Below are 112,458 nucleotides of genomic sequence, written 5' to 3'. Positions count from 1 at the left end.
TGGACTACTCGATCGTGCTCGCGGGCGTGCTGCTGTCGACCATTCCCCTCCTCCTGCTGTTCGTCGTCGCCGGCAAGCAGCTCGTCTCAGGAATCATGCAAGGAGCCGTCAAGGGATGACCATCGTCCAGCCCGCCACCACCACTGCCACCGCGACCGGCCGTCGCTTCCCCGAGGGCTTCCTCCTCGGCGCGGCCGCCGCCGCCTACCAGATCGAGGGCGCCGCCCACGAGGACGGCCGCACCGACTCGATCTGGGACGCCTTCAGCCGGGTGCCCGGTGCGGTCATCAACGCCGACAACGGCGATGTCGCCTGCGACCACTACCACCGCTACCGCGACGACGTCGCGCTCATGCGCGAGCTCGGCCTCGACACGTACCGCTTCTCGACGTCGTGGTCGCGCGTGCGGCCCGACGGCGGACCGGTGAACCCGAAGGGCATCGACTTCTACTCGCGCCTGGTCGACGAGCTGCTCGAGGCCGGCATCCTGCCGTGGCTCACGCTCTACCACTGGGACCTGCCGCAGGCGCTCGAGGAGCAGGGCGGGTGGACGAACCGCGACACCGCGTTCCGGTTCCGCGACTACGCCCTCTCGGTGCACGATGCGCTCGGCGACCGCGTGAAGGTCTGGACGACGCTCAACGAACCGTGGTGCTCGTCGTTCCTCAGCTACACGGCCGGCGCCCACGCGCCGGGGCGGCAGGACGTCGCCGCCGGGCTGGCTGCGGCGCACCACCTCATGCTCGGCCACGGGCTCGCCGTGCAGGCGCTCCGGGAGCGCGACGCGTCGCTCGAGCTCGGCATCACGCTGAACCTCACGAACGCGAAGCCCGTCGATCCGACCCGACCGGGCGACGTCGACGCGGCCCGCCGCATCGACGGGCAGTTCAACCGGGTCTTCCTCGACCCGATCTTCCGTGGCCACTACGCGGGCGACCTGCTGGCGGATGTCGCGCACCTCGGCCTGCGCGACGTGATCCTGCCCGGCGACCTCGAGATCATCTCGACCCGCATCGACGCGCTCGGAGTGAACTACTACCACGGCGAGTCCGTCAGCGACCGGCCGCCCGCCGCGCCCCACGGCGGGGAAGCGCCCACCGACCGCCCGGTCCGCTCGCCGTTCCCTGCCGCCGACGGCGTGCACTTCCACTCGCAGGGCCTGCCGCAGACCGCCATGGGCTGGGAGGTCGAGCCCGACGGGCTGCGCGAGCTGCTCGGCCGCGTGCACCGCGAGTACGCCGGCCCGGCGGGCGTCCGGCTGTTCGTCACCGAGAACGGCGCCGCCTACGACGACGAGGTGACGGCCGACGGCGCCGTCCACGATGCCGAGCGCGCGGAGTTCCTGCTCTCGCACCTCGGCGCGATCCTCGACGCCATCGACGAGGGAACGCCCGTGCACGGCTACTTCTACTGGTCGATCCTCGACAACTTCGAGTGGGCCTGGGGCTACGACAAGCGGTTCGGGCTCGTGCGCGTCGACTACGACACGCAGGAGCGCACCGTGAAGGACAGCGGGCTGGCGTACCAGCGCGTCACGCGCGACCGCGCCCTGCCCGCGGCATCCGCTCGCTGACCCCGCCCACCGACCCGCCACGCGCCCCGGACCGCCGCCCCGTGCCTCTCGGAAATAGACTGACGAGCATGCAGGGGGTGAGCGGGACCGGGGCGCGGCCGTCGGCGCCGACCCTCGAGATGGTCGCACGCGAGGCCAACGTGTCGCGTGCGACCGTGAGCCGCGTCGTGAACGGCTCGCCGAAGGTCTCCCCCGAGGTCGTCCGGTCGGTCAACGCGGCGATCGCGAAGCTCAACTACGTGCCCAACCGCGCGGCGCGCTCGCTCGCGAGCCGCACCTCGGGCGCCATCGCGCTCGTCGTGCCGGAAGACACCACCATGTTCTTCGGCGACCCGTACTTCGCGGCGATCGTGCAGGGCATCACGCGCCGGCTCGACACGAGCGAGTACCTGCTGAACCTGCTGCTCTCGACGAGCGACCCCAACCGCAAGACCGTGCGGTACCTGCGCTCGGGCGTCGTCGACGGCGCGCTCGTCGTGTCGCACCACGAGGGCGACCACTCGCTCGCCGACGCGGCCCGCGAGATGCCCATGGTCTTCGGCGGGCGGCCGCCGAACATCGCCGACGACGACGTCTACGTCGACGTCGACAACGTCGAGGGCGGCATGACCGCGACCGAGCGCCTGCTCGCGATCGGGCGGCGGCGCGTCGGCACGATCACGGGCCCGCTCGACATGCCCGCCGCGGTCGACCGGCTCGACGGCTACCGGCGCGCGATGGCGACGGCGGGGCTGCCCGACGACGCCGTCGAGACCGCCGACTTCTCGGTGGCCGGCGCGGTCGCGGCGACCCGGCGACTGCTCGACCGGGTGCCCGACCTCGACGGCCTGTTCGTGGCGAGCGACCTCATGGCCACCGGCGCGCTCTCGGTGCTGCGCGAACGCGGGCGAACCGTGCCCGGCGACATCGCCCTCGTCGGGTACGACGACAGTCCCGCCGCGACCTCGTCGGCGATCCCGCTCACGACCGTGCACCAGCCGTCCGAGGAGATGGGCTACATGATGGCCGACCTGCTCCTGCGCATCCTCGCCGGCGAGGACGTGCCGCACCGCAACATCATGCCGACGCGGCTCGTGCGCCGCGCGTCGGCGTAGCCGCCTGTGCGGGTCGAGGAGCGCCGCGCGAAGCGCGACGCGTCTCGAGACCTGCCCCGCGCCGGGGTCTCGAGACGCCGCTTCGCGGCTCCTCGACCCGCACACGCGTCATACGTCAGGGCTCGAAGCGCACGCCCGCGGCATCCGCGAACCGGCGACGCATGACGTCGATCGCGTCGGCGTGCTCGTCGACGAGCACGAAGCGCCGGCCGAGCGATCGCGCGACGGCCCCGGTCGTGCCCGAGCCCGCGAACGCGTCGAGCACCCAGTCGCCCGGGCGGCTCGACGCCTGCACGATGCGGCGCAGCACGCCCTCGGGCTTCTGCGTCGGGTAGCCCGTCTTCTCGCGGCCCGTCGGCGAGACGATCGTGTGCCACCACACGTCGGTCGGCAGCTTGCCGCGCTCGGCCTTCTCAGGCGTCACGAGTCCGGGCGCCATGTACGGCTCGCGGTCGACCGCCGCCGAGTCGAAGTAGTACGCCTGCGGATCCTTCACGTACACGAGGATCGTGTCGTGCTTGGTCGGCCAGCGCCGCTTCGACTTTCCGCCGTAGTCGTACGCCCAGATCAGCTCGTTGAGGAAGCACTCGCGTCCGAACAGCGCGTCGAGCAGCACCTTCGCGTAGTGCGCCTCGCGGTAATCGAGGTGCAGGTAGAGCGTGCCGTCGTCGGCGAGCAGCCGCCACGCCTCGGCGAGGCGCGGCTCGAGGAAGCCCCAGTAGTCGTCGAAGCGGTCGTCGTAGCGCATCAGGTCGCCGCGGATGCGCTCGTACCGCTTGCCGGCGAATCCGGTGATGGTTCCGGATGGCGCGGGCGCCGCGTCATCCGCCCCGCCCTGCCGCACGTGCGTGGTCGACTGCCGCGCCTGGCTGCGCCCCGTGTTGAACGGCGGATCGAGGTAGACGAGCGTGAAGCGGCCGTCGGGGAGCGTCGGCAGCACGTCGAGGTTGTCGGCGTGGATGACGCGGTCGGGTTCGTCGGCGGCCACCGCTCAAGTCTGCCAGCGGATGTCGCGGCGCCCGCGCACCACGACCGGGCTTGCAGCTCAACCGGTCGAAGGTCCCTCGCGGCGCGCCATCCGTCGCCGTAGCCTGTCGCGCGGGGCAGCACGACGAGGAACGAGGACGGGGCCATGCGCGCACTGGTGGTGTACGAGACGATCTGGGGCAACACCGGCGAACTCGCGAATGCGATCGCCGAGGGGCTGCGCGCGGGCGCGGGCGTCGACGCGGTCGAGGTCGTCGAGGCGGTCGACGCGCCCGCCGCGATCGACCCCGACATCGACCTGCTCGTGGTCGGCGGGCCGACGCACGCGTTCTCGATGTCGACCGGTTCGACGCGCGACTCGGCGCGTCAGCAGGGTGCGACGAGGATCCCCGCGAGGGGCATCCGCGAGTGGCTCGAGCAACTCGCGCCGCCGGCCTCTGCGGTCGCGGTCGCGACGTTCGACACGCGGACCGTGCACCCGCGCCTGCCCGGATCGGCCGCGAAGAAAGCGCTCAAGCAGCTCGTCGCGAAGGGGTTCCGACCCGTCGACAAGCCCAACACGTTCGGGGTGCACGGGTACTCGGGACCGACCGCCGACGGGGAGGTCGAGCGCGCGCGGGAGTGGGGGACGACGCTCATCGACGCATAGCGGTCGGCGCCGGGCGGTCACGCCGGCGGCGCGGGGCGGTCGGCGCAGCGCTCATCGCTGGCCGTCGGCGGTCAGCGCCCGACGTCGAGGCGGATGCGACCGCGGAACCGGTCGGGGTCGTCGTCGTCGGCGTCGGCCGCCGCGAACGCGATGCCCTTGTCGCCGTCGCCGGGCAGCGGGGCGGGTGCGGGCAGCCGCGACTGGCGCTCGAGTTCGACCTGCGCCTCGTACTTGCGCGGGGCGAAGACCTCGTCGCCGATCATCATGACGGCGGCGCCCGACGGCTTGCCGCGCTTCGTCTTGTCGGACAGGTCGATCCAGCCGAGGCGTGTCGCGACGACGCCCAGCACGATCACCGCGCCTCCGATGAGGAGGATCATCCACCAGTCCACCCGGCGATTCTAGACGGAGTGACGTCGGCTCACGTTCAGGAGTTCCTCAGGGCGCGTGCTCACACCGCCCGCGTCGCCGCCCGTGCGTGGTTCGTGCGTGGTCCGTGCGTGGTCCGTGTGGTCCGGAATTCAGGAGCCGCGCGGGTGCGCGGGCGGATCAGCGCGCGGATTCCGCGCGTGACCGCGACACCGCACGGTCAGGTTTCCTGAATTCTGCACGCGCCGCGCGCGCTCACGGCACGCGCTGCAGCCACTCCTCGGTCGCGAACTTGGAGGCGACGAGCGCCTCGGCCTCGGCGAGCTCGTCGGGCCTCACCGACCCGGGCGTCGCGCCGTACATGCCTGCGAACGTCTCCTTCAGCCGATCGATGATCTCGGCGCGCGCCAGGCCGGTCTGCGACCGCAGCGGGTCGACGCGCTTGGCCGCCGATGCGATGCCCTTGTCGCTGATCTTCTCGCGGCCGATGCGCAGCACCTCGAGCATCTTGGCGTTGTCGAGGTCGTACGCCATCGTCACGTGATGCAGCACGCCGCCCGAGCCGAGGCGCTTCTGCGCGGCGCCGCCGATCTTGCCGGCGGGGCTCGCGATGTCGTTGAGCGGCTGGTACGTCGCCTCGATGCCGAGCGAGCGCAGTCCCTGCAGCACCCAGTCGTCGAGGAACGCGTACGAGTCGGCGAAGCTCATACCCTGCACGAGTTCGGCCGGCACGTACAGCGAGTAGGTGACGACGTTGCCCTTCTCCATCATCATCGCGCCGCCGCCCGAGATGCGGCGCACGACGTCGAAGCCGTAGCGGGACGCGCCATCCGGGTCGACCTCGTTCTTGACCGACTGGAACGAGCCGATCACGACGGCCGACTCCTCCCATTCCCAGAAGCGCAACGTGGGCTTGCGGCGGCCCTCGCCGACGCGCGTCGCGAGCACCTCGTCGAGCGCGAGGTGCAGGCGCGGCGGCACGGCCGGGTCGTGCACGATCTCCCACTCGTAGTCGGCCCAGGTCCGCGCATCCGTCAGCGCCCGGCGCACCGCGACGGCGATCGCCTCGGCCGAGAAGCCGAGCATCACGGCGTCGGGCCGGAGCCCCTTGGTGATCGCGGCCGCGATCTGCTTGGCATCGGATGCCGCGGGCAGGCCCTCGATCGCCCGGTTGAGGTCGTCGAGCGCCTCGTCGGGCTCGAGGAAGAAGTCGCCCGCGACCCGCGCGCCCCGGATCGCGCCGCCCTCGACGTCGAAGTCGACGACCACGAGCTTGCCGCCGGGGACCTTGTACTCACCGTGCATGGGCTCCAGCCTACGGATGCCGCGACCGCCGCCCGCGGTTCACAGGAGAATCGGCGATCTGCATGACGCCGACGCCGCCGGATCCGTCCTGTGCATCGCCGGTTCTCCTGTAGACCGTGGGGGGCGAGGGGTGGCGGGCAGGGATGGCACGCGGCGAGGGACGCGGAGCGAGGGGCGCGGCGGCGCGAGGTGGAGCACGGGCGTAGGCTCGGCGCAGGGGCGCCCGCGCGTGACCGGCCGGCGTCGAGACCGTGGAACGGAGGCCGCGATGACGACGCTCTTCCTCGCCCGGCACGGCGAGACCGTGTGGCACGCCGAGCACCGCTACGCCGGCTCGTCCGACGTCGAGCTCACCGACCACGGGCTCGTGCAGGCCGACGAACTCGGCGCATGGGCGACGCGCGCGCGTCTCTCGGCCATCGTCGCCTCGCCGTTGCAGCGGGCGCGGCTCACCGCGAAGCCGGCGGCCGAGGCCACGGGCCTCGAGACGCGCATCGACCCGCGTCTCGTCGAGATCGACTTCGGGTCGGGCGAGGGGCTGACCCCCGCCGAGCTCGACGAGCGCATGCCCGCCGAGTGGAAGGCCTTCGAGCGCCATCCGGCCCGTCAGCCCATGCCCGCGGGCGAGTCGGGCATGGAGGGCGTCGCCCGGGCGCTGCCGGCGCTGCTCGAGCTCGTCGACGAGTTCCCGCACGGGCGCGTGCTCGTGGTGACCCACGCGACGCTCATGCGGCTCGTGCTGTGCGAGCTGCTCGGCATCGATCCCGACCGGTACCGCGAGCTGTTCCCCGTCGTGGAGAACTGCGCGCTCACCGACCTGCGGTTCGAGGAGCTGGACGGGCAGCGCCGGGCGCGGCTGCTCGGCTTCAACCTGTCGCCGCGCGGCTGACTCAGTCGACGGCGAAGCGCTCGTCGAGCCAGCGCACGAGGTCGGCGCGCACGTCTTCGCGGTTCGGCTCGTTGAAGATCTCGTGGCGTGCGCCCTGGTACACGATGAGCGTCGCGTCGACGAGGTGCGCGCGGCGCTCGTAGTCCTTGAGCAGGGCGAGGCAGCTGCGCTCGCCGCCGACCACGTCGTCGGAGCCGACCATGAGCAGCAGCGGCAGCTCGCTCGAGATCCGCTTCGACGGCCGGGTGATGAGCGTGAACGACTGCGGCCAGCCGAACAGCTGCTGGAGGGTGCGGCCGGTCGTGTACGGGTCGGCCTCGAACGCCTCGCAGACGGCCGGATCGCTGCAGATCCACTCGACCGAGGTGCCGCCGGGCCTCCGGAATCGCTTGTTCAGGTCGCCCGTGTTCGTGTACCCGAGCTGCAGCCACGCGCTGCCGCTCAGCACGACGGCGTCGTAGCGGTCGGGATGCCGGTTCACCACGTGCTGCGTCAGGAACGACCCCCACGAGTGCCCGAGGATGACCAGCGGCACGTCGTCGCCCTCGGTCTCGCGGATGATCTCGCCGAACCGCTCGACGCCCGCGATCGCGGCGCGCATGCCGCCGGGCCCGGGGCGCCCCATGCGGTCGAGGTCGCCGCCGTGCTGCTCGAACCCGGTCTGCCCGTGGCCGCGGTGGTCGTCGGCCCACACCGAGTACCCGGCCGCGTTCAGCGCCGCGACGAGCTCACCGTACCGCCCGATGTGCTCCCCGATGCCGTGCGCGAGCTGCACGACCGCGGTCGGCTCGGGCACGCGCCAGTGCTCGTAGTGGATGTGCACGCCCCAGGCGTCGGTGAACGTCGGCATGCGCTCATCCTGTCAGGCGCGCGGGCGAGCGGATGTCGCGGCGCGGGCGGCTCCCCGGACGTCGCCGCCCCGCGACAGCGTCCGCAATTCAGGAACGGATGGCGCGCCCGCGCCGGTCAGCGCACGATTCCGCCCGTCACGCGTGCCTGGCCGTGGCCGGCTCCTGAATTGCGCACAAGGCTCAGGCCTCGCGCGTGACCTCGACGGAGACGAACAGCTCGGACGAGCCCGGCCCCGCGTACACCCCGCGGAGCGGTGGCACGTCGCCGTAGTCGCGGCCACGGCCGACGAGCACGTGCAGCTCGCCCACTTCGGCGAGGTTCGTGGGATCGTAGCCCCGCCACGTACCGGCGAACCACTCGACCCACGCGTGCGACTCCCCCGCGACGGTGACGCCGACAGGCGCCTCGCGGTCGGGGTGCAGGTAGCCCGAGACGTACCGCGCGGGGATCCCGACCGAACGCAGGGCGCCGATCGCGAGGTGGGCCATGTCCTGGCAGACGCCCTTGCGCTCGGCCCACGCCTCGCGAGCGGTCGAGTTCACTCCCGTCACGCCCGTGACGTACTCGACCGCGTCGCCGATCGCACGCGAGATCTCGAGCGCGGTCTCGCCGACGGGCATGCCCTCGGCCGCGATCTCCGCGGCGAGCGCGGCGACCTCGGCGGGCGGCTCCGTGGCATCCGTCTGGGTCGTGAGCTCCACGAACGGGATGCTCGAGGTGCGGATGGCGGCGAGCTCGTCCCACGTCGGCTCCGGGCCGCGGCCGGGCAGGGGTCGCACCTCGACGAGGCTCGTCGCGGTGACCGAGAGCTCGCGGTGCGGGGTCAGCACCTCGAAGGTCGACACGCGCGTGCCCCAGTAGTCGACGTAGGTGTGCTGCGTCGCGCCGGGCCGGATGTCGAGCGAGGCGTGCAGCACGAACTGCTCGCCCGCCGACGACGGCAGCATGCGCGCCTCGTTGTACGACGCGGTCGCCGGCTCGGCGTAGTCGAACCCGGTGCGGTGGACGATGCGCAGGCGGCTCATGAGACCTCCCCGATCCAGACGGGCACGACGCTCGCCGGGAAGTAGCGGTGGCGGATGGCGTCGCTCGCGTCGGAGACGACCTCCTGCACGTGCTCCATGTGGCCGGCGAGGTCGAGCAGGATGTCGCCGATCGGCCGGTACTCCAGCTCGGATCGGATCTGGCCGAGCAGGCGTTGCGCCTGGTCGGTCACGCCCACGCGTCCGGCGCGCGGGTCGATCTCGCGAAGCGATTCCTCGGCGCGGATGACGCTCGAGATGATCGAGCGCGGGAAGAGCCGGTCGAGCAGCAGGAACTCGGCCGCCGACTGGGTCGAGGGCACGCCGCGGTAGCTGCGCAGGTACGCCTCGTAGCCGCCGCAGCTGCGGAGGATCGTGGTCCAGCTCGGGCCGCTCGCCTCGGTCAGCGAGCGCGTGGCGAGCAGGCGCGCGGTCATGTCGGCGCGCTCGATGGAGCGGCCGAGGTTGAAGAAGTGCCACGCCTCGTCGCGGCTCGTCGCGGAGTCGACGACGCCGAGCGCGAGGGCGGCGCGGTCGCGCACCCAGCGGAAGAACTCGTGCGTCTTGTCGGATGCCACGTGCCGGGGCATGCGCGCGTTCGTGTGGTTCAGCGCCTCCCAGAGCTCGGTCGAGACGATCTCGCGAGCGCGGCGGGCGTTCTCGCGCGCGGCGGTGATGGAGTGCGCGATCGAGGCCGAGTTCTTCGGGTCGACCGCGAGCAGGGCGATCACGTCGTCGCGGCCGAGCGCGATGTCGTCATCGGCCTCGCTGCCCATGACGGAGAGGAGCGCCCGGCACGCGGTGTCCTCGTCGATCCACGGGTCCTCGAGGAGGAGCTGGAGGTGCACGTCGAGGATGCGCGCGGTGCCGTCGCTGCGCTCGATGTAGCGGCCGATCCAGAAGAGCGACTCGGCGATGCGGGAGAGCATCAGTCCACCTCCCCGTCCGTGCCGGTCGAGGAGCCGACGGAGTCGGCGTCTCGAGACCCGTCGGCCCGGGTCTCGAGACGGTCGCTGCGCGACCTCCTCAACCCGCTGGACTGCTGCTGTTGCTGCTGCTGCTGTCGCACGGGCGCGTCCTCGTCCTGCGGGGACGACTCGGGGCGGTGGCTGCGGTGCGGTGCGGCCTGCTCGACCTCGACCACCGGCGTCGACGCCGTCACGGGCGCGGTGGCCTGGTCGGCCACGACGCCACCGACACCGCTGCCGCGCGCCGGCACGAGCCCCACGATCGGGCCCGTCACGTTCGCGTCGTCCAGCACCCACGTGTCCTTCGACCCGCCGCCCTGGCTCGAGTTCACGACGAGCTGACCCTCGGGCAGGGCGACCCGGGTGAGTCCGCCGGGCAGCACCCACACGTCGGTGCCGTCGTTCACCGCGAACGGCCGGAGGTCGGCGTGGCGGGGGCGCATCCCGTCGTCGACGAGCGTCGGGATGGTCGACAGCTGCACGACCGGCTGCGCGATCCAGCCCCGCGGATCTTTGAGCAGCCGACCGCGCAGCTCGGCGAGCGTCGACTTCGAGGCATCCGGCCCCACGACCAGGCCCTTGCCGCCCGAGCCGTCGACGGGCTTGACGACGAGCTCGTCGAGGCGGTCGAGCACCTCGGCGAGCGCCTCCGGCTCCTCCAGGCGCCAGGTGTCGACGTTCGGCAGGATCGGCTCCTGCCCGAGGTAGTAGCGGATGAGGTCGGGCACGTAGGTGTAGACGAGCTTGTCGTCGGCGACGCCGTTGCCGACCGCGTTCGCGATGGTGACGTGCCCGAGCCGCGCGGCGAGCATGAGGCCGGGGGCGCCGAGCACCGAGTCGGGGCGGAACTGCTGCGGGTCGAGGAACTCGTCGTCGACGCGGCGGTAGATCACGTCGACCCGCGTGGGGCCGGCGGTCGTGCGCATCCACACCCGCCCGCCCGAGCAGAACAGGTCCCGGCCCTCGACGAGCTCGACCCCCATGAGGCGGGCGAGCAGCGTGTGCTCGTAGTACGCGGAGTTGAACACGCCGGGCGTCAGCACGACGACGGTCGGGTCGTCGACGCCCTCGGGCGCGCTCGCGCGCAGCGCCTGCAGCAGCCGGTTCGGGTAGTCGCCGACGGGCCGCACCCGCATCGAGGTGAACAGCTCGGGCAGCGTCTGCGCCATGACGCGCCGGTTCGAGATGACGTACGAGACACCGCTCGGCACGCGCACGTTGTCCTCGAGTACGCGCCAGTCGCCGAGCTCGTCGCGGATCACGTCGATGCCGGCGACGTGGATGCGCACGCCGTTGGCGCTGACGATCCCGGCGGCCTGGCGGTGGTAGTGGGTCGAGGAGCTGATGAGGGCGGCCGGGATGACGCCGTCGCGGATCGCGTGCTGCGGGCCGTAGATGTCGCCGAGGAACCGCTCGAGCGCGCGCACGCGTTGCGCGACGCCGGCCTCGACGACGCTCCACTCGGACGACGAGATCACGCGCGGCACCGCGTCGAGTGGGAAGGGCCGCTCCTCGCCGGCGAAGTCGAACGTCACGCCCTGCGCGAGGTACGAGCTCGCGAGCGCGTCGGTCCGGCCGCGGAGCTCGTCCTGCGTCATGCGCGCGAGTGCGGGATACAGCTCGCGGTACGGCTCGCGCACGGCCCGCGCCCCGGCGGGGAACATCTCGTCCCACGCCTGCGTGCGGGCACGCCGGCGCGGCCGTGTCGCCACGTATCCGTCGAAGAGGCTGCCCATGGACCCGAGCGTCCCAGTCCGGCGTTTCCGCGGTGTTTCCGACACGCGGCGGGCCGGTATCGCGGGGGAATCGTTAGCCACACTAATTTGTTATGCTAACTACATGGCCGATATCTTCGCTCCGGCGCCCGCACCCGCGCCCCTACGCGCTCGGCGCGCGACGCTCGCCGAGCAGAGCACCGAACTGCGCCTCTCGGTCATGCGCCTCGCGCGACGCATGCGGCAGGAGCGCGCCGACACCGAGCTCAGCGCGACCCAGTACGCCGCTCTCGCATGGACGGCGAGCGAGGGCCCGCTCACCCCCGGTCGCCTGGCCGAGCTCGAGCGGGTCACCCCGCCCTCGATGAACCGCACCGTGAACTGCCTCGTCGAGGCGGGCCTGCTCGTGCGCGAGGGCTCCCCCGACGACGGCCGCAAGATCCTGCTCCACGCGACCGAGGCCGGGCACGAGATCGTGCGCGAGACCCGCCGCCGGCGTGACGCCTGGCTCGCCAAGCGACTCGCCGCCCTGACCCCCGACGAGCGCAGCACCATCGCCGCCGCAACCGACATCCTCAGGAGGCTCACCGACCAGTGAAGTCCATGTTCCGCTCCCTCGCCTCCGTCGACTACCGCATCTGGTTCGTCGGCGCGCTCATCTCCAACATCGGCGCCTGGATGCAGGCGACGGCCCAGAGCTGGGTCGTGCTCACCGAGCTCACCGACAACGACGCGCTGGCCGTCGGCATCACGATGGCGCTGCAGTTCGCGCCGCAGCTGCTGCTCGTGCCCGTGACCGGCCTCATCGCCGACCGGTTCGAGCGCCGCAAGGTGCTCATGGTCACCCAGTCGGCCATGATGCTGCTCGGCTTCGCGCTCGGCGCGCTGCTCATCCTCGGCCACGCCGAGCTCTGGCACCTCTACCTCTTCGCCGGCCTGCTCGGCATCGTCAACGCCATCGACGTACCCGCGCGCCAGACCTTCGTGGCCGACCTCGTGTCGTCGTCGAACATGTCGAACGCGGTCGCGCTCAACTCGGCCTCGTTCAACGCGGCGCGCATGATCGGCCCGGCCCTCGCGGGCCTGCTCATCGTGCTCGTCGGCACGGGCTGGGTCTTCGTCATCAACGCGGTCACGTTCATCGCGGTGCTCGTCGCGCTCGCGAAGCTCAAGGGCTCGAAGCTGCGCCGGATGCCGCGGGCTCCCCGTGAGCGCGGCGCCTTCGTCGCGGGCTTCCGCTACGTGGCCGGCCGGCCCGACCTCGCCGTCGTGTTCGTCATGGTGTTCCTCATCGGCGCCTTCGGCATGAACTTCCCGATCTTCTCCTCGACCATGGCGGTCGAGTTCGGCCGCGGCGCGGGCGAGTACGGCCTACTCTCGTCGATCCTCGCGATCGGCTCGCTCACGGGCGCGCTGCTCGCCGCCAAGCGCGAGCGCGCGCGCATCCGGGTCATCATCACGGCCGTCGCGTTCTTCGGCGTCGCGGCCACCGTCGCGGCCCTCATGCCGACGTACTGGCTGTTCGCCGCGTCGACCGTGTTCATCGGCTTCACGATCGTCACGATGCTCACCACCGCGAACGGCTACGTGCAGACCACGACCGATCCGCTCCTGCGCGGCCGGGTCATGGCGCTGTACATGGCGATCCTGTCGGGCGGCACGCCGATCGGCGCGCCGATCGTCGGCGCGGTCGCGAATGCGTGGGGCCCGCGCTGGGCGCTCGGGGTCGCCGCCGCGGCGGCCGCCCTCGCCGCGCTCATCGGCCTCACCTGGCTCATCGTCGCCCGCGGGCTGCGCGTGGTGCGCCATCCGGTCGACGGAAGGATGCCGCGCTTCGGCCTCGCCTACGCCGAGGCGCCGACCGCGGCGATCGCCGTACCCGTCACGCGCCCGGTCGACGTCGTGGAGGTTCGCGCCGGCGCGCGCCACACGCAGGTCATGCGCCCCGTCGAACCCCCGTTCCGTCGCATCGACATGCCGGTTCCGCTCGGATTCGCGCGCTCGCGACCCGGCGAAGGGGGCAACTCGAAGGAGCACCCGGGCACCAGAGACGCGAAGGCGCCCACCCTCCACCGGTGAGCGCCTTCGGCCTCGTTCGGCGGGCGAGTGTGCACTCGCCCGCCGGGGTCAGCGCTCGATCTTGTCGAGGTGCAGCATGCGGGCGAGGTTCTTGTCGAGCTCGTCGTCCTGGAAGACCTTCTTCCAGTCGTCCTTGATGATCGACTCCTTGCCGTAGTCCATGGCGATGAGGCAGGCGTCGCTGAACGGGTTGTCGCCGCGGAGGCCGTTCGCGAGCGCGACCTGGGTGTGGCCGAGCAGGATGGAACGGGCCGCCGCCTCGGGCACGCCCATGGTGTTCACGGCCTCGTCGAGCGCCTCCTTGAGCAGGGCGCCGACCATGCAGGCGATGGTCTCGACGAGAGTCGGCTCGAGCTGAGCGAGCTGCTTGACGGTGACCCAGTGCACGTCGATCACGGGCGCGTAGATGGCGCGGACGGTGGCCTCGACGATCGCGGCCTTGGCGGGGTCGTCGGACTCGATCGCGGCGATCGCGTCCTGCGGGGCGGCGATGCCGCCGAACGTGTCCGCGTACTCCTCGGGGGTGGTGCGCTGCAGGAACACCGACGGGTGGCACGGGTGCGCGACGGCCTGGATGACGTCCTCGCGCGTGGTGAGCAGGCCGGCGTAGGCCGCGGCGGGGTCGAGCGTGAGGACGATGGCGCCCGGCTTGAGCTGCGGCACGATGTCGGAGGTGACCGGGCCGAGCGCGAGGTCGGGCACGGCGAGCACGACGATGTCGGCGGCACGCACGGCGTCGGGCGTCGCGGTCAGCTCGCGGCCGGCCTCGCGCACGCGCTCCTGCCCGGCGGGCGAGTTCTCGCTGTAGAAGACGGTGTGCGCGGTCTTGACCAGGTTGTTCGAGACGCGCATGCCCATCTTGCCGCCGGCGCCGATGACGGCGATGGTGAACGTCTCGGTGGGCGTGATGGTGTCGGTGGTGCTCATCGGATACTCCTCAGGTACTCCAGTGCGGTCGAAGTCCACTCCAGTTCGGTGCGGACGGTGGTGTCGGGGTCGCCCTGCCAGGGCAACCAGTGCTCGATGACCTGGTTGACGCCCCGCTGGTCGGGGCGCACGGTGTCGAGCAGGTGCGGGTAGTCGTGCAGGCCCTCGCCCATGGGGGCGCCGCTGTAGGTGAAGCCCACCCAGCCGTCCTGCCGGGCGAACGCGAAGTCCTTGGCGTGGATGTTGCGGGTCAGCGGGGCGCATCGTTCGACGGCGTCCTTGGGCAGTTCGAGGCCGGCGACGACGTTCGCCGGATCGAGGCAGATGCCGAGGCGGTCGCTGCCGACGCGCTCGACGAGCGCGACGAGGTCGGTGGTCGTGACCTGCTCGTAGGTCTCGAGGGCGAGCGTGACGCCGGCGGCCTCGAACTCGGGCATGACCGTTCCGAGCAGTGCGGCGGCCTCATCGTGGGTGGGCCGGAAACCGGGTGCGAAGACCATGGTGCGTACGAGCCGCGCGTCGAAGACGTCGGCGAGGCGCAGGAAGTCCATGAGGTGCTCGGGTGCGACGCCCTTGGTGCCGAGCTCGATCGTGAGGCCGAGCCGGCGCGCCGCGGTGGCCGCGTCGCGGAGGTCGTCGGCCGACATCGCCTGCAGCGGGGCGTAGTCGCAGATCTGGAACAGGTCGACGTCGAGGTCGCGGGTGCGTTTGAGCATGTCGACCAGGCCGAGCGGCCGTTCGACGCGATCGGAGTGCTGCCAGAAGAAGGCGTACGTGCCGAGGCCGATCATGCGATCGCCTCCTCGAGCCGGTCGGCGAGCGCGGCGGCCTCGTCGAGCACGTCGGCCAGGGCCGCGGGGTCGTGCGCGAAGCGGCCGAGGAACAGTCCGTCGACCGCGTCGCCGAGGCGGGTCAGCAGGCCGGGGCCGGCCGAGCCGCCGTAGATCACGAGGCTGCCCTCGCGGCCGGGCAGCCCGTCGAGCTCGGCGCGGAGCGCGCGGGTGACCTCGGCGATGTGCGCGACCGGAGCAGGGTCGGGGGCGCCGATCGCCCAGACGGGTTCGTAGGCGACGAGCACGCGGCCGGCCGGGGCGCCCTCGAGGGCCGAGCGCAGTTGGGCGATGGTCGCGACGGCGGCGGTCGCGCCATCCGCCCGCTCGGTCTCGCCGATGCAGAGCACCGGGGCGATGCCGTTGCGGAGGGCGGCTGCGGTCTTCGCGGCGACGACCTCGTCGGTCTCGCCGAACAGGCGGCGGCGTTCGGCGTGGCCGACCTCGGCGACGCGCACGCCGACCTCGGCGAGCTCGGCGGCCGAGACCTCGCCGGTGAACGCGCCGGCGTCGTCGGTCGCGACATCCTGCGCCCCGACCACGACCCGGGTGCCGGCGAACGCGGCCAGCGCCGGGAGCACCTGCAGGTAGGTGGGAATCACGAAGCACTCGACGCGGCCGTCGGCCACGGCGGGGTGCGCGGCCGCCAGGTCGGCGACCCGCTCGAACCAGCGGCGCGCGTCGGCGTGCCCGAAGTACATCTTCAGGCTCACTCCGACCGACACGCGCGGGGACATCAGCAGGACCCCGTGGTCTCGTACTGGCCGATGACGGCGACCTTCTCGGCCGACGCCGAGGTGGGGTCGAAGCGGTAGGTCAGCCACTCGCGCACGAGGCGGCGGGCGAGCTCGATGCCGACCACGCGCTGGCCCATGGTGAGGACCTGGGCGTCGTTGGAGAGCACGCTGCGCTCGACCGAGAAGCTGTCGTGCGCGGTCGCGGCGCGGATGCCGGGCACCTTGTTCGCGGCGATCGCGACGCCCAGGCCCGTGCCGCAGATGAGCAGCGCGCGGTCGGCCTCGCCGGCGGCGACGAGCTCGGCCGCGGCGACGGCGACCTTGGGGTACGCGGTGTGGCCTTCGGCGTCCACGCCCACGTCGACGACGGAGACCACGCCGGCGTGCTGCTCGAGATCGCGCTTGAGGATCTCCTTGTAGTCGAACCCGGCGTCGTCACTGCCGACGACGATGCGGAGCTGGTCAGGCATGCTGTGCTTCCTCTTCCTTCGGGGCGCCGGCACGGCCGGCGAGGGCTGCGCCCACCGCGGTGACGATGAGCGCGAACGAGTGGGCGCCCGGGTCGGGCGTGCCGAGGCTCTTCTCGGCGTGGGGGCGGGCGCGGCCCATGCGGGGCAGCAGGTCAGCGGTGGCGGCAGCAGCAGCGGATGCCGCGGCGGCGGCCTCCGCCCACGCATCGGCCAGGCGCGCCCCGCCGTCGACCTCGCGGCCGAGCGTGTCGGCGAATGGGACGAGCGCGTCGACCATGGTCTTGTCGCCGACCTCGGCCTTGCCGTACGACTGGATGCCGTCGCGCGCGCCGGCGACGCCGGTCGCGACCGCGTGGCGGGTCGGGGCCGCGTCGTCGCCGAGTGCGGCGCCCACCGAGCGCAGGGCGACGCCCCAGAGCGCGCCCGACGTGCCGCCGGCACGGTCCGACCAGGCGTCGCCCGCGCGGTCGAGCAGCGTCGCGGCACCGGCACCCGCCGCCGCAGCCTCGCGGGCCGCGTCGAGGGCGGCGTGCGAGCCGCGCTGCATGCCGATGCCGTGGTCGCCGTCGCCGGCGATCGCGTCCATGCGGCCGAGCTCGTCGACGTGCGCGTCGATCGTCGCGACCGTGGTCTCGAGGGCGGCGAGTGCGAGGGCGGCGGCCTGCTGCGAATCGGAGCTGCCGACGGGGATGGCGCGGGCCGCGACATCCGCCGCTGCCTCTGCCTCGTCGACCTCGACGCGCTCAGCCGCGACGACCGCGCCGCGACGGTACGCGGGCGTGTCGACCGGGGCGTTCCAGAGTCGCTCGAGTTCGTCGTCGAGCCAGAACAGGGTGAGCGAGCCGCCCGCCATGTCGAAGCTCGTGCAGTACTCGCCGACGTGCGGGTCGACGATCTCGATGTCGGCCGCCTCGAGCAGCTGCGCGATGCGGCGGTAGACGACGAAGAGCTCCTCGTACTTGAGGGCGCCGAGGCCGTTCAGGATGGGGACGACGCGCGCCCCCTCTGCCGTGGCGACGCCCTCGGGCAGCTCGGCGAGCAGGCTCGACACGAGCAGCTCGGCCAGGCCGTCGGCCGTGGGCACGTCGGTCTCGTCGATGCCGGGCTCGCCGTGGATGCCGAGGCCCACCGCCATCCGCCCCTCGGGGACGGTGAACAGCGGGGTCTCGGCGCCCGGGAGCGTGCAGCCCGTGAAGGCGACGCCGAACGACCGGGTGCGCTCGTTCGCCAGGCGCGCCACGCGCGCCACCTCGGAGAGCGCGGCGCCCTCCTCGGCGGCCGCGGCGGCCGACTTGAAGACCGTGAGGTCGCCCGCGATGCCGCGGCGCTTGTGCTTCTCGGCCAGCGGGGCGCTCGAGATGTCGTCGGTGACCGTGACCGTCTCGGTGGGGATGCCCGCGGCCCGCAGCTGCTCCTGCGCGGCGTCGAAGTTGAGCACGTCGCCCGCGTAGTTGCCGTAGCTGAACAGCACGCCGCCGCCCCGCTCGGCCGCCGTGGCGACCGAGCGGACCTGCTGCGTCGAGGGCGAGGCGAAGAGGTTGCCCATGGCCGCGCCGTGCGCGAGGCCCTGGCCGACCAGCCCGCCGAACGCCGGGTAGTGTCCCGAGCCGCCGCCGATCACGACCGCGACCTGACCCTGCGGCGTGGCGGTCGAGCGGGCGACCCCGCCCGAGATGCGACGGACGTACCGGCCGTTGGCCGCGACGAACCCGTCGATCATCTCGTCGGCGAAGTCCTCGGGCCGGTTGTGCAGGCGGGTCATCGCCGGGCCTCCTCCGCCGGCGTCTCGGCCTCGCTGCCGTCGGCCTGCAGCGGCGCGGCTGCGTCGGCCGTCGCGTGGCCGTGCGCGACCTTCACGCGACCGCGGCGGGCGAGCGAGATCATGAGGATCGCCGAGATGAGCATGAACCCGCCGACCACGAACATGGGCACCTCGTAGCCGCCGGTCCAGTCGTGCACCGCACCCGTGATGAACGGGGCGCTGAAGCCCGCGATGTTGCCGATCGTGTTGATGAGCGCGATGCCCGCGGCGGCGGCCGCGCCGGTGAGGAACTGCGTGGGCAGGGTCCAGAAGTTCGGCAGGGCCGCGAAGATCGCCATGGCGGTGATCGAGATGACCGCGATGGTCAGCACGGGCGAGCCGGCGAACAGGGCGAGCGGGATGCTGACGGCACCGGCGATCGCAGGGCCGGCGATGTGCCACGTGCGGAGGCCGCGGCGCGACGCGTCGCGCGACCAGAGCCAGAGGGCGATCGCGGCGGGGATGTACGGGATCGCGGTGATGAGGCCCTTCTGGAACACGTCGAACTCCGTGCCGGCCGCCGTCTGGAAGCCGTCGATGATCGTCGGGAGGAAGAACGCGAGCGCGTAGAGCCCGTAGATGAAGCCGAAGTAGATGAACGAGAGGGCCCAGACGCGGCCGCTCTTGAAGGCGTGCTTGACCGAGACGTGGTGCTGGGAGGCCTCGGTGGTGGACTTCTCCCTCGCGAGCGCGCCGGTGAGCCACTCCTGCTCGGCCGGGTTCAGCCACTTGGCGTCGGCCGGGCGGTCCTTGAGGTAGAACCAGGCGATGATGCCGACGACGATGGCCGGGATCGCGACGCCGAGGAACATGAAGCGCCAGCCCTCGAGGCCGAAGAACACGCCGTCCTGCTGGATGAGCAGGCCCGCGAGCGGAGCGCCGATCACCGTGGTGAGCGGCTGCGCCAGGTAGAACAGCGCGAGGATCTTGCCGCGGTAGGCGGCGGGGACCCAGAGGCTCAGGAACAGGATGGCGCCGGGGAAGAAGCCGGCCTCGGCGACACCCAGCAGGAAGCGGAGCACCACGAGCTGCTCGAAGTTCTGCACCCAGGTGAAGAGGGCGGCGACGATGCCCCAGCTCACCATGATGCGGGCGAGCCACTTGCGGGCGCCGAACTTGTGGAGCGCGAGGTTCGAGGGCACCTCGAGCAGGATGTAGCCGATGAAGAAGACCCCCGAGGCGAAGCCGAACTGGGCGGCCGACAGGGCGAGGTCCTCGTTCATGCCGTTGGGTGCCGCGAAGCCGATGGCGGTGCGGTCGAGGTAGTTGATGAAGAACATCAACGCGACGAACGGCACCAGCCGGACGGCGACCTTGCGGATGGCGGACTGCGCGACGGCGGATTGCGCCTCGGCTCGAGTGGTGGTGTCCACGCTGACTCCTGCTTCTCTCCTGCTCAGGTGCCGGAGGACTCCGGCACTGGATGACGGGGTCCATATTGGCAAACCGGTTGACCAATTGCAAGCCGGATGTCGTGTTCCTGGACGGGCGTCCACCCGCCGCGCCGCACCGACCCGCCGGCCCACCGGTTGGTAGGTTGGAGGCATGCCCGTGTTCCGCGACGACAGCTCGGCCGAGATCGCCGCCGCCCTCGGCGCGCTGCCGTCCGGCTCCGCCGTCTCCGTCGTGGCCACCAAGCTGCTCGACCTCTTCACGAGCGGGTCCATCGCGCCGGGCACACGCCTGCCCCCCGAGCGGCAACTCGCGGCGAACCTCCAGGTCGGCCGCTCCGCCGTGCGCGAGGCCCTCGCCGCGCTCGAGATCCTCGGCATCGTCGACGTGCGTCCCGGTTCGGGCACCTACTTGCGCGGCACGGCGAGCGAACTGCTCCCCCAGAGCCTCAGCTGGGGCGTGCTCATCGGCGAGCGCAGCACCGCCGAGCTCCTCGAGCTCCGATCGGGCCTCGAGATCTACGTCGCCCGGCTCGCCGCCGACCGCCTGACCGACGCGGAGCTCGCGAGCCTCGGCGCGCACCTCGAGCGCATGCGCGCGAACGTCGACGGCGACCTCAAGGCCTTCGTCAAGGCCGACCTCGCCTGGCACCACGACCTCGCCTCGAGCGCAGGCAACTCGGTGCTGCTCGACCTCCTGCAGATCGTGCGCTCGCTGCTGCGCGTCTGGGTCGACCGCGCCGTGCAGGACCAGGCGCAGGCGGGCACCGCGCTCGCCGAGCACGAGGCGGTGTTCCGCGCACTCGAGGCGCGCGATGCCGACGGCGCCGCGTCCGCGATGGCCGCGCACATGACCACGGCCTCGGCGCGACTCTCCGGCGCGGCGATCGGGTCGCGCGGCGACGCGGGGGCGGCCTGAGCCGATTCGCGGCGAGCACCGAGGCCGACGCGGCACGGCTCGACGCGGCGCTCCTATCGGTGAGGTGGAGAAGTGGTTCGCCCGAAGCGACGAATCGTAGACCCTCGGCACCGGGTCCGCCAGATGCTGGACCCGGTTCTCGAGTCGACCTAACGTGTGGCTCGTCTGACGACCCGTCAGGCATCACACCATGACACGGAACCGGAGAACGACGATGCAACGACGCGCGTCACTCATCACGGCCGCCGTCTGCGCCCTGGGGCTCACAACGCTCGGGCTCAGCGCACCAGCCGCGGCCCATCCAGACGATCAACACGGCACGCTCGAGGGCCACCTGGTCGGCGACGGCGAATGGGGGAAGATCGACCTGAAGTCGGTCCTCGACCTCACCGACACATCAGACCTGATCGCCGACGTCACCGTCTCGCCAGACGGGAACACCGCCTATCTCGCGAATTGGGGTGAGCCGGACTGCGCCGGCCCGGAGAGCGGCGGCCAGGGCAGCCCGGATGCGGGCGCCTACGTCGTCGACATCTCGGGGGTCGACACCGATCCCGCATTCGAGCCGGAGCTCATCGGGTTCATCCCCTCCCATCAGGACACGCGCCCCGGCGAGGGCATGCAGGTCATCGAGCTGACGACGAAGCAGTTCAGCGGCGACGTGCTCCTCATGAACAACGAGCCGTGCGGCAAGAACGCCAAGGGCGGCGTCTCGCTGTGGGACGTCACCGACCCGACCGATCCGAAGAAGCTCGCCGCGAACGTCGGCGACAAGGAACCGGGCAGCCCCGACGTCAACCAGATCCACAGCGCGTTCGCGTGGGACACCGGTGACAACGCCTACGTGGTCCTCACCGACAACGTGGAGGCTCAGGACGTCGACATCCTCGACATCACCAACCCCAAGCGGCCGAAGCTCATCGCCGAGTACGACCTGAACGACTTCGGCGTGGACCAGCCCGAGCTGGGGCTCACGGACTCGTTCCTCCACGACATGGTCGTGAAGAACATCGACGGCACGTGGTACATGCTGCTCTCGTACTGGGACGGCGGATTCGTGATCCTCGACGTGACCGACCCGGCGAACGCCGAGTTCGTCGCGGACACCGACTTCCCCGCGGTCGACCCTGAGCTGCTGGAGTCGCTGGGCGTTTCACTGACGCCCGAGGGCAACGCCCACCAGGCGGAGTTCACCATCGACGGCAACCTGTTCATCGGCACCGACGAGGACTTCGCGCCGTACCGCACCGACGCGCTCAACATCACGACCGGCGACTACGCGGGCGAGTACGAGTCCGTCATCGTCCCCGGCGGACAGCCGCCGGCCGCCCTCGACGACCTCACGCTGAGCGGACCGGTGGTCTACGGCGGATACGGCTGCCCCGACTCGGCCGCCATCCCGAGCCCCGAGGACATCCCCGGGTACCTCGACTCGCTGCAGCCCGGCGACGAGACGATCATCGTGCTCCAGCGCGGTCCGACCGGTGACCCCAGTGCGACCGAGGAGGCCTGCTTCCCCGGTGAGAAGGCCCACGAGGCCGCCCTCGCCGGATGGGACGCAGTGCTCTTCGTGCAGCGGCACGTCGAGCCCGACACGGCCTTCTGCGGTTCCGGCGCGTTCGTCGACGAGATCGTCGCCGTCTGCACCACGCACGAGGCGTTCCACAAGCTGTTCGGCCTCGACCCGGTCGAGGGTCCGTGGAGCTACCCGGAGGACATCGCGATCGGCGACATCGGCGAGCGCATCGAGGTCGGCTCGATCTTCGACGGATGGGGCTACGTGCACCTCTACGACACGGCGACCATGGCCGAACTGGACACCTTCGCCATCGACGAGGCACACGATCCGGACTACGCGTTCGGCTACGGCGACCTGTCTGTGCACGAGGTGGCGGTCGACCCGCAGGATCCGTCCCTGGCGTACCTCGCGTACTACTCCGGCGGTCTGCGCGCCATCCAGATCATGTGCGACGGCGTCCCCTACGACCCGGAGGTCGTGACCGACACCAGCGGCTGCGAACTCGTCGAGGTCGGCGGCTACCTCGATGAGGAAGGCAACGACTTCTGGGGCGTCGAGACGTTCGTCGGCGAAGACGGGATGACCTATGTCCTCGCCAGCGACCGCGACAGCGGCCTCTGGATCTTCGTGGACCCGTGATCGACTGATCATCCATGGAGGGGGCGGGCGACCGCCCCCTTCACCATGTCCACGGCGCGGTCACTCGCTCGGGACGGGCGCGGAACGGTGCTGTCTGCTGACGTGCCTGGGATGACGCGCCGCGCGATGCGCGACCCGGGTGCGGGCCACGAAGATGACGGTCACGATCACTGCGAGGCCGATCGCCCAGGCGAGGCCGACGAGCAGCCCGACCCATTCGTCGAACGTCTCGGTGAGCCCGGCGTCGATGAGGAGGCGATAGGGGCCGTAGCCGGGGAGCAGGATGGCCGGCCCTGGAGGTTCGAGTCGGAGCATCGGGCTCTGGGTGATGCCCAGGTCGAGGAATGGCACGACGAACGCGATGAGGACCCCGGAGACCCGGTCGAGCAGGAACCCGAGGCACATCCCGAACAGCGCATACACGACCCCGACCAGGAGCATCGCCCCGATGAAGGCGCCCCATTGCTCGGCGGGGAACACCAACGCGGTGATCGCCAGCGACGCCGCGGTCGTCACGACGACGGCCACGCCGACCTGGCCGAATCGGCCGGCGAGCAGCGCCGATCGGTGCAGTCCGGTCAGCACGAGGCGCCGGTCTCCCTCGCGATCGCTCAGCGCGATGAAGAGCCCGGCGACGGTGGCGAGTGAGGCGACCGCGATCGGGGCCATGGTGCCGGCGTGCGTGTCGGGCAGCCAGTAGCGGGCGTCGAGCTCGCGGCCGTCGTCGATCACCCGCATCACGGCGAACTGCTCCTCGGTGATCAGCTTGGACAACCAGATGAAGATGACCGGGACGGTGACCAGCAGGATCCAGAGCGCCGGGTTCCGCCGGTGCTCACGGATGCCCAGCCGGAATGCGGTGAGCGCCTGCCTGCCCCATCGCGGCCGCGGCGCGGGCCGGCTGCGACGACCGACGCGGGTCGCGCGCGCGAGCAGCAGACAGCTGCCGATGACGGCGACCACGACCCACAGGAGGGCGAGTCCGAGGTCGCCGAGCTGACCCGCGTGGCCGGATGGGAGGTCGACCATCCACAGGGTGGTGAAATGGGTGGGCATCCAGCGGGTGAGCTCGACGCGGTCGGGTGAGGTCAGGGCGGGACCGAAGAACACGTCGAGGATCCAGATCAGCAGGATGACGACGGTGCCGTTGACCGGGTCGCGTACGACCGCGCCGACTGCTGCGCCGATGCCGACGTAGATCGTGGCGAACATGAGCGTTCCCGCTGCCACGCGCAGCGGCTCGTCGACCTCCGCGCGCAGATACAGCGTCGCGAGCGCAGCAGCGGAGACGAACAGCGCGATCAGCAGGCCCGTCGACAGGCGAGCGGCGACCAGTACGCTGACGCGCGCGCCGGCGAGTGCGAGACGGCGGTCGGCGGATCGCGCCTGCCGTGTCTGGAAGTACATCGCCAGGGCGGCCAGGAACGCGGCCGCCCACCCCGTCGTGGCGGTCTCGACTGCCACGCCCGTGCCGCCGAGCAGTTTCGCGGCATCCGCCATCGGTTCGGCGGCGACGAGCACGAACACGACCGGCACCACCACGAGCACCAGCAGGTTCACCGGGTTCCGGACATACACGAGCAGGAACCGGCGTACGAAGGCGAAGTACGCGGTCACTTCTCGATCGCCTTCCCACCCCGCAGCTGCACGATCCGGTCGAATCGTTCCTCGTCCGCGATGAAGTGGCTGATCACCAGGACGGCACGTCCGGCGGCCCGGCGTCGACCCATCAGCTCCCAGAACCGGACGTACGTGTCCCAGTCGAACCCGGCATACGGCTCGTCGAGCATCAGGACCTCGGGGTCGGGAAGGAGGGCGAGGGCGAGGTTGAGCTTGGCGAGCGTGCCGCCGGAGAGCCGATCGACGCGCATGTCTGCGTACCGGGCGAAGTCGAGCTCGTCGTACAGCCGGGCTTGGGAACGCCGCCGTTCCTCGGCAGTCAATCGATACGCCGCACCGAAGAGCTCGAAGTGCTCGTCGCAGGTCAGCCGGTCGAACACCACGGGTCGTTGCGGGCAGTACCCGAGCGATCCGTTCAGGTCGACCTGTCCGGAGTCGGCGGGCAGCAGGCCGACCAGGATCTGCATGAGCGTGGACTTGCCGGAGCCGTTCTCTCCCACGAGCCCCAGCACCTCGCCCCGGTGCAAGATGAGCCCCGCGCCATCCAGTACCCGGTTCCGGCGGCGGAAGGGCCAGACGCCCTGGCGGTACGACTTGGACACGTCGCCCGCCACGAGCACGGGAACGCCCCGAGCAGCCGCATCCGACATCGACGCAGGCATCCTGCAGCCCTCTCCTCGGCGGCCGCGGTCCTGCGCGACCCGAGCGTCGACGCCCGGACGACTGGCCTCCCGTGGCCATGACCAAGCCAACCGCACGCAAGGAGCGGCGGTCGGGCCCTTGGACCCCCGATGCGAACGGCAGGTACTCTGGGAGGGTATTCCACAGCCTGGCGCACGCGACGAATCGGGAGGTGACATGGGGTTGGAGCTGATCCGCCGCGTCTCGCGTCCCGGAGCCCGAACCGCCCCTGCGACGTTCCTCAGCGTCGTGCTGATGATCGCCGTCGCGCTCGGGCTGGTGGCGATGCACGACTCGGGTGTCGAGCACGCCGCGCATGGCGGCGCCGCCACGGCGCAGGAGTCGCATCGGGCCGAGCACGCCGGCGAACCCGCCGCCACGGGGGCCGCGACGGCTGCCGCGACGATGGTCGCCTCGGTGACGACGTTCGTCGTCGGATGCGATGCCGGGTGCATGGAGCGCCTGCTCGACTGCGCCGCCGTGGCGATGGCGTGCGCGATGATGATCGCGTTCGCGGTCCTGCTCGCCCTCGCGGCACGGCCGGCGATGTTCCGGCAGCTCCGCGACGGCGGCGGCCCGGGGATCGCCGCGGTCCGCGACCGCGTCGCCGTCCACCTCCGACCAGACCTGCACGTCCTCTCGATCAGCCGGACCTGATTCCCGGGTGCCGCCCGCTGACCGCGCCCGCGCGGACGGCGAGCACACGAGGAGGAGTTCCAGGTATCGAGAGAATGGATGACGCACGCATGCGCAACGCACGCACCGCCCTGAACGTCGCGACCGCCCTGGTCGCCGCACTGACCCTCGCCGGCTGCACCATCAACCTGCAGAACCGGCCGGAGGATGCCCCCGCCACGACCTCGCCGGCAGCCGAGGCGGTCTTCAACGACGCGGACGTGATGTTCGCCCAGATGATGATCCCGCACCACGAGCAGGCGATCGAGATGAGCGACGACCTGCTCGAGAAGAACGGGGTCGACGAGCAGGTCCGCGACCTCGCCCAGCAGATCAAGGACGCCCAGCAGCCAGAGATCGACCAGATGAAGGACTGGCTCGACGAGTGGGGGCAGGACGAGCTCGACGGCATGGGCGGCATGGACCACGGCATGGGCGACGGGATGATGTCCGACGACGACATGAACCGGCTCGAGGAGGCCGACGGCACCGACGCATCCCGCCTGTTCCTCGAGCAGATGATCGTCCACCACGAGGGCGCCATCATGATGGCCGACATCCAGGTCGAGGACGGCGAGAATCCCGACGCCGTGGCCCTGGCCGAGGCGATCAGCGAGACGCAGAGGGAGGAGATCGCCGTCATGCAGGACCTCCTCGCCACCCTCTGAGACGCACGGCCGCCGCGAATCGTCGGCTACGGGTCTGGGAGCTGCGCCGAGACATGGAGGGGGGCTCGGTCGATGTGACGCTGAACCCGTGAGGGCGCAGGCCGGCGGTCATTCCTCCGTCACGACGGCCGTCACCACCTCGTACGGCGGAAGCTGCAGCACGCGCTCGCGTCCGCCGACGCGGACCACGACGGTCGTGGGCTCGGTCGCCAGGCTCGCCGCGAGCACGGCGACCGGGCCGTCGGGCCGTTCGGCGCCGACCACCTGCACGCCCGGTGGGACCTCGCCGACCGGCACGAGCAGCTCCCCGCCGCGCAGTCCCGCGATTGCCGCGATCGCCCGCGCGACGGGGTAGTCGCCATCAGCCGAGCGGATGCCTCGGGGCCCGTCGACCTCGAAGTACGCGATCGATGCGACCGCGGCATCCGGGGCCGTCGCGATGGCGGCGTAGCTCGCGACGGTCCAGGCCTCGAGTGCGGCCGAGCCCTGGCGGGGGTCGGTCGCGCCGGTGACGAGCTCGGCGCCGTAGCCCTCGGCGAGGGTCGCGTCGTCGTCGTCGTCGGCCGGGCTCGTGGCGACCGCGTTGAACCGCGAGCGCAGCGTGACCGGGCCGACGTGGAGCGGACGACCCGCCGCGATGTGCCCGGCATCGCGCGTCACGATCGCTTGGATCGGCACGGACTCGACGAGCTGAGCTCGCTCGGTCGCGTGCATCTGGGGCGTCATCGAGAAGGCGAGGGCCGGCAGGCCGTGCGGCAGTCGGTGGTGCTCGCGGTTGAGCTCGGTGAAATGCGAGCGGGCGCCCCCGACGAGCTCCGTGCCGGGCAGCCGCGCGGGTCCGGTCGCGGCGAGCACCTCCCAGAGCGCCGGTTCGGTGACGTGCGTGCGTCCCGAGAACACGCCGACGCGTGCGACGCGACCCGCGCCCGCGGCGGCGATCGCGTCGACCGCCTCGGCCACGCGGTCGGGTTCGTCGGCGACGATGCGGACGTCGAGCGGGAGCGCGCCGGCCTCGGCGAGGGCCCGGTCGAGCGCGGCCCGCCACTGCGCCGTCCGCGTGTCGAGCTCGACGAGGATCGCCGAGACCCCGGAGGGGGCCGCGGTCGCGGCGACCAAGTCGTCGGTGCGCGTCGCCGGCGCGACATCCGGCGTCGTGGACGCACCGAGCACGACCTCGGGAACGGGGCGACCCGCACCCTCGAGCACGAGTGTCGCGGGGCCGGGCACGCCGGCGGCGGCACGACCCGCGATCCGCGACGCCGTGACCGAGACCGACTGCGCGATCACCGCGCCGGCCTCGATCCGCACGGGGAACGGCAGCGCAAGCGGCGTGCCGTAGGTCTTGTAGGAGGCGTCGGTCCAGTTGCGCTGGTCCTCCATCTCGAAGACCTCGCCGGCGAACTCGACGCGCGCGGCGACGCCGTCGTGCGCCCAGGCGAGCGAGCGGATGTCGGTCGCGGGCTGGTGGGGCGACACGGCATCGGGGAACGACGTGCGCCGTTCCAGCCCCGACGGCGTGCCGACCAGGAGCGGCGCCCCGGCGACGACTGGCGGATGGAGCACGACGAGGCCGAGCCGGTTGCTGAGGAACTCGGTGTGCGAGGTCGCGTCGAGCGAGATGGTGATCCGGTCGGCGTCGGCGTCGCCGGCAGTACCCGCGTCGGCACCGACCTCGACGATCAGCAGCGCCGTGATCTCGGCGCCGAGTCCGCGCATCGCGAGCCGGACGCGGCATCCGCGCTCGGATCGCTCAATTGCCTCGACGGTGGTCGGCACCGTGTTCCAGTCGCGATCGCGCGCGACGGCGCGCACGCTCCGCAGCACCGCGCTGCCGTCGTACGCCAGGTCGGCGACCTCGTCGCCGCGCAGCTCGAACCGCCACGGGCCGAGCACGACCTCGACGGGCGCGGGCTCGGCGACGCCCCACACGCGGTCGAGCAGCCGGGCCTCGTCGGGCGTGGTCACAGCACCGACATCCCGCCGTCGACCGCGAACGCCGAGCCGGTCGCGAACGAGCTCTCGTCGCTCGCGAGGTAGACCATGATGCCCTCGACGTCGGCCGGCGAACCCGACCGTCCCATCGGGATGCGGCCCACGATCGCGGTGTGCGCGTCGGCGTCGCCGGTGAGCGTCGAGACGAGCGGGGTCTCGGTGTACGCGGGGATCACGGTGTTCACGCGGATGCCGTCGCGCGCGTACGCCGCCGCGACCGTGCGGCCGAGCCCGTGCATGCCCGCCTTCGACGCGCTGTACGCGGTGAAGTCGGCGCCCTCGCCGCGCACGCCCGTGGGGCTGCCGGTGAGGATGATCGAGCCGCCGTCGCCGCCGAGCATCGCCCGCACCGCGTGCTTGAGCGTGAGGAACGTGCCCGTGAGGTTGATGTCGATCGTGCGCTTCCACACCTCGAGGTCGAGGTCGGCCGCCTTCGCGTCCTGCCCGAACAGCTGCACGCCCGCGTTGGCGACGACCACGTCGGGTCGCCAGCCGTCGGCGACGAGCGCCTCGAACGCGGCGGCGACGGATGCCTCGTCGGAGATGTCGGCGACGGCCGCGCGGGCCCGCTCGCCGAGCGCGGGCACCACGGCGTCGAGCGCCGCCGCGTCGCGGTCGGCGAACACGACGCGCGCGCCCTCCTGGAGGAACCGGAGGGCGACCTGGCGCCCGATCCCCGACGCCGCGCCCGTCACGAGCGCCGTCTTGCCGGTCAGCCGTTCAGTCATGTCGGTCATGCCCTCCGCAACGTCCTTGTCGATGAAACCGGTTGACCGGTTCACCGGATAGGGTACCTGCTCGCGGCCGCCGATGACGACCCCGATCAGAACGGCCCGGGCCGAGGGGCCGGTCCGCGCGCCGGGCGGCGCCCGCTACGAACGCGCTCGCGTGGACTCGCGCACGACAAGCTCGGGCTGGAACTGCACCTGGTCGGGCACCGACTCAGTGCCGTGACGCGCCTCGCGCAACAGCAGGTCGACCGCCGTGTACCCGATCAGCCATGCCGGCTGCCGGATCGACGAGAGCGGCACGACCGCGGCCTGCGCGAAGTCGATGTCGTCGTAGCCGATGAGGGCGATGTCATCGGGCACGCGCGTGTCGCCCAGCATCACGAGCGCCTGCAGCACCCCCATGGCCAGCAGGTCGTTGGCGGCGAACACCGCGTCGGGCCGGTCCTCCGGCGCGCGCGCGCGGATGCGCTCACCCGCGGCGCGACCCTCGAGCACCGTGGTCGACTCGGTCGGGATCACCTCGAGGGTGACGCCCGGCCGCTTCGCCGCCGCGCGCCGCGCGCCCTCGAGCCGGTCGGCGACCTGCCGGATGCTCGTGGGCCCGCCCACGAACGCGATCCGCTTTCGGCCCGACTCGACGAGGTGCCGCACCGCCTGGGCCCCGCCCACGACGTCGTCGACCGCGACCGACGAGAAGCTGCGATCCTCGGCCTCGCGGTCGACGAGCACGACCGGCACGCCGCGCGTGCGCAACCGCGCGAGGCGCGGCAGGTCGTCGGCCATCGGCGAGATGAGGACGCCGTGCACGCGCTGCTCCTCGAACAGGTCGAGGTAGGCCCGCTCGCGGTCGGGGTTCTCGTCGCTGTTTCCGAGCAGGATGGTCATGCCGTCCTCCGCGGCACGATCCTCCGCGCCGCGGGCGACATCCGTGAAGAACGGGTTGCGTACGTCGAGCACGACGAGGCCGATCGATCGGCTTCGCCCGGCCCGCAGCTGGCGGGCGGCGTCGTTGCGCACGAAGCCGAGCTCGTCGATGGCGGCGAGCACGCGCGCGACCGTGTCGGGCGCGACCTTCTCGGGCCGGTTGAGCACGTTCGAGACGGTGCCCACCGAGACCGATGCGGCAGCCGCGACGTCGCGCACGCTGACTGCCATGCCGTCCTCCTGTCGTTCCCGGACTCCCCCGGTCCTTCAATGATCGCAGCCCCGGCCAAGGTCGAAGCGGAGACGCACCGCCGATTCAGCGGTGCTCGTGCGACATCCGATGGCCGTTCCCGCGGCGCGGATCGCCGCGACCCAAGCGCGGATCGCAGACCCGACGGCCCTGCGGAGGCGTAGGGTCAGGAAATCGCATTCCAGACTTGCGCGGAGACATTCGGCCATCTAATCTTGAAACGATTCACAATAGAACGGAGAGCTCGACGATGAGCACAGGCACCACGCAGCGGGTCTGCTTCCAGCTGCAGGTCGACCCGTCTCGCCTCGACGAGTACCGCGAGCGCCACGCCGCGGTCTGGCCCGACATGCTCCGGGCCATCGAGGCATCGGGCCGGCGCAACTACTCGCTCTTCCTCCGCGCCGACGGCCTGCTCATCGGGTACTACGAGGTTGACGACGACGACGCGGCCCAGGCGTCCCTCGCGAGCGACCCGCGCACCGCGCCGTGGGAGGCCGAGATGGCCGAGTTCTTCGTCGCCCTCGACGGCGCCCGGCCCGACCAGGGCACCCCCCGGATTCCCGAGGTGTTCCACCTCGAAGACCAGCTCGCCACGCTCGATGCCGACGCGGCATCCGTCACCCACACAGAAAGCAGCCACTCGTGAGCACCATTCCGCAGACCGTCCTCGACCAGCTCGAACTGCAGTCCATCGAGCTGCCCAGCTGGGCCTTCGGCAACTCGGGCACCCGCTTCAAGGTGTTCGCGACGCCCGGCACGCCGCGCGACCCGTACGAGAAGATCGCGGATGCCGCGCAGGTGCACGCGTACACCAAGCTCGCACCCACCGTGGCGCTGCACATCCCGTGGGACAAGGTCGACTCGTACGACGACCTCCGCCGCCACGCGGAAGACCTGGGCGTCTCGCTCGGCACCATCAACTCGAACACGTTCCAGGACGACGACTACAAGTTCGGCGCCCTCACCCATGAGGACGCCTCGGTGCGCCGGAAGGCCATCGACCACCACCTCGAGTGCATCGACATCATGCACGCGACCGGCAGCCGCGACCTGAAGATCTGGCTCGCCGAGGGGTCGAACTACCCGGGCCAGGCCGACTTGCGCGGCCGGCAGGACCGCCTGCACGAGTCGCTCGCCGAGATCTACGCCCGGCTCGGCGACGACCAGCGCCTCGTCCTGGAGTACAAGTTCTTCGAGCCGGCGTTCTACCACACCGACGTTCCGGACTGGGGCACCTCGTATGCCCAGGTCGCCGCGCTCGGCGACAAGGCGATGGTCTGCCTCGACACGGGCCACCACGCGCCCGGCACGAACATCGAGTTCATCGTCATGCAGCTGCTGCGCCTCGGCAAGCTCGGCTCGTTCGACTTCAACTCGCGCTTCTACGCCGACGACGACCTCATCGTGGGTGCGGCCGACCCGTTCCAGCTGTTCCGCATCGTCTTCGAGGTGGCGCGCGGCGGCGGCCTCAACCACCCCGACGTCGCGTTCATGCTCGACCAGTGCCACAACGTCGAGGACAAGGTCCCCGGCCAGATCCGCTCGGTGCTGAACGTGCAGGAGATGACCGCGCGCGCCCTGCTCGTCGACACCGACGCGCTCCGCGCCGCGCAGGTCTCGGGCGACGTGCTCGAGGCGAACCGCATCTTCATGGACGCGTTCTACACCGACGTGCGCCCCGCCCTCGCCGAGTGGCGCGAGTCGCGCGGCCTCGCGGCCGACCCGATGAAGGCCTTCGCCGAGTCGGGCTACCTCGCGAAGATCGCCGAGGAGCGCGTCGGCGGCGTGCAGGCCGGCTGGGGCGCGTAACCCCCTCTCGAGTGGGCGATCCTGGCGACCTCCGCCCCCGGGACCTCGCCAAGATCGCCCACTCGCGACTCACACGACTTCACCGACGATCGAGAGAGGCAGACGGATGACGCAGCAGACGCCGTACGGCGCGGCCGACGGGCTGGTCCGGGTGTACCCGGCGGATGCCGCGGCGACGCGTCCCACGGCGGCGCTCGTCTGGGCGCACGGCGGCGGCTTCGCCGCCGGCGACCTCGACATGCCCGAGGCCGACTGGGTCGCCCGCGCGCTCGCGGCCCGGGGGCTCACGGTCGTCTCGATCGATTACCGGCTCGCGGTCGGCGGCACCGGGCGCTACCCCGCTGGCTCCGACGACGTGCTCTCCGCCTGGCGGTGGACGCTCGCGCACGCCGACGAGCTCGGCGTCGATCCGGCCCGGCTCATGCTCGGCGGCGCGAGCGCGGGCGCCAATCTCGTGACCGGCGCCGTGCTGCGGCTGCTCGGGCATCGGGCGTATCCTGACTCCGCTGGCGGGGCGCCTGCGCCCAGCGCGACACCCGAGGTCGCGCAGGAGACGCGCGCCCCGTCGGCGGCCTCCACTCGCCTTCCTGCGGGCGTGTTCCTCGCGTACCCGACGCTGCTCGCGATCCAGCCGGCACCGGATGCCGCACTCAGGGCCTTGCTCGACGCGAGTCCTGCGGCCGACCGGTTCGGGCCCGACGTCGTGCGCACGATGTACGAGAACTACCTCGGCGGGCCGGCCGACGGCGCGCCGCTGCCCGCCGTGCCCGGCCTCGCGGCGCCGGCCGACCTCGCCGGCTTCCCGCCCGTGCTCATGGTCAACGGCGAGGCCGACGAGCTGCGCGTCTCGGGCGAGGCGTTCGCGGCGACGCTCGCCGCGGCATCCGTGCCCGTCGAGGTCGTGACCGAACCCGGCACCGAGCACGGGCACCTGAACCGCCCGCACCAGCCCGCGGCATCCGTCACGGTCGAGCGCGTCGTGCGCTGGGCCGCCGGCCTCGAGGCGGCCGCCGCGCGTACACCCCATTCACGAGTGGGCGATCTTGGCGGTCCGGCGATCGCCGGCACCGCCAAGATCGCCCACTCGAGAACCTCCGACCATCGTTCCATCACCGAAGGAATCACCCCATGACGAACCAGGCAGCTGCCGACCTCATCGCGCGGTCGAACCGCCTCGGCGCCGACCCGAGGAACACGAACTACGCCGGCGGCAACACGTCGGCCAAGGGCACCGAGACCGACCCGGTCACGGGCGAGCCCGTCGAGCTGCTCTGGGTGAAGGGCTCGGGCGGCGACCTCGGCACGCTCACGGAGCAGGGTCTCGCGGTGCTGCGCCTCGACCGCATGCGGGCGCTCGTCGGCGTCTACCCGGGCGTGGACCGCGAGGATGAGATGGTCGCCGCGTTCGACTACTGCCTGCACGGCAAGGGCGGCGCCGCCCCCTCGATCGACACCGCCATGCACGGCCTCGTCGACGCCGCGCACGTCGACCACCTGCACCCCGACTCCGGCATCGCGATCGCGACCGCGGCCGACGGCGAGGCGCTGACCGCGAAGATCTTCGGCGAGAAGGTCGTGTGGGTGCCGTGGCGGCGCCCAGGCTTCCAGCTCGGCCTCGACATCGCCGAGATCAAGGCGGCGAACCCTGCCGCGGTGGGCTGCATCCTCGGCGGTCACGGCATCACGGCGTGGGGCGACACGTCGGAGGAGTCGGAGCGGAACTCGCTCTGGATCATCGACACGGCCGCCGCGTACATCGCCGAGCACGGGAAGGCCGACCCCTTCGGCGGCGTGCGGGCCGGGTTCGAGGCGCTGCCCGAGGCCGAGCGGCACGCCCGTGCCGTGGCGCTCGCGCCCACCATCCGGGGCCTCGCGTCGACCGACAAGCCCATGGTCGGTCACTACACCGACTCCGACGTCGTGCTCGACTTCCTCGCGTCGGAGCGGGCGCCCGAGCTCGCGGCGCTCGGCACGAGCTGCCCCGACCACTTCCTGCGCACCAAGGTGAAGCCGATGATCCTCGACCTGCCGTCGACGGCGACCGTCGAGGAGCAGCTCGCGCGGCTGCAGGAGCTGCACGAGGCGTACCGGTCCGACTATCAGGCGTACTACGACGCGCACGCGACGCCCGAGTCGCCCGCGATCCGCGGCGCCGACCCGCTCATCGTGCTCGTCCCGGGCGTCGGCATGTTCAGCTACGGCGCGAACAAGCAGACCGCGCGCGTCGCGGGCGAGTTCTACGTCAACGCGATCAACGTGATGCGCGGCGCTGAGGCGCTCTCGACCTACACGCCGATCTCCGACGCCGAGAAGTTCCGCATCGAGTACTGGGCGCTCGAGGAGGCCAAGCTCCAGCGCATGCCGAAGCCGAAGACCCACCAGGGCCGCATCGCGTTCGTCACGGGCGCGGCATCCGGCATCGGCAAGGCCATCGCGACCCGCCTCGCGGCCGAGGGCGCGTGCGTCGTCGTCGCCGACCTCGACCTCGAGAAGGCGCAGGCGGCCGCGGCCGAGCTGGGCGGCACGGATGTCGCGATCGGGGTCGCCGCGAACGTCGCCGACGCCGAGGGCGTGCAGGCCGCGATCGACGCGACGGTGCTCGCGTTCGGCGGGATCGACCTCGTCGTGAACAACGCCGGCCTGTCGCTGTCGAAGCCGCTGCTCGAGACCACCGAGAAGGACTGGGACCTGCAGCACGACGTCATGGCCAAGGGCTCGTTCCTCGTCGCGAAGGCCGCCGCCAAGGCGCTCATCGAGCAGAAGCTCGGCGGCGACGTGATCTACATCTCGTCGAAGAACTCGGTCTTCGCCGGCCCGAACAACATCGCGTACTCGGCGACGAAGGCCGACCAGGCCCACCAGGTGCGCCTGCTCGCGGTCGAGCTCGGCGAGCACGGCGTGCGCGTCAACGGCATCAACCCCGACGGCGTCGTGCGCGGCTCGGGCATCTTCGCCGCCGGCTGGGGCGCGAACCGCGCCGCGACCTACGGCGTCAAGGAAGAGGACCTCGGCCAGTTCTACGCCAACCGCACGATCCTCAAGCGCGAGGTCGTGCCCGAGAACGTCGCCGACGCCGTGTACGTGCTGACCGGCCCCGAGCTCAGCCGCACCACGGGCCTGCACATCCCGGTCGACTCCGGCGTCGCCGCCGCGTTCCTGCGATGAGCACTCACCTCGTGAGGGTTGAGGAGCGCCGCGCGCAGCGCGACGCGTCTCGAAACCCGGGATCGGGGCGAGTCGTGAGGGTTGAGGAGCGACGCGCGAAGCACGACGTGTCTCGAAACCCGGGGTTGGGTTTCGAGACGCCGCTGCGCGGCTCCTCAACCCACGCAGAGGAGACGCCGCTGCGCGGCTCCTCAACCCACACAGAGGAGACGCCGCTGCGCGGCTCCTCAACCCGGACAGGGCCGACGCCGCTGCGCGGCGCCGCGACCCGCGGAGGTCGCCCATGAGCGCCGGCGCGGTCGCCGCGGTCGACCTCGGCGCGACGAGCGGGCGCGTGATCGTCGGGCACGTCGACCAGACCGCCGGCACGCTCGAGCTCGACCACGTCGCACGGTTCCCGAACGGGCCCGTGCGGCTCGCGTCGGGCCTGCACTGGGACTTCACGGGCCTCTACCGCGACCTCACGCGCGGCCTCGCCGACGCCTTCCGCCGCGAGCCCGGCGTCCGCTCCGTCGGCGTCGACTCGTGGGCGGTCGACTACGGCCTGCTGCGCGGCGGGCGCCTCCTCGGCGAGCCGTTCCACTACCGCGACGCCCGCAACGACGCCGCGGTCGACGCCGTGCACGCGCGCGTGCCGTTCGAGGAGCTCTACCGCCGCAACGGCCTGCAGTTCCTGCCGTTCAACACCGTGTACCAGCTCGCGGCCGAGCAGGCCGGCGGATGGCTCGACCTCGCGGACTCGCTCCTGCTGATCCCCGACCTCATCGGGTACCTCCTCACGGGCGCGAAGGTCGCCGAGCGCACGAACGCGTCGACGACCGGCCTCGTGGCGGTCGAGTCGGGCGAGTGGGACGACGAGCTCATCGAGCGACTCGGCCTCGCGCCATCCGTCTTCGCCCCGCTCGTGAACCCCGGCGACGCGCTCGGCGGCCTGCGGGCCGACGTCGCGGCCGACCTCGGCGCTCCCGCCGGCATCGAGGTCGTCGCCGTCGGCTCGCACGACACCGCGTCAGCCGTCGTCGCCGTGCCGATGCGCGCCGAGTCGGCCGCGTACATCTCGTGCGGCACTTGGGGGCTCGTCGGCGTCGAGCTCGAGCGCCCGGTGACCACGGATGCCGCGCGCAAGGCGAACTTCACCAACGAGGGCGGCGTCGACGGACGCGTGCGGTTCCTGCACAACGTGATGGGCCTGTGGCTGCTGTCGGAGTCGGTGCGCTGGTGGGAGCGGGACGGGGAGACGATCGACCTTTCCGAGCTGCTCGCGGCCGCGGCATCCGTCACCGCGCCCGTCACGGTGTTCGACGCGAACGACGCGCGCTTCCTCGCGCCGGGCGACCTGCCCGGCCGGATCGCCGAGTGGTGCCGCGAGCACGACGAGCCCGCGCCGCAGACCCGCGCCGAGTTCGCCCGGTCGATCGTCGAGAGTCTCGCCGAGGCGTTCGCGCAGACCGTGCGCACCGCGTCGGTGCTCTCGGGCGTGGACGTCGAGACCATCCACGTCGTCGGCGGCGGCGCGCTCAACGAGCTGCTGTGCCGACGCACGGCCGACCGCTCCGGCCTGCCCGTGCTCGCCGGCCCGGTCGAGGCGACCGCGATCGGCAACGTGCTCGTGCAGGCGCGCGCCCAGGGGCTCGTCGACGGCGACCTCGAATCGCTGCGGGCGCTTGTCGCACGGGCGTTCGCGCCGACGCGATACGAGCCGTCGGGGCGCTGAGCGAGACATGCTGCGACACGCTCGGTCTCGAGACGGCCGCTGCGAGGCCGCTTCGACCCGCGAGAACGGATCAGTGGCCGTGCGCGAGCTGCTGCAGCAGGACCACCGCGAGGCCGAGCGCCACGAGGATGCCGAGCGCGACGAGCTGCTTCCACCACGCCGCGTTCGTGCGGCGCACCGCGACGTAGCCGACGAGCCCGAGCGCGACGAGGTACAGGATCGACGCGGTGCGCAGCGCGGGCTCGAGCTCGAGCACGCCCACCGCGGCCAGCGCGAGCACGATGAGCGGCGCGGCCGCCGACGCGATCGCCGACCCCGAGACGCGGAGCATGCGCCCCAGCTCCTCGCGGTCGGGGAACGCGGCGTGGTATGCCAAGTGGGCGATCACCCCGGCGACGAACCCGGCCGCCGTGATCGCGACGATGCCGACGAGGAGGGTGAGCGTCGCGCGGGTGGCGGTCACGTGCTCGACGTTGGCGTGCTGCACGAGCACGATCGCGAGTCCGGTGAACGTCGCGTAGACGCGTTCCTTGAGCGCCTCGGCGCGCTCGTCGACCGGTCGGTCCCGGCGCCGCCGGCGTCCGCCGGAGCGCGTGCCGCCGGCACCTGGTGCGGGAGCCTCCATGCGCGTCACCGTACCAGCGCGGCGCGGCGCCGCGACATCCGCTCTGCGAGGATCGACGCATGACCGACGAGACCCGGACCCTGCTCGTGACCGTGCCCGGCGCGACCCTCCGCCGCGCGCTCGAGCGCACGCCCGGCGGCGTGCCCGACGGCGTCGACCTGGTCGAGTGGGACATGGCGGGCCCGCCGCCGGCCGCGGCATCCGGGCGGCGCATCGACATCGTGGTGCCGCCCTACATGGGTGCGGCCGCGCGGCTCGGCACGCTCGAGGGGCTCGAGATCGGGCTCGTGCAGTCGCAGTCGATCGGCTACGACGACGTGCCCGACGCGCTGCCCGCCGGGCACGTGTTCGCCAACGCCGCGTCGGTGCACGAGACCTCGACCGCCGAGCTCGCGATCGGCCTCGCCATCGCGGCGCAGCGCGGGCTCCCCGACTTCGTGCGCGCGGCCGCCGAGGGCCGCTGGGCCCCGGCGCGGCACGACAGCCTCGCCGACCGGCGGGTCCTGCTCCTCGGCTACGGCGGCGTCGGACGGGCGATCGAGGCGCGGCTCGCGCCGTTCGAGGTCGAGCTGACGCGCGTCGCCAGCCGGGCGCGCGACGACGAGCGCGGCCGCATCCACGGCATCGACGAACTGCCCGCCCTCCTGCCCGAGGCCGAGGTCGTGATCGTGGGCGTGCCCCTGACCGACGCGACGACGGGCCTGGTCGACGCCGCGTTCCTCGCCGCGCTACCCGACGGCGCGCTCGTCGTGAACGTGGCGCGCGGGCCGGTGGCCGACACCGACGCGATCGTCGCCGAGGCGACATCCGGCCGCCTGCGCTTCGCGCTCGACGTGACCGATCCCGAGCCGCTGCCCGAGGGGCACCCGCTGTTCGCACTGCCGAACGTGCTGGTCTCGCCGCACGTGGGCGGGGCGACCAGCGCGATGATGCCGCGAATGGCGCGGCTGCTGCGCGACCAGATCGAGCGGATGGCGCGCGGCGCCGCGCCGCGCAACGTCGTGCTCCGCACCTGAGCGGGGAGCAGAATTCAGGATGGTGCGTCACAGGCGATGAAGGAGATCTCACGAAGTGTGCGGGTGCACGGCGGTTTCGCTCACGTCTGGCGAGCCCGCTCGACGATGCTGCGATTCTCACGCCTCGCGGCCACCTCGCTTCCTGAATTCCGAACGGTTCGACCCCCGCACCCCAGAGAGGAACCCGCATGCCGCAGTTCGACCACGCCTTCGACTGGGTCCGCCGCCACGTCGACGACGGGCCGCTGCCGACCGCCGTGCTCGGCGTCGCGACCGCCGACGGGGTCGTCGCGCTCGACGCATTCGGCGCGGCATCCGTCGACGACCACTACCCGCTGTTCTCGATCACGAAGCCGATCGTCGGGCTCGCGGCACTGCGGCTCGTCGAGCAGGGCAGGCTCACGCCCGAGACGCCCCTGACCCGCGCGATCCCGTCGTTCGGCGAGGGCCGCGACGACGTCGTGCGGCTCCGGCACCTCGCGAGCCACACGTCGGGCATCGTCGAGCCGCCGCTCGACACGCCCCGCGGCCTGCGCCCGTCGCTCCTCGCGCCGGGCCGCGACTTCGCCGCCGGCACCGTCTCGCGCTACTCGACGATCGCGTTCGAGGGCATCGCCGCGCTCATCGAGGACGCGTCGGGCGCACCGTGGGAGCGGGCGGTCGCCGAGATCGGCGAGCGAGCGGATGCCTCGGGGCTGACCTTCGACGACGTGTCGCCGCATGCGCCGGTCGACGCGGCCGAGCAGGGCCTCGACTGGCCGCGCATGGCGTCGCTGCGCCATCCGGGTGCCGGGCTCTTCGCACGTGCCGCCGACCTGCTCGGGCTCGGCGCGGCACTGCTGCGCGACGACGGCTCGGTCGTCTCACCGCTGACGTCGGCGGCGATGCGCCGGCCGCTCACCGCCGGGCTCCCCAAGCTCGAGCCCTACCCCGAGTCGCGCGGGCAGGACTGGGGCTTCACCTGGAACCTGCGGCACTCGGCACCCGGCCTGCTCGCGCGCGACACGTTCGGGCACGGCGGCTGGGCGGGCACCGAGTTCTGGATCACGCCGTCGCTGGGCGTGTGCTTCGTGCTGCTCGCGAACGTCGGCGGCGGCATCGGCCGGCTCGGCATCGACGCCGACGAGCTGCACAACGCGGTGGCCGCCGCGGCCTGAGGCCGGCCCGGTGGGTGCCGGCGGTGCCGGCGGTGTCGGCTACTCGCTGACGCTGCCGACGGGACGCACGTCGGCGTACCCCTCGATGACGTGCTGGATGCGCGCAATCGCCGCGGCGTCGAGGTCGCCGTCGCCCGTGACGGCGCGCCATCCGCCGAGCACGACGTCGCCGTAGTTGTGCCCGTAGCTCGCGGGCACGCTCTCGCCCATGAACATGTCGACGACGAGCTGGATCGCGGTCACCGCGGGGATCCATCGCATCGAGTCGCTGAGATGCTCGGACCGCTCGCCGGGCGTCAGCCAGTCGGGCTCGGCCCAGATCAGCTCGGGCCCGAGCCAGGTCACCGGGTCGGTGGCGTGCTGCAGGTACGCGACCCGCGGGTCGCGCCATCCGTCGCCGAGCGCGTCGAAGTCGCCGGGCGCCGACTCCCAGCGCACGTCGCGCCCGCCGTCGACGACGGGCTGCCACTCGGGGCTGCCCTCGTCGCGGCCCGCGGTCAGGGTGCGCCACATCGTCGACCCGTTCGGGCTGCCGACGAAGAGGCCGCCGTCGGCCCGCGACCGCAGGTCGTCGAGGCTCGCGAAGCTCTCCTGCGCGCCGTGGGCGCCAAGACTGAGGCCGTAGACGACGAGCTGGGGCCGGTCGTCGGCGGGCAGCTCCAGCCAGGTCGCGTGCACGGCCTCGAACAGGGCGACGGATGCCGCGACCGGGGCGTCGGGGTCGAACACGAACGACACCCAGCTCGGCGTGTACGCGTACTGCATCGACACGATCGCGGTGTCGCCGCCGTGCAGGTACTCGATCGCGTCGACCGTCTGGGGTTCGAGCCATCCCGACCCGGTGGTCGTCGCGACGACGAGCACGTCGCGGTCGAACGCGCCCGTGCGCTCGAGCTCGCGCACGGCCATCGTGGCGCGCTCCTCGACCGTGGGGGCGTTCGCCTGGCCGACGTAGACCCGCACCGGCTCACGTGCCGGCTGCGCCGTCAGCTCCTCGATGTCGGCAGCGGTGGGCCCGCCGCCGAGGAAGGCCGTGCCGTGGCGACCGACCGCATCCCAGTGGACCTCGGAGTCGGGCCCGGCCGAGCGGAACCCGCTCACGGGCTCGCTGACCCACGGCGCGGCGGGCCCGTTGTTCGCCAGGTAGAGCCGGTCGAGCGCGAACATCACGACGGACAGGAGCACGGCGACGCCCACGACCACGGTCGCGGCCGTCGCGACGGTGCCCCACGCACGACCCCAGGCGCGCTGCGCGCGACGCTGCAGCCGGCGGATGCCGCGGGCGCTCGCGATGGCGATGACCACGACCGGCACGAACCCGACCGCGAACAGGAGCACGTCGACGCCGTCGGCCGGGGGCATCGCCACCGACCTCCGCACCTCGTCCTGCCAGCCCACCGACGCTGCGGCGAGCGCGACGGCGACGACGACCGCCACGCCGAGGTAGACCCACCACGCGATGCGCCGCTGCGACGGCGTCGGCCGCCACGTGACGAACCGGCGCACGAGCCACCACACGCCGACGCCCACGGCGTAGCCGATCGCGAAGGCGAGTCCGGTGATGAGCCCCTGGAACAGGGCCGGCCGCGGCAGCAGCGACGGCGTCATCGAGAGGGCTGCGAGCCCGAGCCCGATGATCGCTCCACCCGGATCGAGCTGCCACCAGCGACGTGCGCGCACCGTTCCCCCTCCGCGATGCCGACGCGGATGCGCGACGTCACCCGATCTTGGCACGGCGCCGGAGGGATTCGGTGCTCGCCCTGTTGACGCCGGGCCCCGACAGGGCGATCATGCGCGCATGGGCGCGATCATGGAACTGGAGATCGGGCCCGGGGCCGATCCGGGTTCGTACGCGGTGCGCGTGCTGCAATCGGTCGGCGCGGGCGAACCGACCGCCACCTTCGCGCTCGACCTCGACGAGCTGCTCGGGCGCCGTCGGGACATCGAGGCGAACGTGCTGTCGTCGGCCGTGCCCACCCGGCGCGTGCTCTCGGATACGGAGGCGGCCGTGCAGGAGGTGGGCCGCCGGCTCTTCGAGTCCGCGTTCACCGACGACGTGCTCACCGCCTACCGGACGAGCCACGCCGTCGCGTCGGAACGCGGCAGCGGCGTGCAGATCGCCCTGCGCATCACGGCGCCGGGGCTGGCAGCCCTGCCCTGGGAGGCGCTCTTCGACCCGGTCGCCGACGCCTACCTGTGCCGCAAGGATCCGCTCGTGCGCCACGTGCCGGCCGCTTCGCCGCCGCCCGCGCTCGCCGTCACCCCGCCGCTCCGGGTGCTCGGCATGATCGCTGCGCCGCGCGGCCTGCCGCCGATCGACGCGGAACGCGAACGCGAACTGCTGGCCACGGCGCTCCGGGCGCAGATCGACGCCGGCCTCGTCGAGATCGACTGGCTCGAGGACGTGACGTGGGCCCGCGTGCACGAGAAGCTGCTCGAACGGGAATGGCACGTGCTCCACTTCATCGGGCACGGCACCTACGACACGCAGACCGACGAGGGCGTGCTCGCCTTCGTCGGTCGCGACGGCCGTGCCGACATGGTCACCGCCTCGAGCCTCGCCGACCTGCTCGACGAGGCCGACCCGACGCCTCGGCTCGTGCTGCTCAACTCGTGCCAGTCGGGCGCGGGCGGCGGGGACGACCTGTTCTCCGGCACGGCGGCCGCGCTCGCGCACAGCGGCATCCAGGCGGTCGCCGCGATGCAGTTCGCCATCAGCGACGCCGCCGCGATCGAGTTCGCCCGCGGCTTCTACACGGCGCTCGCGCACGGCCGCGGCGTCGACGAGGCGGTGCGCAGCGGCCGCATCGGCATCCTCGGCACCGGACGCGGCACGCTCGAATGGGTGACCCCCGTGCTCTACCTGCGCGGCGAGGACGCGCACCTGTTCGACATCCGGCCGGGGCCCGCGTCGACCCGCGCCGGCCGAGCGAGCCGGCGCCCGCGACCTCCAGTCCCAGGCGCGACGCCGGGGCCGCGCGCCTCGGAAGCCGGGAGCCGACGCCGACGCGCCGCCTGGATCGCGGGTGGGGCCATCGCACTCGTGGGACTCGCCGCCGGGGTCGTCGCGGTGGTCGCAGCGCTCTCGCCGCAGGGGGGTGGGACCGGCGGTGACTCCGACCCCTCCTCGACCGAGGTCGTCGTCCCGATGAACGTCGCCTGGACCGAGTCGGGCGTCTTCTGCAAGGAGGGAGACACGCTCCTCATCTCCGCGAGGGGTGAGTTCCGCTACGACTCGCCGCAGGGTCGGCTCATCGGCCCCGACGGCATCACGAGCGGCGAGGAGTCGCAGGCTCGTGCGTTCTCGTGGGAGTACACCGCCGCGCTCATGGGCCGGGTCAGCACCTTCGACGGCCCCTTCCTGGTCGGCCTCGAGCGCGGCTACGAGTGCAACGACGACAGCGAGCTCGAGCTGGGCCCGAACGACCGCAGCCCGAGCGAGAACGTCGGCGAGCTCCGCGTGGAGATCTCACGGATCCCCGGCGGATGACGGGCCGGCTGCGCTCAGGGACGTCCCGCAGCCGAAGTTCAGGGCCTGCCCGCTGGGCTCGCGCCCGCCACGGCGCAAGGATGCGCGCATGGAGACGGTCCTGGAACTGGAGATCGGCCCCGGACCGGATCCGGGCACCTATGCCGTCCACGTCCTGCGGTCGGTGGGCGGAGGCGAGCCGGTGGAGACGATCGCGCTCGACCTCGAGGAGCTGGTCGACCGCCGCGGCGACTTCGAGGCGAGCGTGCTGGCCTCCGCGGTCGCGGCCCGGCGCATCATGACCGATACCGAGGCCGCGATCCAGAAGGTCGGCCGCACGCTCTTCGAGTCCGCGTTCGTCGGCGAGGTCCGCAACGCCTACCGGACGAGCGTCGCCGTGGCCTCCGACCGCGGCAAGGACGTCCAGATCACCCTGCGTCTGACCGCGCCGGGACTCGCCGCCCTGCCGTGGGAGGCGCTGTTCGACCCGGCCGCGGGTGCCTACCTGTGCCGCAAGGACCCCCTCGTGCGGCACGTCCCGTCCACCTACTCGCCGCCCGCGCTCGCGATCGAGCCGCCGCTCCGCGTGCTCGCCATGGTCTCCTCGCCGCGGGGGCTCCCGCCGCTCGACGCCGAGCGCGAGCGGGACCTCCTGAACGATGCCCTGCGCTCGCACATCGACGCGGGCCGCGTGCAGATCGACTGGCTGACGGATGTCACGTGGGCCGCGGTCCACGACAAGCTGCTCGACCACGAATGGCACGTCCTGCACTTCATCGGGCACGGCAACTACGACACGCAGACCGACGAGGGCGTGCTCGCCTTCGTCGACGACCACGGTCGCCCCGACTACGTGCCCGCGTCGAGCCTCGCCGACCTGCTCGACGAGGCCGAGCCGACACCCCGGCTCGTGCTGCTGAACTCGTGCCGGTCGGGCGCGGGCGGCACCGAGGACCTCTTCTCGGGCACCGCGGCGGCGCTCGCGCACAGCGGCATCCACGCGGTCGCGGCGATGCAGTTCTCGATCAGCGACACCGCGGCGATCCAGTTCTCGCGGGGGTTCTACTCCGCCCTGGCCCGCGGACGCGGGATCGACGAAGCCGTGCGGAGCGGACGCATCGGGATCCTCGGCACCGGTCGTGGCACGCTCGAGTGGGTCACGCCCGTGCTCTACCTCCGTGGCGAGGACACGCGACTCTTCGACATCGCCCCGACCGCGGCGGCGGTCGATGAGCCGACGGCTCGACCGGCACCCGCCGTGACGACGGACTCCGCCACGCCGCATGCACCCGCAGCGACGAAGGCCGGAGCCCCTGCGCCGGCGACGCGTGCACCCGCACCCGCACCCGCCGTGCAGACCCAGCCGGCAGCCCCGATGTCCCGGCCGTCCATCCCCGTCGTGCGGATCGCACAGCCGGCGCCGCCCTCGGCCGCTCCGCCGACCGCCGACGCGCCCGTCGTGTCGCACGCCCCGGCTCCGCCGCAGCCACCCGTGACGCCACCGGTCGGCTCGCCGAGCCATCCGCCCGCCCGTCCTCCGACGACCCCACCGCGGGCGACGCCGCGACCGGCCGCGACGCAGCCCCCGGCGCGCGAGCGTCGGCGCACGCCCGCCTGGATCGCCTGGACCGTCGTGCTGCTCGTCGCGGCGGCCGTCACCGGAGTGGCCGCCTCGATCGTGATCCCGCGGCTGAGCGGTGAGGAGAGCTCCGGCATCACGCTGCCCCTTCCGGGTCCGTTCGGCGGTGGCGGCGGCGACTCGGAGGAGGCGTCCGGCCTGCCGGCGCGCCCTCCGGACGCGACGGTCCCGGTCCCGGGCGACGCGGAATGGACCGCGACAGGCCTGTCCTGCGTCGGCGGCGACCGGTTCGAGTTCGCCGCGGACGGTCAGGTCCGGCCCGCCGGCCCGAGCTCGGCTCCGGTGGGTCCCGCTGGGATCTCCGGCCAGGAGGGTCCGCGGCCGGGCATCGGGGACGCGGCCCTGTTCGCCGGACTCCGGTTCGAGGCCGACGAGCGCCATGCGGTCGGTACCCACACCACCTACCCCTGCCCGAATGCGGGCACGCTCTGGCTGGGCATCAACGACGCGAACGTGACCGACAACGAGGGCGGGTTCACCGTCCGGATCTGGAAGCATCCCGTGCAGTGACGGCGGGGGGCGCTGTCGCCGGACCCGGGCCCGGCCTACGATCGAGACGAACCCCGACGGAAGGTCGACATGCCCGCTACGGCAGAACCCCGGGTCGCGCTCTACTTCGACTTCGACAACATCGTCATCTCCCGGTACGACCAGCTTCACGGCGAGAGCTCGTACCGCAAGGACACCAGCCGTACCAAGACGGTCGCGCCGGGCACGCAGGCGTGGAAGCGCCTGCAGCAGGCCACGGTCGACATCGACGCCGTGCTCGACTTCGCGGCGACGTTCGGCACGATCGCGATCGCGCGCGCCTACGCCGACTGGTCGACGCCCGTGAACGCGAGCTACCGCAACCAGCTCATCGACCGCGCGGTCGACCTCGTGCAGCTGTTCCCGCTGTCGGCGACGAAGAACGGCGCCGACATCCGTCTCTCGGTCGACGCGATCGAGGATCTCTTCCTCATCGAGAACCTGTCGCACATCGTGATCGTGGCGGGCGACTCCGACTACGTCGCGCTCGCTCAGAAGGCCAAGAAGCTCGGCCGGTACGTCGTCGGCATCGGCGTCGCGGGCGGCACGAGCCGCGCGCTCACCGCCGCGTGCGACGAGTACGCCGACTACGACGCGCTGCTGGCGACGGATGCCGCGGTGCGCGACGACGAGGCGACGGATGCCGGTGCACCGCCGCCGTCCGGCCGCGCCGGGTCGAACGGCCGCGCGGGCGAGAAGCCGCCGACGGCGACCGCCGACGCCGAGTCGGGCACCGCGCCCGCGCGTCGCCGCAGGGCGTCGACCAGGAAGCCCGCGGACGCGCCGAGCGAGACGGCCGCACCCGTCGAGACGAGCCCTGATCCGTCCACCTCGCGGGCCGTGAAGTTCGTCGCCCCCGCCGAGCCGGGCGCCGCCGAGGAGGTGCCCGCCGGCAGCACGCGGAACCCGGGCCGGCTCCTGCTGAAGGCACTCGAGCTGATGCGGGCCAAGACCGACGACGAGTGGCAGTCCTCGAGCGCGGTGAAGAACCAGATGCTGCGCATGGACCCCTCCTTCCAGGAGCGCCGGCTCGGGTTCGCCTCGTTCACGGACTTCCTGAAGTCGCGTGGCGGCGTCGTCGAGCTCGACGAGACGCCCGGCGCGAACCGCGTGCGCATCCGCCCCAAGAAGGGCTGATTCCTGGGCCGGGGCTGGCGGGAGCCGGCCAGACGGGAACCCGAGCGGCATCCCGCGCGGCGATCTCGGGTATCGCCGCCGGGCTCGAGCGATCTGCCGGACCGCGCGCAAAGCTGAGAGAATGTCAGGGAATACCCCGTGGCGGCACGATCGCCGATGCGCTGGAGTTCGCACATGGACGCGGTGATGGAACTCGAGATCGGGCCCGGCCCTGATGCCGGCTCCTTCACGGTGCGCGTGCTGCGCTCCGTGGGCGGAGGCGAGCCGACCGGAGTCGTCCGGTTGGACGTCGACCAGCTCGCCGCCCGCAGGCCGCTGCTCGAGGCGAGCGTGCTCGCCTCGGCCGTCTCCGCACGCCGGGTGCTCCCGGCGACGGAATCGGTGCTCCGCGACATGGGCGAGCAGCTGTTCGACGCCACGTTCGCGGGCGATGTCGGCGCCACCTACCGCACGAGCCGCGCCATCGCCGCCGAGCGCGGCACGGGACTGCAGATCGCGCTCCGCCTGACCGCGCCGGAGCTGGCCACGCTGCCGTGGGAGTCGCTCTTCGACCCTCAGGCGGACGCCTATCTCAGCCGAAAGGAGCCGCTGGTGCGGTTCGTTCCGGCCCCGTACTCGCCGCCGGCTCTCGAGATCGAATCGCCGCTGCGGATCCTGGCGATGGTGGCCTCGCCGCGGGGTCTTCCGGATCTCGACGTCGAGGCGGAGCGGCAACGGCTCGAGGAGGCGCTCCATTCGCATCTCGAACGCGGGTCGATCGAACTCGAGTGGCTCGACGACGCCTCCTGGGCGGGCATCCACGGCAAGCTCCTCGAGCAGCAGTGGCACGTCCTGCACTTCGTCGGACACGGCACGTACGACGCGGCCACCGACGAGGGCATGCTCGCGTTCGTCGGCCCTGACGGGCGCGCCGACCTCGTTCCGGCGAATGCGCTCGCGGACCTGCTCGACGAGGCCGAACCGACGCCCCGGCTCGTGGTGCTGAATTCGTGCGAGTCCGGCGCGACCGGAGGTTCCGACCTGTTCTCGGGCACCGCCGCAGCGCTCGCCCACAGCGGCATCCACGCCGTCGCCGCGATGCAGTTCTCGATCAGCGACAGGGCGGCGATCGCCTTCGCGCGAGGCTTCTACACCGCCTTGGCGCAGGGCCGGGACGTCGACGAGGCGGTCCGGAGCGGCCGCATCGGCATCCTCGGCACCGGCCGCGGCACGCTCGAATGGGTCACGCCCGTGCTGTATCTCCGTGGAGAGGACGCGCACCTCTTCTCGATGGCACCGATTCGGGAGCCCGATGCTGCGGTCGCAGCCCCGCCGGAGGGCGGGCCGACTCCGGTCCCGCGTGCCGCGGCGGCGGCCGCCCCACCTCCGGAGACGACCGCCGGGCCGCCGGCCCCCGCTCCAGCCCCGAGCTCGCCGCAGACCACTGCCCCGCCGCCCGAGTCCGGCTCTCGCGGGTCGGCGAGGAGATGGCTGCCCTGGCTCGCCGTCGGCGGGGTCGTGGTCGCCGGTGGTGTCGCGCTGCTGGCACTTCAACCGTGGGCGCCCGAGGACGCGGGCGGCGGGTCCGCTGAGGAGGGCGGCGTCTCGCCGGACGACGCGACGGGCCCCGTCGGCGGCATCGGCGACACGACGTACACGGAGGTCGTCGTGCCGATGGACGCCCGGGTCACCGTGACGGATGTCTGGTGCGCCGCCGGCGACCGACTCGACATCACCGCGTGGGGTCAGGCCTGGCATGACGAGACCGACGCCTCGCTCGTCGGCCCGGACGGCCTCACGGGCGGCGAGTACCCGGATGCGCGGATCCTGACGACCGCGAACACGGCGTCGATCATCGGCGTCCTCGAGGACACCGACGAGGCGCCGTTCTTCGTCGGCTCGGGGACCAGGTACGCGTGCCCGGTCGACGGCACGCTGTACCTCGGGATCAACGACACGAAGCTCGCCGGCAACCGAGGCGAGTTCACCGTCGGCATCACGCATGTCCCCGGCGATTGACCGGTGGAACGGAGGCGATCAGGATGACGCACGTGGCGCTCTACACGACCGCTGACGGGAGCGAGGTCGCGGTCCAGGTCTCCGACGCCGACACCGGCGGCGTCACCTTCCGTGGGGGCGGCGGCGGCGCCCTCGTGGAGCGTACGCAGCAGAACCTGGACGAGGTGCTCGCGCACGCTCGGCCGGCGGTCGCCTCGCTCCTGCGTCAGCTGCGCGACGTGGAGGATGCGCCCGACGAGCTGGAGGTCGAGTTCGGCATCCAGGTCAGCCTCGAGGTGGGGGCGTTCATCGCCACGGCCGATTCGTCGGCGAACTTCCGCGTGACGATGCGGTGGTCGCGCGACCGCCATCCCGGTCGCGACGGCGAGCGAGACGACTGATCGCGTCAGGTGCCGCGGTCGGGCTTGCCGTTCGGCCCGTAGATGATGATGGCCGCGACCGGGATGATGAGGAACCACATCCACGACCAGACCCATCCGCCCGCGAAGCCGGTCCAGAAGAACAGGCCGAGCGCGATGAACGGCGTGAGCGCCATGATCGTGTCGCCGACGCGGCCGCCGAGCGCTCGCGACCGACGGGCCGGCTGGGCGGGCGGGTACGGGTACGGATCGGCGGACGGCGGCGGCAGCGTGCCGGGCCCGGCGAGCAGCGTCGGGCCGCATGTCGCGGCCGGCGCCGCATCGGGCAGGTCGGCGAACAGCGGCGCGAGGTCGCCGCGTGTCACCGCGATGCGCGCCGACGCGGCGCGCTGCTCGTACTCGGCGGGCGTGAGGCGCCCGGCGATCTGCGCCTCGGAGAGGCGCGTCACGGCCTCCTCGCGTTCCAAGGTGCTGAGGCGCTCGTCGGGCCGGTCGGGATTCGCGTAGCCGCTCATGCGTCCAGCGTGTCGCAGTCGCGGCGTCGCGGGAAGTGACGAACGGCCCACCGTGCTCGTGTGGTCAGACCACATCTGCTACTGTGGTCTGACCACAGCGGCGCGACGGAGGGAACGGCATGGGCGACGAGGCATCCACCCGTTCGATCGAGCCGCGCGCGTGGCAGGCCGTGCTCGAGCACATCGAGCGCCGGCTGCTCGACGGCGAACTCGCCCCCGGCGATCGGCTCCCCGGTGAGCGCCAGCTCGCGGCCGAGCTCGGCGTGGGCCGCTCGAGCGTGCGCGAGGCGCTCCGCGTGCTCGAGGTGCTCGGGCTCGTCCGCACGCACACCGGCTCGGGTCCGACCGCCGGCGCGATCATCATCGCCACGCCCGGCGGCGGCATGAGCGCGCTCATGCGCCTGCAGGTCGCCGCGACCGGGTTCCCCGTCGACGACATCGTCGCGACCCGGCTCGTGCTCGAGGCGCACGTCGCGGGCGACCTCGCCGAGGCATCCGGCGACAGCGACGGCTCGGCCCCCGACCTCGCGGCGGCCGAGCGCCTGCTCGACGCGATGGACGACCCCGGCCTCGACCCGGCCGAGTTCCTCGCGCTCGACGCCGCCTTCCACCTCGCCCTCGCCGAGGCATCCGGCAACCAGGTCGTGACCGCGACGATGGCCGGGCTCCGCAGCGGCATCGAGGGGTACGCGCTCGCCGGCCACGGCCGCATCGCCGACTGGCCCGCGACCGCCGCACGCCTGCGCGGCGAGCACCGCGGCGTCGTCGCCGCGATCAGGGCGGCGGATGGCACGGCCGCCCGCACCCGCATCCACGACCACATCTCGGGCTACTACGCCGAGATCTCCCCCGAACCCGTCCGCTCCCCCGACCGCAGCACCCCCGCCGCGCCGAGCACCTCCTAGGAAGAGAGCCCACCATGGTCCAGCGCCAGTTCCCGAACCCGCGCGAGCTCGCCGAGCTCATGCGGTTCAAGACGCCGACGCTCAACCCCACCGACCGCCGTCTCGAGAAGGCGCTCACGATCGCCGACCTGCGCGACATCGCCAAGCGCCGTACGCCCAAGGCGCCGTTCGACTACACCGAGGGCGCCGCCGAGGGCGAGCTGTCGCTCACGCGGGCGCGGCAGGCGTTCCAGGACGTCGAGTTCCACCCGTCGATCCTGCGCAACGTGCCGGTCGTCGACACGAGCCGCGAGGTGCTCGGCGGCGCGAGCGCGCTGCCCTTCGGCATCGCGCCGACCGGCTTCACGCGCCTCATGCAGACCGAGGGCGAGGAGGCCGGGGCGGGGGCGGCCGGCGCCGCGGGCATCCCGTTCACCCTCTCGACGCTCGGCACGACCTCGATCGAGGGCGTGAAGGCGGCGAACCCGAACGGCCGCAACTGGTTCCAGCTCTACGTGATGAAGGACCGCGAGATCTCGTACGAGCTCGCGCGTCGCGCCGCCGTCGCCGGCTTCGACACGCTGTTCTTCACGGTCGACACACCCGTCGCCGGGGCGCGCCTGCGCGACAAGCGCAACGGCTTCTCGATCCCGCCGCAGCTCACCCCGGGCACGATCATCAACGCGCTCCCGCGCCCGGCCTGGTGGATCAACTTCCTCACGACCCCGAAGCTCGAGTTCGCCTCGCTCTCCTCGACCGGCGGCACCGTCGGCGAGCTGCTCGACTCCGCGATGGACCCGACGATCTCGTTCGCCGACCTCGACGTGATCCGCGAGATCTGGCCCGGCAAGATCGTCGTCAAGGGCGTGCAGACCGTCGAAGATGCCAGGCTCCTCGCCGACACGGGCGTCGACGGCGTCGTGCTCTCGAACCACGGGGGCCGCCAGCTCGACCGCGCGCCCATCCCCTTCCACCTCCTCCCCCACGTCGTCCGCGAGGTCGGCAACGACCTGGAGGTGCACCTCGACACGGGCATCATGAACGGCGCCGACATCGTGGCATCCGTCGCCCTCGGCGCCCGGTTCACGCTCATCGGCCGCGCGTACCTGTACGGCCTCATGGCCGGCGGGCGTCGCGGCGTCGACCGCACGATCGCGATCCTCCGCGGTGAGATCGAGCGCACCATGAAGCTCCTCGAGGTCGCGAGCCTCGACGAGCTCTCGCCGAAGCACGTCACGCAGCTCGCGCGCCTGCAGCCGATCGCCCGACCGGTCGCGGATGCCGCGGAGGCCGCCGCGTCGCGCCTGCCGGTGCAGCTGTGACCGCGCCGGCGCCACGGTTCGCCCTCGGGTCGTACACGCCCGACGGCCGCCCGGCTCCCGGCCTGCACCTCGCGGAGCGGTCGGCGTCGGGCGACTGGCGGATCGTCGCGTCGGCCGTCACGTCGAACCCGTCGTTCGTCGCGCGCTCGGGCGACCTGCTGTTCGCGGTGCTCGAGGGCGCGTCGGGCTCGGTGGCGAGCTTCCGGGTCGAGGGCCCGGGCGGGCCGGATGGCGCGGCCGACGCGCTCGTGCCCGTCGACGTCGTCGAGCACGGCGAGGCCGACCCGTGCCACGTCGCCGTCGATGCCGCGGCCGGCGTGCTGCTGGTGGCGAACTACACGGGCGGCTCGGTCACCGCCGTGCCGTTCGCCGCAACGGGCGCGCTCGGGCGTCCGGTCACGCTCGCGCTGCCGCCGGGCACCGGCCCGGTCGCCGACCGGCAGGAGGCGCCGCACGCGCACCAGGTCGTGCCGACCCCGTGGGGCACGTATCTCGTGAGCGACCTCGGCGGCGACGCGATCCACGAACTCGTGGTCGAGCGGTCGACGGATGCCGCGGCGCCGGCGCTGCGCATCGCCCGCACGATCGACGTCGCCCCGGGCACCGGCCCCCGACACATGCTCGTCCGGAACGGACTGCTGCACGTCATCGGCGAGCTCGACGGGCGCCTGCACACGTTCGAGGTCGACGCGGCGGCATTCCGCGCTGCCGGCACCGAGCCGGCCGTCGTGCACGCCTCGAGCGGCGCCGCCGATGTCGTGCAGCCGTCGCACCTCGACGTGAGCCCGTCGGGCCGCCTGTTCACGGCGCTCATCCGCGGCCGCGACGCGGTGAGCGTGTTCGACGCGACCCTTCGAGAGCCGCAGTCCGGAACGGATGCCGCGCACCCGCACCTCGCGTCGGAGCACCCGATCGGCGCGGCGTGGCCGCGCCACCACGCGCACCTCGACGACCGCACGGTCGTGGTCGCCGCGCAGGAGGGGAACGCCCTCGTCGAGGTCGACCTCGTCACGGGCACGACCCGCCGCGTGCTCGAGCTCACCGCGCCGACCTGCGTGCTGCCGCTCGAGTGAGTCGACGCGGCAGCCCCGCGTATCGCGGCACCCGTTCGGCGTAGAGCGCGTACTCCTCCCCGAACTCCAGCCGGAGTCCGCGTTCCTCGACGACCGCCGCGCCGAGGTGTTCGAGCAGGATGGCCGCGGGCAGCGTGGCCAGCACCCAGGCCGATCCGCGCAGCAGGCCGACGCCGAAGTGGATGAGCCACCATCCGAGGTACATCGGGTGGCGGCTGAACGCGTACGGCCCGGTGGCGACGATCGATTCCGGCTGCTCGAGCTGGAACTCGCCCGTGGTCCGACGACGACGTTCGGCGAGCGCCCACACGTTCAGTGCGCAGCCTGCGGCGAGCGCGGCGGCGCCCGCGATCCGGTGGACCGCCCGGCTGCCGGGAAGGGGCGCAGGGCGAAGGCGCTCGAGCACGAGCACCAGGAGCGCGCCGACCGCCGACCCCGCCGGCAACGGGAGGTTCTCGTAGACCGCCAAGGCTCGCCGTGCGAGGTTCGGCATCATGCCGTCCGTCCGATCCCGTCGCGATGAGGGTCTCGGCGAGCCGAGACGTCCCGATACCGCACGAACCACACGAGCATCAGCGCCGACGCGACGAGGTAGAACCCGTGGAGGAACCAGATGGGTCCCGCCGGCAGGCTGAACACGTACAGCGAATGGACGAGGTTGCCCGCGTTGGTGATCGCGAGATTTCCGAGGCTGTACGACGAGAGGTCCTTCGTGCGCGCGGCCTTCACCAGCATGGGCAGGTAGCTCATGGCGAAGAGGCCGGTCGACATGACGCCGGCGAACACTGCGACGTCCATGCTCAGAACCTACGGGTCACGGTGGGTGACGGCATCGGGAGAAGTGCCCATTTCAGCGGGCACCCACCCGGGGGACGCCTCCGGGTGGACCATGAGACCCGACTCCGTCATCCGCTCCGCGAGGTACCGCGCGTCGCGCCCGACGCCGACCAGCGTCGCCGAGCCGAGGGCGTACAGGAACTCGAGCCCGATGAAGTAGAGACCGGGGACGGCTTCCACGACGCCGCGCCGGTGTCGCGGCTCGCCGTCGTCGTCGAATGCCGGGAGGTCGATCCATGAGAAGTCGTTCCGGTACCCGGTGCACCAGACGACGCTCGATGCATCGACCACGGTGCCGTCGGCGAGCACGGGCCGCCCGTTGTCGGAGATCCCCGCAACGCGCGGGACGATCCGGACGCCCGCCGCGACGAGGTCGGCGACCTTGGTGCGGATGAGCGGCGCGGTTCCGATGCGTTCCGCGGCCGCCCGCCCGAGCGGATTCCCCCGCGTGAGCACGCGCGCACCCACGAACCCCAACAGCGGGAAGAAGAATCGCGCCGTCGTGCGGGTCGGCCGGACGGGAGCCTCGGCGCTCGGCCGTCCAGCCGCCCACGTCGGGTGTGCCGCGGCGACGTCGCGGGCGACCTCTGCGCCGGAGTTGCCCAGTCCGACCACGAGCACCGGGCCCGGCGGCAGCTCGGTCGGGTTCCGGTACGCGCTCGAGTGCAGTTGCACGATGTCGGCGGCCAGCCTCCCGGCGAATCCCGGCACCCTGGGCGCCTGGCATCCGCCGGTGGCCACGACGACCTCACGCGCCTCCCAGCGGAGGTCGCCGGCGGACAGGCCGAACCGGTCGCCCTCGCGCCACACGCGATCCACTCGTACTCCGGTGCGCACGGGCAGGTCGAGCGCGCGGGCGTACCCCTCCAGGTAATCGGCGACCTCATCCTTGGAGACGAAGGCGAGCGGGTCGCCGGGGAACGGCATCCCAGGGAGCCCGTTGATCCTCGCCGGCGTGAACAGCCGGAGCGAGTCCCATCGGAGCCGCCACGCGTCGCCGACCCGGGCGCCCGCGTCGAGGATCACGAGATCGCGGCCCTGATGCGCAAGTTCGGCGCCGATCGCGAGCCCGGCCTGACCACCGCCGATCACGACGGTGTCGACGAGCTCCGGGGCGTGTTCGGACATCTCGCACCTCCTGACCGACCCCGAGCGGGGTCCATGCCCGGAGGGTCGCATCGAGAGGTCACGTCCGCATCGGAAGAAATCCCCAATCAGGACACGAGCCCGTGCTCGTAGGCGTACGCCGTCGCCCCGGCTCTCGACGAGACGCCGAGCTTCGCGAACACACTGGCGAGATGGTGCGCCACCGTCTTCTCGCTGAGGTACAGCTCGCCCGCGATGACGCGGTTCGACTTGCCGGCCGCGACGAGGCGGACGACGTCGAGCTCGCGTGGGGTCAGCGGCCCGGATGCCTCCTTCCCCACCGCCTGCGCGAGCGCGTCCACGAGCGCGACATCCGGTGCGGCGCCGAGTTCCGTGAACGCCGCTCGCGCCGCATCCAGCTCCATGGCCGCCGTCTCGTGGTCTCCGAGCGCGCGACAGGCGCGGGCCACGAGGACGCGGCATCGCGCGGCCTCGTACGGCACGTCGAGCTCCTGCCAGAGAACCCAGGCTCCGCGCAATCGCTCCCGCGCGGCCCGGGCATTCCCCTCCTCGAGCAGGACCGCGCCCTCGCAGCGCTCGACGATCGCGCGGAGCATGGGCACCGCGCCATCCGGCGTCGCCGCGACCAGCTCGCCGAGCGCTCGACGGGCCGCGACCGCGTCGTGCGCGGCCAGCTCGATCTCGATCAGCGCGGGCACCAGCGTCGGGCGGGCGAACGGGTCGGCCTCGTCCACGGCCGCGCGGATGAGCGACTGCGCGAGTCGCGGCTTGCCCTGTCCGAGCCGCAGGAGGGCCAGGCCGGGTTGGGCGGGGTACCCGGTTTCGAATGCGTGACGGTACGCCTCCTCGGCCGCGGCGACGTCGCCGCGGAGCCGATGCACCTCGCCCTGCTGGTACCAGGCTCCCCAGAACGCGTCCCGATCGCCGCGCCGCGCGCGCTCGAGCGCCACCCGTGCCGCGTCGAGCGCCTCGTGCCACGCGCCGTGCAGGCGGTAGAGCTCCGCGCGATGCGTCTGGCACTGGCCGCTGAACGCGACCAGCTCCGGCTGGGCGCCGCACCAGTGATCGAGCGCGAGGGTCCATTCGCGGGCCCGGTCGACGTCGTACACGAGGTGGCAGAGGTGGATCACCGCGCAGTACGCGATCCCGGCCGGCACGGGTGAGACCTCACCCGCCGTGACCGCGACCATCACCTCGTCGAGCAGGGCGAACCCCGCAGCGACCTCGCCGAGCCCGACCCGGATCTGGCCCAGGCCGAGCCGCGCCAGCGCCAGGGTGTCGCGGTCGCCGTGGCGCTCGCCGATCACGAGCGCCTCCTCGAACCCCTGCGCCGCAGCCGTGAACTCACCGCCGAACATGGCTCCGACAGCCCGGGTGGCCAGCACGAGACCGCCGACCGATTCGGCGCCGTCCGATGCGGCGAGCCGGCCGGCACGCGCAAGCCATCCGCCGCTCCTGGCCGTCTCGCCCTGATCGAGCAGCTCGAGCCCGATCCATGCGGCGGCTCGCGCGGCCCCCGCGGTGTCGCCCGCCGCGAGGAGCGCCTCGTGCGCTCGCGTCGCGATGTCGAGTGCGTCCTCGCGCCCGAGGAGCTCGGCCGCCGTTGCGAGGCGGGCGAGATCCTCGCCGACGAGGCCGACGGTCGCGTCGGCCTCCGACAGTGCGGCAAACGCGTCGGCCCAGCGCTGCTCGGCGAATGCGTCGAGCCCGCGTTCCAGCACCGCAGAGGAGGTCATCTCGCCTTCCGCGGCGGGCGCACCACGTGCTCCGACAGCGCGGGGAGCGCCCGTCAGACACCCTTCACGCTACGCCCGCCGTCACCGAGCGACAAGGCGCGGATGCGTCGAGCGCGCCGCCTCGGCTCACTCCGCGTCGATCAGCTCGAGCAGCTTCTTCGCGGCGTCGCGGATGTCGTCGTGGTCGTACTGGCCGGCGCGGCTCTCGAGCGAGATCACCGCGCAGCGGTGGACCTTCCGGAAGTCGCCGTACGGGAACGAGTAGGCGCCCTTCGTCTCCTCGTTCTCATCGTCGTCGATGCCGAGGTGCCAGTGCCGGAACTCGGTCCAGCCCTCCTGCTCGACGAACGCGTTCTCGTCGTCGGCACTCGGCGCATGCTCGCTCCAGTCGTCGCGTTCGTCGCGCACCACCTTGCCGTCGCGCACGAGCGAACGCGCGTGCCGGAGCGCCGTCTCGTTCAGGCGGATCGCCATCTCAGGCGCCCTTCGCCCTCATGCGGCGCGCGCGGTCCTTCGCGGTCTTGCGGGCGCGCTCCTGGTCGGTCGGCGTCGAGATCGACGCGAACACCGTGCGGATCCCGCTGAACAGGGCCATCTTCGACGGCTGCTTCACCTGGGCCCGCTGCTGCTTGATGGTCTTCGAGCGACTGCCCTTCTTCGGCGACCCGCTCGACGACGCCCTGCCGCCGGCGGTGCCGTAGCGCACGGACACGCGCTCGAGCCGGGCCGAGGAACGCCGTGCCGCGCGCTTGGCCCACGCCGGGCTGCGCGAGGCATCCTTCTTCACCCGGTCGATGCGCTGGGCCTCCGCCTTCGCGGCGGCGCCCACGCGGCTCTTCGCCGGCTCTGGCAACGACGACGCGAGCTTGCGCGTCTCCTTGCCGGCACGTTCGGCTTCCTTCACGGCGCGCTTCGCGGCGCGGCGTGCGTCTCGATCGGTCTCGGTCTTCGCCATTCGCGATCCTCCTGCTTCGTCGCGACCGGGCGGATGCCGCCACCCGGCGTCCCTCGCGAGGCTACGCCGCGCGGCATCGGGCCCCAACCCCCTTGACCGCGGCGCGGCCGACCGCAAGCACCGGCCGCGATCGAACCCCCACTCGCCTGGCGATGCGACCGGCACGTCCTCGGCAGCCCACCGCCTGGCGAGCTTGCCCAGTGCGGCCCGGTCGAGTTCGCATTCGTAGTAGACGCCGAGGTCGACATCCGAGTCCGGGCGGTGCGTGGTGCGCGCACGGCTGCCCCCCATGTGCGGTCCTTTCAATGCCTCGTCGTTGAGGGATGCGAAAACAGTACGTCGCTCGGTTTTGAATTGCAAGCGTCATTCGGTTTTTTGGAGACGGCCACCTAGGATCGGTGACATGGCACGCAGGGGTTCCTATGCGAAGGGCGTCGCGAAGCGCGAAGAGATCCTGACGGCAGCGCTCGACGTGGTCGCCCGCAACGGCTACGGACGGGCTTCCGTGCGCGAGCTGGCCGACGCCGTCGGGCTGAGCCAGGCGGGGCTGCTGCACTACTTCTCCTCGAAGGAGGAGCTCTTCGCCGAGGTGCTCCGCAAGCGCGACGAGGTCGACAGTGCCGCATTCGACGGGGTCGAGCGCGGCGACCTCACGTTGACCGAGGGCTTCGTGCGCACCATCCGGCACAACGCGGATGTCCCGGGGCTCGTGCAGCTCTACGCGCGACTCTCGACGGAGGCGACCGACCCGGCCCACCCGGCACGCCCCTTCTTCGATGAGCGGTACCGGATGTTCCGCCGCATGGCGGCCGAGGCGATCCGCGAGCGGCAGGATGCCGGCGAGCTCCGCCCCGAGATCGATGCCGACCAGGCGGCGACGCTGCTGCTCGCCGTGGCCGACGGGCTGCAAACCCAGTGGCTCATGGACCCGTCGGTCGACATGGCGGAGCACGTCGAGGCGTTCTTCGCGTTGCTCGAACGGGGGGCGCCGCAGGGCGGGCCCGAGGCCGGGGCCGAGGCCGCGGGCGCGACTGCCGACGCGATCGACGGCGCGGGAGCGACGGCGTGATGGCCGCGGGCGCGTCCCCCGCGCACCTCGCGGACCGCGCGCACGTCGAGGTCGCGACGCCGTCGGGGCGCGTGCGCGGAGCGTGGCGCGGTTCGCCCGGGGCTCCGGGAGCGTCGGCGGCGTTCCTCGGCATCCCGTTCGCCGAGGCGCCCGTCGGTGCGCGCCGGTTCGCGGCGCCCGAGCCCGTGGCGCGGTGGGCGGGCGTGCGCGACGCGCTCGCGTTCGGCGCGACCGCGCAGCGCGGCGACCCCGGCGTGACCCTCATCCCCGAGCCATCCGTGCCGGGGGAATCAACGCTCAACGTCAACGTGTTCACGCCGTCGCCAGAGCCGGCGTCGCCGGGTGCCGGCCTGCCCGTGCTCGTGTGGATCCACGGCGGGGGATTCGTGGCCGGCTCGCCGGCGAGCCCGTGGTACGACGGCCGCGCCTTCAACCGCGACGGCATCGTGACCGTGACGATCTCGTACCGGCTCGGCTTCGACGGCTTCGGCTGGATCGCCGACGCACCCGCGAACCGCGGCGTGCTCGACTGGTTGTGCGCCCTCGAATGGGTGCGTTCGCACATCGCGTCGTTCGGCGGCGATCCCGGGCGCGTGACGATCGCGGGCCAGTCTGCGGGCGGCGGCGCGGTGCTCACGCTGCTTGGGATGCCACGGGCGCAGGGGCTGTTCCACCGGGTATGGGCGGTGTCCCCGGCGACGGCGGATGTGCCGCTCACCCGGGCCGAGACAGTCGGGCGACGGCTGGCCGCGCTCGGCGGGGTGGAGCCGACCCGCGCCGGCCTGGGTTCGCTGCCCGAATCGCGCCTGCTCGCGTTGCAGGAGCAGGCTGCCTCGACCGGCGAGGGGAATCCGGGCGGTCAGCTGCTATCGATGGTCGACGACGGGCTGCCGTGGGGCCCGGTCGTCGACGGTTCGCTCGTTCCCCGGCCGACCCGCGCATCGTTCGGCGTCGGTGTCGGCGCCGACGTGCCACTCGTGCTCGGTGCGACCGACGACGAGTTCGCGATGGCGTTCCAGGACGCGGCGCCCGGGCTCCGGGACGTCCCCGCGAGCGTTGCGCTCGACCGCATGGGGTTCGCCGGACCGGCGCGGCGCGACTGGCTGCACGCCAACGACGAGGTCCGGCGGCGCGGTACCGCGGCCGTGCTCGGACGGTACGTCAGCGACCGCATCTTCCGGGCGCCGATCGTGGCGGCGATCGCGGCGCGGGCCGAGGGCTCGGCGGGCGGCACTACCTCCGGCGCAGCGGATGGCACTGGCACCGGCGCAGCGGATGGCGCTGCCTCGACGAACACGTGGGCGTACCGGTTCTCGTGGCGTTCGCCGGTGTTCGACGCCGCCGTCCACTGCCTCGATGTGCCGTTCCTCTTCGACTGCCTCGCCGATGAGCACGTCGCGCGCATCGCCGGCCCCACGCCGCCGCAGTCGCTGGCCGACGCGGTGCACGGCGTCGCGGTCGGGTTCGTGCGCGGCGTGTCGCCGGCGTGGCCGGCGGCGACGGGGGCTCGCGCCACGGCGCAGGTCTTCGACGAGCCGGTCTCGGCCCTCGACGACGCGTTCGCCTCGGCCCGGCCACTGGTCGCCGCGGCGGCCGGGTAGCGACTCGTCCTCCACAGGCTCGCCTGGCTGGAAAGATATTCACAGCCTGATCAGCGATTTCTGCCGGTACGAATGTCAGTGGGTGCCGACAGGATGAACCCATGACCGGCACCCGAGACGCGCTCGAGCAGCTCCGCTCGAGCCTGCTCGGGGTACCGTCCACCGGCACGGCGCGGGCACTCGCCGACGACGAGTTGCTCCTCACCCTCGGCGCCATCGAGGCGCTCGGCCGGGTCGTCGACGGGCACCGTGCCGTGCTCGCCGGTGAGCTCGCCGAGCGCTCCCGCTCCGAACTCGGCGACGCGCGGTTGTCGACCCGCAAGGGGTGCCGGTCCGCGACCGAACTGCTCGAACGCCTGACCCAGGTCACCGCTGCCGAGGCTCGCCGCCGCATCCTGCTCGGCGCCGCGACCCGACACCGCGACGGACTGACCGGAGAGATGCTCGAGCCGGCGTTCCCTGCCGTGGCGACCGCGCTGGCCGCGGGCGAACTCGGTGCCGATGCCGCCGGGGTGATCGTCCGCGAACTCGACCGGGCCCGCCCGGTCGCCGACCCCACAGGGCTCGCCGCCGCCGAACTCGCCCTGGTCGCCGAAGCGACCGGCAACGGCGATGGCGCTCCGGTCCGGTGCGCCGCCGATGAGCTCAGGGTGCAGGCACAGGCGTGGGCCGCCTTCCTCGACCAAGACGGGTCCGAACCCGACGAGCGCGCCATGCGCCGACGCGGCTTCCGCCTCGGCCGTTCGCGCGACGGCCTCATCCCGGTCACGGGCGAACTCATGCCCGAGATCGCCGCGAAGCTGACCCGACTCTTCGACGCGCATCTCGCGCCCCGGTCCGGCGGCGGGTTCATGAGCCGGGAAGAGCGCGCTCGCCCTGAGGCGCATGCCGAGACCCGCACGGCCGATCAGCAGCGCCACGACGTCCTCGCTGCGATCATCGACACCGCGGCGCGTTCCGGCGAGCACCCCTCGATCGGAGGCGCCGCGCCGACCGTCATCGTCAGCGTCCGAGCATCCGACCTGAGCGCCGGCACCGGCATCGCGCACGCCGACGGTATCGACGCGCCCATCTCGCTGCGCGCCGCCGCCCACATGCTCTGCACCGGCGGCAGCCAGACCGTCACCTTCGACGACGCGGGGCGGATCCTCGCCATGGGCGTGCCCGATCGATGCTTCACCGCGCACCAGCGACGTGCGATCACCCTCCGCGACGGCGGCTGCATCATCCCCGGCTGCACCATCCGCGCCGCGTGGACCGAGATCCACCACGTGGTCCCCGATCGCGACGGCGGACCCACCCACCCCGACAACGGCGTCCTGCTCTGCTGGTTCCATCACCGCACCATCGATACCTCCGGCTGGGGCATCCGGATGATCCGAGGCGTCCCGCACGTCCGTCCACCCGCTTGGCTCGACCCCGGCGGCGAATGGCGGCCCAGCACGAAGTCACCGACCCGACTCGCCGACCGACACGAACAGCGCGAACGAGATCCCCGCGTCGCCGGAACCGCCGCGTGAGAAGCCAGGAGCACGCGCGCACAGACGCATGCGGCGCGCGTCGACGCCACGAGGCAACGGAAGGACGCACCCGCACGCCGAAGCGCCGAGACGGGGCACGCGTCAGTGCAAAGGTGGGCGATCGCGTGCGGGGCCGGCACGCGCCTCGACGCCGTGTCGAAGCGCGCGGCCCGCGGGCGCCGCCGCAGCGACTTCCGAGTGACGCGGCGGGTTCGTACGATGACGCCATGGACATCCCGTCGCTGTGGAACCTGGATGGACGCGTCGCGATCGTGAGCGGCGCGGGGAGCCCCGCCGGCATCGGATTCGCCGCCGCGCGTGCGCTCGGCGAGCTCGGCGCAGGCATCGTGCTCACCGCGACGACCGAGCGCGTGCATGAGCGCGCCGAGGAGCTGCGCCGCGCGGGCATCAGCGCGACCGCGGTGATCGCACGGCTCGACCTCGAGGAGCAGGTCGACGTGCTGGCCGCTGAGCTCGCGGCGAACGGCATCCGCCCCACGATCGTCGTGAACAACGCCGGCATGATCGCGACCGGCGACCCCGAGATGCTGCACGGCGACGGCACCATGTCGCTGGCCGACTGGAATGCGGGCCTCGCGATGAACCTCACGACCGCGTTCCTCCTCACCCGCGCGATGCTGCCCGGCATGCGCGAGATCGGCTGGGGCCGGGTGATCTGCGTGTCGAGCGTCTCGGGCCCGCTCATGGCCTCCAAGGGCGACGTCGGCTACGCGACGGCGAAGGCGGGCATGCTCGGGTACGTGCGTGCGCTCGCGGTCGACGAAGCCCTGTCGGGCATCACGGCGAACGCCGTCGCACCGGGGTGGATCGCGACGGCCAGCCAGCTGTCGAGCGAAGCAGAGGAGGGCCTGCTGGTCCCGGCGGCGCGAAGCGGCCGACCCGACGAGGTCGCCTCGGCGATCGCGTGGCTCGCGAGTCCGGGTGCGTCCTACGTCACCGGTCAGCTGATCGCGGTCGACGGCGGCAACTCGGTCGCCGAGGAGCGCCGCTGACCCGGTGAACCGGATGGCTCGCTCAGTCGGCCAGCCTCGGCGAACCAGGTCAGACGATCGTCTCGTGCCCCGGCGGCCACACGTACGGCAGGTCGGATGGCACGTCGGCCGCGATGCCGGCGTAGAACTCGGGGTCCTTCCGCAGCAGGTTCGACCGGTGCGAACGGTGGAACTCCTCGTCGCCGAACCACGGCGGCAGCTCGAAGTCGCGGGCTCGGAACGCCGCCCCGTCGTGGCGGTCGGCGTCGAGTTCGACGAGGGTCTTCGCGCGGCACGTGTCGGCGTGACCTCGGCGCTCCCACTCGTCGCAGACCGCGTCCTGGTACGCCATGAGGGCCGGACGGAACCCGCGCCACATGCGCGTGACCGGGTGGTGGCGCCATCCGTAGTCGGGAACAGTGAGCGCCCGCATCACCTGGAGCGTCTCGACGCGTTGCTTGCCCAGCCGCACGGTGTCGAGCGCGCCGGCGCTTCGGTCGAAGTCGGGGAAGGGCAGGAACGTCTGCATCGGCTGTCGCTCCCCTCCCGCGCGAGCCCGCGTGAGCTCACGATAGGCGCGCGGACTGGGAGACGCCTACGGATCGGCGGTCCCCCTGGTGCACGGCGGGTGCATCCGCCACGGCCGGCGCATCCGTCGGTACCCCGGCCGCGCCCACGAAGCGCGCGGTGTCCGACACGGCGGCCGTGAGCAGCGCGACGAGTCGCTCGTCGGCGTCCGCGACGCAGGCCCGCGCGATCCCGTCGACGGCCCCGGTCACGATGTCCCGGCACTGCCGGGTGGTCATGCTCGGACGGCGCACCGAACCGACCTCCTCGATGAACCGCGCCGCCCACTCGTCGGCAGCGGGCGCGGTGCGGAGGGCGGACGCCGACGCCTCGCGCAGCTCCTCGATGAGCGCACCCTCGTGGCGCGCGAGGATCTCGCCGGCGACGTGGAGCGCGACGGCCTGCGAGCGCTGGCGCTCCTCGGCGGCGATGGGCAGGGCGGCGCTCGCGGCCCGCGCGGCGAGCAGCACGTCGAGCAGGGGGTCGTCGCTCGTCAGGCCGATCACCGACGGGATGAGCGGTGTGAGCCGGGCCCGGGCGGTGTCGCCCGTGCGGTCGTTGACCATCCGGGCGAGGTGCGCGAGGGTGGCGTGGGTGCAGGCGGGATGGTCGCTCCATCGTTCGCCCGCGAGGTACGAGGCGAACTCCATGAAACAGGCCCCGCGCCGTGGCGAGCGGTGCTTGCCCGGCGAGAGGATCGGCATGCCATCGGGGTGAACGATCGTGTCGCGCATGAGACCTCCATCGCTCCTCCCACTGTGCGCCCGTCGCGGCCGGGATTCAAGAGGCGATTGCCGGATGTCACGCAGGCGAGCGCCAGAGGCCCCCGGGTGTCGGGACCCGCGGTCGGCGCCTACCCGACCGGCGAGATCCGTCGCGCGCGGATCGCGACGTACTGCCGCGCGGGCAGCTCGACGCGCACGGCGCCGGTGTGGGGGCCGCCGGGAACGGGCGACACCGTCATCTCCCACGTGTCGATCACGTCGAGCTCCCACTCCCCCTCGGGCAGCACGACGTTGCGGAAGCTCGGCCGGTTGAACCCGAAGTAGGCGATCAGGTACGAGCCGGCGACGCCGCCCCACGGCACGTCCCAGTCCGACGGCAGCGGATCGAGCACACCACCGGGCGCCTCGCCGACGATGCGGTCGAGGAAGCCGAGCCGGGCGGGGCTGGTGCCGACGAGCTCCCCGCCCTTGGACCACCACAGTTCCTCGCGGTCGTTGAGGTACGTCTCGCCGTGGGCGACGTAACCGCCGCGCACCGCGCCCTCCCAGGCGCGCCGCACGAGCTCCTCGCCCGTCAGGTTGCCCCAGCCCTGGTCGATGTCGCCCTCGTAGCCGACCTCGTCGATGACGACCGGCTTGCCGTACTCCGCGCGCCAGACGTCGGTGTTCTCGGCCGTGCGGTACACGTCGATGCGCTGCGCGCTCACGTGCGTGATCCACGGCCGGGCCTGGTCGTAGAACGCGTGGCAGTTGTGGATCGACCGGAGGTGCCCGTGCGGGTCCTCGTGCACGATGAGGCGCGCGATGCGCTCCCAGTCCTCGCCGGTGCGGCCCCAGACGAGGTCGTACTCGTTGGCGAGCGCCCACCACACGTTCGCGTGCGCCGCGAGCCGCCGCACCGCGTACCGGACGACCCGGTCGTCGACGGCGCCGCCCAGGTCGGCGAAGCCCCACCGGTCGTACGCGTGCGACAGGATCAGGTCGGCCTCGATGCCGAGCCGTGCGAGGTCGGCGATGCGTCCCTCGAGCTCGCGCCAGAACGCGACGTCGAAGCGCTCGACGTCGAAGCCCTCGGCGAGCGAGCCCGGGAAGGGGAAGCGCTCGGGCTCGTTCGTGTTGTACAGGTACGACTTCGGGAAGAGGCACATCCGGATCTTGTTGAACGGCGAGTCAGAGAGCGCGGCGAGCGTGCGCTCCTGCAGCTCGACCGGCTGGTGCGTCCATGCGTACGCGGTCGTGCCGACGGGCCGGTACCGCGTGCCGTCCGCGAACGCGAAGTGCACGCCGTCGACCCGCACGGGTCCGTGGGCACCGGATGCCGCGGGGCCGACCTCGAACGTGCCCGTGATGCCGTCGAGCGACCGCGCGGTCGAGGTGGTCTCGAACCGCCACTCACCCTCCGCCTCGGCGAGCACGCGGATCAGGTACGCGCCGTCGCCGTCGTAGAACCCGCCGATCCGGAACGTCCGCTCGCCGTTCGACACGTCGGCGCCGAGCTCGACGTCGACGAACGGGTTGCCGTGCGACGGCCCGTCGAGCCGCAGTTCGACCACGCCCCAGCGGGGCACGGGTGCGGTCGGCACCGTGAGCCGTGCCGAGCCGCGCGGCACGTCGTCGCCCTCGTACGCCGGGTCGGGTTCGATCGCGGGTGCGTGATCGCGCCCGCCGCCCGCGCCGTCCTGGATCTCGGCGAGCCTCGCCCAGAACGCATCCTGTGCGACGGCGTCCTCGCGCAGCGTCGGCGAGATCGCGACGAGCTGGCCCAGTCGGGCGTCGCGGAACTGCGCGGCCATGGGCGAGGCGGCGATGCCGGGCAGGAACGTCTCGAGCACGGCCCGGGCCGCGGAGTCGTCGAGCGCGTGGCCGAAGGTCGAGGAGCGGTCGAACATCAGGTGGATCTCCTAGCTGAGGGCGCCGAGCGCGCGGTCGACGTCGTCGAGCACGTCCGGCGGAGTGAACATGAGAGCCTGGCGGAGCGTGCGCCCCTCGGCCCAGACGGTATCGGTGCGCACTGACTCCGCGCGCGCCGGGTCGTGCCCGGCGAGCGCGTCGAGCAGCGCGCGGTACGCCTCGGGGTCGTCGATGATCGCGGCGGTCGGCGAGTCGAGGCCGAGCGGACGTCGCGACGCGACATCCGCCCGCTGCACGAACCGCCACTCGTGGCGACCCGAGCCGACGACGTGCGGGGCGATGCCGGGCAGGTCGACGGACGCCTCGGCGTTCGGCGGCACCTCGGCGACGACCACGACGGCGGCACCCTCGCGGTGCCACGCGACCGACGCGGGCCCGTACGGCGTGCGGAGCGACGCGCGGGCGTGCTCGAGCGCGCGCAGGGGGCGCGGCGCGATGCGGATGCGGCGGTAGCCGGGCGCGGCGGGCGCGAGGCCCGCGACGGTGCGGTGCAGCCAGTCGGCGACCGCGCCGAGCGCGTAGTGGTTGAACGAGGTCATCTCGCCGGGGTTGACCGACCCGTCGGGCAGCAGGCTGTCCCAGCGCTCCCAGACGGTGGTCGCGCCCATCGTGACCGGGTAGAGCCACGAGGGGCACTCGGTCTGGAGCAGCAGGCGCTCGGCGGTGTCGAGGTGTCCGGCGTCGGCGAGCGCGTCGGCGACGAGCGGCGTGCCGACGAAGCCGGTCGCGATGCGGTAGCCGCGCTCGCGCACGAGCACCGCGAGGCGGTCGGCGAGGGCGGCGCGGGTCGTGCCATCCGTCACCAGGTCGAACCGCAGCGCGAGCGCGTACGCGGTGGGCGCGTCGCTCATCATGCGGCCGGCGGGCGTGACGTACTCGGCGACGAACGCCGCACGCGAGCGCTCGGCGAGCGCGTCGAAGTGCGCGTGGTCGTCCTCGTGCCCGAGCAGCTCGGCCGCGTCGGCGACGAGGCGCAGCGAGCGGGCGAGGTGGGCGGAGGCCACGAGGTCGCCGTCGACCTTCGCCTTGCCGGGCTGGTCGGGCGGCGCGTCGGGGTCGAGCCAGTCGCCGAGCTGCATCGCTCCCGCCCAGAGGCCGGAGCCGTCGGTTGCGCGGAGCACCGCGTCGACCCAGTCGCGCATGCTCGGGTAGGCGTCGCGCAGGGCGTCGAGGTCGCCGAAGCGCTCGTACAGCACCCAGGGCACGATCGTCGCGGCGTCGCCCCACGCGGCGACGGGGCCGCCCCCGCCGAACGAGGGCAGCGCGGCCGGCACGACGAGCGGCACCACGCCGTCGTCGCGGCGCTGCTCGTGGGCGAGGTCGCGCAGCCACGACACGAGGAACGCGTCGCAGTCGCCGAGGAACGCGGCGGTCGGCGCGAACACCTGGATGTCGCCCGTCCAGCCGAGGCGCTCGTCACGCTGCGGGCAGTCGGTCGGGATCGACAGGAAGTTGCCGCGCATGCCCCACACGACGTTCTCGTGCAGGCGATCGAGCAGCTCGTGCGACGACGCGAACGAGCCGGTGGCCGGGAGGTCGCTCGCGAGCACCACCGCCGTGACGTCGGCCGGCTCGAACTCCCCGGGCCAGCCCTCGATCGAGGCGTAGCGGAAGCCGTGGAAGGTGAACCGCGGCTCCCATTCGACCGGGCCGCCGCCCGCGAGCACGAGTTCGTCGGTCGCGACCGCGTTGCGCAGCGGGCGGAGCGACAGCTCGCCGTCCTCGAGGACCTCGGCATGGCGCAGCGTCAGCCGCGTGCCGGCAGGCCCGTCGACCCGCAGTCGGAGGCGCCCGACGAGGTTCTGCCCGAAGTCGAGGATCGTCGCGCCTGACGGGGCGGTGAGCACCTCGACCGCCGGAAGCTCGGCGACGCGGCGCACGGGCGGCGCGATGCGCGCCTCAGCGACGGGCACGGCCTCGTATCCGGGCAGGGCGGATGCCGCGACGCGGGCGGGCGCCCACGCCGACGCGTCGAACGCGGGCGTGCACCATCCGTCGACCGTCGCCGCCCGCCCGAGGTCGGCGTGCTCGCCGGCGTAGATGCCGGAGTCGACGATGGTGCCGTCGCCGGATGCGACCCAGCCGTCGCCGGTCGCGACGGTCTCGGTGCGCCCGTCGGCGTACTCGACCACGAGCTGCGCGATGAGGCTCGGCTGGTCGCCGTACACGCGGTCGGCGAACTGGAAGAAGCCGTACTTCTCGGTGTACCACGCCCCGGCGATGGTCGCCCCGAGCACGTTCGCGCCCTCGCGCACCAGCTCGGTGACGTCGACGGTCTCGTGCACGAGCCGGTCGCGGTAGCTCGTCCACCCCGGCGAGAGCACGTCGTCGTCGACCCGGGCGCCGTTGAGCTCGGGCTCGGCGACGCCGAGTGCGGTCCAGTACAGGATGGCGCTGCGCACCGGGCCGTCGACCGTGAACGCGGTGCGGACCAACGCGGGCTGCGCGGGCCGGTCGGGCTGGGCGAGACCGATGGGCTCGGCCACCCACTCGCCCTCGGCGAGGAAGCCGCCGACGACCTCGAGGGGCTCGCTCCACGCGGTCGCGGCGCCTGACTCGGCGGTCACGCGCACGCGCACCTCGCGGCGCTCGCGTGGGGCGAGCGGGGCGAACGGCCAGGCGACGAGCACGGACTCGGCGGTCTCGAGGCGAACCTCCTCGTCACCGGCGCGCAGCTCCACGGCGGCCTGGTGCCATCCGGGCTGCGCCGACTCGACGGTCCAGGTGAGGCGCGGGGTCGAGGTCGCGACGAACTCGGCGTCGTCGCGGAGCTCGGCGCGCAGGGAGGCCACGCGGGCGGAACCCGGCTCGGACGAGACGACGTCGGCCGCGGCATCCGACACCGAATCGGCGTCCACCGACCCGGCGCCGACGGCCTCGACCAGGTGCCTCACGAGTCGTCGCCCTCGTAGTCGATGCGGTCGACGGCGACCTCGCCCTCGAGCGCGAACAGCCCGATCACCCGGCCCGTGAACGACTCGGCGGTCTCCGACGAGAGGTAGCGGCCGTCGAGCTCGAGCAGCACCGTGCGCTCGCCGTCGACGATCGCGGCGAGCTCGACGAGGTCGGACGTGCGGGCCTCGAACGGGCCGCCGTCGGGGCGGCGGCTGCGCAGCTCGAGTGCGAGCGTCGCGCCGTCGAAGGGGAGCTCGGCCGTGCGCTCGAAGCCGGGGACGGCGCCGCGCGCGACGATCCGCCCGGCGCCCGCGGCGATCGAGTAGTGGAAGCGCTCGTCGTAGCGCACGGCGAGCCCGCCGACGCCGGCCGACACGTCGATCGTGGCGGTCGTGCGGGAGGTCTGGTGCTGCTGGCGCCGGCCGAGGAAGACGGGGATGGCGTCGTCGAGCGTCGAGCCGTCGGCACGGAGCACGACCGAGCCGGGCCGGGCGCCGAGGTCGGCGATCGACGCCGGCGTGCGGCGCACCGAGATCCACTCGGGGCCGAGCTCGTCGCCGTCGAAGTCGTCGGCGAACGCGACCGTGCCCGGGCGCGGGTCGAGCTGCACCGGCTCGAACGCCGGCCAGCCGTCATCGCCCCAGGTCACGCGCGACACGAAGGTCTCGCGCCCGAGCGCCGAGAACGCGCGCGTCATGCTGCGCGGCCGCACGCCGAGGAGCACGAGCAGCCATTCGCCGTCGGGGCCGAGGACCAGGTCGCCGTGCCCGGTGTTCTGGATGGGCCGGTCGGTGCCGCGCGCCGTGAGCAGCGGGTTGCCGGGCGCGGTCTCGAACGGGCCCTCGGGGCTCGTGGCGCGCGCGACGCTCACGCTGTGGCCGCGCTCGGTGCCGCCCTCGGCGATCACGAGGTACCACCACTCGCCGATGCGGTACAGGTGCGGCGCCTCGGGGAACTGTCCGCCGACGCCCGACCAGATGCTGCGCGCCTCCTCCAGCGCGCGGCCCGCCTCGAGGTCGACGCGCGCCTGGAGCAGGCCGCGGTGGTGCATGAAGGTCGGCAGCGCGGGGTTCACGCCGAGGCCCGAGAAGGTGAGGTACGCCGTGCCGTCCTCGTCCCACACGAGGTCGGGGTCGATGCCGTCGATGCCGTCGAGCACCACGCCGTCGCTCCACGGACCGGCCGGGTCGGTGGCCGTGAAGTGCAGCGTGCCGCGGCCGAACGCGTCGGTGATGACGAGGTGGAACACCCCGTCGCGATGCCGGATGGTCGGCGCCCACGCGCCGCCCGCCGTCGGCACCCGCTCGACGTCGAGCTGGCCGACACGCGTCGCGACGTTGCCGACCTGCGTCCACGTGACGAAGTCCCGCGAGTGGTAGATCGGGATGCCCGGCAGGTACTCGAACGTCGACGTCGCGAGGTAGAAGTCGTCGCCGACGCGCACGACGCTCGGGTCGGGGTTGAAGCCCGGGATCAGCGGGTTCGGGTACGAGCGGGCCATCAGGCGGGCACCTTCACGGCGAGCGCCGTGGCGGGCGACACGGTCGTCTCGAGCGGCAGGTCGTCGACGGATGCCCCGGCGCGGAGCGTGAACGCCCCCGGCTCGAGCTCCCAGCCGCCGTTCCAGTGCGCGAAGCGGCGCGCGTCGACGGCGATCTCGACGGTCGCGGTCTCGCCCGCCGCGGCGCGCACGACGCCGAAGCCGACGAGCCAGCGCACCGGACGGTCCACGGCCGAGTCGTCGCGCGAGGCGTAGACCTGCACGACCTGCTTGCCGGCACGCTCGCCCGTGTTGGTCACGGTCACCCGCACGACGGCGTCGCCCGCGTCCGCGCCGGTCGCGGCATCCACCGAGATCTCGTCGAACGACCAGGTCGTGTAGCCGAGCCCGTGGCCGAAGGCGTACGCGGGCGCGACGCCGGCGCGCAGCCAGGCGCGGTAGCCCACGTGGACGCCCTCCTCGTAGACCAGGTGCCCGTCGACCGGGGTCACGTCGAGCACGGGGACGGCCTCGAGCGTCGCCGGCCACGAGGTGGGCAGGCGCCCGCCGGGCTCGGCCGCACCGAGCAGGATGTCGGCGATCGCGTCGCCGAACTCCTGGCCGCCGAACCAGCCGAGCAGGATGGCCTGCACGTCGTCGCGCCACGGCATGAGCACGGGCGATCCGGAGTTGACGATGACCACCGTGCGCGGGTTCGCGGCGGCGACCGCGCGGACGAGCTCGTCCTGGCGGCCGGGCAGGTCGAGGTCGCTGCGGTCGTAGCCCTCCGACTCGACCTTCGAGTTGGTGCCGACGACGACCACGGCGACCTCGGCCGCACGGGCCGCCTCGACGGCGCGCGCGATGAGCGCGTCGGGGTCGGTGTCGTCGGGCGCGACGCCGAACGTCACGCTCAGGGCGTTCGCGAGCGCACCGCCCTCGTTGCCGATCTCGAACTCGGCGCGCACGTCGACCGGCACCCCGGCCTCGACGGGCACGGGCACGGTGAGCGAGGGCGGCGACAGGAACGCCGCGCCGAGGTCGGTGCCGGTGATCACGGCCCGGCCGTCGAGCACGGGCTCGCCGTCGACCCACACCCGGCCGTGCTTCGCGGTCGCGAAGCCGAGCCGGATCGTGCCGGTCTCGTCGGGCGTGAACGTGGTGTGGAGCTCGAGCAGGTCGGCCGCCGCGATGGGCGCGTCGCCGCCGAACCAGACGAGCGCGGTCGAGCGACGGTCCTCGCTGAACAGGTCGTCGCCGTCGGCGCCGCGGAACGTCGCGACCAGGCCGGGCTCGCCCGTGCGCGGGTTCGTCAGGCGCGCGAGCGGGATCTCGGCGACGCCCTCCTGCACGACCGCACCGACCTCGTAGACCACCTCGGCGGCGGGGAGCGCGCGGCGGATGCCGTCGAGCGGGGTGACGATCTCGTCGGGCAGGACGGTCGCGCTGCCGCCGCCCTGGGTGCGCGCGTCGCGCGCGTTGTGCCCGATCACGGCCACCTTCGAGAGGGTCGACGAATGCCACGGCAGCTCGCCCTCGTTCTTGACGAGCACGGCGCCCTCGATCTCGGCCTCGCGCGCGAACGCGTGCCCGTCGAGCGGCGCCGGCGTGACGGTCGTCGTGCCCTCGAGCGCGCCGACCCGCTCGCCGAGCAGCAGCAGGCGGAGCACCTTCCGGTCGAGGTCGGCCTCGTCGACGCGGCCGTCGCGGATCGCCCCGGCGAGGTCCTCCCACGCGGGCGCGGGCCCGGGCATCGCGAGGTCCTGCGCGGCCGGGACGGACTCGAGGCTGCGCACCGCGGTCCAGTCGGAGATCACGGCGCCGTCGAAGCCCCACTCGGAGTTCAGCGGCGTCTCGAGCAGGTCGTTCTCGGTCATCGTCACGCCGTCGACCGAGTTGTACGCGCTCATGATCGCCCACGCGCCGGCCTCGACCGTGCGCTCGAACGGCAGCAGGTAGAGCTCGCGCAGCGCGCGCTCGTCGACGTGCACGTCGACCGTGTACCGGTCGGTCTCCGAGTCGTTCGCGACGTAGTGCTTGGGCGTCGCGGCGACGCCGTTCGCCTGCAGGCCCTCGACGTACGCGGCGCCGAGCTCGCCCGAGAGCCACGGGTCCTCGCTGAAGCACTCGAAGTGGCGGCCCCCGAGCGGCGATCGGTGGAGGTTGATCGTCGGTCCGAGCACCACGTCGACGCCCTTGCGACGCGCCTCGAACGCCGAGGCGGCGCCATAGCGGCGGGCGAGCCCCGCATCCCACGACGCGGCGAGCGCCGTGCCCGACGGCAGGTTGAGCGACGGGTCGCGTTCGTCCCACACCGGACCGCGCACGCCGGCCGGGCCGTCCGAGAGGGTCATCGCGCGCAGGCCGATGTGCGGCAGCGGCACGGTGGTCCAGAAGTCGGCGCCGCGCACGAGCGCGACCTTGTCCTCGAGGCTCAGTCGCTCGAGCAGGGGACGCAGGTGGTCGGTGGCGTGGGTCATGCGGAGTTCCTTCGTGATGCGAGCGGGTCGGGCGGCCGTGAGGCGGCCGTCAGGCGGCGGTCTCGAGGAGGCGCCGGCGCGCGGCGCGGCGCTCCTCCTGGTGGTCGGGGTCGGGCACGGGCGCCGCCATGAAGAGGCGCTGCGTGTAAGGGTGCTCGGGGCGCGCGGTCACCTGGTCGCCGTCGCCGTACTCGACGATCTCGCCGTGGTACATGACCGCGACGCGGTGGCTGATGTGCCGCACGACGGCGAGGTCGTGCGAGACGAACAGGTAGGCGACGCCGGTGCGCTCCTGGATCTCGATGAACAGGTCGAGCACGCGCGCCTGGGTCGACAGGTCGAGCGCCGAGACGGGCTCGTCGCACACGATGAGCCTCGGGTCGAGCGCGAGGGCGCGGGCGATCGCGACGCGCTGCCGCTGACCGCCCGAGAACTCACGGGGCAGGCGCGAGCGGGCGTCGGCGGGCAGGCCGACCTGCTCGAGCAGCGCGCCCACGCGCTGCTTCGCCTCGCCGGATCGGACGCCGCGGATCGTGAGCGGCTCGATGAGGATCTGCTCGATCGTCATCGACGGGTTCAGCGACGAGTACGGGTCCTGGAACACGACCTGGACGTCGCTCGCGAGCTCGCGGCGCTCGCGCCGGTTCAGGTGCGAGATGTCACGGCCGTCGAAGCGGATCGTGCCGTCGGTGACGGGCGCGAGCCCGAGCACCGCACGGCCGAGCGTGGTCTTGCCCGACCCGGACTCGCCGACCAGGCCCACGGTCTCGCCCGGGAGGATGTCGAGCGAGACGCCCTTCAGGGCTCGGAACGGCTGGGCGCGGAACCCCTTGCCCGGGTATTCGACGACGAGGTCCTGGACCTCGAGCAGCGGCGCGGTCATCGCGCGCCTCCCTTCGTGAGCAGGCCCTCGGTCGACGTGCCGAGCGGCGGACGGGCGGGACCCTCGTCGAGGATCGCGGAGAGCAGCGACCGCGTGTACGGGTGCTCCGGGTGGCCCAGGATGGCGCGCACCGGGCCGGTCTCGACGATGAGGCCCTGCCGCATGACCGAGACGCGGTCGCACAGGTCGGCCACCACGCCGAAGTTGTGGGTCACGAGCATGAGCGCGAGGTTGCGCTCCTGCTGCAGGTCGCGGAGCAGGTCGAGCACCTCGGCCTGCACCGTCACGTCGAGGGCCGTGGTGGGCTCGTCGGCGATGATCAGGTCGGGCTCGGTCGACACGGCGCCGGCGATGAGCACGCGCTGCGCCATCCCGCCGCTGACCTCGAACGGGTAGGCGTCGAAGGTGCGCTTCGGGTTCGGGATGCCGACCCGCTCGAGCAGGGCGAGCGACTTCTCGGTCGCCTCCTTCTTCGAGAGGCCGAGCGTGACGCGGAGCGGCTCGACGAGCTGGCTGCCGATCGTGAAGGACGGGTCGAGGTTCGACATCGGCTCCTGCGGGATGTAGCCGATGCGGCGGCCGCGGATCGCGGTGTACTCCTTCTCGCCGAGCGTGTCGAGGCGGGTGCCCTCGTAGTCGACCGTGCCGCCCGTGATGTGCCCGCCGCGCGGCAGCAGGCCGAGCACCGCGAACGCGGTCTGGGTCTTGCCCGAGCCGGACTCGCCGATCAGGCCGTGCACCTCGCCGCGACGGATGTCGAGCGAGACGCCGTGCACGACCTCGAGCGGGTCGCCCTTCTCCTGGTCGTAGCCGACCCGGAGGTCGCTCACCCGCAGGACCGTGTCGCCGGCGCGCGCGGCGGCCCGCTCGTCGTCCTCGTGGCGGATCGTCGGCTCGCCGGCCAGCACGGGCACGGACTCCGTGACCGCGCCGATCGAGGTCGTGACGGCGGCGACCGAGCCGGTGGCCGTCGCGACCGCGCGGCGACGGCGACGGCGCACCACGGCGGTGCGCTCGAGCGCGTCGCGCATCGCGTTGGCGAGCAGCGTCAGCGCGATGCAGGTGAGGGCGATCGCGAGCGAGGGCCACAGCATGAGCAACGGCGCCCGGTAGATGTTCGCGAAGCCGTCGTTGAGCATGCCACCCCAGGTGGGCACCGACGTGTCGCCGAGGCCGAGGAACTCCAGCCCCGACTGGATGGCGATCGCGATGCCCGCGATGATGGCCGACTGGATGATGATCGGCGCGCGCACGACCGAGAGGATGTGGCGGGCGATGATGCGCACGTCGCCGAGGCCCGAGACGCGCGCGGCGTCGACGTACAGCTCGGACCGCACGCCGTTCACGGCGGCGTAGGTGAGCCGGTAGTACGCCGGCGAGAGGATCACGCCGAAGATGAGCATCGCGATCCACACCGACGGGCCGACCACGGCGCGCGCGGCGAGCAGCACGACCATGCCGGGCAGGGCCATGACGAGGGCGGTGAGCCATCCGGAGACCGAGTCGAACCAGCCCTTGTAGTAGCCGGCGATCAGGCCGCCGCTCACGCCGATGAGGAGCGAGGTGACGACCGCGACGAGCGCGGCGGCGACGCTGACCTGCGTGGCCGCGAGCAGCCGCGAGAGCACGTCGCGTCCGGCGCTGTCGGCGCCGAGCGGGTGCTCGGGGCTCGGCGGCGCCAGCACGAGCTGCAGCGAGGCCAGGTTCGGGTCGTACGGCGCGATGAACGGGCCGATGATCGCGATGAGCACGACGAGTGCGAGGAACGCGAGCGAGATCGCGCCCAGCGGCCGGCGGACGACGCGCCGCATGAGCGAGGCGCGGACGTGCGGCGTCGGGACGTCGGTGGGCAGTTCCACGGCGGTGGTCATGACAGTCTCACCTTCGGGTTGAGCGCCGCCTGGGCGATGTCGATGAGCAGGTTCACGACGACGACAATGATCGCGGTCGCGATCACGACGCCCATCACGATGGGGATGTCGCCGGCCACCGTGGCCGACACGGTCAGCTGGCCGATGCCCGGCAGGGCGAAGATCTGCTCGATGATGATGGCGCCGCCGAGCAGGCCGATGAACTGCACGGCGAGGACCGCGAGTGCGGGGCCGCCGGCGTTGCGGAGCACGTGCTTGTATACGACGCGGTTGGTGCTGAGCCCGCGCGAGCGGAGCGTGCGGACGTAGTCGCGACCCTGCGCGTCGAGCACCGAACCGCGGATCTGCTGCGCGACGGTCGCGATGGCCCCGATCGACAGCGCGATGATCGGCAGCGTGACCGAGGCGAGCCATCCGCTCGGGGACTCGGTGAACTGGACGTAGCCGGTCGCCTTGAACCAGCCGAGGTTGATCGCGAAGACGATGACGAGCACCAGCGCGATCAGGAAGCTCGGGATCGCGAAGCCGACGACGGAGAAGAACTGGATGGTGCTGTCGATCCAGCCGCCCTTGCGTGCGGCGAGGATGCCGAGGACCACCGAGACGATCGCGGCGATCAGCGTCGCGCCGATCACGATCGAGAGCGTGACCGCGAGGCGGTTGGTGACGCCGGTCGCCACGAGCTGGCCGTTGAACCACGAGCGGCCGAGGTCGCCTGTGAGGGCGGAGGTCAGCCAGTCCCAGAACTGCGTGAGCAGCGGCTGGTCGAGGCCGAGGTCGGCCGCCTTCTGGTCGACGGTCTCCTGCGTGGCGTTCTGGCCGAGGATGCGGCGGGCGATGTCACCGCCGCCGAGGTAGAGGAGCGTGTACGCGAGCAGCGAGATCACGAACACGAGCACGACGCCGGAAGCGAGGCGGCGCAGCACGAATGGGAGCATGACGGTCTCCGTGGGAGTCTGGCGGGATCCGGCGGCCGCGCGAGACCGCGCGGCCGGTGGGACCCGGCCCGCCCCGGTGATCCGGGACGGACCGGGTGGTCGACTCAGCCCTTGGGCTGGAAGTCGTAGATGGCCGGGTAGGCGTTCGTCGGGAGCATCTCGACGGTGGTGTTCGCGTCGGTGGCCATGACGCCCATCACGCGGTACCACGGCGCGAACCAGGCCTGCTCGACGATGTACTCGTTGAGCTCGCCGGCCTTCTCGGCCTGCGTCGCCTCGTCGCCGTTCTGGATCTCGGCGATGAGCTCGTTCACCGTCGGGTCCTCGTACTTGAACGGGTTGAAGATGGCGTTCGGCGCGATCATGAACTGGATGAGCTGCCAGTCCGGGTTCTGCTCGAGCGCCATCCACGACGCCGGGAACTTCGGCGCGAGCAGGTCGGCGATGAAGTTGTTGCCCGGGTCGGTGTACTCGACGGAGATGCCGATGTCGGCGAGCTGCTGCTCGATGAGCGTGAACGTGGCGGGGCTGATCACGGTCGTGCTCGGCATCGACAGGGTGAAGCCGTCGGCGTAGCCCGCCTCGGCGAGCAGTTCCTTGGCCTTCTCGGGGTCGTAGGGGTAGCGGTCGTCGAGCTCGGGGTCGTACGCATCGCTCGTCTCGGGGAACACCTGGCCGGTGACCGTGCCGTTGCCGTTCTGCAGCGCCGTGAGCAGCGCCTCGCGGTCGAACGCGTGGTTGATGGCCTGGCGCACGCGCACGTCGGCGAGCTCGGGCGCGATGGTGCCGGCGCGGTCGAGCAGGAGCAGGCCCTGGAAGTCGAGCTCGTTCGAGTTGAGCGTCCAGCCGGCGGCCTCGACCTCGGCGAGGTTGTCGTTGTTGGCCAGTCGCACGCCGTTCGCCTCGCCGGCCTTGATCGCGTTGAGCGCCGCGGTCGGGTCCTGCAGCACGTTGATCGTGAGCGCGTCGTAGTGCTGGAGGTCGGGGTTCCAGTAGTCCGGGTTGGCGGTGTACACGTAGCTCGTGCCCGTGACCGTCGCCGCGGTGTCGAGGATGTACGGGCCCGAGCCGATCGGGTCGGTCGCGAGCGACTCGGCGTCGGCGAAGGTCTCGGCGCTGGCGATGAGGCCGGGGTCGCGCGTGAGGTAGTTCAGCATCGCGGGGTCGGGCGCGGCGAGCGTGATGACCACGGTCGTCTCGTCGGGCGCCTCGATCGAGGTGATGCCGGCGAAGTAGCCCGCGTCGGGCGAGGTGCCGGTCTGGAACCGCTCGAGGTTCTGCTTGACGACGTCGGCCGTGAGCTTCGAGCCGTCGGTGAACTCGACGTCGTCGCGGATCGTGAGCGTGAGCACGGTGTTGGTCTCGTCGTACTCCCACGACTCGGCCAGGAACGGCTCGATCTCGCCCTCGGCGGTCGCGAGCAGGAGCGTGTCGTAGACGGCCTGGTAGAAGGGGGCGCGGTTGCCCCACTCCGAGCCGGCCGGGTCGAACGTGGTGGGCGCGGCGATCGCGCCGAGGGTCAGGGTGCCGCCACCCTCACCGGAACCCGCCTCGTCGCCGGCAGCGCAGCCGGCGAACGTGAGCGCGGCGGTGGCGGCGATGGCGACGGCTGCTGCGGCCTTCCTCCAACGGAGCATCTTCGGTCCTCTTTTCCGGGGGCGATACCACTGCGGATCGCCTCGTGATGAGAGACCGTAGCACCAATTCCGAGCGTCCACTAGGTTTTTGCAAAAGAATTTCTAGTGATCGCTAGGTTTTCATTTCGGGGCATGTCACCATGGGGTGGTCGGGCCCGGAAACGGAGCGGATCATCCGCCGAAGTAGGCTCGACGGCAACGATGCAGGAGGCACTGGAGTGAGCGAGACGACGACCGCCAGGCGCGGTCGGGGCAACGGCAAGCCGCGCGGTTCGTACGCCAAGTCGGATGCGACGAGAGCGGCGATCCTCGAGGCCGCGCTCGACGTGTTCGCGCGGGGCGGTTATCGGGCCGGCTCGCTTCGCGAGGTCGCCGAGCGCGTCGGGATGACCGAGGCCGGCGTACTCCACCACTTCCGCAACAAGAGCGCGCTGCTCGCCGCGGTGCTCGACCTGCGCGACCAGCACTCGCTCTCGATGGTGCCGCTCCAGGGCGACGACCCCTACGAGGCGTTGCGAGGGCTCGTCACACTCGCCCGATACAACGCGTCGGTTCCCGGCGTGGTCGACCTCTACTGCACGCTCTCCGCCGAGGCGACCTCGCCCGACCACCCTGCGCACGACTACTTCGTGGGCCGCTACGCGTTCACGTTCACGAACATGAGCGCCGCCTTCCAGCGCTGCGCCGACCGAGGCACGCTCCGCCCCGGCGTCACCCCCGCGAACGCCGCGCGCGCCACGATCGCCCTCATGGACGGCCTGCAGGTGCAGTGGCTGCTCGACCGCGACAGCGTCGACATGGCCGAGGAGCTCTCGATCTACCTCCACGGCATCGTCGACTTCCCCGACGAGCCGGCACCGCCCTCCGACGGCTGAGCGCCGGGTACTCGTCCCCCGAACGGGGTGCTTTCTGCGCGCCATCCGTCGCCAGCATGCTTGCGCCATGACCCTGCCCGGCGCGCACGCCGACCCTCCCGCCCCGAATCCGACCGCGGTGCCCGGCTCCGCACACCCCGCGCAGGTCGCGGCCGTCGTCGACCACCTGCTCGCGCACGGCAGCGCGAGCCGGTCCGAGCTCGCCGCCGCCGCGGGACTCGGGCGCACCGCGGCATCCGCGCTGCTGCACCGGCTCGTCGAGCGCGGCGTCGTCGTCGATGCGGATGGCGCGGGCGACGGTCGCGGCGGACGACTCGCCCTCGCCGTGGCCGACCGGCTCCTGCTCCTCGCCGGCGTGGCGGGCGACGACGCCGTCGCGACCCTCGCCGAGCTCGGCGGCAGGGAGGTCGCGCGCTACGAGGAGCCCGTCGCCCTGGTCGACGACGACCCGCGTCCCGGCCCGGCGGCCGCGCTCGACGCGCTCGCGCTCGTCGTCGACCGCGCGATCGCCCAGGCGGCGCGCGACGACCGACGCATCGCGTCGGTGACCGTCGTCGTGCAGGGCGCGGTCGCCGGCTCACCCGAGCTCGCCGTGCTCGACGACGCGCTCGCACTCGAGCCGATCGACGTGATCGGGGCGCTGCGCGCCAGATCCGAGCGGCTCGGCGGAGTCGAGTCGGGGCTCGACCTCGCGCCGGCACTGGTCCCGGGGCCGAGCGCGGACGCCGTGGCCGAGGCCTCGATCCAGCCCGCGTCGGTGCTGCTGCACATCACGGGCGACACGCAGGTCGCCGCGGGCATCGCGATCGCCGGGGCGTCGTACCAGGGCGCGCACGGACTCGCCGGCACCTTCGGGCACCTGCCCGTCGTGCCCGACGGGGTCCGCTGCGCGTGCGGCCAGCGCGGCTGCCTGACGACCGTCGCCGCGCCGGGGGTCGTGCTCGAGCGGGCGGAACTCGCGGAGTTCGAGCGGCAGTACGGCCGACGCGCCGCGCTCGAGGAGCTGTCGGCGCGCATCGCCGAGGCCGAGGACCGTGCGCGCTGGGCCTGGCTCGACGCGGCACGCTGGATCGGACGCACCCTCCAGGTGGTCGTGCCCTCGATCGACCCCGACGTGATCACCGTCGGCGGGTGGTGGGCCCCCCTCGCCGCCGACGTCGAGGCAGCCTTCCGCGACAACCGTCCCGACCTCGGCGGCGGCGCGCTCGCGTCGATCCCGCGGATCGCACCCGCCGCCGCGGGTGCCGACGCCGGCCTCGGCGCCGCGCGTCAGGCGCGCGAGCGCCTGCGCTCGGCGCTCGTGTCGATGTCCTCCTGACGCGGGCGGCGGCCGAACCGCCGGGCGAGGCCCCATCCGGTCACTCGCACGATGGCCTCGAGGACGATCGCGAAGCTCATCTTCGATCGCCCGCGCTCGCGCTCGACGAACGTGACGGGCACCTCGACGACGGTCAGACCGTACTCCACCGCATGCCACAGCATGTCGACCTGGAAGCCGTACCCGCCCGTGTGCACCTGCTCGAGGTGCAGCGCGCGGAGCGCGTCGGCGCGGAACACGCGGTACCCGGCGGTCGCATCCCGCACCGGCAGCGCGAGCATCCAGCGCGAGTACGTGCTGCCCGCCTTCGAGAGCCACATGCGCCGGCGCGGCCAGTTCACCACGGACCCGCCCGGCACCCAGCGCGACCCGATCACCACGTCAGCGGTCCGCCCCGCGGCATCCGTCGCGTCGAGGCCCTCGAGCATCGCGGGAAGCTGCTCGGGCAGGTGCGAGCCGTCGGCGTCGAGCTGCACCACGGGGTCGTAGCCGCGCTCGAGCGCCCAGTCGAAGGCCGCGAGGTACGCCGCACCCAGCCCCTCCTTGCCGCGGCGATGCAGCACCTGCACCGCCGCATCGACCCGGGCGAGCCCGTCGGCGATCTCGCCGGTGCCGTCGGGCGAGTTGTCGTCGACCACGAGCACCGAGGCCCCGGGCAGCGCATCGCGCACGCGCCCGACGATGTCGGCCAGGTTCTCCCGCTCGTTGTAGGTGGGAACGACCACCAGCGGCCCGCTCATCCGCTGCTCCTCACCTCGGGCTTGGCACTGGTGGAATCGTACCGGCGCGAGCCCGATACACCCACACCCTGCGCAACGGCCCGGAATCGAGGCATCCGACCGGGGGCCTTGTCGGGCCGCCCGACGGGATGCTGGACTGGCGGCGCACGCCACGACGAGACCACTCGAGGCGACCGCGCGAGACCAGGGGGAACCAGATGCCGACCATCACGATCGGGACCGAGAACTCGGCACCCATCGAGCTCTACTACGAGGATCACGGCGAGGGACGTCCGGTGGTCCTGAGCCACGGGTATCCGCTCGACGGACAGTCCTGGGAGAAGCAGCAGCGCGCGCTGCTCGCCGCCGGCTACCGCGTGATCGTCTACGACCGGCGCGGGTTCGGACGGTCGGGCAAGCCGACCATCGGGTACGACTGCGACACCTTCGCCGCCGACCTCCACGCGCTCCTCGAGACGCTCGACCTGCGGGAGGTCTCGCTCGTGGGCTTCTCGATGGGAACGGGCGACATCACCCGGTACCTCGGCACGCACGGCAGCAGCCGCGTGGCGAAGGCCGCGTTCCTCGGCTCGCAGCAGCCGTACCTGCGGCAGACCGAGGACAACCCCGGCGGTGCCGCGCCCGACTTCGACGGGCTCAAGGCGCAGGCCGAGGGCGATCGCTTCGCGTGGTTCGACGCCTACTTCGAGAACTTCTACAACCTCGACGAGAACCTCGGCTCGCGCATCTCCGAAGCCGCCGTGCGCGGCAACTGGGCGACCGCGGCGCAGGCGTCCTGGTTCGCCGTGTCGGCGTGCGTCGACGCCTGGCTGACCGATTTCCGCGACGACATCGAGCGGATCGACGTGCCGGCGCTGATCCTGCACGGCACGGCCGACCGCATCCTGCCGATCGACGTGACGGCCAGGCGGTTCCGGAAGCTCCTTCCCGAGGCGGACTACGTCGAGATCGAGGGCGCGCCCCACGGGCTGCTGTGGACGCACGCCGACGAGGTCAACGCGGCGCTGCTGACGTTCGTCGCGAGCTGAGCGAGCCGAGCAGGTCGGGCCCGCCCGGCCCGCTCGTCGCACGGGTGGGGGCGGGGCGCGACCTCGCGACCGCGCCCCGGCCGTTTCAGCGGCGCAGCTCCAGCGTGCAGCACTTGACACCGCCGCCGCCGAGCAGCAGCTCGGAGAGGTCGACGCCGATCGGCTGGTAGCCCGCCTCGCGCAGCTGCTGTTCGAAGCCGACGGCACGGGCCGCGATCACGACGTTGAGCCCGTCGCTGTACGAGTTGAGGCCGAGGACCGCGGCGTCCTCCTCGGAGACGAGGATCGCGTCGGGGTACCGCTCCTCGAGGATCGCGCGCGAGGGCTCGTCGAACGCGCTCGGCAGGTAGGCGATGTGCTCTTGGCCGGCACGCGAGTCGAGCACCGCGATCGCCGTGTCGAGGTGGTAGAAGCTCGGGTCGACGAGGTTCAGCGTGACCACCTCGCGGCCCGTGATGCGCGCGAGCTCGTCGTGGCTCGACGAGTCGCTGCGGAACCCGGTGCCCGCCAGGATCACGTCGCCGACGAGCAGGAAGTCGCCCTCGCCCTCGTTGACCTCGGCGGGCTCGCGCACGTCGAAGCCGGCCTCGCGGAACCAGTCCATGTAGGCGGGACCCTCGGCCGCGCGCTGCGCGTGCGTGAACCGCGCGCCGTACGCGATCCCGTCGATCACGGTGCCGCCGTTGGCCGCGTAGACCATGTCGGGCAGGCCTTCGACGGGGTCGATCAGGTGCACGTCGAAGCCGAGGCCGACGTACGTGTCGTGCAGCACCTGCCACTGCGCGACGGCGAGCTCGGTATTCGTGGGCTTGGCCGGATCCATCCACGGGTTGATCTGGTACACCACCGTGAAGTGCTCGGGACGGCACATCAGCACCGTCTTCTTCGACGGCGTGCGTCGGGCCGCGGGGGCCGTGCGAGCCTCGTCGCGGGTCTCGTTCTGGGTCTCGGTCACAGTCGACATCTCACTCCTCAGGAGGTACTCGTGAGCCGAGCGCGGCGGCGCGCCGCCGAGCCGGCTGGTGTGGTGTCGGCGGACCAGGTCGCTCTCTCGAGCCCCGGCGACGGCGACGGATCGCGCCGACGTCGAGACGCCGCTTCCAGTGTGCCCGCGAAGTCGCGCGCCTTCTCGGCATCGTGCACACGAATCCTGCGCATTCTGGCCCGATTCGCAATGAATCGAGGGTCGCGGATGGCACATCCGCACGCTTCCGGCGCTCCGACGGCGCGACGACGCCCTCGGATCGTGCGCGGCCGCAGGTTGCCTGTCGACGACGCGTCGGGCAGCCTGAGCGCGTCCCCGCTCCCTATCGGACTCGTCGTCTGGCTGGCCTCGGGGGCGGACGGCGTCATCGCGTCCACGACCGGCTGACGCCTCGCGCCGCCGGCGTTGCGCACCCGGCCCGACGCGGTGGATGCTGGAGTGATCGGCCCTGTGCCGAGCGGACGGCGGTACCCACGATGTCGCAGCTCGACGACGAACGGGTCGCGCGGTTGCAGCGTGCGGCCTACGGCGCCCACGTGTCCGATGCCGAGCGCGCCGTCGCCGAGAACGAGCTCGCGGCGATCCGGAACCGTCTCGGGACCGACCCGCCGGCCGGGATCGACGGGGCGAGCGCGACGACGCCGACGTCCGCCGGAGCGGACGCATCCGCCGCACCGTCTCGAACGTCGCTGATCGCGGCGAGCGCGTTCGCGCTGGTCGTGGGCGTCGGGATCGGCGTGTCGCTCGACTCCGTCGCGGAGCTGTCCGAGACAGCTCGCACGGTCCCCGCGGCCCGGACGGAGGCATGGAGTGTCTTCCAGCTCCCGCCGCTGAACGGCCACCCCGCCCGGTTCCCCGTGCCCGACGCCGACCTCGACCTCGACCTCGAGAGCCGGCGCGTGCTCGCCTCGCGCTGGGACGGCGTCCGGGTGATCGCGGTGCGAACGACCGACGGGGAGGACGGGTGCCTCGTCCTGATCGTGCCGCTCGGCCCGCCCGCGACCGCGTGCACCACTGACGGACGATTCCCCCTCAGCGGGCTCATGGCGTCCACGGAGGTGCGAGGCGCCGGTGTCTACAGCGCGACGTGGGAGGTCACCGGCCACGTGTCACTCGCGCCGGCGGTCCCGGCCGAGTGATGACGACACCTGACCGATCACGCCCGATATCCCCGATCACGCCCGCTGCTGTTGCCCGCCGCATCGCCGAGGAGGATCCTGAGATGGGGGCCGGTCGCATCGTGCCGGCCACCTCCGGGGGTCACCGGTGTTGGACGACGAGCACATCGCGGAACTGCAGCGCAGGGCCTACGGCGCGGACACGCCGGATTCCGTCCGGGCGCGTGCCGCCGCCGAACTCGCCGCGCTCGCCGCGCTCGCCGCCTCCGCGGCCCGGGGCGGCTCGCGTCCCCAGGTGGGCGCGGATGATGGGCCTGCGCGCGATGCGGTCGCGGGCGATGCGGTCGCGGGCGATCCAGCCGCACGCGTCGAGGTCGCGAGCGACGTCGTCGCCGGCGGCGCGGTCGTCGACGAACCGGCGCCCGTTCCCGCCGACGCCCGATCTGCCAGCCCCGACGGAACCCGCTCCCGAGTGCGGCGCTGGGCAGCGGCCTTCGGCATCGCGGGCCTGCTGGTCGGCGCCGCGGCCGGCACCGTCGTCGGCCGCACGAGCTCGGCGGGGCCTGATGTCGCTCCGGCCGACGTCGCCCCGACCGGACCCGCATTCGGCTCGGGCGAGCCCGGCACGCCGCTCGACGACAGCGGCCTCGTGCACCTTTTCGACCGGCTGCCGCCCACTGCCGCCGACGGTGAGCTGGGCTTGGCCGTCTCAGAGATGGATCCGGCGTCCCTGCGACTGGTCGCGACCCGGACCGACGGCCCTGCCGCCTACATCGCCCGCACCGTCGACGGGAACGATGTCTGCCTCATCCTGGTCGTGGCGCCCGACGGATGGGTGGAGTACCGGTGCACGAGCGGCGGGCGACTGCCGGCCGGCGGTCTCCGGATCCAGGTCGCGCATCCGGTCGCGGGATTCGCCGTGGCGATCCTCAACAGCGGGGGCACGCTCACGCTTGGGCTCAACGCCGGGCGATGAGGCGGACGGCTGCCGCGTCAGGCGGCGTCGGCGCGCCGTCCGTCGTTCTTGCGGTCGCGCCATGCGAGCCAGTGCCTGACGGCCGTGTCGTCGTAGGCGGGCCCCGAGAGGCCGAGCGTGAACAGGCGCACGCCGGCGTCGTACAGGGCGTCGGCGTGGTCGTCGTCGATGCGGCCGCGCGAGAGCTCGTTCGAGATCGTGATCTCGGAGACATCCCGCCCGACCTTCTCGCCCCAGCGGGCGAGCACGTCGAGCTTGTGCGCGATCGCGTCGGGCCGCACGAACGAGTGCCAGATGTCGGCGTGCTCGGCGACGAGTCGCAGGGTCTTCTGCTCGCCCTGGCCGCCGATCATGATCGGGATGTCGCGCGTCGGCCCCGGATTGAGCTGCGCCCAGCGCGCCTTCACGCGCGGCAGCGCCTCGGCGAGGTCGTCGAGGCGCGAGCCGACCGTGCCGAACTCGTAGCCGTACTCGTCGTAGTCGCGCTCGAACCAGCCCGAGCCAGTGCCGAAGATGAACCGGCCGCGATCGCCGCCCTTCGCACTGATGTGGTCGAGCGTGCGGGCCATGTCGGCCTGAAGGTCGGCGTTGCGGTACGAGTTGCAGTTCACGAGCGTGCCGAACTCGACGCGCGCGGTCTGCTCGGCCCACGCGCCGAGCATGGTCCACGCCTCGAAGTGCAGGCCGTCGCGGTCGCCCGAGAGCGGGAAGAAGTGGTCCCAGTTGAAGACCACGTCGACGCCGAGGTCCTCCATGCGGAGCACCGCGTCGCGGATCTGCGCGTAGCTCGCGTGCTGGGGCTGCAGCTGCACGCCGAGGCGTGCGGGCGCATTCGTGTTCGTCGCGTTCCGGGTCATGCTTCGACCCTAGGCACACTGGCGAGCGGTTTCCGAGGGGTTGCGTTGCGCCCACCGCGAACGGACGGTGCGGTCCCCCGCTCCCCTCTTCCTCTTCCGCTGCCGACTCACGCGAATCCGCCCCTGCAAGGGCGGATTCGCGTGAGTCGGGTCGCGGTGAGGTCGATGCAGTGCCGCCCGCCGCGCGAGGCACGACGGGCGGCGCGCCGAGCGCGGCTACCCCTGCGCGCGCTCGCTTGCCCGCGTCGCCCCGACGGACGGCGCCGGCTCGTCGGCGCCCGCCTCCTCGCGGAGGTCGAGCATCGGCACCGGGCGACGGAACCCGCGCGTCACGACCGCGAGCAGCACCACGCCGAGCCCGAGCCAGATCAGCCCGACGACGAACGTGCGCGGCGAGAGGCTCGTCCAGAGCCACAGCGTGAGCGCGAAGCCCACGAGCGGCAGCACCAGGTTGTTCACCACGGCCCCGCCCGACCGCTCTCGCCGGTCGACGAAGTAGTGCTTGATCACGGTGAGGTTCACGACCGAGAACGCGATGAGGGCGCCGAAGCTGATCATCTCGACGAGCAGTCCGAGGTCGATCACGACCGCGAGCAGCGAGATCGCCGACACCACGAGGATCGCGATCACGGGCGTGCGGAACCGCTCGGAGAGCCGCCCGAAGACGGCGCGCGGCAGCACGCGGTCGCGACCCATCGCGTAGAGGATGCGCGCGACCGATGCCTGCGACGTGAGCGCCGATCCGGTCGCGCCCGCGATGTACGCCGCGGTGAAGAACACGGCGAGGAACTCGCCGCCGGCCGCGCCCATGACGTCGAGCGCCGCCGAGTCGACCGATGCGAACGCGTTCGACGGGTAGACGACCTGCGACACCCACGACAGCAGGATGAAGATCACGCCCGCGGCGACGGTGGTCCACATGATGGCGCGCGGCACCGAGCGGGTCGGGTCCTTCGCCTCCTCGGAGAGCGTCGAGACCGCGTCGAATCCGAGGAACGACAGGCACAGCACGGCGGCGCCCGCGAACAGCACGCCCGGCCCCTCGACCGAGCCGTCGCCCGTGAACGGCGCGAGCAGGTCGACCTGTCCGGTGCCGCCGATCGCGGAGAGGCTGAGCGCGACGAAGGTCACGATGAACAGCGCCTGCACGGCGATGATCACGAAGTTCGCGCGTGCGACCGACACGATGCCGATGATGTTCAGCGCGGTCACGACCAGGATCGACGCGACGATGAACACCCACTGCGGCACGGCCGGGAACGCGGCGTTCAGGTAGATGCCGATGACGAGGTAGTTGATCATCGGCAGGAACAGGTAGTCGAGCATGAGCGACCAGCCGGCGAGGAATCCGACGCCGGGTCCGAAGGTGCGCTGCGCGTACACGTAGGCGGATCCCGCGTAGGGGTAGGCCACCGCCATCCGGGCGTACGACCGCGCCGTGAAGAACATCGCGACCAGCGTGATCGCGTAGGCGAGCGGAACGCGCCCGCCCGTCAGCTCGGTGACGATGCCGTAGGTCGTGAAGACCGTGAGCGGCACCATGTAGACGAGCCCGAACAGCACGAGCGAGGGCACGCCGAGCACGCGCCGCAGGTGGGCGTGCTCGGTGCCGGATGCCGCGGGGCCGGGCTCGCCGGCGACGGAGGTCTGGGACATCGGGTGGGTCCTTTCAGGGGTGGAGCGCGACGCTGCGCTCGGGGGAGGTGGAGGTGTTCGACGGTGCGGGGGCTTCGGTGGGGCGGCCGGATGTCGCGAGCCGGGGTTCGCCCGCGAGGTACGTCTCGCGCACCTCGACGCCGGGCAGTTCGTGGGGGTCGATGCCGCGCGGGTCGCGCGCGAGCAGCACGAGGTCGGCGCCGGCACCGGGGACGATCCGTCCCCAGGGCGCGTCGGCCGAGTCGGCGAACGCCTGGTGCGCGACCGCGGCGGTGTAGGCGCCGAGCGCGGCCTCCATGGGCACGATCTCGTGCGGCGTCCATCCGCCGACGGGCTCGCCGGCGACCGTGCGGCGCGACGCCGCGATCGCGAGGCCGTCGCGGGGGTCGCCCGACGAGACCGGCCAGTCCGAGCCGAAGGCGAGCACGGCGCCCGTCGACGCCAGGGAGTGCATGCGGTACTGTCGGTCGGCGCGTTGCCGCCCGAGCCGCGGCACGGTCAGCACGGTCATGAGCGCGTCGAGCTGCGCCCACAGCGGCTGCATGTTCGCGATCACGCCGAGCTCGGCGAAGCGCGCGAGGTCGGCGTCGTCGACGAGCTGCGCGTGCGCGATCACGGGGCGCCGGTCGCGCGGTCCGTTGGCGTCGATCGCGCCGGCGATCGCGTCGAGCGCCTGGCGCACGGCCGCGTCGCCGATGGCGTGCACGTGCACCTGGAACCCCGCGGCATCCGCGGCACGCACCGCCTCGGCGAGGCGCTCGGCGCCCCACACCGACATGCCGTGCGAGTGCAGGCCCGAGCAGTACGGCTCGAGCAGGGCCCCGGTCTCGTTCTCGACGACGCCGTCGGCGAAGAACTTCACGGTGTTCGCGGTGAGCCACGGCGATCCGACTGCCGCGACGCGCTGCCGCGCGGCGATCATGCCGGGCAGCTGCGCGGCGAACCGGCGCGGGTCGGCGTAGAGCGCGAGGTTGAACCGCAACGGCAGGGCACCGGATGCCGCGGCAGCCAGGTACACGTCGACGTCGGCGGGCTCGACCCACGCGTCCTGCACCCAGGTCACGCCGCGCTCGAGGTAGTAGCGGCCCGCCCGTTCGAGCGCGCGGACGCCGGCCTCGATAGGCCGCGGCGGCATGACGGCGGCCACGAGGTCGACGGCGCCCCACTCGCGGAGCGTGCCGAGCGGCGTGCCGTCGGCCCGGCGCGGGATCTCGCCGAGCTCGGGGTCGGGCGTCGCCGCGTCGATGCCGGCGAGCTCCAGCGCCGCGGTGTTGACCCACACCGTGTGGTAGTCCCAGGCGCGGAGCATCACGGGCCGGTCGGCGACGGCCTCGTCGAGCCAGCGCGCGTCGAACAGGCCGCCCTCGGCGAGGCTGCCGTCGTACGAGGCGCCCGTGATCCACTCGAGCCCGGGGTGCGCCTCGGCGTACCGGCGCACCTCGGCGACGATCTCGGCGACGGAGCCGCACGCGCGCACGTCGGGGCCGTCGTCCTCGAGGCCGCCGAAGATCGGGTGCGCGTGGCCGTCGCCGAACGAGGGCATGAGGAAGCCGCCCTCGAGGTCGATCACCTCGTCGGCGCCGGCGTCCGTGAACTCGGCCTCGGCCGCGGCGCCGAGGGCCGCGACCCGTCCGTCCCGCACCAGCAGGGCGCGCTCGTCGTCGCCCGAGCCGGTCCACACCGTGCCACCGTGGAAGAACGTCGTCGTCACCGCACCTGGTCCTCGTCGTCGTGTCCGTGGAGCGTCGCGTCGCGACATCCGTATACGAACATTGTTCGTGTTTGCGTGCGGTCACGTTACACTGCCGATCACGGCGACGGAAGACCCCGGAGGACATTCGTGACTCGGCTCAAGCGCGAACAGCTCGTCAGCGCCGCGCTCGACCTCGTCGACGAGGAGGGCGGCGAGGCCCTCACGATGCGCGCGCTCGCGTCGCGCGTCGACCGCCAGGTCTCGTCGCTCTACAACCACGTCGGCAGCCGCGCCGAGCTCATCGAGGCCGTGCGCGCCCGCATCGTCGAGGGCATCGACGTCTCGGCGTTCGGCGAGCACCGATGGGATGTCGCGCTCGACGCGTGGGCCCGCTCGTACCTGACCGCCTTCGCGGCGCACCCGAACGTGATCCCGCTGCTGGCGACCACGCCGATCCGCGACCGTTCGACGCTCGAGATGTACGAGACCGTCGTCGGATCGCTGCTCGCGGGCGGCTGGCCCACCCGCGACGCCGTCGCCGTCATGCGCACCGTCGAGGCGCACGTGCTCGGCTCGGCGCTCGACATCGTCGCGCCGGGCGACCTGCTCGCGCACGCCTCGGTCCCCGCCGAGCTCGCCGCACTTCGGGCGGCGCTCGACCCCGAGCACGCCGACGCGTCGGGGGCCGAGCGCGCCTTCCGGCTGGGCCTCGACGCGCTCATGCACGGGCTGCGGGAACGGCACGCGGCGCTCCCCGCCGGGTGAGGCGCGCGCCCTCGATCACGAACCTGCAACACCACGCAGGAAAGCGGCGTCCGGCCGTACCGGCACGCAACGAACCGCCGTACACTCGGCGCATGGACAACCTCGACCGCGCCATCCTCGACCTGCTCCGGCAGAACTCGCGCGCCGGGTACGGCGACATCGGGTCGCAGGTCGGGCTGTCCGCGTCGGCGGTCAAGCGCCGCGTCGACAAGCTCGTCGCCGAGGGCGTCATCAGGGCCTTCACCATCCAGGTCGACCCGGCCGTCGACGGCATGAGCACCGAGGCGTACGTCGAGCTCTTCTGCCGCGGCACGGTCGCACCCGACGAGCTCCAGCGCATCCTGCAGGGCGTGCCCGAGATCGTCTACGCCGGCACCGTGACCGGCAGCGCCGACGCGATCGTGCACATGCGCGCGCGTGACATCACCTCGCTCGAGGACGCGCTCGAGCGCGTGCGCATCGCCCCGAACGTCGACCACACGCGCAGCGCGATCGTGCTCTCGCGGCTCGTCAACCGCAACCGCGACTGAGGCCGGGCGACCCCGCGATGCGCTTCACCGTCGAGGCCGGCTCCGCCACACCGCCGTCGGAGCAGGTGCGCATGCAGGTCGTCGACGCCGTGCGCGACGGTCGGCTTGCGGCCGGCGCGAAGCTGCCGACCGTCCGCGCCCTCGCCGAGCAGCTCGGGCTCGCCGTGAATACGGTTGCCAAGGCCTACAAGGAACTCGAGGCCGACGGCGTCGTCGAGGGGCGAGGCCGCAACGGCACCTTCGTGCGCGCCACGGGCGACCCGGTCGAGCAGGCGCTGCAGGCCGCGGCATCCGCCTTCGCCGAGACGGTCGGCCGGCTGGGCGTGGCGACGGATGCCGCGCTGGACGCGGCGGCACGGGCGCTCCGCTCGCGCTGACGTCAGCGGGTCGACCAGCGGGCCAGCGCGCGGGAAGTCACCCCGTCGTGCGCTCCCCCGGGTCTCGAGACGGCCGCGAGCGGCCTCCTCAACCCTCAGCGGTGTCAGCTCGCCGCGTCGACCGGAGTCGGCACCGCGGCCGGGATCGGCTCCTTCGGCAGCTTGCGCACCTTCTGGCGCCGACGCCGACGCTCGGGGATCATCGAGCGCATCTCCTCGAGCTTGCCGAAGCAGAGGAGGCGGTCCTCGCTCTCGAGCACGACGCCCTTGCGGGGGTTCGGGATGACCGTGGTGCCGCGGTGCAGCGTGAGCACCGTGATGTCGCGGTCCCACAGGCCCGACTCGCCGAGCGTCTTGCCGACGAGGTCGGCGTCGCCGTGCACGAGCAGCTCGGCCACGCCGTATCCGGTCGAGACGGTCAGGCGCTGGCGCACGTCGATCTCGGGGAACGCGACCTGGTTGGCGATGTAGTCGATGATGGCGCCCGCGACATCCAGGTTCGTCGCCGTCTCGATGCCCTGCAGGCCGGGCGACGAATTCACCTCCATGACGAGCGGGCCGTCGTTGCCCTCGAGCATGTCGACGCCGGCGACCTTGAGTCCCATGATCTGGGCCGAGCGCACGGCCGCCTGCTCGTACTCGGGCGTGAGCTCGACGCGCTCGACGGTGCCGCCGCGGTGCACGTTCGAGCGGAACTCGTCGCCGCTCGCGCTGCGACGCATCGCCGCGACCACGCGGTCGCCGACGACGAGCGCACGGATGTCGCGGCCGCGGCTCTCCTTCACGAACCGCTGGATCAGCACGTTCTGCTTCGTCGAGTGCAGCGTCTCGATGATGGCCTCGGCGACCTTCACCTCGGGGGCGAGGATGACGCCGATGCCCTGCGTGCCCTCGAGCAGCTTGATCACGACGGGAGCCCCGCCGACGCGTTCGATCGCGGGCCGCAGGTCGGCGCGGTTGCGCACGAACGTGGTCGCGGGCATGCCGATGTTGTGGCGCGACAGGATCTGCGTCGCGCGCAGCTTGTCGCGCGCGTTCGTGATGCCGTTCGCGGTGTTCGGCGTGTAGACGTCCATCTGCTCGAACTGCCGCACGACGGCGGTGCCGAAGTACGTGATCGAGTTGCCGATGCGCGGCAGGATCGCGTCGTAGTCCGACAGCTGCCGGCCGCGATACTGCAGGTCGGGTTCGGGACCGGAGAGGTCGATGCCGAAGCGGAGGGTGTTGAGGACCTTGACGTCGTGACCGCGCTGCTGCGCTGCAGCACGGAGACGCTGGGTCGAGTAGGCCTGGGGGGCGCGCGACAGGATCGCGAGTTTCATGCGGAAGTCCCTGCGAAGATGGTTCGGATGACAGAGCCCACCCATTCAAGCACCATCGCCGGATGGCGCGAATGGGTGCGCCTCCCCCAGGCCGAGGTCGACTGGATCAAGGCCAAGCTCGACACCGGTGCGCGCTCGTCGGCGCTGCACGCGTTCGACCTCGAGGAGTTCTCGCGCGACGGCGAGGGCTGGGTGCGCTTCGGAATCCACCCCTGGCAGGACACCGACGTCGACGCCGCGACCGTCGAGCTGCCGGTGCACGATCGTCGCGTCATCCGGAGCTCGACGGGGCACGAGGAGGAACGCCTTGTGGTCCTCATGGATCTCGTGCTGCTCGGCCGCGAGGTGACCGCCGAGGTCACGCTCACGAACCGCGACGCGATGGGCTTCCGCATGCTCGTGGGCCGCGAGGCGCTCCGCAACGGGTTCCTCGTCGACGCCGGCCGCTCGTTCGTCGGCGGGCGCGCGCCGCGCGCCATCCGGCGCCGCAACCGCGGGCGCGCCTAGCCCACCCTGCGGGTCGAGGAGCACGCGAAGTGCGCGTCTCGAGACCCCCTGTGCGGGTCGAGGAGGGCCGCAGGCCGGTCTCGAGACCCTAGCCGACCACTTGACGGCGGGCCTGCCGGCGAGTAGTGCAGGGGTGACACGACGCGCGTCTCAGTGACACGGGCGTCGGCAGGAGGAGCGTGCGGTGGTGCGTTTCGGCTATGGACTGCCCTGTGTGCACCCGGCCGGTGAGATGGTGGACCTGATCCGCGCGGCCGATCACCTCGGATTCGACTTCTGTCATCTTGCTGACGACCCGACGATGCTCGACCCGTGGGCTGTGCTCGCCGCCGCTGCCCGCGAGACCTCCACCATCAGGCTGGGCCTCAGCGCCACGCACGTGTACCTGCGTGAGCCCACCCTGATCGCACAGGCGCTCGCGACGATCGACCAGCTCTCCGGCGGACGTGCCCAGGCGGTGGTGAGCTTCGGTACTGCGCAGATGCTCGACGCCTATCACGTCGAGTGGCGAGGGGCCCGGCCGCTGGCGCGAGTCCGCGAAGCGATCGGAGTCATGCGGGCGTACCTCGACGACGGTGCGGTCGACCGGCAGGGCGAGTTCTTCCGCTACTCGGGGATCCAGACGGCGGTGCGCCCGGTCCAGGAGCACCTGCCGCTGTACGTGGGCGCGCTGGGTGGCCCGCGATCCTTCGAGCTGGCCGGTGAGGTCGCCGACGGAATCGAATGCGGCAGCAGTTCGCGTGCGAACTCGGCATACGTCGTCGAGCATGTCCGCAGGGGAGCCGAACGTGCCGGACGAGACCCGGAGAGGATACGGATCGGCGCGACCGTCATCGTCGCGGTCGGCGACGATGCGGCAGCGGCCAAGGAGGCGGCGCTGGGTGTGGCGGTGGCCTGGCTGCCGGCGCTCCCACCCAGCATGATCGTGCGACACGGACTGGCCGACGACCAGGTGGCGCCGGTCATGGCGGCGATCGACGAGGGCGACTTCGCCGAGGCGGTGCGCCGGGCGACGCCCCAGATCGGCGAGGCGCTCACGATCGCCGGAACCCCGGAGGAGTGCGCTGATCGGATCCGCTTCGACCTGCTGGACGCCGGGGTCGATCATGTGCTGCTGGCTCTCGTCGACCCGGCCGTGGCGGAGATGGCGACCGGCACACGGCCGAATGGACTGCCCGACGCCCGTGAGCAACTGCGACTCATCCACGACCGCCTCTTCCCCGCCTTCGCGGGGCGCTAGGCCACTTCCGCCTCCAGCCGCGCCACGTCCTCGGCCCGGCACAACTCGGTGGCCGGCAGCATCGCCGTCGCGCTGCCCGCCGCGACTGCGGTGCGGAAGGCCTCCGCGATCGGCCGGCCCTCGGCCAGCCGCAGCACGAGCCCCGCGAGGAACGCATCGCCCGCACCGACCGCGCTCGCGACCTCGACGCGCGGCGTCGGCAGCCGCAGCACCCCCTCCTCCGTCACCAGCACCGCGCCCGCGCCGCCGAGCGTCAGCGCGACGACCTCCGACCGCCCGCCGGCGACGATCGCCCGCGCGGCATCCACCTGCTCGTCGAGGCCGAGGTCGGCGTCAGCGCCGACCAGCCCGGCGAGCTCGTCACGACTCGGCTTGATGAGGAACACGCCCTCGTCGAGCGCCGCCGCGAGCGCCGGCCCCGAGGCGTCCACCACCACCCGGATGTCGTGCTCGTGCGCGATGCGCGCGAGCATCGCGTAGAAGTCGACGGGCACTCCCGGCGGCAGGCTGCCGCTCGCGACGAGGAACCCGCCGACGGGCAGGTGGTCGCCGACGACCGACAGGCACGCGCGCCACTCGGGCTCGCGCAGCGTCGGCCCCTGCAGCACGAACCGGTACTGGTCGCCGGTCGAGAGCTCGTCGACCGTGAAGCTCTCGCGTGTGCTGCCGGCGATCGTGATCACGCGCCCGATGATCCCGGCCCGCTCGAGGAACCCGCGATACGCCTGGCCCGTCGGCCCGCCGAGCGGGTAGATCGCGACCGAGTTGCCGCCGAGATTCCGGATGGCGCGACTCACGTTCACGCCGCCCCCGCCCGGGTCGAATCGGCTCGGCCCGCACCGCAGCTTGTGCTCGGGCTCGACCCGGTCGACGGTGCTCGACACGTCGAGCGCGGGGTTCATGGTCAGCGTGACGATCGGCGCGTGCACGGACATGGCACGAGCCTATGGGGACGGCCGCCCTGTGCACGCGAATCCCGGGTTGGGGCGGGTGGACCCGCACCAACCCGGGACTCGCGGAGAAGCCGTGAGCGTCGGGCGAGACGCCCTAGATGACGCCCTCGGAGATCGTCGTCGGGTTGCCGAAGCGGTGGTTGGTGATCGAGATCGCCTGCTCGTGCAGGAACGGCAGCAGCTCGACGCGGCCCGACGGGGTGACCGGGTGCGACCACACCGCGAGGTCGGGCGTGCCGTCCGTCGCCTCGGCGAGCGCCGCGGCCGAGCCGCCCACGAGGCGGACGCGACCGGTGATCTCGCCCTTTCGCGCGCGGTCGAGCCATCCGCCGTCGCCCTCGCGCACGACGCGGATCTCGCGCGTCGCGAGGATCGCACGGACGCCCTTGGGCAGCTCGTGCGCGGTCGACACGGTGAGCTTCGACTTCGCGAGCAGGCCGGCGGCGAGCACGCGGAGGCCGTCGGCGAGCGAGGCGTCCTCGCTCACGCGGATCGTGACGGGCAGCGGGAGGTAGCGGAACAGGTTGCGCTCGACGCCGAGGCCCGAGACATCCTTCACCGTGCCGTACTCCTCGGCCCACGCGACCTCGTCGGAGAGCGCCGAGCGGCGCAGCACCTCGAACGCGTCGTAGTCGAGCGACGACTGCGACGCCTCGATGAGCTCGGAGACGCGCTGCTCGAGGCCGCGCAGGTGCAGGGAGCGGCTCGGCTCGTCGTGCACCGGCTCCCAGTCGCCGAGGCCGAACAGGTAGTTCGGACCGCCGGCCTTGGCGCCCGCGCCGACCGACGAGCGCTTCCAGCCGCCGAACGGCTGGCGCTGCACGATCGCGCCCGTGATGCCGCGGTTGACGTAGAGGTTGCCGGCCTCGACGTTGGCGAGCCAGGTCGCGAGCTCGTCGGAGTCGAGCGAGTGCAGGCCCGCGGTCAGGCCGAAGTCGACCGCGTTCTGGAAGCGGATGGCCTCGTCGAGGTCCTTCGCGTGCATCACGCCGAGCACGGGGCCGAAGAACTCGGTGAGGTGGAAGTACGAGCCGGGCTTCACGTTCGCGCGGATGCCGGGCGACCACAGCCGGCCGGTGCCGTCGAGCTGGCGCGGCTCCACGAGCCACTCCTCGTCGGCGCCGAGCGTCGTGAGCGCGTGCAGCAGCTTGCCGTTCGCGGGCTCGACGATCGGGCCCATCTGGCTCGCCGGGTGCTCGGGCCAGCCGACGCGGAGGCTCGTCGCGGCATCCACCAGCTGGCGGCGGAACCGCTCGGACTGCGCGACCGAGCCGACGAGGATCACAAGCGACGCGGCCGAGCACTTCTGGCCGGCGTGGCCGAAGGCGCTCTTGACGACGTCGGATGCCGCGAGGTCGAGGTCGGCCGACGGCGTCACGATGATCGCGTTCTTGCCGCTGGTCTCGGCGAGCAGGGGCAGGTCGCGGCGGAACGATCGGAACAGCTCGGCCGTCTCGTACGCGCCGGTGAGGATGACGCGGTCGACCTTCTCATCGGAGACGAGCTTGGTGCCGAGGTCGCGCGAGCCGAGGTCGACGAGTGCGAGCAGGTCCTTCGGGATGCCCGCCTCCCACAGCGCCTCGACCATGACGGCGCCCGAGCGCTGCGAGAGCTTCGCGGGCTTGATGATCACGCCCGAGCCCGCGGCGAGCGCGGCGAGCACACCACCGGCCGGGATGGCGACCGGGAAGTTCCACGGCGGGGTCACGACGGTCAGCTTCGACGGGACGAACCGGGCGCCCTGCACGCGGTCGAGCTCGCGGGCGCGCTCGGCGTAGTAGTGCGCGAAGTCGATCGCCTCGCTGATCTCGGGGTCGGCCTCGGCGATCGTCTTGCCGGTCTCGGCGGCCATGACCTCGATGAGGCGGTCGCGGTTCGCGGCGAGCGCAAGGCCCGCACGGTGCAGCACGGCGGCTCGCTCGTCGCCCGAGCGGCGGCCCCACTCGGTGCCGTTGGCGACGACCGCGGCCATGAGCCGCTCGAGCTGGTCGGCGGTCTCGATGCGGTTCGCCTTCAGCGTGTCGACGCCGAGCGTCGAGGACGGCACCCGCTCGAGGATGCGGCGACCCCAATCGCGGTTCGCGGCGAGCGCCGGGTCGGTGTCGGGCTCGTTGCGGAAGCCCGGCGTGACGCCGGGGCCCGTGAGCGCGGATGCCTCGTCTGGCGCGACATCCATCAGCTCGCCGTCGAGCGCCGAGCCGCGCGTGATGCCGAGCACGACGCTCGTGAGCGAGCCCTCGTGCTGCTCGCCCGGCGCGGGTGCGGCGGGCACGGGCGCGCCGAGCTCGACCGCAGCCTGCTCGTCCCACTCCGTGCGGCGGTTCTGCGTGCGGTTCGGGCGCGGCGCCGCGACATCCGCCGCGGCCTCGACCTGCTCGGCCTGCTCGGCCTGGAGCGCGGCGAGCGAACGGAGGTAGCGATCGCGCTCGCGCTCGAACAGGCCGCGGTTCTCGTTCAGCTCGAACACGGCCGACATGAAGTTGTCCTGGCTCGCGTTCTCCTCGAGGCGGCGGATCAGGTACGCGATCGCGACGTCGAACTCCGACGGGTTCACGACCGGCGTGTACAGCAGCAGGCGGCCGACGTCGCCGCGGACCGCGGCGGCCTGGCCGGTCGCCATGCCGAGCAGCATCTCGAACTCGACGCCCTGCTCGACGCCGCGCTCCTTCGCGGTGAGGTACGCGTGGGCGACGTCGAAGAGGTTGTGGCCCGCGACGCCGAGCTTGACCGCGTCGATGCGCTCGGGCGTCATCGACCAGTGCAGCACGCGCTTGTAGTTGGTGTCGGAGTCCTGCTTGCGGTCGTAGGTCGCGAGCGGCCAGTCGTGGATGGCGGCGTCGACCTGCTCCATCGCGAGGTTCGCGCCCTTGACGACGCGCACCTTGATCGGCGCGCCGCCCGCCGCGCGGCGACGCAGCGCCCACTCGGTGAGGTCCTGCATCGCGCCGAGCGCGTCGGGCAGGTACGTCTGCAGCACGATCCCGGCCTCGAGACCCTGCAGCTGCCGCTGGTCGAGGAGGCGCTTGAAGACCGCGATGGTGAGGTCGAGGTCGCGGTACTCCTCCATGTCGAGGTTGATGAACTTGCCACCTGTGGGGGTTGAGGCACTCGAAACCCCGCCCTTCGCCGCAAGCTCGTACAGCGGCGTCAGCTTCGCGACGACCTTCTCGACGGCCTCGTCGAACGACCACATCGAGAGCTGGCTGACGACGCTCGACACCTTGATCGAGACGTAGTCGACGTCGTCGCGCGCGAGGAAGTCGTAGGTGCCCTTCAGGCGCCGGTCGGCCTCGTGCTCGCCGAGCACGGCCTCGCCGAGCAGGTTGAGGTTCAGGCGATTGCCCGACTCGCGCAGCTTCGCGATCGCGGGCCCGAGCTTCGCGGGCGTCGCATCGAGCACGAGGTGGCCCACCATCGCGCGCAGCACGCGACGGGCGATCGGGATGACGAGCCACGGGAAGCTCGGCGCCATCGCGCCGCCCAGCCGGATCGCGGCCTTCAGGTACGCGGGCAGGAACTTGGGCGTGAGCTTCGCGACCTCGGCGAGGTTGCGGCCGGCGACGCCCAGGTCTTCGGGACGCATCACGCCGTCGACGAAGCCGACGGTGAAGGCGAGGCCGTTCGGATCCTTCAGCACGCCCGCGAGGCGCTGGGCGGCGGGGTCGACCGGGTGGTTCGCGCTCTCGGCGAGCCAGCGCTCGACGAGCGCGACGACGTGGTCGGTGTCGGGGACGGCGTCCACGAGGAGCTTCGAAGTGGTCACGACGGCGGTGTCCTTTGGTCTCGTTGGGGCGCGCGAGGTGGTGCACGCCCGGCGCTTCCAGTGTGCGCCGAGGCATCCGTTCAGTACAGCGAATGAATCCGATGCATACTGTTCATGTTTCCCGAATGATCTGAACGGATGCCGGAGACCCGCCGATGCTCGACGTGCGCCGACTGCGCCTGCTGGTCGAGCTGAGCCAGCGGGGCACGCTCGCCGCGGTCGCCGAGGCGCTCTCGTACAGCCCGTCGTCGGTGTCGCAGCAGCTCAGCCAGCTCGAGAAGGAGGCCGGCGTGCCGCTGCTCGTGCAGGTCGGCCGGCGCGTGCAGCTCACGCCCCAGGCCGAGCTGCTCGTCGGGCACGCGCAGGCCGTGCTCGAGCGGCTCGAAGAGGCCGAAGCGGATGTCGCGCGCTCCCTCACCACGGTCGGCGGCACCGTGCGCATCGCCGTGTTCCAGTCCGCGGCGCACGCCGTCGTGCCGCAGGCGCTCAGCCTGCTCGCCGCCGAGCACCCCGACCTGCGCGTCGAGGTCACGGAGCGCGAGCCCGAGCTCGCGCTGTTCGACGTGGCCGCGCGCGACTTCGACCTCGTGATCGCCGAGCAGTACCCGGGCTACACGCGGCCGCTGCACCCCGAGCTCGACCGCGTGCCGCTCGCGCGCGACGCGATCCGGCTCGCCCTGCCCCCGTCCACCGCGGGTCGAGGAGGCGCGCAGCGCCGTCTCGAGACCCCGGGTCGTGGAGGCTCAGCCGGTCGAGGAGGCGCGCAGCGCCGTCTCGAGACCCCCCGTCCCGAGGACGCGCTCGCCGCGGCATCCGCTCGCCCCTGGGTGCTCGAGCCCGAGGGCACCGCGTCGCGCGAGTGGGCCGAGCAGCTGTGCCGCCAGGCGGGCTTCGAGCCCGACGTGCGCTTCGAGACGGCCGACCTCATGGCGCACATCCGCCTCATCCGGTCGGGCAACGCCGTCGGGCTGCTGCCCGACCTGGTGTGGGCTGGCGAGGCCACGACCGTGCGACTCGTCGCGCTTCCCGGCGACCCGGAGCGCGAGGTGTTCTCGTCGACCCGGCGCGCGGCGGCACGGCGCCCGGCGGTGGTCGCCGCGCGCGACGCGCTGGCCCGGGCGGCCGCGGGGAACGGACGGCCGGAGGCGGGCGCGCGGGGCGTGTCGTCCGCCGCGCCATCCTGAGCCCCGTCCGCCGCGTCCTCCGTCGTCCCGACCTGAACGGGGGCGTGACGCTTGCGCCGGGCCCGGTCTACGCTGCGACCATGACCAGGCTGCGAACGCTCGCCGTCGTCGGAGGCATCGCCGCCGCGCTCCTGTTCACCGGGTGCGCGGGCGAGGAGGGCGACGACGCCGGAGGCGACATCGACCCGACCGGCACGTGGGGCGACTCGACCGGGACGAACACGCCGTACCTCACGCTCGAGGAGGACGGCACGCTCACCGGGAGTGACGGCTGCAACCGGCTGAACGGCACGTGGTCGGTCGACGAGGCCGATCAGGTCGAGTTCGAGAACGTCGCGTCGACCAAGATGGCGTGCGAGGGCGTCGACGTCTGGCTGTCGGAACTCAGCGTGGCCGACGTGTCGGACGACACCATGACGGTGCTCGGCGCCGACGGCGCGGAGATCGGCCAGCTCGAGCGCGAGGGCTGAGTTCGGCGACGCTCGCCCGAGTCCCGCGTTCCCGCGGGTGCGCCCGCACGAAGGCGGGACTCGCGTCAGGGCGCGGCCGCCGGCAGACATGCCCCGCACCCGCGCGCGGCCGCCGGCAGCGCCCTACGTCGGCTGGTGCATCCACGGCGTGTAGCTCACGCCGACGAGCAGCCCCTCGGGGCTCATGAGGCGTGACGTGGTCTGGCCCCACGGTTCCTCGTGCGCCTCGACGAGGATCTCTAGCCCCTTCGCGCGGAGCTCCTCGACGGCGGGCGCGACCGCCTCGGGCGAGGCGACGTCGAACTCGATCCACGCCTGCGGCACCGGACGGTCGGCGGGCCACTCGGTCGTGCCGAACGTCGCCTCGGCGGCCTGGTCGAGGGGCCAGATCGCGAAGGCCTTGGCGCCCGCGACCTCCTCGGTGTGGAAGTAGCGCGGCGCGTTCTCGTGGAACGGGATGCCGAGGGCGCCCGCCCAGAAGTCGTGCGACGCGGAGTCGACCGTGCCGATCGGCCCGAACCCGGCGATGAAGGCGATGTCCATGCCCCCATTCGACCCCGCCCCGCCGACACGCGCCATCCCGCCGTCTGCGCGGCCGCCCCGCTCGCCCCTGCCCACACCCCGCGAATCCCGGGTTCCCGCGGGTGCACCCGCGCGAACACGGGACTCGCGTCGGGTGCGGCCGACGGCGGGCCTCCGGCGCGCGCGGCCGCCCCACGCCGATCACGTACGCTCGGGGGATGCCCACCGATGCGCACCCTGCCGCCGACCCCGCCGGATCCCCCGACCACGACGTCGTCATCGTCGGCGGCGGCCACAACGGACTCACCGCGGCCGCGTACCTCGCCCGCGCGGGGAAGCGCGTCCTGCTCCTCGAGCGCGACGACCACCTCGGGGGCGCGGCGGTCTCCGCGCAGGCGTTCGAGGGCGTCGACGCGCGCCTCAGCCGCTACTCGTACCTCGTGAGCCTGCTCCCCCAGCGCATCATCGACGACCTCGGCCTCGACGTTCGGCTGGTGCGCCGCCGCTTCTCGTCGTACACCCCCGATCCGCGCGACCCGAGCCGCGGGCTCCTCGTCGACGTCGAGGCGGATGCCGCGGCCGCCCGCGACGCGTTCGGGCGGGTCGGCGCGGCCGACGACGTCGACGCGTGGCAGTCCTTCTACGCCGACACCGCGCGCCTCGCGGACGCACTCTTCCCGACGCTCACCGAGCCGCTGCCCACCCGCGACGAGGCGCGCGCCCTCGTCGGCGACGATCGCGTCTGGGACGAGCTCGTCGAGCGACCGCTCGGCGACGCGATCGAGGCCCGCTTCCACGACGACCTCGTGCGCGGCGTCGTCGCGACCGACGGCCTGATCGGCACCTTCACCGACCTCGGCGACGAGTCGCTCGACGCGAACCGCTGCTTCCTCTACCACGTGATCGGCGGCGGCACGGGCGACTGGGACGTCCCGGTCGGCGGCATGGGCGCGGTGACGGGCGAGCTCGCGCGGGCCGCCCGCGAGGCGGGTGCGAGCCTGCGCACCGAGGCCGAGGTCGTCGCCATCGACCCCGAGTCGGGCGAGGTGCGTTGGCGCGAGGCCGGCAGCGAGCGGATGGCGCGCGCGCACGTCGTGCTCGCGAACGTCGCGCCGCACGTGCTCGAGCGGCTGGTCGCGACATCCGACACCGGCATCGCGTCCCCGGCCACCGCCGACGCGACCGACGCGCCCCGCGACGCCACGATCGCCCCGCGCGACGAGCCCCCGTTCTCGGCCGACGACGAGGTGCCGCTCACCGAGTACGCGCGCCGCCGCGTCGACCGCCTCGACGTGCCCGAGGGCGCCCAGGTGAAGGTGAACCTCCTGCTCACGCGCCTGCCGCGGCTGCTCGACGAGTCGGTGGCGCCCGAGCAGGCGTTCGCCGGCACGTTCCACATCAACGAGCTCGGCACCCAGCTCGCGGCCGCGTTCCAGCAGGCCGCCAGCGGCGAGCTGCCCGACCCGCTGCCCTGCGAGATCTACTGCCACACGCTCAGCGACCGGTCGATCCTCGGGCCGGAACTCGCCGACTCCCCCGCGCAGACCCTCACCGTCTTCGGCCTGCACGTGCCCGACCGTCTCGTCGACCGCTACGGCAACGACGAGCTGCGCGACCGCCTGCGCGACGCGGTGCTCGCCTCACTCGACTCGGTGCTCGCCGAACCCATCGCCGACGTCATCGCGACGGATGCCGCGGGCCGGCCGTGCATCGAGGTGAAGACCACGCGCGACCTCGAGGAGGCGCTCGCGATGCCCGGCGGCAACATCTTCCACGGCGCGCTGTCGTGGCCGTGGGCCGAGCCCGACGCGCCGCTCGCGACGCCGGCCGAGCGCTGGGGCGTCGCGACCGGAGACGCGCGCGTGCTGCTCTGCGGCTCCGGCGCCGTGCGCGGCGGCGCCGTGAGCGGCATCGGCGGCCACAACGCGGCGATGGCGGTGCTCGAGGGCGAGCTGCCGTAGAGGCCGGCACCGGATGGCGCGCAGCCCGCGCCCCTATTTCCGCACCCGCGCGCGCGGCTTCGGCGCCTTCGGAGGCAGCGCCGCGACCTCCTCGAACGCCTGGGCGACCCACTCGGCGATGCGCTCGGGCTCGACCGCCCACCCCGCGGGCGCCGACACGTAGCCGCCCATCGGGCGCTCGGCGGGACCGAACGGCCCCGCGCCATCCGTCGCCGCCAGCTCGGCCCGGCGGGACTCGTCGAGCACCCGCACGCCGATCCGGTCGCCGAAGAGGCCGGCGAACATGGTGCCGTTCACGAACGCCCCGAGGTTGCCGAACATCGGCTTGACCACGACGCGCGGGTCGTCGGGCACGACCGAGGCGAACAGCGCCTTCGCGTCATCCGACGGCTTCGGAACCTGCACGGCACCTCCCCGCTCCGCGCCGCCGATGGCGGAGGCGCATCAGAACACGAACATCTGCCCCAGCACGAGGATCGCGATCACGAACAGCGCGACGACCCCGCCGACGATCCCGAGCGCCCGCGCCGACATCTTCGCGACGCCGTAGCCGACCAGGACCGGCAGTGCGACGAGCAGCAGCGTGACGATCCACCAGAACGCCTGGTAGCCGCCGGTCGTCGCCTCCGAGAGCCGGCCGGCGAACAGTTGCTGCGTGCGCGGATTCGTGGCGAACGAGAACGCCGCGCTGAGCGGAACCGCGATCAGGGCGAGCACGATGATGCCCGCGAACCATCCCCACATCGTCTGGTGCCCCTCGGAGAAACGCAGCGGCTCCTCCTCGTGCGGCGCGTTGCCCGCACCCGAACGCGTGACCCTCGACTTCGAACCGGAGCTCCCCATGCGCGTCACTCTAGCCCTGCGATGCCGCCGCGGTTAGCCTGAGGTCAGGACGACACGCAGGGGGCGACGATGACCATGACTCGGGCGACCGGCCACTACGTTCGCAAGGACGACGGGCTCTACCTCCAGTTCGACCGGCTGTTCCATGCTCCCATCGAGGACGTCTGGTACTCCCTGACCAATCCCACCGCCATGCAGGCGTGGATCGGCACGTACACGGGCCTGCCCTCGACGGGCGGCGTGCGGTTCCGGATGTCGGGCGAGGACGCCGAGTGGCAGAACGCATCGATCCTCGAGTGCGACGCCCCGCACCGCTTCCATGCCGACGTCGGCGAGGGCGACGCCGCGGTGCGCGTGTTCTGCCACCTCCGCGAGGCGGGCGGCATGACCACGCTCACGCTCGGCCAGCGTCTGCAGTCGGGCACCGATGCGGCATCCGTGGGCCCGGGCTGGGACTACTACCTCGACCGGTTCGCCGCCGCACGCTCCGGGCGCGCGATGCCCGAGTGGTCCGACTACGACCCGGGGCTCGTCGACACGTACCGGCGCCTCCACGTGCCCGCACCCGCCACCGAGGTGGGCCGCTGAGGCTCGCGACCCTCGGACGGGAGGTGGGCCCCGGCGGCGATGCCGCCCATAGGATGGCGCCGTGAAGCCCATCGAGCGGCGTGCCCGCGACCTCCAGCACACCCGGGAGGCGGCCGCCGCGCCCGGCGGGATGATGGCGAACCGCCCGTTCGTGTGGGCGTTCATCGCCACGGCCGGCGTGCTCGTCGCGCTCGGCATCGCCGCGGCCCTGCTCAGCCTGTCGGGCGTCGTCTTCTCGGTGTTCGCGGCGATCTTCATCACGCTCGGCCTCGACCCGCTGGTCCGCTGGTTCGAGCGGCGCGGCATGAAGCGGGGATTCGCGATCCTGACCGTGATCATCCTGTTCGTGCTGGTGATCGCCGGCATGCTCTGGCTCGTGCTGCCGCTCGTGGTCCAGCAGTCCGTCGCGTTCGTCCAGTCGCTGCCCGACCTGTACGCGAACCTGCAGGACCAGCAGTGGTTCCAGGATGCGTCGTCGGGTTCCGGCGGCGTGCTGAGCAGCGTCTACGCATGGTTCGTCGGCTTCGTCAGCGACCCCAACACGTGGGCGACGATCGGCGGCGGCGCGCTCAACATCGGCGTGGCGATCCTCGGCGGCATCTCGACGGGCTTCTTCGTCTTCGTGCTGACGATCTACTTCACGGCCACGCTCGACGCGTCGAAGGCGGCCGTGTACACGCTCATCTCGGCGTCTCATCGCGATCGCGTGGTCGACTACGCCGAGCGCATCATGCAGAACGTGGGCCGCTACCTCAGCGGGATGGTCGTGCTCGCGTTCTTCAACGCGGTGTACAGCTTCATCCTGCTCACGCTCGTCGGCCAGCCGTTCGCGCTCGTCATCTCGGTCGCCGCGTTCTTCATCACGCTCATTCCGCTCATCGGAACGGTGCTGACGACGATCGTGATGACCGCGCTCACGCTCTTCGTGTCGCCGACGGCCGCCCTGATCGTGCTCATCGCGATGCTCGTCTACATGCAGGTCGAGGCGTACATCCTCACGCCGCGAGTGATGAGCAAGGCCGTGCAGGTGCCCGGCTCGATCGTGCTCATCGCCGCGCTCGCGGGCGGCACGCTCGCGGGCCTGCCGGGCGCACTCGTCGCGATCCCGGTCGCGGCCGGCATCCTCCTCCTCATCAAGGAGGTCGTCGTGCCGCTCAAGGCGCGGAGTTAGGCCCCGCGGGGGCAGTCCGCACCCCTGCTCGGATCAGACCGCCGCCAGGGCGGGCGTCTCGGCGGGCTCGGGCTCGATGACGATCCCGCGCACGGAATTGGCCGCCTGGGCGAGGTCCCTGAGCAGCTCGGGATCGAGGGTCTCGGACTGTTCGGAATCGAAGACGAACCGCAAGGGGATCGACGGGTCGAGCCAGAGCGTCGTGCGACCGCCGCCCGACCCCGCTGGAGCCACCCATGAGAGCGTGAACCGCTCGTTCCGCCGCAGCTTCGTCGTCACCACCATCTTGACGTGGGCCAGGAGCCGATCGGCCATCTCGATCGGCTCGCTGCCGTAGTACAGGGCACCCATCGACGCTCCTTCCATCGTTCGGCCGTCGAGCGGTCCTTCCGGGACTCGAGCGGCTCGTGAAGCGGTCAGACTACCACTATATCTCGCAAACTTAGATAAGTATCCTAGAAATCAGTCTGCCGAGATTTCTGCTAGGGTGACCGTGACCGCCGGTCCTGAAGGAGGCGGAGAAGCCATGGAATCGGGACGCTCGAATCGCTCGTCCCTCGCCGAGGCGCTGCTGCGCTACGTCAATGCGCGCACGGCCGCCCTCATCGAGGCGCGACGCGTTCTCCGGATCAACGAGCTCGATGCTCGCGCACTGCTCTTCATCGCGGAGCACCCCGGAACCCGCCCCGGGACCCTGTCCGACGTGCTCGGCATCACCTCCGCCGGCGTGACGACGCTGATCGACCGCCTGGTGGATCGCGGAGCCGTGCGCCGCGAGGTCGACCCGCAGGATCGACGCGTGAACCGCATCAGCGTCACGGTCGATCTCGCCGAGGCGCCGTGGTCGGCGCTCACCAGGTTCGACGACGCCTTCAACACCGCGGTCGATGCCGGCGACCCCGACGCCAACCATCGGCTCGCGATGGCGCTCGACACCTTCACCGACGCCGCCACCGAAGCGTCCGCGTAGCGCCCGAGGGCGGGTCAGGCGGAATCGACTCCGACGAATGCGATCGACTTCGCCTGCAGGAACGCGCACAGCGCCGACACGACCGCCAGCTCCGCCGCGAGATTGAGCAGGGACGGCGCATCCAGCACCACCGTCGACTCACGCGGCTCCATCGTGACCACCCAACGGGTGGATCCGCGCGCCTCCGGCTCCATCGTGATGACCGTCGTCGCGTTCACGAGGCGAACCGAGACCAGGCCCGTGTCGGCCCCGCCCGCGCCATCCTGCTGGATCACCTTCAGCTGGCCGGCGAACCGGTACCCGAGCTGCTCGAACTCGTCGAGCCACGCCTGAATCGTCTTCAGACTGCGGAACGGCATGACGACCCCCTTGCCTGGACCTGCCTTCGCGCACTGCCCAGTATTCCCCGAAACTCCGCTCCCGTCACCGAAGCACGTGGATCACGCCCAGACGGATGGCGCCTCGGCGCGCGTCGCGGGCAGCGCGACATCCGCTCCCCAGCGCTCGATCCAGGCCGGCAGCTCGTCGTCGACGGGCGGCGTCCCGAACGCCTCGATGAGCTCCGGGACCGGAACGGTGCCGCCGCCCTTGCGCAGGAACCGGGCGCGGATGAACCCCTGCGCGTAGATCTCGGGCATGCCGTCGGCGCCGGGCCGGACGAACCGCTGCTCGAGGTAGACCGCCTTCTCGTCGTAGCCGACCAGTCGCGACTCGATCGTGAACCGCTGCCAGAGCTGGAGCGACTTGCGGAAGGTGATGGTCTCGCTCACGACGACCGGGTACCACTCCCTCGCGCGCATGATGCCGAAGACGCCGTTGCGCACGAGCATGTCGAACCGCGCGACATCCATGATCGAGAAGTAGACGCCGTTGTTCATGTGCCGGTTGACGTCGAGGTCGGTCGGCAGCGTGATGAACCGGGTGCGCGCGACCTCGTAGTGGCCGAGCGAGGGCTTGGTGCGCGAGAGGAACAGCACGTGGAGGAGCGTGCGGAACAACATGTGCATGGTCCACGACACTATGCCCGATCCGTCGTGGAAGTCTCCACATTGGTGGTCGGGCACAGTGCGGTGACGGATGCCGCGGCGCAGCGTTGTGCGTAGCAGCGAACGATGCCGCGCAGGGCGCCGACGCTCGGCCCGCGCCCCGCTCAGGCCGCGGGCTCGCCCGTCGCGTTCCCCCGCGGCGGCACGTGCCGCTCGTCGGGCCCGTTGTAGACCGAGAGCGGCCGGATGAGCGCGTTCGACGCGAGCTGCTCCATCACGTGGGCGGTCCAGCCTGTGACGCGGCTCGCGACGAACAGCGGGGTGAACGTCGCGGTGTCGAAGCCCATGAGGTGGTACGTCGGTCCGGCCGGGTAGTCGAGATTCGGCATGATGTTCTTGCGCTCGGCCATGCCCTGCTCGAGGGCGGTGTACAGCTCGAGCAGGTCGGGGCGGTCGTAGTGCTCGACCATCCGCTCGAGCGCGTCGCGCATGGTGGGCACGCGCGAGTCGCCGTGCTTGTAGACGCGGTGGCCGAAGCCCATGATCTTGCGCTTCTCGGCGAGCGCGGCGTCGAGCCACGCGGTGGCGCGCTCGGCCGAGCCCTCGCCGGCGCCGATCTCGTCGAACGCGTGCATGACGGCCTCGTTGGCGCCGCCGTGCAGCGGCCCCTTGAGCGCGCCGATCGCGCCGACCACCGCCGAGTAGAGGTCGGAGAGGGTCGACGCGATGACGCGGGCCGTGAACGTCGACGCGTTGAAGGAGTGCTCGGCGTAGAGGATCATCGACGTGTCGAACGCGTTGACGACCTCGAGCTCGGGCGCCTCGCCGAACGCCTGCCAGAGGAAGTTGGCGGAGTAGCCGAGGTCGAGACGCGGCTCGACGAACTCGAGGTCGTGCCGGCGGCGCTGGTCGTAGGTGATGATCGAGGGCAGCTTCGCGAACAGCCGGATCGACTTCTCGAGGTTCGCCTCGCGGGAGTCGTCGGGCGTCGCGGGGTCGCTCGCCCCGATGACGCTGACGGCCGTGCGCACGACGTCCATGGGGTGCGCGGTGAGCGGCAGCTCGTCGACGATGCGCTTGGTGACGTGGTCGAGGCCGCGAAGGCTGCGCTCCAGCTCCTCGAACTCGGCCAGTTGCGTGTCGTCTGGCAGCTCGCCGTTCCAGAGCAGGTAGGCGACCTCCTCGAAGGTGACGGAGGCCGCGAGCTCCTGCACCGGGTAGCCGCGGTACAGCAACGAGTTCGTCTCGGGGTTGACCTTCGAGATCGCGGTGTAGTCGACCGGCACGCCCGCCAGGCCCTTGAAGATCTGCGGCTGGAAGGCCGGCTCCGGTGTGGTGCCCTGCGACGTCTGCTCGCTCATCGTGCTCCTCGTGGGATCGGAAGGCGCCCGCCACTGCGCGGCCGCCCCACCAGCCTACGGCGCGGGCGCGCCGCACGGCATGGGGTCAGAAGAGCCCGGTCGGGATCTCCACGCCGTTCAGCGCGCCCGGCGCCGCCGTGAACGTGAGCTGGCCGAGCTCGTCGGGTCCGAGCTCGGGCAGGCGCTGCGCGACATCCAGGAACCGCTCGATCTCGGCGGGTTCGAGCACCCACTCGGCGAGCGTGCGGAACTTCTGCACGTACTGCTCGCGGCCGAACGGCCGTGCGCCGAGGGGATGCGCGTCGGCGACGGCGATCTCCTCGACGATCTCGCTCCCGTCGGCCAGGCGGATGACGACCCGGCCGCCGAACGCCTTCTCGTCGATGTCGAGCGAGTGGTAGCGGCGCGTCCACTCCGGATCCTCGACGGTCGCGACCTTGCGCCAGAGCGCGACGGTGTCGGCGCGGTGCGCGCGCTCGGGGGCGTACGAGTCGGCGTGGTGCCAGGTGCCGTCCTGCAGCGCGACCGTGAAGATGTACGGGATGGAGTGATCGAGCGTCTCGCGCGAGGCATCCGGGTCGTACTTCTGCGGGTCGTTCGCGCCCGAGCCGATCACGTTGTGGGTGTGGTGCGACGTGTGGATGGTGATCGACTCGACGCGCTCGGGGTCGTCGAGGATCAGCGGATAGGCGTCGTGGAGCTTGCGGGCGAGGTCGATGAGCGCCTGCGCCTGGTACTCGGCCGAGTGCTCCTTGGTGTACGAGTCGAGGATGGCGCGCTTCGCCTCGCCGTCCTCGGGCAGCGGCACCTCGTAGTTCGCCTCGGGGCCGCCGAGGAGCCAGGCGATCACGCCGTCCTCGCCCTCGTAGATCGGGACGGGGCTCGTCTCGCCGCGCATCGCCCGGTCGACGGACTCGACGGCCATCTTGCCGGCGAACGCGGGCGCGTACGCCTTCCACGTCGAGATCTCGCCCTTGCGCGACTGCCGCGTCGCCGTGGTCGTGTGCAGCGCCTGCCCGATGGCCTGGAAGATCGTCTCGCGGTCGAGGCCGAGCAGCGTGCCGATGCCCGCCGCGGCCGACGGGCCGAGATGCGCGACGTGGTCGATCTTGTGCGCGTGCAGGGTGATCGCCTTGACGAGGTCGATCTGGATCTCGTACCCGGTCGCGATGCCGCGGACCAGCTCGCGCCCGCCCAGGCCGCGCACGGCGGCGAGGTGCTGCGCGACCGCGACGATCGGCGGGATGTTGTCGCCCGGGTGCGAGTAGTCCGCGGCGAGGAACGTGTCGTGGAAGTCGAGCTCGCGCACGGCGACCCCGTTGGCCCACGCGGCCCATTCGGGCGAGGTCCGCCGCGCGGCATCCGCACCGAACACCGTGGCACCGTCGCCCCCGATCGACACCGGGTGCGAGAGCGCCTGGCTGCGCGCCGCGACCACGGGCTTGCGCGCGAGCGACGCGGCGGCGACCGCGGCGTTGTCGATGACCCGGTTCACGACCATGTCGACGACGTCATCGTCGACCTCGACGGGGTCGGTGGCGACGCCGGCGAGCTGCCAGGCCAGCTGGCCCTCTCGCGCGAGGTTCTCGTCGCTCCGATGGGTACGCAGGTGGTGGCTCTTCACGTGGCCACGCTATCGAATGGGGTGTCGGATGTCGCGGAGCCCGCGTCGCGCGCACTCCCAGCCTCGTCGGCCATCGCGCGTGAGACCATTGAGGGGATGACTCACACCGACGCCGACTCGGTCGGCGGCCGCGCCGTGCGCGACATCCGCCTCGACTTCCCCGTCTTCGCCACGACCGGCGACGACCGCGCGACCGCGTACCTCGACTCCGCGGCGACCTCGCAGCGCCCGGCCGCCGTGCTCGACGCCGAACGCGACTACCTCGAGCACCACCTCGCCGCGGTGCACCGCGGGGCGAGCGCCGCGACCGGCGAGTCGACCACGCTGTTCGAGGACGCCCGCGCCGACGTCGCGCGCTTCGTGGGCGCCGGCGAGCGCGAGGTCGTCTGGGCGCAGAACGCGACCGACGCACTGAACATGGTCGCACTCGGCATCGCCGACGCGAGCGCGGGCATCGGCGGCGCAGAGGCCGCGCGGTTCGCGCTGCAGCCCGGCGACGAGATCGTGCTGACCGAAGCCGAGCACCACGCGAACCTGCTCCCGTGGCAGCGCGTCGCGCAGCGCACGGGCGCCCGCATCGTTCCCGTGCGCGTCGACGAGCACGGCCGCTGGTCGATCGACGACCTCGCCGCGGTGCTCTCCGAGCGCACGCGCGTCGTCGCGTTCGCCGAGGTCTCGAACGTGACCGGCCAGATCGCGCCCGTCGCAGAGATCGCCGAGCTCGCACACCGGCACGGCGCGCTCGTCGTGCTCGACGCGTGCCAGTCGGTGCCGCACCGCCCGGTGGGCTTCGCCGCGTACGACGTCGACTTCGCCGCCTTCTCGGCCCACAAGATGCTGGGGCCGAACGGCATCGGCGTGCTCTACGGGCGCGAAGCGCTGCTCGACGCCCTGCCGCCGGCCCGCACGGGTGGTTCGACGATCACCAAGGTCACGCTCGACGAGGCGCACTTCCTGCCGGCGCCGCACCGCTTCGAGGCGGGCACGCAGGCGGTGTCGCAGGCGATCGGGCTCGCCGCCGCCGTGCGGTACCTCGAGGGCATCGGCATGGATGCGGTCGCCGCGCACGAGGAGTCGTTCGCCGAGCGCGTCGTCGAGGGCGTGGCCGCGCTTCCCGGCGTCCGGATCGTCGGCCCCCAGCCCGGCGAGCGCCGCGCGGGTCTCGTGAGCGTCTCGGTCGACGGGGTGCACGCCCACGACGTGGGCCAGTTCCTCGACGACGCCGGCATCGTCGTGCGCGTCGGCCACCACTGCGCGCAGCCGCTGCACCGCGCGCTCGGCATCACGGCGACCACGCGAGCGAGCGCGCACGTCTACACGACCGCCGAGGAGGCCGACCGGTTCGTCGCCGCGCTCGGCGAGGTGCGCCGATTCTTCGGACTCGCGAGGGAGGCGTCCTGATGGCCGGACTCGAGGGCCTCTACCAGCAGATCATCCTCGACCACTCGAAGGAGCGGCACGGCGATCACCTCCTCGAGGGCGCCGACGGCGAGCACCACGAGTACAACCCGACGTGCGGCGACGAGATCACGGTGCGCGTGAAGCTCGATCCCACCCACGAGCGCATCGACGAGGTCGCCTGGCAGGGCGACGGATGCAGCATCTCGATGGCCTCCGCGTCGGTGCTCACCGACCTCGTGCAGGGGCGCCCGATCGACGAGGCGCTCGCGACCGCCGACGCGTTTCGCACCATGCTGCGCTCGAAGGGCGAGGGCGAGCCCGACGAGGACGTGCTCGGCGACGCGATCGCGTTCCACGGCGTCGCGAAGTACGTCATGCGCATCAAGTGCGCGATGCTCTCGTGGGTCGCTCTCGAGGCGGCGGTCAAGACCGCGCGCTGATACGCGCTGCGGTTGAGGAGCCGCGCAGCGGCGTCTCGAAACCCGGCCCGTGAGGGTTGAGGAGGCGCGCCAGCGCCGTCTCGAAACCCGGCAGGTATGCGACGCGTGAGGGTTGAGGAGGCGCGCCAGCACCGTCTCGAAACCCGGCAGGCGTGCGACGCGTGAGGGTTGAGGAGGCGCGCCAGCACCGTCTCGAAACCCGGCAGGTATGCGACGCGTGAGGGTTGAGGAGGCGCGCCAGCACCGTCTCGAAACCCGACAGGCATGCGACGCGTGAGGGTTGAGGAGGCGCGCCAGCACCGTCTCGAAACCCGACAGGCATGCGACGCGTGAGGGTTGAG

At 72.4% G+C, this 112,458-nt stretch carries 101 protein-coding genes and 1 pseudogene (1 of these 102 cut by a window edge); 48 read left to right on the top strand and 54 right to left on the bottom strand.

The window, feature by feature from the left end; all coding sequences use genetic code 11:
• The 3 genes from AC3RKB_RS07075 to AC3RKB_RS07065 all read left to right on the top strand — a co-directional run.
• Positions 1-119, top strand: partial view of a carbohydrate ABC transporter permease gene (locus tag AC3RKB_RS07075; protein WP_491435383.1) — the 3' portion only. It extends 814 nt beyond the left edge of the window; the window shows 119 of its 933 coding nt (coding positions 815-933); its start codon lies beyond the left edge, outside the window; its stop codon occupies positions 117-119.
• A complete protein-coding gene (locus AC3RKB_RS07070; protein WP_491435382.1) occupies positions 116-1,573 on the top strand; it encodes a GH1 family beta-glucosidase in 1,458 nt (485 codons plus the stop codon). Before AC3RKB_RS07075 ends, AC3RKB_RS07070 begins: the two co-directional genes overlap by 4 nt.
• Before the next feature lie 68 nt (positions 1,574-1,641).
• A complete protein-coding gene (locus AC3RKB_RS07065; RefSeq protein ID WP_491435380.1) occupies positions 1,642-2,667 on the top strand; it encodes a LacI family DNA-binding transcriptional regulator in 1,026 nt (341 codons plus the stop codon).
• A 115-nt stretch (positions 2,668-2,782) separates the two neighbouring features.
• Here AC3RKB_RS07065 and AC3RKB_RS07060 read toward each other — a convergent pair whose 3' ends face one another.
• Positions 2,783-3,655: a DNA-methyltransferase gene (locus tag AC3RKB_RS07060; protein WP_491435379.1), complete on the bottom strand. Its 873-nt coding sequence runs from the start codon at positions 3,653-3,655 to the stop codon at positions 2,783-2,785.
• A gap of 144 nt (positions 3,656-3,799) precedes the next feature.
• Between AC3RKB_RS07060 and AC3RKB_RS07055 the strand changes: the two genes are divergently transcribed.
• On the top strand, positions 3,800-4,303 hold the full coding sequence (locus AC3RKB_RS07055; RefSeq protein ID WP_491435378.1) for a flavodoxin family protein: 504 nt from the start codon (positions 3,800-3,802) through the stop codon (positions 4,301-4,303).
• Positions 4,304-4,374: 71 nt separating this feature from the next.
• Here the strand turns inward: AC3RKB_RS07055 and AC3RKB_RS07050 are convergent, their stop codons facing one another.
• Positions 4,375-4,695 carry a hypothetical protein gene (locus tag AC3RKB_RS07050; RefSeq protein ID WP_491435377.1) on the bottom strand — a complete coding sequence of 107 codons (321 nt, stop codon included), beginning with the start codon at positions 4,693-4,695 and terminating at the stop codon, positions 4,375-4,377.
• A gap of 232 nt (positions 4,696-4,927) precedes the next feature.
• Positions 4,928-5,977: a lipoate-protein ligase LplAB gene (gene lplAB, locus AC3RKB_RS07045; protein WP_491435376.1), complete on the bottom strand. Its 1,050-nt coding sequence runs from the start codon at positions 5,975-5,977 to the stop codon at positions 4,928-4,930.
• A gap of 268 nt (positions 5,978-6,245) precedes the next feature.
• Here lplAB and AC3RKB_RS07040 point away from each other — a divergent pair, with 268 nt between their 5' ends.
• Positions 6,246-6,866, top strand: a complete 621-nt coding sequence (locus AC3RKB_RS07040; RefSeq protein ID WP_491435375.1) for a histidine phosphatase family protein — start codon at positions 6,246-6,248, stop codon at positions 6,864-6,866.
• 1 nt (position 6,867) lies between these two features.
• Here the strand turns inward: AC3RKB_RS07040 and AC3RKB_RS07035 are convergent, their stop codons facing one another.
• From AC3RKB_RS07035 to AC3RKB_RS07020, 4 genes are all read right to left on the bottom strand, one after another.
• Complete coding sequence (locus AC3RKB_RS07035; RefSeq protein ID WP_491435374.1) at positions 6,868-7,716, bottom strand: alpha/beta fold hydrolase; 849 nt, start codon at positions 7,714-7,716, stop codon at positions 6,868-6,870.
• 181 nt (positions 7,717-7,897) lie between these two features.
• Entirely contained in the window at positions 7,898-8,743 is an 846-nt protein-coding gene (locus tag AC3RKB_RS07030) for a transglutaminase family protein (protein WP_491435373.1), read from the bottom strand.
• Positions 8,740-9,669 (bottom strand): alpha-E domain-containing protein, encoded by a 930-nt coding sequence (locus AC3RKB_RS07025; protein WP_491435372.1) that lies wholly within the window; start codon positions 9,667-9,669, stop codon positions 8,740-8,742. Before AC3RKB_RS07025 ends, AC3RKB_RS07030 begins: the two co-directional genes overlap by 4 nt.
• Positions 9,669-11,444 (bottom strand): circularly permuted type 2 ATP-grasp protein, encoded by a 1,776-nt coding sequence (locus tag AC3RKB_RS07020; RefSeq protein ID WP_491435370.1) that lies wholly within the window; start codon positions 11,442-11,444, stop codon positions 9,669-9,671. The genes AC3RKB_RS07025 and AC3RKB_RS07020 overlap by 1 nt, the downstream gene beginning before the upstream one ends.
• A gap of 103 nt (positions 11,445-11,547) precedes the next feature.
• Between AC3RKB_RS07020 and AC3RKB_RS07015 the strand changes: the two genes are divergently transcribed.
• The gene (locus tag AC3RKB_RS07015; protein ID WP_491435369.1) at positions 11,548-12,021 is read left to right on the top strand and encodes a MarR family winged helix-turn-helix transcriptional regulator; all 474 of its coding nucleotides are present in this window, start codon (positions 11,548-11,550) and stop codon (positions 12,019-12,021) included.
• A 5-nt stretch (positions 12,022-12,026) separates the two neighbouring features.
• A complete protein-coding gene (locus AC3RKB_RS07010; RefSeq protein ID WP_491436772.1) occupies positions 12,027-13,502 on the top strand; it encodes an MFS transporter in 1,476 nt (491 codons plus the stop codon).
• A 48-nt stretch (positions 13,503-13,550) separates the two neighbouring features.
• On the opposite strand, the gene AC3RKB_RS07005 is transcribed toward AC3RKB_RS07010, so the two are convergent.
• The 6 genes from AC3RKB_RS07005 to AC3RKB_RS06980 are packed head-to-tail and all read right to left on the bottom strand — an operon-like array spanning position 13,551 to position 19,640.
• Positions 13,551-14,429, bottom strand: a complete 879-nt coding sequence (locus tag AC3RKB_RS07005; RefSeq protein WP_491435367.1) for a phosphogluconate dehydrogenase C-terminal domain-containing protein — start codon at positions 14,427-14,429, stop codon at positions 13,551-13,553.
• On the bottom strand, positions 14,426-15,220 hold the full coding sequence (locus AC3RKB_RS07000) for a sugar phosphate isomerase/epimerase family protein (RefSeq protein WP_491435365.1): 795 nt from the start codon (positions 15,218-15,220) through the stop codon (positions 14,426-14,428). Before AC3RKB_RS07000 ends, AC3RKB_RS07005 begins: the two co-directional genes overlap by 4 nt.
• The gene (locus tag AC3RKB_RS06995; protein WP_491435364.1) at positions 15,217-15,996 is read right to left on the bottom strand and encodes a triose-phosphate isomerase family protein; all 780 of its coding nucleotides are present in this window, start codon (positions 15,994-15,996) and stop codon (positions 15,217-15,219) included. The genes AC3RKB_RS07000 and AC3RKB_RS06995 overlap by 4 nt, the downstream gene beginning before the upstream one ends.
• Positions 15,996-16,466: a ribose-5-phosphate isomerase gene (locus tag AC3RKB_RS06990; RefSeq protein WP_491435363.1), complete on the bottom strand. Its 471-nt coding sequence runs from the start codon at positions 16,464-16,466 to the stop codon at positions 15,996-15,998. The genes AC3RKB_RS06995 and AC3RKB_RS06990 overlap by 1 nt, the downstream gene beginning before the upstream one ends.
• A complete protein-coding gene (locus tag AC3RKB_RS06985) occupies positions 16,459-18,228 on the bottom strand; it encodes a dihydroxyacetone kinase family protein (protein ID WP_491435361.1) in 1,770 nt (589 codons plus the stop codon). The genes AC3RKB_RS06990 and AC3RKB_RS06985 overlap by 8 nt, the downstream gene beginning before the upstream one ends.
• Positions 18,225-19,640 carry an MFS transporter gene (locus tag AC3RKB_RS06980; protein WP_491435359.1) on the bottom strand — a complete coding sequence of 472 codons (1,416 nt, stop codon included), beginning with the start codon at positions 19,638-19,640 and terminating at the stop codon, positions 18,225-18,227. Before AC3RKB_RS06980 ends, AC3RKB_RS06985 begins: the two co-directional genes overlap by 4 nt.
• 172 nt (positions 19,641-19,812) lie before the next feature.
• On the opposite strand from AC3RKB_RS06980, the gene AC3RKB_RS06975 reads away from it, so the two are divergent.
• Entirely contained in the window at positions 19,813-20,577 is a 765-nt protein-coding gene (locus tag AC3RKB_RS06975; RefSeq protein ID WP_491435357.1) for a FadR/GntR family transcriptional regulator, read from the top strand.
• Positions 20,578-20,791: 214 nt separating this feature from the next.
• Complete coding sequence (locus AC3RKB_RS06970) at positions 20,792-22,735, top strand: LVIVD repeat-containing protein (protein ID WP_491435355.1); 1,944 nt, start codon at positions 20,792-20,794, stop codon at positions 22,733-22,735.
• Positions 22,736-22,795: 60 nt separating this feature from the next.
• Here the strand turns inward: AC3RKB_RS06970 and AC3RKB_RS06965 are convergent, their stop codons facing one another.
• Both AC3RKB_RS06965 and AC3RKB_RS06960 read right to left on the bottom strand, forming a co-directional pair.
• Positions 22,796-24,352, bottom strand: coding sequence for an ABC transporter permease (locus AC3RKB_RS06965; protein WP_491435353.1), 1,557 nt, complete (start codon positions 24,350-24,352; stop codon positions 22,796-22,798).
• Positions 24,349-25,017, bottom strand: coding sequence for an ATP-binding cassette domain-containing protein (locus AC3RKB_RS06960; RefSeq protein ID WP_491435351.1), 669 nt, complete (start codon positions 25,015-25,017; stop codon positions 24,349-24,351). Before AC3RKB_RS06960 ends, AC3RKB_RS06965 begins: the two co-directional genes overlap by 4 nt.
• Positions 25,018-25,213: 196 nt before the next feature.
• On the opposite strand from AC3RKB_RS06960, the gene AC3RKB_RS06955 reads away from it, so the two are divergent.
• Together AC3RKB_RS06955 and AC3RKB_RS06950 are read left to right on the top strand one after the other, a co-directional pair.
• Positions 25,214-25,693 (top strand): hypothetical protein, encoded by a 480-nt coding sequence (locus tag AC3RKB_RS06955; RefSeq protein WP_491435349.1) that lies wholly within the window; start codon positions 25,214-25,216, stop codon positions 25,691-25,693.
• Positions 25,694-25,782: 89 nt separating this feature from the next.
• Positions 25,783-26,379 carry a DUF305 domain-containing protein gene (locus AC3RKB_RS06950; protein ID WP_491435347.1) on the top strand — a complete coding sequence of 199 codons (597 nt, stop codon included), beginning with the start codon at positions 25,783-25,785 and terminating at the stop codon, positions 26,377-26,379.
• A gap of 108 nt (positions 26,380-26,487) precedes the next feature.
• Here AC3RKB_RS06950 and AC3RKB_RS06945 read toward each other — a convergent pair whose 3' ends face one another.
• The 3 genes from AC3RKB_RS06945 to AC3RKB_RS06935 form a co-directional block, all read right to left on the bottom strand.
• Positions 26,488-28,344: a D-apionate lactonase family protein gene (locus AC3RKB_RS06945; protein ID WP_491435345.1), complete on the bottom strand. Its 1,857-nt coding sequence runs from the start codon at positions 28,342-28,344 to the stop codon at positions 26,488-26,490.
• Positions 28,341-29,108: an SDR family NAD(P)-dependent oxidoreductase gene (locus AC3RKB_RS06940; RefSeq protein ID WP_491435343.1), complete on the bottom strand. Its 768-nt coding sequence runs from the start codon at positions 29,106-29,108 to the stop codon at positions 28,341-28,343. The genes AC3RKB_RS06945 and AC3RKB_RS06940 overlap by 4 nt, the downstream gene beginning before the upstream one ends.
• Positions 29,109-29,243: 135 nt before the next feature.
• Complete coding sequence (locus tag AC3RKB_RS06935; RefSeq protein WP_491435341.1) at positions 29,244-30,257, bottom strand: LacI family DNA-binding transcriptional regulator; 1,014 nt, start codon at positions 30,255-30,257, stop codon at positions 29,244-29,246.
• A gap of 269 nt (positions 30,258-30,526) precedes the next feature.
• Here AC3RKB_RS06935 and AC3RKB_RS06930 point away from each other — a divergent pair, with 269 nt between their 5' ends.
• From AC3RKB_RS06930 to AC3RKB_RS06910, 5 genes are all read left to right on the top strand, one after another.
• Positions 30,527-30,925 carry an L-rhamnose mutarotase gene (locus AC3RKB_RS06930; RefSeq protein ID WP_491435339.1) on the top strand — a complete coding sequence of 133 codons (399 nt, stop codon included), beginning with the start codon at positions 30,527-30,529 and terminating at the stop codon, positions 30,923-30,925.
• A 5-nt stretch (positions 30,926-30,930) separates the two neighbouring features.
• Positions 30,931-32,088: an L-rhamnose isomerase gene (rhaI, locus tag AC3RKB_RS06925; RefSeq protein WP_491436771.1), complete on the top strand. Its 1,158-nt coding sequence runs from the start codon at positions 30,931-30,933 to the stop codon at positions 32,086-32,088.
• A 106-nt stretch (positions 32,089-32,194) separates the two neighbouring features.
• Complete coding sequence (locus tag AC3RKB_RS06920; protein ID WP_491435337.1) at positions 32,195-33,220, top strand: alpha/beta hydrolase; 1,026 nt, start codon at positions 32,195-32,197, stop codon at positions 33,218-33,220.
• A complete protein-coding gene (locus AC3RKB_RS06915; RefSeq protein ID WP_491435336.1) occupies positions 33,217-35,253 on the top strand; it encodes a bifunctional aldolase/short-chain dehydrogenase in 2,037 nt (678 codons plus the stop codon). Before AC3RKB_RS06920 ends, AC3RKB_RS06915 begins: the two co-directional genes overlap by 4 nt.
• A 283-nt stretch (positions 35,254-35,536) precedes the next feature.
• A complete protein-coding gene (locus AC3RKB_RS06910) occupies positions 35,537-36,967 on the top strand; it encodes a rhamnulokinase (protein WP_491435334.1) in 1,431 nt (476 codons plus the stop codon).
• 70 nt (positions 36,968-37,037) lie between these two features.
• On the opposite strand, the gene AC3RKB_RS06905 is transcribed toward AC3RKB_RS06910, so the two are convergent.
• On the bottom strand, positions 37,038-37,592 hold the full coding sequence (locus AC3RKB_RS06905; RefSeq protein ID WP_491435332.1) for a hypothetical protein: 555 nt from the start codon (positions 37,590-37,592) through the stop codon (positions 37,038-37,040).
• Positions 37,593-37,651: 59 nt separating this feature from the next.
• Between AC3RKB_RS06905 and AC3RKB_RS06900 the strand changes: the two genes are divergently transcribed.
• Together AC3RKB_RS06900 and AC3RKB_RS06895 are read left to right on the top strand one after the other, a co-directional pair.
• The gene (locus tag AC3RKB_RS06900; RefSeq protein WP_491435330.1) at positions 37,652-38,608 is read left to right on the top strand and encodes a 2-hydroxyacid dehydrogenase; all 957 of its coding nucleotides are present in this window, start codon (positions 37,652-37,654) and stop codon (positions 38,606-38,608) included.
• A gap of 188 nt (positions 38,609-38,796) precedes the next feature.
• Positions 38,797-39,765, top strand: a complete 969-nt coding sequence (locus AC3RKB_RS06895) for a serine hydrolase domain-containing protein (RefSeq protein ID WP_491435329.1) — start codon at positions 38,797-38,799, stop codon at positions 39,763-39,765.
• Positions 39,766-39,804: 39 nt separating this feature from the next.
• On the opposite strand, the gene AC3RKB_RS06890 is transcribed toward AC3RKB_RS06895, so the two are convergent.
• The gene (locus tag AC3RKB_RS06890) at positions 39,805-41,445 is read right to left on the bottom strand and encodes an alpha/beta-hydrolase family protein (RefSeq protein ID WP_491435328.1); all 1,641 of its coding nucleotides are present in this window, start codon (positions 41,443-41,445) and stop codon (positions 39,805-39,807) included.
• 118 nt (positions 41,446-41,563) lie between these two features.
• Here AC3RKB_RS06890 and AC3RKB_RS06885 point away from each other — a divergent pair, with 118 nt between their 5' ends.
• From AC3RKB_RS06885 to AC3RKB_RS06865, 5 genes are all read left to right on the top strand, one after another.
• Positions 41,564-43,255: a CHAT domain-containing protein gene (locus AC3RKB_RS06885; RefSeq protein WP_491435326.1), complete on the top strand. Its 1,692-nt coding sequence runs from the start codon at positions 41,564-41,566 to the stop codon at positions 43,253-43,255.
• 88 nt (positions 43,256-43,343) lie between these two features.
• Positions 43,344-45,383, top strand: a complete 2,040-nt coding sequence (locus AC3RKB_RS06880) for a CHAT domain-containing protein (protein WP_491435324.1) — start codon at positions 43,344-43,346, stop codon at positions 45,381-45,383.
• Positions 45,384-45,452: 69 nt separating this feature from the next.
• Positions 45,453-46,538, top strand: coding sequence for an NYN domain-containing protein (locus tag AC3RKB_RS06875; RefSeq protein WP_491435322.1), 1,086 nt, complete (start codon positions 45,453-45,455; stop codon positions 46,536-46,538).
• 174 nt (positions 46,539-46,712) lie between these two features.
• On the top strand, positions 46,713-48,536 hold the full coding sequence (locus AC3RKB_RS06870; protein ID WP_491435321.1) for a CHAT domain-containing protein: 1,824 nt from the start codon (positions 46,713-46,715) through the stop codon (positions 48,534-48,536).
• Between the two features lie 23 nt (positions 48,537-48,559).
• Entirely contained in the window at positions 48,560-48,916 is a 357-nt protein-coding gene (locus tag AC3RKB_RS06865) for a CU044_2847 family protein (protein WP_491435319.1), read from the top strand.
• A 5-nt stretch (positions 48,917-48,921) separates the two neighbouring features.
• Here AC3RKB_RS06865 and AC3RKB_RS06860 read toward each other — a convergent pair whose 3' ends face one another.
• Positions 48,922-49,410, bottom strand: coding sequence for a DUF1707 SHOCT-like domain-containing protein (locus AC3RKB_RS06860; protein WP_491435317.1), 489 nt, complete (start codon positions 49,408-49,410; stop codon positions 48,922-48,924).
• Between the two features lie 119 nt (positions 49,411-49,529).
• Here AC3RKB_RS06860 and AC3RKB_RS06855 point away from each other — a divergent pair, with 119 nt between their 5' ends.
• From AC3RKB_RS06855 to AC3RKB_RS06845, 3 genes are read left to right on the top strand one after another with little or no spacing between them, the layout of a single operon-like run.
• The gene (locus AC3RKB_RS06855; RefSeq protein WP_491435315.1) at positions 49,530-50,315 is read left to right on the top strand and encodes a FadR/GntR family transcriptional regulator; all 786 of its coding nucleotides are present in this window, start codon (positions 49,530-49,532) and stop codon (positions 50,313-50,315) included.
• Positions 50,316-50,329: 14 nt separating this feature from the next.
• A complete protein-coding gene (locus tag AC3RKB_RS06850) occupies positions 50,330-51,616 on the top strand; it encodes an alpha-hydroxy acid oxidase (RefSeq protein ID WP_491435314.1) in 1,287 nt (428 codons plus the stop codon).
• The gene (locus AC3RKB_RS06845; protein ID WP_491435312.1) at positions 51,613-52,689 is read left to right on the top strand and encodes a lactonase family protein; all 1,077 of its coding nucleotides are present in this window, start codon (positions 51,613-51,615) and stop codon (positions 52,687-52,689) included. Before AC3RKB_RS06850 ends, AC3RKB_RS06845 begins: the two co-directional genes overlap by 4 nt.
• On the opposite strand, the gene AC3RKB_RS06840 is transcribed toward AC3RKB_RS06845, so the two are convergent.
• From AC3RKB_RS06840 to AC3RKB_RS06810, 7 genes and pseudogenes are all read right to left on the bottom strand, one after another.
• The gene (locus AC3RKB_RS06840) at positions 52,655-53,185 is read right to left on the bottom strand and encodes a methyltransferase family protein (RefSeq protein WP_491435311.1); all 531 of its coding nucleotides are present in this window, start codon (positions 53,183-53,185) and stop codon (positions 52,655-52,657) included. The genes AC3RKB_RS06845 and AC3RKB_RS06840 overlap by 35 nt on opposite strands.
• On the bottom strand, positions 53,182-53,487 hold the full coding sequence (locus tag AC3RKB_RS06835; RefSeq protein WP_491435309.1) for a hypothetical protein: 306 nt from the start codon (positions 53,485-53,487) through the stop codon (positions 53,182-53,184). The genes AC3RKB_RS06840 and AC3RKB_RS06835 overlap by 4 nt, the downstream gene beginning before the upstream one ends.
• A 9-nt stretch (positions 53,488-53,496) precedes the next feature.
• Complete coding sequence (locus AC3RKB_RS06830) at positions 53,497-54,654, bottom strand: flavin-containing monooxygenase (protein ID WP_491435307.1); 1,158 nt, start codon at positions 54,652-54,654, stop codon at positions 53,497-53,499.
• Positions 54,655-54,740: 86 nt separating this feature from the next.
• Entirely contained in the window at positions 54,741-56,369 is a 1,629-nt protein-coding gene (locus tag AC3RKB_RS06825; protein WP_491435305.1) for a LuxR C-terminal-related transcriptional regulator, read from the bottom strand.
• A gap of 126 nt (positions 56,370-56,495) precedes the next feature.
• Positions 56,496-56,843: a hypothetical protein gene (locus tag AC3RKB_RS06820; protein WP_491435303.1), complete on the bottom strand. Its 348-nt coding sequence runs from the start codon at positions 56,841-56,843 to the stop codon at positions 56,496-56,498.
• A gap of 1 nt (position 56,844) precedes the next feature.
• Positions 56,845-57,324, bottom strand: a complete 480-nt coding sequence (locus AC3RKB_RS06815; protein WP_491436839.1) for a hypothetical protein — start codon at positions 57,322-57,324, stop codon at positions 56,845-56,847.
• A gap of 216 nt (positions 57,325-57,540) precedes the next feature.
• Positions 57,541-57,615: pseudogene (locus AC3RKB_RS06810) on the bottom strand (nucleotidyltransferase domain-containing protein); the annotation flags it as partial.
• Positions 57,616-57,727: 112 nt separating this feature from the next.
• Here AC3RKB_RS06810 and AC3RKB_RS06805 point away from each other — a divergent pair.
• From AC3RKB_RS06805 to AC3RKB_RS06790, 4 genes are all read left to right on the top strand, one after another.
• The gene (locus tag AC3RKB_RS06805; RefSeq protein ID WP_491435301.1) at positions 57,728-58,393 is read left to right on the top strand and encodes a TetR/AcrR family transcriptional regulator; all 666 of its coding nucleotides are present in this window, start codon (positions 57,728-57,730) and stop codon (positions 58,391-58,393) included.
• Positions 58,393-59,994, top strand: coding sequence for a carboxylesterase/lipase family protein (locus AC3RKB_RS06800; RefSeq protein WP_491435299.1), 1,602 nt, complete (start codon positions 58,393-58,395; stop codon positions 59,992-59,994). The genes AC3RKB_RS06805 and AC3RKB_RS06800 overlap by 1 nt, the downstream gene beginning before the upstream one ends.
• 101 nt (positions 59,995-60,095) lie before the next feature.
• Positions 60,096-61,514 (top strand): HNH endonuclease signature motif containing protein, encoded by a 1,419-nt coding sequence (locus AC3RKB_RS06795; protein WP_491435298.1) that lies wholly within the window; start codon positions 60,096-60,098, stop codon positions 61,512-61,514.
• Between the two features lie 227 nt (positions 61,515-61,741).
• Positions 61,742-62,527 carry an SDR family NAD(P)-dependent oxidoreductase gene (locus AC3RKB_RS06790; RefSeq protein ID WP_491435296.1) on the top strand — a complete coding sequence of 262 codons (786 nt, stop codon included), beginning with the start codon at positions 61,742-61,744 and terminating at the stop codon, positions 62,525-62,527.
• A gap of 49 nt (positions 62,528-62,576) precedes the next feature.
• On the opposite strand, the gene AC3RKB_RS06785 is transcribed toward AC3RKB_RS06790, so the two are convergent.
• From AC3RKB_RS06785 to AC3RKB_RS06740, 10 genes are all read right to left on the bottom strand, one after another.
• On the bottom strand, positions 62,577-63,035 hold the full coding sequence (locus tag AC3RKB_RS06785) for an MSMEG_6728 family protein (RefSeq protein ID WP_491435295.1): 459 nt from the start codon (positions 63,033-63,035) through the stop codon (positions 62,577-62,579).
• Positions 63,036-63,072: 37 nt separating this feature from the next.
• Complete coding sequence (locus AC3RKB_RS06780) at positions 63,073-63,807, bottom strand: hypothetical protein (RefSeq protein WP_491435294.1); 735 nt, start codon at positions 63,805-63,807, stop codon at positions 63,073-63,075.
• Between the two features lie 119 nt (positions 63,808-63,926).
• Positions 63,927-65,687, bottom strand: coding sequence for a DUF5605 domain-containing protein (locus AC3RKB_RS06775; protein WP_491435293.1), 1,761 nt, complete (start codon positions 65,685-65,687; stop codon positions 63,927-63,929).
• 12 nt (positions 65,688-65,699) lie between these two features.
• Entirely contained in the window at positions 65,700-68,603 is a 2,904-nt protein-coding gene (locus AC3RKB_RS06770) for an alpha-L-rhamnosidase (protein ID WP_491435292.1), read from the bottom strand.
• A complete protein-coding gene (locus tag AC3RKB_RS06765) occupies positions 68,600-70,105 on the bottom strand; it encodes a glycoside hydrolase family 43 protein (RefSeq protein ID WP_491435291.1) in 1,506 nt (501 codons plus the stop codon). Before AC3RKB_RS06765 ends, AC3RKB_RS06770 begins: the two co-directional genes overlap by 4 nt.
• The gene (locus AC3RKB_RS06760; protein WP_491435289.1) at positions 70,105-72,564 is read right to left on the bottom strand and encodes a glycoside hydrolase family 3 protein; all 2,460 of its coding nucleotides are present in this window, start codon (positions 72,562-72,564) and stop codon (positions 70,105-70,107) included. Before AC3RKB_RS06760 ends, AC3RKB_RS06765 begins: the two co-directional genes overlap by 1 nt.
• Before the next feature lie 49 nt (positions 72,565-72,613).
• Positions 72,614-73,447 carry an ATP-binding cassette domain-containing protein gene (locus AC3RKB_RS06755; RefSeq protein WP_491435287.1) on the bottom strand — a complete coding sequence of 278 codons (834 nt, stop codon included), beginning with the start codon at positions 73,445-73,447 and terminating at the stop codon, positions 72,614-72,616.
• A complete protein-coding gene (locus AC3RKB_RS06750) occupies positions 73,444-75,318 on the bottom strand; it encodes a dipeptide/oligopeptide/nickel ABC transporter permease/ATP-binding protein (RefSeq protein WP_491435286.1) in 1,875 nt (624 codons plus the stop codon). The genes AC3RKB_RS06755 and AC3RKB_RS06750 overlap by 4 nt, the downstream gene beginning before the upstream one ends.
• The gene (locus AC3RKB_RS06745) at positions 75,315-76,256 is read right to left on the bottom strand and encodes an ABC transporter permease (protein ID WP_491435285.1); all 942 of its coding nucleotides are present in this window, start codon (positions 76,254-76,256) and stop codon (positions 75,315-75,317) included. Before AC3RKB_RS06745 ends, AC3RKB_RS06750 begins: the two co-directional genes overlap by 4 nt.
• A gap of 104 nt (positions 76,257-76,360) precedes the next feature.
• Positions 76,361-77,893 carry an ABC transporter substrate-binding protein gene (locus tag AC3RKB_RS06740; RefSeq protein WP_491435284.1) on the bottom strand — a complete coding sequence of 511 codons (1,533 nt, stop codon included), beginning with the start codon at positions 77,891-77,893 and terminating at the stop codon, positions 76,361-76,363.
• Between the two features lie 218 nt (positions 77,894-78,111).
• Between AC3RKB_RS06740 and AC3RKB_RS06735 the strand changes: the two genes are divergently transcribed.
• Positions 78,112-78,768 (top strand): TetR/AcrR family transcriptional regulator, encoded by a 657-nt coding sequence (locus AC3RKB_RS06735; RefSeq protein ID WP_491435282.1) that lies wholly within the window; start codon positions 78,112-78,114, stop codon positions 78,766-78,768.
• Between the two features lie 67 nt (positions 78,769-78,835).
• Positions 78,836-80,086: an ROK family protein gene (locus AC3RKB_RS06730; protein WP_491435281.1), complete on the top strand. Its 1,251-nt coding sequence runs from the start codon at positions 78,836-78,838 to the stop codon at positions 80,084-80,086.
• Here AC3RKB_RS06730 and AC3RKB_RS06725 read toward each other — a convergent pair.
• Positions 80,038-80,826, bottom strand: a complete 789-nt coding sequence (locus tag AC3RKB_RS06725; RefSeq protein ID WP_491435279.1) for a polyprenol monophosphomannose synthase — start codon at positions 80,824-80,826, stop codon at positions 80,038-80,040. The two genes, AC3RKB_RS06730 and AC3RKB_RS06725, sit on opposite strands and share 49 nt — an antisense overlap.
• Before the next feature lie 197 nt (positions 80,827-81,023).
• On the opposite strand from AC3RKB_RS06725, the gene AC3RKB_RS06720 reads away from it, so the two are divergent.
• Positions 81,024-81,854 (top strand): alpha/beta fold hydrolase, encoded by an 831-nt coding sequence (locus AC3RKB_RS06720; RefSeq protein WP_491435277.1) that lies wholly within the window; start codon positions 81,024-81,026, stop codon positions 81,852-81,854.
• Positions 81,855-81,939: 85 nt separating this feature from the next.
• Here the strand turns inward: AC3RKB_RS06720 and ddaH are convergent, their stop codons facing one another.
• Entirely contained in the window at positions 81,940-82,818 is an 879-nt protein-coding gene (ddaH, locus tag AC3RKB_RS06715) for a dimethylargininase (protein WP_491435276.1), read from the bottom strand.
• A 497-nt stretch (positions 82,819-83,315) separates the two neighbouring features.
• Between ddaH and AC3RKB_RS06710 the strand changes: the two genes are divergently transcribed.
• On the top strand, positions 83,316-83,978 hold the full coding sequence (locus AC3RKB_RS06710) for a hypothetical protein (RefSeq protein ID WP_491435275.1): 663 nt from the start codon (positions 83,316-83,318) through the stop codon (positions 83,976-83,978).
• Between the two features lie 127 nt (positions 83,979-84,105).
• The gene (locus tag AC3RKB_RS06705) at positions 84,106-84,933 is read left to right on the top strand and encodes a hypothetical protein (RefSeq protein WP_491435274.1); all 828 of its coding nucleotides are present in this window, start codon (positions 84,106-84,108) and stop codon (positions 84,931-84,933) included.
• A gap of 17 nt (positions 84,934-84,950) precedes the next feature.
• Here AC3RKB_RS06705 and AC3RKB_RS06700 read toward each other — a convergent pair whose 3' ends face one another.
• The 3 genes from AC3RKB_RS06700 to AC3RKB_RS06690 all read right to left on the bottom strand — a co-directional run bounded on the left by AC3RKB_RS06700 (position 84,951) and on the right by AC3RKB_RS06690 (position 89,157).
• A complete protein-coding gene (locus AC3RKB_RS06700) occupies positions 84,951-85,790 on the bottom strand; it encodes an LLM class F420-dependent oxidoreductase (protein ID WP_491435272.1) in 840 nt (279 codons plus the stop codon).
• 216 nt (positions 85,791-86,006) lie between these two features.
• Positions 86,007-87,446, bottom strand: coding sequence for an APC family permease (locus tag AC3RKB_RS06695; RefSeq protein WP_491435271.1), 1,440 nt, complete (start codon positions 87,444-87,446; stop codon positions 86,007-86,009).
• 13 nt (positions 87,447-87,459) lie between these two features.
• Positions 87,460-89,157 (bottom strand): amidohydrolase, encoded by a 1,698-nt coding sequence (locus AC3RKB_RS06690; protein ID WP_491435269.1) that lies wholly within the window; start codon positions 89,155-89,157, stop codon positions 87,460-87,462.
• Between the two features lie 129 nt (positions 89,158-89,286).
• Between AC3RKB_RS06690 and AC3RKB_RS06685 the strand changes: the two genes are divergently transcribed.
• The 3 genes from AC3RKB_RS06685 (at position 89,287) to AC3RKB_RS06675 (ending at position 90,811) form a co-directional block, all read left to right on the top strand.
• The gene (locus AC3RKB_RS06685; protein WP_491435268.1) at positions 89,287-89,904 is read left to right on the top strand and encodes a TetR/AcrR family transcriptional regulator C-terminal domain-containing protein; all 618 of its coding nucleotides are present in this window, start codon (positions 89,287-89,289) and stop codon (positions 89,902-89,904) included.
• 92 nt (positions 89,905-89,996) lie between these two features.
• Positions 89,997-90,434, top strand: coding sequence for an Lrp/AsnC family transcriptional regulator (locus tag AC3RKB_RS06680; protein ID WP_491435267.1), 438 nt, complete (start codon positions 89,997-89,999; stop codon positions 90,432-90,434).
• A 17-nt stretch (positions 90,435-90,451) separates the two neighbouring features.
• Positions 90,452-90,811, top strand: a complete 360-nt coding sequence (locus AC3RKB_RS06675) for a GntR family transcriptional regulator (RefSeq protein WP_491435265.1) — start codon at positions 90,452-90,454, stop codon at positions 90,809-90,811.
• 104 nt (positions 90,812-90,915) lie between these two features.
• Here AC3RKB_RS06675 and AC3RKB_RS06670 read toward each other — a convergent pair whose 3' ends face one another.
• Positions 90,916-92,133: a RimK family alpha-L-glutamate ligase gene (locus tag AC3RKB_RS06670; RefSeq protein ID WP_491435263.1), complete on the bottom strand. Its 1,218-nt coding sequence runs from the start codon at positions 92,131-92,133 to the stop codon at positions 90,916-90,918.
• 27 nt (positions 92,134-92,160) lie between these two features.
• Between AC3RKB_RS06670 and AC3RKB_RS06665 the strand changes: the two genes are divergently transcribed.
• A complete protein-coding gene (locus tag AC3RKB_RS06665) occupies positions 92,161-92,640 on the top strand; it encodes an ATP-dependent zinc protease family protein (RefSeq protein ID WP_491435262.1) in 480 nt (159 codons plus the stop codon).
• A 184-nt stretch (positions 92,641-92,824) separates the two neighbouring features.
• On the top strand, positions 92,825-93,880 hold the full coding sequence (locus AC3RKB_RS06660) for an LLM class flavin-dependent oxidoreductase (RefSeq protein WP_491435260.1): 1,056 nt from the start codon (positions 92,825-92,827) through the stop codon (positions 93,878-93,880).
• On the opposite strand, the gene AC3RKB_RS06655 is transcribed toward AC3RKB_RS06660, so the two are convergent.
• Together AC3RKB_RS06655 and AC3RKB_RS06650 are read right to left on the bottom strand one after the other, a co-directional pair.
• Positions 93,877-94,815 carry a 1-phosphofructokinase family hexose kinase gene (locus AC3RKB_RS06655; RefSeq protein WP_491435258.1) on the bottom strand — a complete coding sequence of 313 codons (939 nt, stop codon included), beginning with the start codon at positions 94,813-94,815 and terminating at the stop codon, positions 93,877-93,879. The two genes, AC3RKB_RS06660 and AC3RKB_RS06655, sit on opposite strands and share 4 nt — an antisense overlap.
• A 112-nt stretch (positions 94,816-94,927) precedes the next feature.
• Positions 94,928-98,596 carry a proline dehydrogenase family protein gene (locus tag AC3RKB_RS06650; protein ID WP_491435256.1) on the bottom strand — a complete coding sequence of 1,223 codons (3,669 nt, stop codon included), beginning with the start codon at positions 98,594-98,596 and terminating at the stop codon, positions 94,928-94,930.
• A gap of 155 nt (positions 98,597-98,751) precedes the next feature.
• Between AC3RKB_RS06650 and AC3RKB_RS06645 the strand changes: the two genes are divergently transcribed.
• Both AC3RKB_RS06645 and AC3RKB_RS06640 read left to right on the top strand, forming a co-directional pair.
• Entirely contained in the window at positions 98,752-99,780 is a 1,029-nt protein-coding gene (locus AC3RKB_RS06645) for a LysR family transcriptional regulator (RefSeq protein ID WP_491435255.1), read from the top strand.
• Between the two features lie 80 nt (positions 99,781-99,860).
• Entirely contained in the window at positions 99,861-100,250 is a 390-nt protein-coding gene (locus AC3RKB_RS06640) for an META domain-containing protein (RefSeq protein WP_491435254.1), read from the top strand.
• A 123-nt stretch (positions 100,251-100,373) separates the two neighbouring features.
• Here AC3RKB_RS06640 and AC3RKB_RS06635 read toward each other — a convergent pair whose 3' ends face one another.
• Entirely contained in the window at positions 100,374-100,793 is a 420-nt protein-coding gene (locus AC3RKB_RS06635; protein ID WP_491435253.1) for a VOC family protein, read from the bottom strand.
• Positions 100,794-100,990: 197 nt separating this feature from the next.
• On the opposite strand from AC3RKB_RS06635, the gene AC3RKB_RS06630 reads away from it, so the two are divergent.
• A complete protein-coding gene (locus AC3RKB_RS06630; protein ID WP_491435251.1) occupies positions 100,991-102,733 on the top strand; it encodes a phytoene desaturase family protein in 1,743 nt (580 codons plus the stop codon).
• A gap of 33 nt (positions 102,734-102,766) precedes the next feature.
• On the opposite strand, the gene AC3RKB_RS06625 is transcribed toward AC3RKB_RS06630, so the two are convergent.
• Positions 102,767-103,138 carry a TfoX/Sxy family protein gene (locus tag AC3RKB_RS06625; RefSeq protein WP_491435250.1) on the bottom strand — a complete coding sequence of 124 codons (372 nt, stop codon included), beginning with the start codon at positions 103,136-103,138 and terminating at the stop codon, positions 102,767-102,769.
• A 39-nt stretch (positions 103,139-103,177) separates the two neighbouring features.
• Positions 103,178-103,576, bottom strand: coding sequence for a hypothetical protein (locus AC3RKB_RS06620; protein WP_491435249.1), 399 nt, complete (start codon positions 103,574-103,576; stop codon positions 103,178-103,180).
• 69 nt (positions 103,577-103,645) lie between these two features.
• On the opposite strand from AC3RKB_RS06620, the gene AC3RKB_RS06615 reads away from it, so the two are divergent.
• On the top strand, positions 103,646-104,164 hold the full coding sequence (locus tag AC3RKB_RS06615; RefSeq protein ID WP_491435248.1) for an SRPBCC domain-containing protein: 519 nt from the start codon (positions 103,646-103,648) through the stop codon (positions 104,162-104,164).
• A gap of 61 nt (positions 104,165-104,225) precedes the next feature.
• Positions 104,226-105,335 carry an AI-2E family transporter gene (locus AC3RKB_RS06610; protein ID WP_491435246.1) on the top strand — a complete coding sequence of 370 codons (1,110 nt, stop codon included), beginning with the start codon at positions 104,226-104,228 and terminating at the stop codon, positions 105,333-105,335.
• Between the two features lie 33 nt (positions 105,336-105,368).
• Here AC3RKB_RS06610 and AC3RKB_RS06605 read toward each other — a convergent pair whose 3' ends face one another.
• On the bottom strand, positions 105,369-105,686 hold the full coding sequence (locus AC3RKB_RS06605) for a DUF7882 family protein (protein WP_491435245.1): 318 nt from the start codon (positions 105,684-105,686) through the stop codon (positions 105,369-105,371).
• Between the two features lie 175 nt (positions 105,687-105,861).
• Here AC3RKB_RS06605 and AC3RKB_RS06600 point away from each other — a divergent pair, with 175 nt between their 5' ends.
• Entirely contained in the window at positions 105,862-106,305 is a 444-nt protein-coding gene (locus AC3RKB_RS06600; RefSeq protein ID WP_491435244.1) for a MarR family winged helix-turn-helix transcriptional regulator, read from the top strand.
• Between the two features lie 14 nt (positions 106,306-106,319).
• On the opposite strand, the gene AC3RKB_RS06595 is transcribed toward AC3RKB_RS06600, so the two are convergent.
• The 4 genes from AC3RKB_RS06595 to AC3RKB_RS06580 form a co-directional block, all read right to left on the bottom strand.
• Entirely contained in the window at positions 106,320-106,664 is a 345-nt protein-coding gene (locus AC3RKB_RS06595; RefSeq protein WP_491435242.1) for a hypothetical protein, read from the bottom strand.
• 81 nt (positions 106,665-106,745) lie between these two features.
• On the bottom strand, positions 106,746-107,312 hold the full coding sequence (locus AC3RKB_RS06590) for an acyl-CoA thioesterase (protein WP_491435241.1): 567 nt from the start codon (positions 107,310-107,312) through the stop codon (positions 106,746-106,748).
• A gap of 143 nt (positions 107,313-107,455) precedes the next feature.
• Positions 107,456-108,652: a bifunctional 2-methylcitrate synthase/citrate synthase gene (locus AC3RKB_RS06585; protein ID WP_491435240.1), complete on the bottom strand. Its 1,197-nt coding sequence runs from the start codon at positions 108,650-108,652 to the stop codon at positions 107,456-107,458.
• An 85-nt stretch (positions 108,653-108,737) separates the two neighbouring features.
• On the bottom strand, positions 108,738-110,276 hold the full coding sequence (locus AC3RKB_RS06580; RefSeq protein ID WP_491435239.1) for an MmgE/PrpD family protein: 1,539 nt from the start codon (positions 110,274-110,276) through the stop codon (positions 108,738-108,740).
• Positions 110,277-110,372: 96 nt separating this feature from the next.
• Between AC3RKB_RS06580 and AC3RKB_RS06575 the strand changes: the two genes are divergently transcribed.
• Positions 110,373-111,677, top strand: a complete 1,305-nt coding sequence (locus tag AC3RKB_RS06575) for an aminotransferase class V-fold PLP-dependent enzyme (protein ID WP_491435237.1) — start codon at positions 110,373-110,375, stop codon at positions 111,675-111,677.
• A complete protein-coding gene (gene sufU / locus AC3RKB_RS06570) occupies positions 111,677-112,117 on the top strand; it encodes a Fe-S cluster assembly sulfur transfer protein SufU (protein ID WP_491435236.1) in 441 nt (146 codons plus the stop codon). The genes AC3RKB_RS06575 and sufU overlap by 1 nt, the downstream gene beginning before the upstream one ends.
• The last annotated feature ends 341 nt before the right edge of the window (positions 112,118-112,458 follow it).

This window comes from Agromyces capsici, assembly GCF_058349965.1.
The sequence above is the reverse complement of the archived record's forward strand: the minus strand, read 5'-3'. Positions and strand labels throughout refer to the sequence as shown.

Excerpts from the sequence above, each read along its gene's own strand:
- AC3RKB_RS06940 (WP_491435343.1), bottom strand. The coding sequence starts at position 29,108 with ATGACCGACATGACTGAACGGCTGACCGGCAAGACGGCGCTCGTGACG.
- AC3RKB_RS07000 (WP_491435365.1), bottom strand. The coding sequence starts at position 15,220 with ATGATCGGCCTCGGCACGTACGCCTTCTTCTGGCAGCACTCCGATCGC.
- AC3RKB_RS06920 (WP_491435337.1), top strand. The coding sequence starts at position 32,195 with ATGACGCAGCAGACGCCGTACGGCGCGGCCGACGGGCTGGTCCGGGTG.
- AC3RKB_RS07020 (WP_491435370.1), bottom strand. The coding sequence starts at position 11,444 with ATGGGCAGCCTCTTCGACGGATACGTGGCGACACGGCCGCGCCGGCGT.
- AC3RKB_RS06850 (WP_491435314.1), top strand. The coding sequence starts at position 50,330 with ATGGTCCAGCGCCAGTTCCCGAACCCGCGCGAGCTCGCCGAGCTCATG.
- lplAB (WP_491435376.1), bottom strand. The coding sequence starts at position 5,977 with ATGCACGGTGAGTACAAGGTCCCCGGCGGCAAGCTCGTGGTCGTCGAC.
- AC3RKB_RS06590 (WP_491435241.1), bottom strand. The coding sequence starts at position 107,312 with ATGCACATGTTGTTCCGCACGCTCCTCCACGTGCTGTTCCTCTCGCGC.
- AC3RKB_RS07025 (WP_491435372.1), bottom strand. The coding sequence starts at position 9,669 with ATGCTCTCCCGCATCGCCGAGTCGCTCTTCTGGATCGGCCGCTACATC.
- AC3RKB_RS06775 (WP_491435293.1), bottom strand. The coding sequence starts at position 65,687 with ATGTTCGACCGCTCCTCGACCTTCGGCCACGCGCTCGACGACTCCGCG.
- AC3RKB_RS06855 (WP_491435315.1), top strand. The coding sequence starts at position 49,530 with ATGGGCGACGAGGCATCCACCCGTTCGATCGAGCCGCGCGCGTGGCAG.
- AC3RKB_RS06585 (WP_491435240.1), bottom strand. The coding sequence starts at position 108,652 with ATGAGCGAGCAGACGTCGCAGGGCACCACACCGGAGCCGGCCTTCCAG.
- AC3RKB_RS07070 (WP_491435382.1), top strand. The coding sequence starts at position 116 with ATGACCATCGTCCAGCCCGCCACCACCACTGCCACCGCGACCGGCCGT.
- AC3RKB_RS06870 (WP_491435321.1), top strand. The coding sequence starts at position 46,713 with ATGGACGCGGTGATGGAACTCGAGATCGGGCCCGGCCCTGATGCCGGC.
- AC3RKB_RS07055 (WP_491435378.1), top strand. The coding sequence starts at position 3,800 with ATGCGCGCACTGGTGGTGTACGAGACGATCTGGGGCAACACCGGCGAA.
- AC3RKB_RS06630 (WP_491435251.1), top strand. The coding sequence starts at position 100,991 with ATGCCCACCGATGCGCACCCTGCCGCCGACCCCGCCGGATCCCCCGAC.
- AC3RKB_RS06915 (WP_491435336.1), top strand. The coding sequence starts at position 33,217 with ATGACGAACCAGGCAGCTGCCGACCTCATCGCGCGGTCGAACCGCCTC.
- AC3RKB_RS06765 (WP_491435291.1), bottom strand. The coding sequence starts at position 70,105 with ATGGCCCGCTCGTACCCGAACCCGCTGATCCCGGGCTTCAACCCCGAC.
- AC3RKB_RS06880 (WP_491435324.1), top strand. The coding sequence starts at position 43,344 with ATGGAGACGGTCCTGGAACTGGAGATCGGCCCCGGACCGGATCCGGGC.
- AC3RKB_RS06635 (WP_491435253.1), bottom strand. The coding sequence starts at position 100,793 with ATGGACATCGCCTTCATCGCCGGGTTCGGGCCGATCGGCACGGTCGAC.
- AC3RKB_RS06840 (WP_491435311.1), bottom strand. The coding sequence starts at position 53,185 with ATGATGCCGAACCTCGCACGGCGAGCCTTGGCGGTCTACGAGAACCTC.
- AC3RKB_RS06935 (WP_491435341.1), bottom strand. The coding sequence starts at position 30,257 with ATGGCAGTCAGCGTGCGCGACGTCGCGGCTGCCGCATCGGTCTCGGTG.
- AC3RKB_RS06895 (WP_491435329.1), top strand. The coding sequence starts at position 38,797 with ATGCCGCAGTTCGACCACGCCTTCGACTGGGTCCGCCGCCACGTCGAC.
- AC3RKB_RS06795 (WP_491435298.1), top strand. The coding sequence starts at position 60,096 with ATGACCGGCACCCGAGACGCGCTCGAGCAGCTCCGCTCGAGCCTGCTC.
- sufU (WP_491435236.1), top strand. The coding sequence starts at position 111,677 with ATGGCCGGACTCGAGGGCCTCTACCAGCAGATCATCCTCGACCACTCG.
- AC3RKB_RS07040 (WP_491435375.1), top strand. The coding sequence starts at position 6,246 with ATGACGACGCTCTTCCTCGCCCGGCACGGCGAGACCGTGTGGCACGCC.
- AC3RKB_RS06640 (WP_491435254.1), top strand. The coding sequence starts at position 99,861 with ATGACCAGGCTGCGAACGCTCGCCGTCGTCGGAGGCATCGCCGCCGCG.
- AC3RKB_RS06955 (WP_491435349.1), top strand. The coding sequence starts at position 25,214 with ATGGGGTTGGAGCTGATCCGCCGCGTCTCGCGTCCCGGAGCCCGAACC.
- AC3RKB_RS06885 (WP_491435326.1), top strand. The coding sequence starts at position 41,564 with ATGGGCGCGATCATGGAACTGGAGATCGGGCCCGGGGCCGATCCGGGT.
- AC3RKB_RS06960 (WP_491435351.1), bottom strand. The coding sequence starts at position 25,017 with ATGCCTGCGTCGATGTCGGATGCGGCTGCTCGGGGCGTTCCCGTGCTC.
- AC3RKB_RS06655 (WP_491435258.1), bottom strand. The coding sequence starts at position 94,815 with ATGTCCGTGCACGCGCCGATCGTCACGCTGACCATGAACCCCGCGCTC.
- AC3RKB_RS06950 (WP_491435347.1), top strand. The coding sequence starts at position 25,783 with ATGCGCAACGCACGCACCGCCCTGAACGTCGCGACCGCCCTGGTCGCC.
- AC3RKB_RS06930 (WP_491435339.1), top strand. The coding sequence starts at position 30,527 with ATGAGCACAGGCACCACGCAGCGGGTCTGCTTCCAGCTGCAGGTCGAC.
- AC3RKB_RS07015 (WP_491435369.1), top strand. The coding sequence starts at position 11,548 with ATGGCCGATATCTTCGCTCCGGCGCCCGCACCCGCGCCCCTACGCGCT.
- AC3RKB_RS06835 (WP_491435309.1), bottom strand. The coding sequence starts at position 53,487 with ATGGACGTCGCAGTGTTCGCCGGCGTCATGTCGACCGGCCTCTTCGCC.
- AC3RKB_RS06620 (WP_491435249.1), bottom strand. The coding sequence starts at position 103,576 with ATGGGGAGCTCCGGTTCGAAGTCGAGGGTCACGCGTTCGGGTGCGGGC.
- AC3RKB_RS06745 (WP_491435285.1), bottom strand. The coding sequence starts at position 76,256 with ATGCTCCCATTCGTGCTGCGCCGCCTCGCTTCCGGCGTCGTGCTCGTG.
- AC3RKB_RS07065 (WP_491435380.1), top strand. The coding sequence starts at position 1,642 with ATGCAGGGGGTGAGCGGGACCGGGGCGCGGCCGTCGGCGCCGACCCTC.
- AC3RKB_RS06615 (WP_491435248.1), top strand. The coding sequence starts at position 103,646 with ATGACCATGACTCGGGCGACCGGCCACTACGTTCGCAAGGACGACGGG.
- AC3RKB_RS06760 (WP_491435289.1), bottom strand. The coding sequence starts at position 72,564 with ATGACCCACGCCACCGACCACCTGCGTCCCCTGCTCGAGCGACTGAGC.
- AC3RKB_RS06800 (WP_491435299.1), top strand. The coding sequence starts at position 58,393 with ATGGCCGCGGGCGCGTCCCCCGCGCACCTCGCGGACCGCGCGCACGTC.
- AC3RKB_RS06645 (WP_491435255.1), top strand. The coding sequence starts at position 98,752 with ATGCTCGACGTGCGCCGACTGCGCCTGCTGGTCGAGCTGAGCCAGCGG.
- AC3RKB_RS06750 (WP_491435286.1), bottom strand. The coding sequence starts at position 75,318 with ATGACCACCGCCGTGGAACTGCCCACCGACGTCCCGACGCCGCACGTC.
- AC3RKB_RS06780 (WP_491435294.1), bottom strand. The coding sequence starts at position 63,807 with ATGCGCGACACGATCGTTCACCCCGATGGCATGCCGATCCTCTCGCCG.
- AC3RKB_RS06865 (WP_491435319.1), top strand. The coding sequence starts at position 48,560 with ATGACGCACGTGGCGCTCTACACGACCGCTGACGGGAGCGAGGTCGCG.
- AC3RKB_RS06910 (WP_491435334.1), top strand. The coding sequence starts at position 35,537 with ATGAGCGCCGGCGCGGTCGCCGCGGTCGACCTCGGCGCGACGAGCGGG.
- AC3RKB_RS06665 (WP_491435262.1), top strand. The coding sequence starts at position 92,161 with ATGACAGAGCCCACCCATTCAAGCACCATCGCCGGATGGCGCGAATGG.
- ddaH (WP_491435276.1), bottom strand. The coding sequence starts at position 82,818 with ATGTCGACTGTGACCGAGACCCAGAACGAGACCCGCGACGAGGCTCGC.
- AC3RKB_RS06990 (WP_491435363.1), bottom strand. The coding sequence starts at position 16,466 with ATGCCTGACCAGCTCCGCATCGTCGTCGGCAGTGACGACGCCGGGTTC.
- AC3RKB_RS06820 (WP_491435303.1), bottom strand. The coding sequence starts at position 56,843 with ATGGCGATCCGCCTGAACGAGACGGCGCTCCGGCACGCGCGTTCGCTC.
- AC3RKB_RS06860 (WP_491435317.1), bottom strand. The coding sequence starts at position 49,410 with ATGAGCGGCTACGCGAATCCCGACCGGCCCGACGAGCGCCTCAGCACC.
- AC3RKB_RS06605 (WP_491435245.1), bottom strand. The coding sequence starts at position 105,686 with ATGGGTGCCCTGTACTACGGCAGCGAGCCGATCGAGATGGCCGATCGG.
- AC3RKB_RS06725 (WP_491435279.1), bottom strand. The coding sequence starts at position 80,826 with ATGAGCGGGCCGCTGGTGGTCGTTCCCACCTACAACGAGCGGGAGAAC.
- AC3RKB_RS07005 (WP_491435367.1), bottom strand. The coding sequence starts at position 14,429 with ATGAGCACCACCGACACCATCACGCCCACCGAGACGTTCACCATCGCC.
- AC3RKB_RS06975 (WP_491435357.1), top strand. The coding sequence starts at position 19,813 with ATGCCCGTGTTCCGCGACGACAGCTCGGCCGAGATCGCCGCCGCCCTC.
- AC3RKB_RS07030 (WP_491435373.1), bottom strand. The coding sequence starts at position 8,743 with ATGAGCCGCCTGCGCATCGTCCACCGCACCGGGTTCGACTACGCCGAG.
- AC3RKB_RS06825 (WP_491435305.1), bottom strand. The coding sequence starts at position 56,369 with ATGACCTCCTCTGCGGTGCTGGAACGCGGGCTCGACGCATTCGCCGAG.
- AC3RKB_RS06995 (WP_491435364.1), bottom strand. The coding sequence starts at position 15,996 with ATGTCCCCGCGCGTGTCGGTCGGAGTGAGCCTGAAGATGTACTTCGGG.
- AC3RKB_RS06755 (WP_491435287.1), bottom strand. The coding sequence starts at position 73,447 with ATGACCGCGCCGCTGCTCGAGGTCCAGGACCTCGTCGTCGAATACCCG.
- AC3RKB_RS06695 (WP_491435271.1), bottom strand. The coding sequence starts at position 87,446 with ATGTCCCAGACCTCCGTCGCCGGCGAGCCCGGCCCCGCGGCATCCGGC.
- AC3RKB_RS06575 (WP_491435237.1), top strand. The coding sequence starts at position 110,373 with ATGACTCACACCGACGCCGACTCGGTCGGCGGCCGCGCCGTGCGCGAC.
- AC3RKB_RS06900 (WP_491435330.1), top strand. The coding sequence starts at position 37,652 with ATGACCGACGAGACCCGGACCCTGCTCGTGACCGTGCCCGGCGCGACC.
- AC3RKB_RS06700 (WP_491435272.1), bottom strand. The coding sequence starts at position 85,790 with ATGACCCGGAACGCGACGAACACGAATGCGCCCGCACGCCTCGGCGTG.
- AC3RKB_RS06675 (WP_491435265.1), top strand. The coding sequence starts at position 90,452 with ATGCGCTTCACCGTCGAGGCCGGCTCCGCCACACCGCCGTCGGAGCAG.
- AC3RKB_RS06730 (WP_491435281.1), top strand. The coding sequence starts at position 78,836 with ATGACCCTGCCCGGCGCGCACGCCGACCCTCCCGCCCCGAATCCGACC.
- AC3RKB_RS06595 (WP_491435242.1), bottom strand. The coding sequence starts at position 106,664 with ATGCCGTTCCGCAGTCTGAAGACGATTCAGGCGTGGCTCGACGAGTTC.
- AC3RKB_RS06875 (WP_491435322.1), top strand. The coding sequence starts at position 45,453 with ATGCCCGCTACGGCAGAACCCCGGGTCGCGCTCTACTTCGACTTCGAC.
- AC3RKB_RS06970 (WP_491435355.1), top strand. The coding sequence starts at position 20,792 with ATGCAACGACGCGCGTCACTCATCACGGCCGCCGTCTGCGCCCTGGGG.
- AC3RKB_RS06830 (WP_491435307.1), bottom strand. The coding sequence starts at position 54,654 with ATGTCCGAACACGCCCCGGAGCTCGTCGACACCGTCGTGATCGGCGGT.
- AC3RKB_RS06710 (WP_491435275.1), top strand. The coding sequence starts at position 83,316 with ATGTCGCAGCTCGACGACGAACGGGTCGCGCGGTTGCAGCGTGCGGCC.
- AC3RKB_RS07035 (WP_491435374.1), bottom strand. The coding sequence starts at position 7,716 with ATGCCGACGTTCACCGACGCCTGGGGCGTGCACATCCACTACGAGCAC.
- AC3RKB_RS06785 (WP_491435295.1), bottom strand. The coding sequence starts at position 63,035 with ATGCAGACGTTCCTGCCCTTCCCCGACTTCGACCGAAGCGCCGGCGCG.
- AC3RKB_RS06805 (WP_491435301.1), top strand. The coding sequence starts at position 57,728 with ATGGCACGCAGGGGTTCCTATGCGAAGGGCGTCGCGAAGCGCGAAGAG.
- AC3RKB_RS06790 (WP_491435296.1), top strand. The coding sequence starts at position 61,742 with ATGGACATCCCGTCGCTGTGGAACCTGGATGGACGCGTCGCGATCGTG.
- AC3RKB_RS06680 (WP_491435267.1), top strand. The coding sequence starts at position 89,997 with ATGGACAACCTCGACCGCGCCATCCTCGACCTGCTCCGGCAGAACTCG.
- AC3RKB_RS06600 (WP_491435244.1), top strand. The coding sequence starts at position 105,862 with ATGGAATCGGGACGCTCGAATCGCTCGTCCCTCGCCGAGGCGCTGCTG.
- AC3RKB_RS06985 (WP_491435361.1), bottom strand. The coding sequence starts at position 18,228 with ATGACCCGCCTGCACAACCGGCCCGAGGACTTCGCCGACGAGATGATC.
- AC3RKB_RS06670 (WP_491435263.1), bottom strand. The coding sequence starts at position 92,133 with ATGAAACTCGCGATCCTGTCGCGCGCCCCCCAGGCCTACTCGACCCAG.
- AC3RKB_RS06815 (WP_491436839.1), bottom strand. The coding sequence starts at position 57,324 with ATGGCGAAGACCGAGACCGATCGAGACGCACGCCGCGCCGCGAAGCGC.
- AC3RKB_RS07010 (WP_491436772.1), top strand. The coding sequence starts at position 12,027 with ATGTTCCGCTCCCTCGCCTCCGTCGACTACCGCATCTGGTTCGTCGGC.
- AC3RKB_RS06905 (WP_491435332.1), bottom strand. The coding sequence starts at position 37,592 with ATGGAGGCTCCCGCACCAGGTGCCGGCGGCACGCGCTCCGGCGGACGC.
- AC3RKB_RS06740 (WP_491435284.1), bottom strand. The coding sequence starts at position 77,893 with ATGCTCCGTTGGAGGAAGGCCGCAGCAGCCGTCGCCATCGCCGCCACC.
- AC3RKB_RS06720 (WP_491435277.1), top strand. The coding sequence starts at position 81,024 with ATGCCGACCATCACGATCGGGACCGAGAACTCGGCACCCATCGAGCTC.